Origin of the sequence: Acinetobacter sp. Z1, assembly GCF_024296945.1 — a bacterium.
Lineage (GTDB): Bacteria > Pseudomonadota > Gammaproteobacteria > Pseudomonadales > Moraxellaceae > Acinetobacter > Acinetobacter beijerinckii.
The window spans coordinates 2,998,443-3,113,785 of sequence record NZ_CP101115.1 but is presented as its reverse complement, the minus strand read 5'-3'; the positions used below and the strand labels follow the sequence as shown (position 1 = coordinate 3,113,785).

Annotated in this window: 121 protein-coding genes, 2 tRNA genes, 3 rRNA genes and 1 pseudogene (2 of these 127 cut by a window edge); 69 read left to right on the top strand and 58 right to left on the bottom strand. The window is 38.9% G+C overall.

Annotated features, from left to right (window positions below):
• Positions 1–489, bottom strand: partial view of an Rne/Rng family ribonuclease gene (locus NGC85_RS14740; RefSeq protein ID WP_254732148.1) — the 5' portion only. The gene continues 2,883 nt to the left of window position 1, outside the view; the window shows 489 of its 3,372 coding nt (coding positions 1–489); its start codon is at positions 487–489; its stop codon lies off the left edge, out of view.
• 217 nt (positions 490–706) lie between these two features.
• Here NGC85_RS14740 and NGC85_RS14735 point away from each other — a divergent pair, with 217 nt between their 5' ends.
• The 5 genes from NGC85_RS14735 (at position 707) to NGC85_RS14715 (ending at position 4,325) form a co-directional block, all read left to right on the top strand.
• Entirely contained in the window at positions 707–1,216 is a 510-nt protein-coding gene (locus NGC85_RS14735; protein WP_223880489.1) for a hypothetical protein, read from the top strand.
• Positions 1,217–1,278: 62 nt separating this feature from the next.
• Complete coding sequence (locus NGC85_RS14730) at positions 1,279–2,211, top strand: RluA family pseudouridine synthase (protein ID WP_254732146.1); 933 nt, start codon at positions 1,279–1,281, stop codon at positions 2,209–2,211.
• Entirely contained in the window at positions 2,208–2,882 is a 675-nt protein-coding gene (locus tag NGC85_RS14725) for an HAD-IA family hydrolase (protein WP_254732143.1), read from the top strand. Before NGC85_RS14730 ends, NGC85_RS14725 begins: the two co-directional genes overlap by 4 nt.
• A gap of 74 nt (positions 2,883–2,956) precedes the next feature.
• A complete protein-coding gene (locus NGC85_RS14720; RefSeq protein ID WP_254732141.1) occupies positions 2,957–3,655 on the top strand; it encodes a YafY family protein in 699 nt (232 codons plus the stop codon).
• Between the two features lie 55 nt (positions 3,656–3,710).
• Positions 3,711–4,325: a glutathione S-transferase family protein gene (locus NGC85_RS14715; protein ID WP_254732139.1), complete on the top strand. Its 615-nt coding sequence runs from the start codon at positions 3,711–3,713 to the stop codon at positions 4,323–4,325.
• Between the two features lie 41 nt (positions 4,326–4,366).
• Here the strand turns inward: NGC85_RS14715 and hcaR are convergent, their stop codons facing one another.
• Complete coding sequence (gene hcaR / locus NGC85_RS14710) at positions 4,367–5,275, bottom strand: DNA-binding transcriptional regulator HcaR (RefSeq protein ID WP_005051202.1); 909 nt, start codon at positions 5,273–5,275, stop codon at positions 4,367–4,369.
• Positions 5,276–5,656: 381 nt separating this feature from the next.
• On the opposite strand from hcaR, the gene NGC85_RS14705 reads away from it, so the two are divergent.
• Positions 5,657–6,709: an MBL fold metallo-hydrolase gene (locus tag NGC85_RS14705; protein ID WP_005061198.1), complete on the top strand. Its 1,053-nt coding sequence runs from the start codon at positions 5,657–5,659 to the stop codon at positions 6,707–6,709.
• A 47-nt stretch (positions 6,710–6,756) separates the two neighbouring features.
• Positions 6,757–7,185, top strand: coding sequence for a GNAT family N-acetyltransferase (locus NGC85_RS14700; RefSeq protein ID WP_254732137.1), 429 nt, complete (start codon positions 6,757–6,759; stop codon positions 7,183–7,185).
• A gap of 12 nt (positions 7,186–7,197) precedes the next feature.
• Here the strand turns inward: NGC85_RS14700 and NGC85_RS14695 are convergent, their stop codons facing one another.
• The 3 genes from NGC85_RS14695 to NGC85_RS14685 form a co-directional block, all read right to left on the bottom strand.
• A complete protein-coding gene (locus NGC85_RS14695; RefSeq protein WP_254732135.1) occupies positions 7,198–7,614 on the bottom strand; it encodes a DoxX-like family protein in 417 nt (138 codons plus the stop codon).
• On the bottom strand, positions 7,611–8,051 hold the full coding sequence (locus NGC85_RS14690; protein WP_254732133.1) for a thiol-disulfide oxidoreductase DCC family protein: 441 nt from the start codon (positions 8,049–8,051) through the stop codon (positions 7,611–7,613). Before NGC85_RS14690 ends, NGC85_RS14695 begins: the two co-directional genes overlap by 4 nt.
• A gap of 93 nt (positions 8,052–8,144) precedes the next feature.
• A complete protein-coding gene (locus NGC85_RS14685) occupies positions 8,145–9,665 on the bottom strand; it encodes a catalase (RefSeq protein ID WP_169109850.1) in 1,521 nt (506 codons plus the stop codon).
• Positions 9,666–10,223: 558 nt separating this feature from the next.
• Between NGC85_RS14685 and NGC85_RS14680 the strand changes: the two genes are divergently transcribed.
• Positions 10,224–10,679 carry a hypothetical protein gene (locus tag NGC85_RS14680; RefSeq protein WP_254732131.1) on the top strand — a complete coding sequence of 152 codons (456 nt, stop codon included), beginning with the start codon at positions 10,224–10,226 and terminating at the stop codon, positions 10,677–10,679.
• A gap of 139 nt (positions 10,680–10,818) precedes the next feature.
• Here the strand turns inward: NGC85_RS14680 and ptsP are convergent, their stop codons facing one another.
• Entirely contained in the window at positions 10,819–13,113 is a 2,295-nt protein-coding gene (ptsP, locus tag NGC85_RS14675) for a phosphoenolpyruvate--protein phosphotransferase (protein WP_005061209.1), read from the bottom strand.
• A gap of 92 nt (positions 13,114–13,205) precedes the next feature.
• A complete protein-coding gene (locus NGC85_RS14670; protein WP_004659132.1) occupies positions 13,206–13,682 on the bottom strand; it encodes an RNA pyrophosphohydrolase in 477 nt (158 codons plus the stop codon).
• Between the two features lie 183 nt (positions 13,683–13,865).
• Between NGC85_RS14670 and NGC85_RS14665 the strand changes: the two genes are divergently transcribed.
• The 4 genes from NGC85_RS14665 to NGC85_RS14650 all read left to right on the top strand — a co-directional run bounded on the left by NGC85_RS14665 (position 13,866) and on the right by NGC85_RS14650 (position 17,734).
• The gene (locus NGC85_RS14665) at positions 13,866–14,516 is read left to right on the top strand and encodes an HAD family phosphatase (RefSeq protein WP_254732129.1); all 651 of its coding nucleotides are present in this window, start codon (positions 13,866–13,868) and stop codon (positions 14,514–14,516) included.
• A 149-nt stretch (positions 14,517–14,665) separates the two neighbouring features.
• Positions 14,666–16,102, top strand: coding sequence for a DUF2252 domain-containing protein (locus NGC85_RS14660; protein WP_254732127.1), 1,437 nt, complete (start codon positions 14,666–14,668; stop codon positions 16,100–16,102).
• A 50-nt stretch (positions 16,103–16,152) separates the two neighbouring features.
• Positions 16,153–16,899: a sporulation protein gene (locus NGC85_RS14655; RefSeq protein WP_254732125.1), complete on the top strand. Its 747-nt coding sequence runs from the start codon at positions 16,153–16,155 to the stop codon at positions 16,897–16,899.
• Between the two features lie 76 nt (positions 16,900–16,975).
• Positions 16,976–17,734, top strand: coding sequence for a hypothetical protein (locus NGC85_RS14650; protein WP_254732123.1), 759 nt, complete (start codon positions 16,976–16,978; stop codon positions 17,732–17,734).
• Between the two features lie 8 nt (positions 17,735–17,742).
• Here NGC85_RS14650 and NGC85_RS14645 read toward each other — a convergent pair whose 3' ends face one another.
• Both NGC85_RS14645 and NGC85_RS14640 read right to left on the bottom strand, forming a co-directional pair.
• Positions 17,743–18,606 carry a LysR family transcriptional regulator gene (locus NGC85_RS14645; protein ID WP_005061221.1) on the bottom strand — a complete coding sequence of 288 codons (864 nt, stop codon included), beginning with the start codon at positions 18,604–18,606 and terminating at the stop codon, positions 17,743–17,745.
• A 48-nt stretch (positions 18,607–18,654) separates the two neighbouring features.
• Positions 18,655–18,861, bottom strand: coding sequence for a DUF2061 domain-containing protein (locus tag NGC85_RS14640; protein WP_169109844.1), 207 nt, complete (start codon positions 18,859–18,861; stop codon positions 18,655–18,657).
• 87 nt (positions 18,862–18,948) lie between these two features.
• Between NGC85_RS14640 and NGC85_RS14635 the strand changes: the two genes are divergently transcribed.
• The 5 genes from NGC85_RS14635 (at position 18,949) to leuB (ending at position 23,659) form a co-directional block, all read left to right on the top strand.
• Positions 18,949–19,620 carry a hypothetical protein gene (locus tag NGC85_RS14635; protein ID WP_254732121.1) on the top strand — a complete coding sequence of 224 codons (672 nt, stop codon included), beginning with the start codon at positions 18,949–18,951 and terminating at the stop codon, positions 19,618–19,620.
• 122 nt (positions 19,621–19,742) lie between these two features.
• Complete coding sequence (leuC, locus tag NGC85_RS14630; RefSeq protein ID WP_169109843.1) at positions 19,743–21,161, top strand: 3-isopropylmalate dehydratase large subunit; 1,419 nt, start codon at positions 19,743–19,745, stop codon at positions 21,159–21,161.
• Positions 21,162–21,173: 12 nt separating this feature from the next.
• Complete coding sequence (gene leuD, locus NGC85_RS14625; protein ID WP_254732119.1) at positions 21,174–21,824, top strand: 3-isopropylmalate dehydratase small subunit; 651 nt, start codon at positions 21,174–21,176, stop codon at positions 21,822–21,824.
• A gap of 135 nt (positions 21,825–21,959) precedes the next feature.
• Positions 21,960–22,535 carry a hypothetical protein gene (locus tag NGC85_RS14620; RefSeq protein ID WP_005051240.1) on the top strand — a complete coding sequence of 192 codons (576 nt, stop codon included), beginning with the start codon at positions 21,960–21,962 and terminating at the stop codon, positions 22,533–22,535.
• A 44-nt stretch (positions 22,536–22,579) separates the two neighbouring features.
• Positions 22,580–23,659: a 3-isopropylmalate dehydrogenase gene (gene leuB, locus NGC85_RS14615; protein WP_005061236.1), complete on the top strand. Its 1,080-nt coding sequence runs from the start codon at positions 22,580–22,582 to the stop codon at positions 23,657–23,659.
• A 60-nt stretch (positions 23,660–23,719) separates the two neighbouring features.
• Here leuB and NGC85_RS14610 read toward each other — a convergent pair whose 3' ends face one another.
• A complete protein-coding gene (locus NGC85_RS14610; protein ID WP_254732117.1) occupies positions 23,720–24,109 on the bottom strand; it encodes a hypothetical protein in 390 nt (129 codons plus the stop codon).
• A gap of 156 nt (positions 24,110–24,265) precedes the next feature.
• On the opposite strand from NGC85_RS14610, the gene NGC85_RS14605 reads away from it, so the two are divergent.
• Positions 24,266–24,637: a lysozyme inhibitor LprI family protein gene (locus tag NGC85_RS14605; RefSeq protein ID WP_005061240.1), complete on the top strand. Its 372-nt coding sequence runs from the start codon at positions 24,266–24,268 to the stop codon at positions 24,635–24,637.
• Positions 24,638–24,695: 58 nt separating this feature from the next.
• Here the strand turns inward: NGC85_RS14605 and infA are convergent, their stop codons facing one another.
• A complete protein-coding gene (gene infA / locus NGC85_RS14600) occupies positions 24,696–24,917 on the bottom strand; it encodes a translation initiation factor IF-1 (protein WP_001284370.1) in 222 nt (73 codons plus the stop codon).
• A 230-nt stretch (positions 24,918–25,147) separates the two neighbouring features.
• On the opposite strand from infA, the gene NGC85_RS14595 reads away from it, so the two are divergent.
• Positions 25,148–26,155, top strand: a complete 1,008-nt coding sequence (locus tag NGC85_RS14595) for an AraC family transcriptional regulator (protein WP_005051248.1) — start codon at positions 25,148–25,150, stop codon at positions 26,153–26,155.
• A 49-nt stretch (positions 26,156–26,204) separates the two neighbouring features.
• Here the strand turns inward: NGC85_RS14595 and truA are convergent, their stop codons facing one another.
• The 5 genes from truA to asd all read right to left on the bottom strand — a co-directional run bounded on the left by truA (position 26,205) and on the right by asd (position 32,075).
• On the bottom strand, positions 26,205–27,002 hold the full coding sequence (gene truA, locus NGC85_RS14590; protein WP_169109839.1) for a tRNA pseudouridine(38-40) synthase TruA: 798 nt from the start codon (positions 27,000–27,002) through the stop codon (positions 26,205–26,207).
• Positions 27,003–27,017: 15 nt separating this feature from the next.
• Complete coding sequence (locus NGC85_RS14585) at positions 27,018–27,983, bottom strand: asparaginase domain-containing protein (RefSeq protein WP_254732115.1); 966 nt, start codon at positions 27,981–27,983, stop codon at positions 27,018–27,020.
• Between the two features lie 65 nt (positions 27,984–28,048).
• Positions 28,049–29,299 (bottom strand): FimV domain-containing protein, encoded by a 1,251-nt coding sequence (locus NGC85_RS14580; RefSeq protein ID WP_254732113.1) that lies wholly within the window; start codon positions 29,297–29,299, stop codon positions 28,049–28,051.
• Between the two features lie 61 nt (positions 29,300–29,360).
• Positions 29,361–30,815 carry a FimV domain-containing protein gene (locus NGC85_RS14575; RefSeq protein ID WP_254732111.1) on the bottom strand — a complete coding sequence of 485 codons (1,455 nt, stop codon included), beginning with the start codon at positions 30,813–30,815 and terminating at the stop codon, positions 29,361–29,363.
• Positions 30,816–30,956: 141 nt separating this feature from the next.
• The gene (gene asd, locus NGC85_RS14570; RefSeq protein ID WP_005051259.1) at positions 30,957–32,075 is read right to left on the bottom strand and encodes an aspartate-semialdehyde dehydrogenase; all 1,119 of its coding nucleotides are present in this window, start codon (positions 32,073–32,075) and stop codon (positions 30,957–30,959) included.
• Positions 32,076–32,263: 188 nt separating this feature from the next.
• Here asd and NGC85_RS14565 point away from each other — a divergent pair, with 188 nt between their 5' ends.
• Positions 32,264–33,409 (top strand): endonuclease/exonuclease/phosphatase family protein, encoded by a 1,146-nt coding sequence (locus NGC85_RS14565; protein WP_254732109.1) that lies wholly within the window; start codon positions 32,264–32,266, stop codon positions 33,407–33,409.
• A gap of 288 nt (positions 33,410–33,697) precedes the next feature.
• Here the strand turns inward: NGC85_RS14565 and NGC85_RS14560 are convergent, their stop codons facing one another.
• From NGC85_RS14560 to NGC85_RS14550, 3 genes are read right to left on the bottom strand one after another with little or no spacing between them, the layout of a single operon-like run.
• Entirely contained in the window at positions 33,698–34,399 is a 702-nt protein-coding gene (locus NGC85_RS14560; RefSeq protein WP_254732107.1) for a hypothetical protein, read from the bottom strand.
• A 1-nt stretch (position 34,400) separates the two neighbouring features.
• The gene (locus tag NGC85_RS14555) at positions 34,401–35,285 is read right to left on the bottom strand and encodes a DUF6502 family protein (protein ID WP_254732105.1); all 885 of its coding nucleotides are present in this window, start codon (positions 35,283–35,285) and stop codon (positions 34,401–34,403) included.
• A gap of 54 nt (positions 35,286–35,339) precedes the next feature.
• The gene (locus NGC85_RS14550) at positions 35,340–36,584 is read right to left on the bottom strand and encodes a cupin-like domain-containing protein (RefSeq protein WP_254732103.1); all 1,245 of its coding nucleotides are present in this window, start codon (positions 36,582–36,584) and stop codon (positions 35,340–35,342) included.
• 133 nt (positions 36,585–36,717) lie between these two features.
• Between NGC85_RS14550 and NGC85_RS14545 the strand changes: the two genes are divergently transcribed.
• On the top strand, positions 36,718–38,412 hold the full coding sequence (locus NGC85_RS14545) for a PT dipeptide repeat lipoprotein (RefSeq protein WP_254732101.1): 1,695 nt from the start codon (positions 36,718–36,720) through the stop codon (positions 38,410–38,412).
• Positions 38,413–38,466: 54 nt separating this feature from the next.
• On the opposite strand, the gene NGC85_RS14540 is transcribed toward NGC85_RS14545, so the two are convergent.
• The gene (locus NGC85_RS14540; RefSeq protein WP_254732099.1) at positions 38,467–39,402 is read right to left on the bottom strand and encodes a lauroyl acyltransferase; all 936 of its coding nucleotides are present in this window, start codon (positions 39,400–39,402) and stop codon (positions 38,467–38,469) included.
• Between the two features lie 137 nt (positions 39,403–39,539).
• Between NGC85_RS14540 and NGC85_RS14535 the strand changes: the two genes are divergently transcribed.
• Entirely contained in the window at positions 39,540–40,079 is a 540-nt protein-coding gene (locus tag NGC85_RS14535) for an O-acetyl-ADP-ribose deacetylase (RefSeq protein WP_254732097.1), read from the top strand.
• A gap of 45 nt (positions 40,080–40,124) precedes the next feature.
• On the opposite strand, the gene NGC85_RS14530 is transcribed toward NGC85_RS14535, so the two are convergent.
• Entirely contained in the window at positions 40,125–42,035 is a 1,911-nt protein-coding gene (locus tag NGC85_RS14530; protein WP_254732095.1) for an ATP-binding cassette domain-containing protein, read from the bottom strand.
• Positions 42,036–42,067: 32 nt separating this feature from the next.
• Between NGC85_RS14530 and NGC85_RS14525 the strand changes: the two genes are divergently transcribed.
• The 12 genes and pseudogenes from NGC85_RS14525 to NGC85_RS14470 all read left to right on the top strand — a co-directional run bounded on the left by NGC85_RS14525 (position 42,068) and on the right by NGC85_RS14470 (position 52,708).
• Positions 42,068–42,313 carry a SlyX family protein gene (locus NGC85_RS14525; protein WP_254732093.1) on the top strand — a complete coding sequence of 82 codons (246 nt, stop codon included), beginning with the start codon at positions 42,068–42,070 and terminating at the stop codon, positions 42,311–42,313.
• A gap of 60 nt (positions 42,314–42,373) precedes the next feature.
• Positions 42,374–43,516 (top strand): PIN domain-containing protein, encoded by a 1,143-nt coding sequence (locus NGC85_RS14520; RefSeq protein ID WP_254732090.1) that lies wholly within the window; start codon positions 42,374–42,376, stop codon positions 43,514–43,516.
• Between the two features lie 65 nt (positions 43,517–43,581).
• Positions 43,582–44,031 (top strand): ammonium transporter, encoded by a 450-nt coding sequence (locus NGC85_RS14515; protein WP_254732088.1) that lies wholly within the window; start codon positions 43,582–43,584, stop codon positions 44,029–44,031.
• Between the two features lie 33 nt (positions 44,032–44,064).
• A complete protein-coding gene (topA, locus tag NGC85_RS14510) occupies positions 44,065–46,707 on the top strand; it encodes a type I DNA topoisomerase (RefSeq protein ID WP_254732086.1) in 2,643 nt (880 codons plus the stop codon).
• Between the two features lie 85 nt (positions 46,708–46,792).
• The gene (locus NGC85_RS14505; RefSeq protein WP_254732084.1) at positions 46,793–47,551 is read left to right on the top strand and encodes a hypothetical protein; all 759 of its coding nucleotides are present in this window, start codon (positions 46,793–46,795) and stop codon (positions 47,549–47,551) included.
• Between the two features lie 171 nt (positions 47,552–47,722).
• Complete coding sequence (locus tag NGC85_RS14500; protein ID WP_254732082.1) at positions 47,723–48,295, top strand: HdeD family acid-resistance protein; 573 nt, start codon at positions 47,723–47,725, stop codon at positions 48,293–48,295.
• Positions 48,296–48,420: 125 nt separating this feature from the next.
• On the top strand, positions 48,421–50,400 hold the full coding sequence (locus tag NGC85_RS14495; RefSeq protein ID WP_254732080.1) for an ATP-dependent helicase: 1,980 nt from the start codon (positions 48,421–48,423) through the stop codon (positions 50,398–50,400).
• 58 nt (positions 50,401–50,458) lie between these two features.
• Entirely contained in the window at positions 50,459–50,704 is a 246-nt protein-coding gene (locus NGC85_RS14490; protein WP_005051299.1) for an RNA-binding protein, read from the top strand.
• A 6-nt stretch (positions 50,705–50,710) separates the two neighbouring features.
• Positions 50,711–51,063 (top strand): annotated as a pseudogene (locus NGC85_RS14485) (ASCH domain-containing protein).
• Positions 51,064–51,076: 13 nt separating this feature from the next.
• Entirely contained in the window at positions 51,077–51,706 is a 630-nt protein-coding gene (locus NGC85_RS14480) for a hypothetical protein (RefSeq protein ID WP_254732078.1), read from the top strand.
• 107 nt (positions 51,707–51,813) lie between these two features.
• Positions 51,814–52,317: a DUF6586 family protein gene (locus NGC85_RS14475; RefSeq protein ID WP_005061295.1), complete on the top strand. Its 504-nt coding sequence runs from the start codon at positions 51,814–51,816 to the stop codon at positions 52,315–52,317.
• Positions 52,318–52,429: 112 nt separating this feature from the next.
• Positions 52,430–52,708 (top strand): hypothetical protein, encoded by a 279-nt coding sequence (locus tag NGC85_RS14470; RefSeq protein WP_005051310.1) that lies wholly within the window; start codon positions 52,430–52,432, stop codon positions 52,706–52,708.
• Between the two features lie 60 nt (positions 52,709–52,768).
• Here NGC85_RS14470 and NGC85_RS14465 read toward each other — a convergent pair whose 3' ends face one another.
• From NGC85_RS14465 to NGC85_RS14450, 4 genes are all read right to left on the bottom strand, one after another.
• Positions 52,769–54,484: a cation:proton antiporter gene (locus NGC85_RS14465; RefSeq protein ID WP_254732076.1), complete on the bottom strand. Its 1,716-nt coding sequence runs from the start codon at positions 54,482–54,484 to the stop codon at positions 52,769–52,771.
• A 222-nt stretch (positions 54,485–54,706) separates the two neighbouring features.
• The gene (gene rpmG, locus NGC85_RS14460; RefSeq protein ID WP_003654787.1) at positions 54,707–54,862 is read right to left on the bottom strand and encodes a 50S ribosomal protein L33; all 156 of its coding nucleotides are present in this window, start codon (positions 54,860–54,862) and stop codon (positions 54,707–54,709) included.
• 12 nt (positions 54,863–54,874) lie between these two features.
• On the bottom strand, positions 54,875–55,111 hold the full coding sequence (gene rpmB / locus NGC85_RS14455; RefSeq protein WP_004649871.1) for a 50S ribosomal protein L28: 237 nt from the start codon (positions 55,109–55,111) through the stop codon (positions 54,875–54,877).
• Between the two features lie 168 nt (positions 55,112–55,279).
• Positions 55,280–56,734 (bottom strand): coniferyl aldehyde dehydrogenase, encoded by a 1,455-nt coding sequence (locus NGC85_RS14450; protein ID WP_169109930.1) that lies wholly within the window; start codon positions 56,732–56,734, stop codon positions 55,280–55,282.
• 121 nt (positions 56,735–56,855) lie between these two features.
• On the opposite strand from NGC85_RS14450, the gene NGC85_RS14445 reads away from it, so the two are divergent.
• The 5 genes from NGC85_RS14445 (at position 56,856) to NGC85_RS14425 (ending at position 60,578) form a co-directional block, all read left to right on the top strand.
• The gene (locus tag NGC85_RS14445; RefSeq protein ID WP_005051317.1) at positions 56,856–57,557 is read left to right on the top strand and encodes a TetR/AcrR family transcriptional regulator; all 702 of its coding nucleotides are present in this window, start codon (positions 56,856–56,858) and stop codon (positions 57,555–57,557) included.
• 84 nt (positions 57,558–57,641) lie between these two features.
• The gene (gene purU, locus NGC85_RS14440) at positions 57,642–58,505 is read left to right on the top strand and encodes a formyltetrahydrofolate deformylase (RefSeq protein ID WP_005051319.1); all 864 of its coding nucleotides are present in this window, start codon (positions 57,642–57,644) and stop codon (positions 58,503–58,505) included.
• A 254-nt stretch (positions 58,506–58,759) separates the two neighbouring features.
• On the top strand, positions 58,760–59,509 hold the full coding sequence (locus NGC85_RS14435) for an energy transducer TonB (protein ID WP_254732074.1): 750 nt from the start codon (positions 58,760–58,762) through the stop codon (positions 59,507–59,509).
• Between the two features lie 42 nt (positions 59,510–59,551).
• Positions 59,552–60,172: a MotA/TolQ/ExbB proton channel family protein gene (locus NGC85_RS14430; RefSeq protein WP_254732072.1), complete on the top strand. Its 621-nt coding sequence runs from the start codon at positions 59,552–59,554 to the stop codon at positions 60,170–60,172.
• A 1-nt stretch (position 60,173) separates the two neighbouring features.
• Complete coding sequence (locus NGC85_RS14425; protein ID WP_005051327.1) at positions 60,174–60,578, top strand: biopolymer transporter ExbD; 405 nt, start codon at positions 60,174–60,176, stop codon at positions 60,576–60,578.
• A gap of 51 nt (positions 60,579–60,629) precedes the next feature.
• On the opposite strand, the gene msrA is transcribed toward NGC85_RS14425, so the two are convergent.
• From msrA to NGC85_RS14385, 8 genes are all read right to left on the bottom strand, one after another.
• Complete coding sequence (gene msrA / locus NGC85_RS14420) at positions 60,630–61,154, bottom strand: peptide-methionine (S)-S-oxide reductase MsrA (RefSeq protein WP_005061308.1); 525 nt, start codon at positions 61,152–61,154, stop codon at positions 60,630–60,632.
• 105 nt (positions 61,155–61,259) lie between these two features.
• A complete protein-coding gene (locus NGC85_RS14415) occupies positions 61,260–61,736 on the bottom strand; it encodes an META domain-containing protein (protein WP_254732070.1) in 477 nt (158 codons plus the stop codon).
• Between the two features lie 120 nt (positions 61,737–61,856).
• The gene (locus NGC85_RS14410; protein ID WP_254805615.1) at positions 61,857–62,912 is read right to left on the bottom strand and encodes a DUF4105 domain-containing protein; all 1,056 of its coding nucleotides are present in this window, start codon (positions 62,910–62,912) and stop codon (positions 61,857–61,859) included.
• Between the two features lie 19 nt (positions 62,913–62,931).
• Positions 62,932–63,441, bottom strand: a complete 510-nt coding sequence (locus tag NGC85_RS14405; RefSeq protein ID WP_254732068.1) for a dihydrofolate reductase — start codon at positions 63,439–63,441, stop codon at positions 62,932–62,934.
• A gap of 14 nt (positions 63,442–63,455) precedes the next feature.
• Positions 63,456–64,298, bottom strand: a complete 843-nt coding sequence (gene thyA / locus NGC85_RS14400; RefSeq protein WP_254732066.1) for a thymidylate synthase — start codon at positions 64,296–64,298, stop codon at positions 63,456–63,458.
• 157 nt (positions 64,299–64,455) lie between these two features.
• On the bottom strand, positions 64,456–65,031 hold the full coding sequence (locus tag NGC85_RS14395) for a xanthine phosphoribosyltransferase (RefSeq protein WP_005061319.1): 576 nt from the start codon (positions 65,029–65,031) through the stop codon (positions 64,456–64,458).
• Between the two features lie 88 nt (positions 65,032–65,119).
• Complete coding sequence (locus NGC85_RS14390; RefSeq protein ID WP_005061321.1) at positions 65,120–65,833, bottom strand: DUF3108 domain-containing protein; 714 nt, start codon at positions 65,831–65,833, stop codon at positions 65,120–65,122.
• Positions 65,834–66,036: 203 nt separating this feature from the next.
• Positions 66,037–66,720, bottom strand: a complete 684-nt coding sequence (locus tag NGC85_RS14385) for a hypothetical protein (protein WP_254732064.1) — start codon at positions 66,718–66,720, stop codon at positions 66,037–66,039.
• A gap of 270 nt (positions 66,721–66,990) precedes the next feature.
• Between NGC85_RS14385 and NGC85_RS14380 the strand changes: the two genes are divergently transcribed.
• Together NGC85_RS14380 and NGC85_RS14375 are read left to right on the top strand one after the other, a co-directional pair.
• Complete coding sequence (locus NGC85_RS14380) at positions 66,991–67,878, top strand: energy transducer TonB (RefSeq protein ID WP_034710806.1); 888 nt, start codon at positions 66,991–66,993, stop codon at positions 67,876–67,878.
• Positions 67,879–68,157: 279 nt separating this feature from the next.
• Positions 68,158–70,320: a TonB-dependent siderophore receptor gene (locus NGC85_RS14375; protein ID WP_254732062.1), complete on the top strand. Its 2,163-nt coding sequence runs from the start codon at positions 68,158–68,160 to the stop codon at positions 70,318–70,320.
• Positions 70,321–70,381: 61 nt separating this feature from the next.
• Here NGC85_RS14375 and NGC85_RS14370 read toward each other — a convergent pair whose 3' ends face one another.
• From NGC85_RS14370 to miaB, 4 genes are read right to left on the bottom strand one after another with little or no spacing between them, the layout of a single operon-like run.
• On the bottom strand, positions 70,382–70,681 hold the full coding sequence (locus NGC85_RS14370; RefSeq protein WP_254732060.1) for an antibiotic biosynthesis monooxygenase: 300 nt from the start codon (positions 70,679–70,681) through the stop codon (positions 70,382–70,384).
• 11 nt (positions 70,682–70,692) lie between these two features.
• Entirely contained in the window at positions 70,693–71,178 is a 486-nt protein-coding gene (gene ybeY, locus NGC85_RS14365) for an rRNA maturation RNase YbeY (RefSeq protein WP_254732058.1), read from the bottom strand.
• A 50-nt stretch (positions 71,179–71,228) separates the two neighbouring features.
• Positions 71,229–72,311, bottom strand: a complete 1,083-nt coding sequence (locus NGC85_RS14360) for a PhoH family protein (RefSeq protein WP_254732054.1) — start codon at positions 72,309–72,311, stop codon at positions 71,229–71,231.
• Between the two features lie 39 nt (positions 72,312–72,350).
• A complete protein-coding gene (gene miaB, locus NGC85_RS14355) occupies positions 72,351–73,802 on the bottom strand; it encodes a tRNA (N6-isopentenyl adenosine(37)-C2)-methylthiotransferase MiaB (protein WP_254732052.1) in 1,452 nt (483 codons plus the stop codon).
• A 295-nt stretch (positions 73,803–74,097) separates the two neighbouring features.
• Between miaB and NGC85_RS14350 the strand changes: the two genes are divergently transcribed.
• The 4 genes from NGC85_RS14350 to NGC85_RS14335 all read left to right on the top strand — a co-directional run bounded on the left by NGC85_RS14350 (position 74,098) and on the right by NGC85_RS14335 (position 78,277).
• Positions 74,098–76,011, top strand: a complete 1,914-nt coding sequence (locus tag NGC85_RS14350) for a lytic transglycosylase domain-containing protein (RefSeq protein WP_254805614.1) — start codon at positions 74,098–74,100, stop codon at positions 76,009–76,011.
• Between the two features lie 45 nt (positions 76,012–76,056).
• Positions 76,057–76,725 (top strand): ribonuclease I, encoded by a 669-nt coding sequence (locus NGC85_RS14345; protein WP_039909229.1) that lies wholly within the window; start codon positions 76,057–76,059, stop codon positions 76,723–76,725.
• Positions 76,726–76,892: 167 nt separating this feature from the next.
• Positions 76,893–77,879, top strand: coding sequence for a malate dehydrogenase (locus NGC85_RS14340; RefSeq protein WP_005061343.1), 987 nt, complete (start codon positions 76,893–76,895; stop codon positions 77,877–77,879).
• 155 nt (positions 77,880–78,034) lie between these two features.
• A complete protein-coding gene (locus tag NGC85_RS14335; protein ID WP_005051371.1) occupies positions 78,035–78,277 on the top strand; it encodes a DUF2789 family protein in 243 nt (80 codons plus the stop codon).
• Between the two features lie 26 nt (positions 78,278–78,303).
• Here the strand turns inward: NGC85_RS14335 and NGC85_RS14330 are convergent, their stop codons facing one another.
• Positions 78,304–78,831, bottom strand: a complete 528-nt coding sequence (locus NGC85_RS14330) for a hypothetical protein (protein ID WP_005061351.1) — start codon at positions 78,829–78,831, stop codon at positions 78,304–78,306.
• Positions 78,832–78,898: 67 nt separating this feature from the next.
• A complete protein-coding gene (locus tag NGC85_RS14325) occupies positions 78,899–79,504 on the bottom strand; it encodes a 2OG-Fe(II) oxygenase (RefSeq protein ID WP_254732050.1) in 606 nt (201 codons plus the stop codon).
• A 117-nt stretch (positions 79,505–79,621) separates the two neighbouring features.
• Between NGC85_RS14325 and NGC85_RS14320 the strand changes: the two genes are divergently transcribed.
• The 9 genes from NGC85_RS14320 (at position 79,622) to NGC85_RS14280 (ending at position 90,413) form a co-directional block, all read left to right on the top strand.
• Complete coding sequence (locus tag NGC85_RS14320; RefSeq protein ID WP_005061355.1) at positions 79,622–80,479, top strand: 23S rRNA (adenine(2030)-N(6))-methyltransferase RlmJ; 858 nt, start codon at positions 79,622–79,624, stop codon at positions 80,477–80,479.
• A gap of 38 nt (positions 80,480–80,517) precedes the next feature.
• Positions 80,518–81,351, top strand: a complete 834-nt coding sequence (gene pssA / locus NGC85_RS14315; protein WP_254732048.1) for a CDP-diacylglycerol--serine O-phosphatidyltransferase — start codon at positions 80,518–80,520, stop codon at positions 81,349–81,351.
• A gap of 16 nt (positions 81,352–81,367) precedes the next feature.
• Complete coding sequence (locus tag NGC85_RS14310; RefSeq protein ID WP_254732047.1) at positions 81,368–82,426, top strand: DUF6670 family protein; 1,059 nt, start codon at positions 81,368–81,370, stop codon at positions 82,424–82,426.
• Between the two features lie 411 nt (positions 82,427–82,837).
• A 16S ribosomal RNA gene (locus NGC85_RS14305) occupies positions 82,838–84,375 on the top strand.
• Positions 84,376–84,434: 59 nt separating this feature from the next.
• Positions 84,435–84,511 (top strand) — tRNA-Ile (locus NGC85_RS14300).
• Positions 84,512–84,581: 70 nt separating this feature from the next.
• Positions 84,582–84,657 (top strand) — tRNA-Ala (locus tag NGC85_RS14295).
• A 414-nt stretch (positions 84,658–85,071) separates the two neighbouring features.
• Positions 85,072–87,965: ribosomal RNA gene (locus NGC85_RS14290) — 23S ribosomal RNA — on the top strand.
• 173 nt (positions 87,966–88,138) lie between these two features.
• A 5S ribosomal RNA gene (gene rrf, locus NGC85_RS14285) occupies positions 88,139–88,253 on the top strand.
• Together the 16S, 23S and 5S rRNA genes with 2 tRNA genes alongside form the textbook arrangement of a ribosomal RNA operon.
• A gap of 300 nt (positions 88,254–88,553) precedes the next feature.
• Entirely contained in the window at positions 88,554–90,413 is a 1,860-nt protein-coding gene (locus NGC85_RS14280; RefSeq protein WP_254732045.1) for a YfaP family protein, read from the top strand.
• A gap of 466 nt (positions 90,414–90,879) precedes the next feature.
• Here NGC85_RS14280 and NGC85_RS14275 read toward each other — a convergent pair whose 3' ends face one another.
• Positions 90,880–91,215 (bottom strand): TIGR01244 family sulfur transferase, encoded by a 336-nt coding sequence (locus NGC85_RS14275; RefSeq protein ID WP_005051390.1) that lies wholly within the window; start codon positions 91,213–91,215, stop codon positions 90,880–90,882.
• A gap of 124 nt (positions 91,216–91,339) precedes the next feature.
• Here NGC85_RS14275 and NGC85_RS14270 point away from each other — a divergent pair, with 124 nt between their 5' ends.
• From NGC85_RS14270 to NGC85_RS14255, 4 genes are read left to right on the top strand one after another with little or no spacing between them, the layout of a single operon-like run.
• Positions 91,340–92,236, top strand: a complete 897-nt coding sequence (locus NGC85_RS14270; protein ID WP_005051392.1) for an alpha/beta hydrolase — start codon at positions 91,340–91,342, stop codon at positions 92,234–92,236.
• Positions 92,237–92,671: a thioredoxin TrxC gene (gene trxC / locus NGC85_RS14265; RefSeq protein ID WP_005059592.1), complete on the top strand. Its 435-nt coding sequence runs from the start codon at positions 92,237–92,239 to the stop codon at positions 92,669–92,671.
• Position 92,672: 1 nt separating this feature from the next.
• Positions 92,673–93,089, top strand: a complete 417-nt coding sequence (locus tag NGC85_RS14260; protein WP_254732043.1) for an acyl-CoA thioesterase — start codon at positions 92,673–92,675, stop codon at positions 93,087–93,089.
• 54 nt (positions 93,090–93,143) lie between these two features.
• Positions 93,144–93,623 carry a GAF domain-containing protein gene (locus NGC85_RS14255; RefSeq protein ID WP_254732041.1) on the top strand — a complete coding sequence of 160 codons (480 nt, stop codon included), beginning with the start codon at positions 93,144–93,146 and terminating at the stop codon, positions 93,621–93,623.
• Positions 93,624–93,676: 53 nt separating this feature from the next.
• Here NGC85_RS14255 and NGC85_RS14250 read toward each other — a convergent pair whose 3' ends face one another.
• The 3 genes from NGC85_RS14250 to NGC85_RS14240 all read right to left on the bottom strand — a co-directional run bounded on the left by NGC85_RS14250 (position 93,677) and on the right by NGC85_RS14240 (position 95,245).
• On the bottom strand, positions 93,677–94,171 hold the full coding sequence (locus tag NGC85_RS14250; protein WP_254732039.1) for an ester cyclase: 495 nt from the start codon (positions 94,169–94,171) through the stop codon (positions 93,677–93,679).
• A gap of 76 nt (positions 94,172–94,247) precedes the next feature.
• Positions 94,248–94,742: a DUF4442 domain-containing protein gene (locus tag NGC85_RS14245; RefSeq protein WP_254732037.1), complete on the bottom strand. Its 495-nt coding sequence runs from the start codon at positions 94,740–94,742 to the stop codon at positions 94,248–94,250.
• Between the two features lie 14 nt (positions 94,743–94,756).
• A complete protein-coding gene (locus NGC85_RS14240; protein ID WP_005051404.1) occupies positions 94,757–95,245 on the bottom strand; it encodes a YajQ family cyclic di-GMP-binding protein in 489 nt (162 codons plus the stop codon).
• Positions 95,246–95,335: 90 nt separating this feature from the next.
• Between NGC85_RS14240 and NGC85_RS14235 the strand changes: the two genes are divergently transcribed.
• Entirely contained in the window at positions 95,336–95,650 is a 315-nt protein-coding gene (locus NGC85_RS14235) for a rhodanese-like domain-containing protein (protein ID WP_005051405.1), read from the top strand.
• 79 nt (positions 95,651–95,729) lie between these two features.
• Here the strand turns inward: NGC85_RS14235 and mnmC are convergent, their stop codons facing one another.
• Genes mnmC through NGC85_RS14215 form a run of 4 tightly spaced genes read right to left on the bottom strand, consistent with a single transcriptional unit; the run spans position 95,730 to position 99,035 of the window.
• Positions 95,730–97,628: an FAD-dependent 5-carboxymethylaminomethyl-2-thiouridine(34) oxidoreductase MnmC gene (gene mnmC / locus NGC85_RS14230; RefSeq protein ID WP_254732035.1), complete on the bottom strand. Its 1,899-nt coding sequence runs from the start codon at positions 97,626–97,628 to the stop codon at positions 95,730–95,732.
• A gap of 17 nt (positions 97,629–97,645) precedes the next feature.
• Positions 97,646–98,092 carry a hypothetical protein gene (locus NGC85_RS14225; protein WP_254732033.1) on the bottom strand — a complete coding sequence of 149 codons (447 nt, stop codon included), beginning with the start codon at positions 98,090–98,092 and terminating at the stop codon, positions 97,646–97,648.
• A 3-nt stretch (positions 98,093–98,095) separates the two neighbouring features.
• Positions 98,096–98,398 (bottom strand): YciI family protein, encoded by a 303-nt coding sequence (locus tag NGC85_RS14220; protein WP_254732031.1) that lies wholly within the window; start codon positions 98,396–98,398, stop codon positions 98,096–98,098.
• A 25-nt stretch (positions 98,399–98,423) separates the two neighbouring features.
• A complete protein-coding gene (locus NGC85_RS14215; protein WP_005059577.1) occupies positions 98,424–99,035 on the bottom strand; it encodes a septation protein IspZ in 612 nt (203 codons plus the stop codon).
• 45 nt (positions 99,036–99,080) lie between these two features.
• On the opposite strand from NGC85_RS14215, the gene NGC85_RS14210 reads away from it, so the two are divergent.
• Positions 99,081–99,932, top strand: coding sequence for a PHP domain-containing protein (locus NGC85_RS14210; protein ID WP_254732029.1), 852 nt, complete (start codon positions 99,081–99,083; stop codon positions 99,930–99,932).
• A gap of 22 nt (positions 99,933–99,954) precedes the next feature.
• On the opposite strand, the gene NGC85_RS14205 is transcribed toward NGC85_RS14210, so the two are convergent.
• From NGC85_RS14205 to radC, 3 genes are read right to left on the bottom strand one after another with little or no spacing between them, the layout of a single operon-like run.
• On the bottom strand, positions 99,955–100,746 hold the full coding sequence (locus tag NGC85_RS14205; protein WP_254732027.1) for a hypothetical protein: 792 nt from the start codon (positions 100,744–100,746) through the stop codon (positions 99,955–99,957).
• A gap of 54 nt (positions 100,747–100,800) precedes the next feature.
• Positions 100,801–101,712 carry a bestrophin family protein gene (locus tag NGC85_RS14200; protein ID WP_005059571.1) on the bottom strand — a complete coding sequence of 304 codons (912 nt, stop codon included), beginning with the start codon at positions 101,710–101,712 and terminating at the stop codon, positions 100,801–100,803.
• Between the two features lie 38 nt (positions 101,713–101,750).
• Positions 101,751–102,491 (bottom strand): DNA repair protein RadC, encoded by a 741-nt coding sequence (gene radC / locus NGC85_RS14195; protein ID WP_005059570.1) that lies wholly within the window; start codon positions 102,489–102,491, stop codon positions 101,751–101,753.
• Between the two features lie 110 nt (positions 102,492–102,601).
• Between radC and coaBC the strand changes: the two genes are divergently transcribed.
• The gene (gene coaBC, locus NGC85_RS14190) at positions 102,602–103,858 is read left to right on the top strand and encodes a bifunctional phosphopantothenoylcysteine decarboxylase/phosphopantothenate--cysteine ligase CoaBC (RefSeq protein WP_169109099.1); all 1,257 of its coding nucleotides are present in this window, start codon (positions 102,602–102,604) and stop codon (positions 103,856–103,858) included.
• 16 nt (positions 103,859–103,874) lie between these two features.
• Here coaBC and NGC85_RS14185 read toward each other — a convergent pair whose 3' ends face one another.
• A complete protein-coding gene (locus tag NGC85_RS14185) occupies positions 103,875–104,366 on the bottom strand; it encodes a hydrolase (RefSeq protein WP_254732025.1) in 492 nt (163 codons plus the stop codon).
• A 297-nt stretch (positions 104,367–104,663) separates the two neighbouring features.
• Here NGC85_RS14185 and NGC85_RS14180 point away from each other — a divergent pair, with 297 nt between their 5' ends.
• The 5 genes from NGC85_RS14180 (at position 104,664) to NGC85_RS14160 (ending at position 107,665) form a co-directional block, all read left to right on the top strand.
• On the top strand, positions 104,664–105,041 hold the full coding sequence (locus NGC85_RS14180) for a cytochrome b562 (RefSeq protein WP_254732023.1): 378 nt from the start codon (positions 104,664–104,666) through the stop codon (positions 105,039–105,041).
• Positions 105,042–105,253: 212 nt separating this feature from the next.
• Positions 105,254–106,096, top strand: coding sequence for a methylated-DNA--[protein]-cysteine S-methyltransferase (locus NGC85_RS14175; RefSeq protein ID WP_254732021.1), 843 nt, complete (start codon positions 105,254–105,256; stop codon positions 106,094–106,096).
• Positions 106,083–106,820, top strand: coding sequence for a 2OG-Fe(II) oxygenase (locus NGC85_RS14170; RefSeq protein ID WP_254732019.1), 738 nt, complete (start codon positions 106,083–106,085; stop codon positions 106,818–106,820). Before NGC85_RS14175 ends, NGC85_RS14170 begins: the two co-directional genes overlap by 14 nt.
• A gap of 4 nt (positions 106,821–106,824) precedes the next feature.
• Positions 106,825–107,070, top strand: a complete 246-nt coding sequence (locus NGC85_RS14165; protein ID WP_169109103.1) for an Ada metal-binding domain-containing protein — start codon at positions 106,825–106,827, stop codon at positions 107,068–107,070.
• Positions 107,057–107,665 (top strand): alpha-ketoglutarate-dependent dioxygenase AlkB, encoded by a 609-nt coding sequence (locus tag NGC85_RS14160; RefSeq protein WP_254732017.1) that lies wholly within the window; start codon positions 107,057–107,059, stop codon positions 107,663–107,665. Before NGC85_RS14165 ends, NGC85_RS14160 begins: the two co-directional genes overlap by 14 nt.
• Positions 107,666–107,723: 58 nt before the next feature.
• Here the strand turns inward: NGC85_RS14160 and secB are convergent, their stop codons facing one another.
• The 4 genes from secB to rsgA all read right to left on the bottom strand — a co-directional run bounded on the left by secB (position 107,724) and on the right by rsgA (position 110,052).
• Positions 107,724–108,182 carry a protein-export chaperone SecB gene (gene secB, locus NGC85_RS14155; protein WP_005051442.1) on the bottom strand — a complete coding sequence of 153 codons (459 nt, stop codon included), beginning with the start codon at positions 108,180–108,182 and terminating at the stop codon, positions 107,724–107,726.
• A 27-nt stretch (positions 108,183–108,209) separates the two neighbouring features.
• A complete protein-coding gene (gene grxC / locus NGC85_RS14150) occupies positions 108,210–108,470 on the bottom strand; it encodes a glutaredoxin 3 (protein ID WP_005051444.1) in 261 nt (86 codons plus the stop codon).
• A 12-nt stretch (positions 108,471–108,482) separates the two neighbouring features.
• Positions 108,483–108,899, bottom strand: coding sequence for a rhodanese-like domain-containing protein (locus tag NGC85_RS14145; RefSeq protein WP_005051446.1), 417 nt, complete (start codon positions 108,897–108,899; stop codon positions 108,483–108,485).
• Between the two features lie 94 nt (positions 108,900–108,993).
• Positions 108,994–110,052 (bottom strand): ribosome small subunit-dependent GTPase A, encoded by a 1,059-nt coding sequence (rsgA, locus tag NGC85_RS14140; protein WP_254732015.1) that lies wholly within the window; start codon positions 110,050–110,052, stop codon positions 108,994–108,996.
• A gap of 124 nt (positions 110,053–110,176) precedes the next feature.
• Between rsgA and orn the strand changes: the two genes are divergently transcribed.
• The 3 genes from orn (at position 110,177) to NGC85_RS14125 (ending at position 112,538) form a co-directional block, all read left to right on the top strand.
• The gene (gene orn / locus NGC85_RS14135; protein ID WP_169109105.1) at positions 110,177–110,731 is read left to right on the top strand and encodes an oligoribonuclease; all 555 of its coding nucleotides are present in this window, start codon (positions 110,177–110,179) and stop codon (positions 110,729–110,731) included.
• A gap of 131 nt (positions 110,732–110,862) precedes the next feature.
• Positions 110,863–111,597: a Bax inhibitor-1/YccA family protein gene (locus NGC85_RS14130; RefSeq protein ID WP_254732013.1), complete on the top strand. Its 735-nt coding sequence runs from the start codon at positions 110,863–110,865 to the stop codon at positions 111,595–111,597.
• Between the two features lie 137 nt (positions 111,598–111,734).
• Entirely contained in the window at positions 111,735–112,538 is an 804-nt protein-coding gene (locus NGC85_RS14125) for an enoyl-ACP reductase (protein ID WP_254732011.1), read from the top strand.
• Between the two features lie 127 nt (positions 112,539–112,665).
• On the opposite strand, the gene NGC85_RS14120 is transcribed toward NGC85_RS14125, so the two are convergent.
• From NGC85_RS14120 to NGC85_RS14110, 3 genes are all read right to left on the bottom strand, one after another.
• On the bottom strand, positions 112,666–114,273 hold the full coding sequence (locus NGC85_RS14120) for a hypothetical protein (protein ID WP_254732009.1): 1,608 nt from the start codon (positions 114,271–114,273) through the stop codon (positions 112,666–112,668).
• 18 nt (positions 114,274–114,291) lie between these two features.
• Positions 114,292–114,933: a hypothetical protein gene (locus NGC85_RS14115; RefSeq protein WP_254732007.1), complete on the bottom strand. Its 642-nt coding sequence runs from the start codon at positions 114,931–114,933 to the stop codon at positions 114,292–114,294.
• Between the two features lie 308 nt (positions 114,934–115,241).
• Positions 115,242–115,343, bottom strand: the final stretch of a protein-coding gene (locus NGC85_RS14110; RefSeq protein WP_254732005.1) for an efflux transporter outer membrane subunit. Its footprint extends 1,299 nt past the window's final position; only the last 102 of its 1,401 coding nucleotides appear in the window; its start codon lies beyond the right edge, outside the window — the gene reads right to left on this strand; the stop codon is at positions 115,242–115,244.

Here is a 115,343-nt window from a genome sequence, read left to right as displayed (position 1 = left end):
GCTCATGCCACGCGGTAAATTCAAAGACGCTAAAATTTCTTTCAACTCTTCACGAACTGAACCTGAAATTTGACGGCTAATACCACCACCTTTCGGGTTATTTGGCATTAAAACTAAATAACGACCTGCAAGTGAGATAAATGTTGAAAGTGCAGCGCCTTTATTGCCACGTTCTTCTTTTTCAACCTGAACTAATAATTCAGTGCCTTCAGTAATGAGTTCACGAATATTTGAGGTTTGACGAGGGTCTGCTTTGAAATACGAGTTTGCAATTTCTCGCATAGATAAAAAGCCTTGACGCTGTGCGCCATACTCAACGAAAACCGCTTCTAAAGACGGTTCAACGCGAGTGACATGACCTTTATAAATATTTGATTTTTTTTGTTCACGAGTGCGGTTTTCTAAATCGAAATCGTAAAGACGACTACCAGTGATAAGTGCAACGCGAACTTCTTCGGCGTGGGTTGCATTAATCAACATACGTTTCATGGGTGTGACACCTAATAGTGATGCACACAAACAACAGGCTCACTCGATTTGAGCAAACATCAACTTGGCGCGATCAAGATTCAGGAGCGACTTGATATATGAAGCTCTGAAACCACTGACTGTAATATCCAGCTTTGGGTTTTGATTCGGTTACTTCGATGTCAGCAACGCTGCTTTAATCTTAGGGCTTAAGATATTTCATCCATGGCATACATCTGTGAAATACCACAAGACCCGACATAATCAAAGTTTCCTGTACGCTTCACTGGCGGGTGAGCGGTGCATTGGATGGCGACTTTCACTGTCATTAAGCATTGAAGTCGATCCATCTGGAAGTCTTGATACGGAATTATCATCGTATCTGTGCTTAGCAGTTCCAATGCATCAACGCTTTAGCCTGAATGCGACATCAGGGAGCAAATTGTCTGATGTGGATCAGTTTACGTTTAATAACCAACAAATTTGTTGGCGACATATTTTTTATGAACAAACTGTATGTGCTGATGCACAATTAAACGCAACAGTTTGTCATTTTGCCGATATAATAAGCCTTCGGCGTCGGCATAATTCTTTAGGACCTATTCGAGCTATTGGTGAATATCTCATCGATCTGAAATTTTATCTAAATAAAATTTTTGATTTGAAATTCACTTACGAGGGTATCCGTGTGCTGAATATACCAAACCTTGTCGCATCTGCCTATGGGCTAAGTTTAGGTTTCTTGTGAAATAACTTAGCTAAATGATCAATTTTTAATCATATTTAGCAAATCTTGGATTAATCGAGCGTATGAATTCTACACAACAATGGCAAAGTGTCACTTGGTTTGACGTTGACGAACATCAAGAAGGGCAGCGAATCGATAATTTTTTATTTACCCGATTAAAAGGTGTTCCAAAAAGTCGCATCTACCGTTTGATCCGTGAAGGTCAAGTACGAGTGAATAAAAAAAGAATAAAAGCAGAAACACGCTTGAGTATTGGTGATCAAATTCGAGTTGCACCTATTCGCTATGAGCAAAAGGATGAAAGCGATGTTCCTGTTAGTGATGGTGTCGCACAAAGTCTACTCAGCCGTGTAGTCTATGAAGATGAAGGTTTATTGGTGATTAATAAACCTTCAGGTATCGCCGTGCATGGTGGTAGTGGTGTTGCTTATGGCTTGATTGAGGCTTTACGCGCAGCCACAGGTAAAAAATATTTAGAATTGATTCATCGTATTGACCGAGATACCTCTGGTTTAGTCATGATCAGTAAAAAGCGTAGTACCTTAAAGTTGCTGCAAGACTTATTACGTGAGCACAAAATTCAAAAGACCTATGCTGCGATTGTCAAAGGGCAAGTCAGCCTAGATCAACAATTGATTGACGCACCGTTATTACGTTATGAACTTGCCAATGGCGAGCGTCGTGTACGTGTGACTAAAGATGGAAAGCCAAGTAAAACCGACTGGAAAGTGATAGAACGTTTTAAAACTGCAACTTTAGTGCATGCTTCTCCGCTCTCGGGACGTACACATCAAATTCGTGTGCATGGTCTGAGTATTGGTCATCCTTTAATTGGAGATGATAAATATGGTCATAACACCGCGTATGCGGGACCAGAAGCACGACGCTTATGTTTACATGCAATGCGCCTCGAAATTCCGAATTATCCAATCATTGAAGCACCTATGCCTGAAGACATGCAACAAGTGATCGACCAGTTGAGAAAGCAAAAATGAGTCAAAACATTGAGTTAGTCATCTTTGATTGGGATGGTACTTTATTCGATTCGGTTGGGCAAATCGTAGCAAGTCTGCAACATGCTGCACAGCAATTTGAGCAGCCGCTGACAGATGAAGCCGCCAAAAGTATTATCGGTTTAGGTTTGCCCGAAGTGATGCAAATCTTATTTCCACAGGTACCGCATTTACAGCAAGAAATTTTGCAATGTTATGCAGACCACTATGTGGCTAACTCTAAAGGTGACGCTTGGTTTCACGGTGTTGCAGAGCTATTGGCTGACTTAAAGCAACAAGGATTAAAACTGGCTGTTGCAACAGGTAAAAGCCGAAAAGGGCTCGATCGCGTGTTAGCACAAACCGAGAGTCATGATCTTTTTGATATTACTCGTGCTGCGAGCGAGACTAAGTCGAAGCCTGATCCACTGATGTTGCAAGAAATCCTTGCGGCGTTAGATGTTGCTGTCGAAAATGCAATTATGATTGGTGATACCAGTTATGATCTTGAGATGGCGCAGCATCTGAATATGCCTCGGATTGGTGTGAGTTATGGCGTGCATAGTATTGAGACGTTGCAGCAATACCAACCTTTAACTATCGTTGATAATGTGCAAGATTTACATGCGTATTTGCAAAATGTATTGAATGTCACAGCTTTAACTGAAAGCTAATTGATCTATACGATGTAAATGACAATGATGGAGTTGCCAGCAGCTCCATCAGCAATAATAACAATAGGGATCGCATGAGTCGCTCAATCCGTTTACTGCATTTACTACAGCTTTTAAGAGAATACCGCTATCCAGTGACTGCCCAAGTGTTGGCCGAGCGCTTGCAAATCAGTCAACGCAGCGTATACCGTGATATTGAAAGCTTACGTGATCAAGGGGTCAATATTGATGCCGCTGCGGGTTTAGGTTTTCAACTGAAAGAAAATTTTTTATTACCGCCAATGACGTTAAATGAAACCGAAATTGAAGCTATTTTTTTAGCTTTAAATTGGCTTAATGAGATTCCTGATCAAGCCCTAAAGTCGGCTTCAAGATCGGTACTTGCTAAATTAAATGCCGTATTACCTGAGCATTGTCAGCATTTATTACAACAAACTACTTTAAGGTCAATGCAGACGTGGCTACCAGTCGATGAAAGATGGGTTGAACAAGTTCGGGTGGCGATTCGTCAACAGGTCAAAATTGTGGTTGATTATGTTGATGAGCAGCAGCGAGTGAGTACAAGGGTTTTATGGCCTTTCGCTTTGGGTTACTTTAATGATCGTATCGTTTTAGCAGCATGGTGTGAATTACGCGATGGCTTTCGGCATTTTAGAGTTGATCGAATTCAGCAACTGAGTTTAAGCCAAGAATTATATCCACATTTTAAACAGCAACTTTTTCAACAATGGTGGATCGAAGAAGTTTGTCATTCGACTACTGACAAAAACTGACAATCAAAAGTATTAAATTTAAATAAGACCAATAAACAAACAAGGAAATATCAAAATGGCTCTTAAACTTTATACCAATAGTTTTTCACGTGGCGTTGTGGTCGATTGGCTGTTAATCGAACTTGGCATTGAATGTGAACGCATTGAAGTGGCTTTTCAGACTGAAATGAAGACGGCTGAATATTTAAAAATGAATCCTTTTGGAAAAGTGCCTGTTTTAGTAGATGGTGATGTTGTGATCTACGAGTTAGGTGCTGTTTGTGCCTATCTAGCGGATAAATTTAGTGAAAAAGGTTTATCTCCAGCCTTAGATGATCCGCAACGTGGGGTTTACTACAGATGGTTGTTTTTCATTTCTGGTCCATGGGAGGCGGCAGCAACAGACCGTATGTTAGGTTTGACTGAAGTGACAGCAGAACAAAAAACCTCGATTGGCTATGGAGATTATGATGACGCGTATAATGCCTTTGTTCTTGGATTAAGTGAGGCAGCGCCTTATTTATGTGGTGAACAATTTACTGCTGCGGATGTATTGGTCGCTGCCATGTTATTTTGGCAGTTAAAAATGGGTGAGGTACAGTCACACCCTACAATTGAACGTTATTTAGAAAACGTGAGTCAGCGCCCAAGCTATGCAAAGTTTGCTGAATTTTTTAGTCATGCGGGATAAAGAAGTATAGTAAAAAGCCGATTTGAATCGGCTTTTTTTATTTAACTGGCATAGAGTGCAAGTTGATCAAGTTCAAAGACTTGTCTAATTTCTTCTAAAAACTGTTCTGCGGCAGGGCTAGGCTCAGTTTTATGAAAACTCATGAACACGTCTAAACATGGCAGTGCATAGTCCAAAGGTCTAACCACAATTTGATCTGTGGCTAATGCCTGCATATAAGAGGGTAAAATTGCGCAACTTTGCCCTGTATGAACGGCATGAATACTTTCAGCAATACTATTGCTTTCAGTGATATTTTTAAATTGGAGCTTTTGCTGCCCGATATATTTAAAGATGGTTTGAGATAGCGGCTGAGAAAGCTTATGAGACAGAATATTAAGCTCTAATCCATCTAGCTGTGCCACCTTGATTTCAGTTAATTTCGCCAAAGGGTGCTGTTTTGGCAGCATAAAAACCAAAGGTTCTTTTAAAACCAACTGACTTGCAAAGTGATCATTTTGGAAGTCTTGATTAATAAAAATAATGTCTAAATCACCTTTCTTTAATTCAGCAATTTGATCACTTTCTTTTAGATTGAATGTATTAATTTGAAGTTTTGGCGTTTTCACGCGTAGCCGCGGTAAAATATATGGAAATATTCTAATTTCAGCTGAAGGCACAAAACCAATTCTCAAACATTGAACTTTCGCAGCAGCGACTTGTCGTGCCATCGTCACGGCTTTATCTGCTTGAGTTAAGGTTAAACGAGCTTGTTCTAAAAAAACTTGACCTTCTTCTGTTAGCTCAACTTTTCGCTTGGTTCGATAAAATAATTGAACCCCAATATCATCTTCTAAATCTTTGATTTGTTGGCTTAAAGAGGGTTGTGCGGTATGTAGTTTTAATGCAGCTTTGCTGAAACTCAGCTCTTCAGCAACCGTGATAAAGTAACGTAAATGTCGTAATTCCATAAGACTGATCCAAGTATGTCTTACTATTGTTTTAGGCGTTTTGTGTTTTAGAAAGTAGTTCTAGTGGCGCATTATATATTAGCTGCTTTTATAAACAATAAGGCTTATTCTAAAATATAAAAAATGTATTAAAAAATGAAGACAGTTCAAGATTTTTAATTTTTTATAAACGAATAGAGCTTACCAAAAAATTATATTGACTCAATCAAAGAAAATCAGCATAACTAACAATCGAATACTCGGATGAGATTTAATGATACTGATCTCATGAACGCTTTTAAAAAATCATACAAAAGATTGATTTGAAAAAAGTTACAGTAGAGGACTTATTGCGATCCTAAAGTCAACCTGATGTGATCAGACTCACCATAGAAGAAGTACATGAAAGATAAGCCGACATTAACCTATCAATTGCCGACCCAATCTTGCTTGAGCCATACTTTTGGAAAGCCGCCTTTTCCACATGAGGCTTCTGATCATTGTGGTGTAGACCGTTTTTATAATTCAGAAAGACGCTTAACTCCTTATGACCGTAAGGGCTTGTTAAAGTGGTTGGCTACACGTAAATCGTTTACATGGAAAGTTGATCAAACTCATGAATCCAATTTACGTAATCAAATGCTTGAGTTACCACAAAATCGACCTCATGCTGATTTAAATAATTGGCAGATTTGGTTTGTTAGTCATGCAACAGTACTCATTCAAATCGGTCCTTATAACTTTTTAACAGACCCTGTGTGGTGTGAATACGTTAGTCCGAAACATGGACAAGGTCCTCGACGTGTTTGTCCAGCAGGAATTGCATTAGAACACCTTCCAACCATTCATGCCGTGTTGCTCAGCCATAATCATTATGATCACATGGATTTAGCGACATTAGATTGGTTGCATGAAAAGTTTAAAATGCCAATCTATACGGGGTTAGGAAATGGCTACTATTTAGCTAAGCATTTGCATGTGATTGAAATGGATTGGTGGCAGGAAATTCCATTTCATGATGAAATAAAAATTGCTTATACACCTGCACAACATGCATCTGGTCGAGGAGTGCGAGATCAAAACCGAGCACTATGGGGCGGGTTTTCCTTATTAGCCAAAACAGGACATTGTTTTTTTGCTGGTGATACGGGCTATGCAGGGCATTTCAAAAAAATTCATGAACGCTATGGTGATGCACGGATTGCGCTGTTACCTATTGGTGCTTATGAGCCGCGAATGTTGATGCGTTATGTACATATGAATCCACAAGATGCATTCCATGCGCATTTAGATTTACATGCACATCGCTCACTTGCGATTCATTATCGAACTTTTCAACTGACCGATGAAGATCGTGATGCACCAGAACATGAATTACAGCAAGCAATGAAAACATCTTCTAAATTGGTGAACCCTTTTTATTGCATTCGTGAAGGGCACTTTATTCGGGCTTGATTGTTCACCAAATGTTGATTTTTGATTGGTACTGAGAGAAAAATATAATGTTAGATGATGTGCATCCTGAAAACTATGCAGAGCTGCTTGTAGTTTGGGAGGATTCAGTTAGAGCCACTCATGATTTTATTACTGCGGAAGATATTGAATTCTTTAAACCCATTATCATGGAACAGGCTTTTCCTGCTGTCACACTAAAATGTGTCAAAGATGATATAGGTGTAATTCTTGGCTTTGTCGGAGTTGCAGATCATAAAGTTGAGATGCTGTTTATCCAAAATGCTGCAAGAGGACAGGGAATTGGCAAACAGTTATTAGCTTATGCCGTGGAGCAACTCGGTGCGACAAAAGTGGATGTAAATGAGCAGAATCCACAGGCTGTTGGCTTTTATCAGCATTTGGGGTTTAAAGTAGAATCTCGTTCACCTTTGGATGATATGGGAAAACCTTTCCCAATTTTGCGTATGGGTTTGTAGATTGCATACTTTTTATTGCTGACAGGTATTTTTGGTATGGAGTAGCGAACTTATACACCATAAAGCAATTACAGATAGGCTACCAAGAGCAATATTCATCACGACTGGATTAAAGGCTTGATAGATTTGATTGGGATAAATAAATATGACCAAAATAAATAACCCAATCAGACTCAGAATGTTAAACCAATGCAAATATTTATGTGTCATAAATAAAAAGAGACTGCCAAAAATAATCTCCGCAATCCCTGAGAATGAAATGATCCAAGGGATATAACTCATTGGAATCTGAAAAAATTGCCAAACATATTGCTCACCTTCAACTTGAAAAATAAATTTGGGAATTAAGCCCTGATAAATCCATAGTGATGCAATGATCAGTTGGCTGAAATTTAAAATCTTTTGCAAAGTTTGATGGGGATTATTCATATGCAGGCATCATCCAAGAGAAAATGTTGCTGAATATTAGGTGTTACTAAATAACACTGTTCAGTTTTTCCAAATAGACGATAGCGATTTAAGGCAATGCGGCGATATGTAAAATCTCGAATTACTTGAGGAATGATTGTCGCGTATTTCAAACGAGAATAGGGAAAATCTAGGTGTTGAATAATTTCTAGAAAAGCTGTTGATTCCGTATAAATCTTCCCTTTTTTCAGCAATACCATCGTTTCAAAATGATCAGTTGGAAGTTGATATTGGGCGAGCAGTTGTTGTCCAGTCTTGGATTGAACTGACACCAGTCTGAATTGACAATGCTGATCATGTTTAATCATAAAGTCTGCCCATGCTGAACACAGCACACATACGGCATCAAATAAGATGATGTTATGGTTTTGAATCAGTTGTTCTAAGTGGTTTGCCATTGTTATTGTTCTGATCAGATATTGAGTAAATTGTCACCCAATAGCATGAAAAAAGCCATCCGAAGATGGCTCTTTATTTCAATCTTTTAAGACCTAAAGAAAGCTTGGTAAATGACGAGCTGGATCGGTTTCACGAGCAGCTTGAGCATCTGCAACCGTCATGCCTAATGCTTTTGCTACACCTTCACCATAAGCAGGGTGGCATGCATAGCAATTGCGGATATGGCGATATTTGATGAAATCTAAAGCATCGCCCATTGCACGTGCGGTATTGCCAAATAGCGCGTCTTGTTGCTCAGGAGTCATCAGTTCAAATAAAGCACGAGGTTGGCTGAAGTAGTCATTATCATCTTCACGATAATCCCAGAAATCAGCATCACCAGTAATTTTCAGTGGTGGCTCTTTGTATTGAGGCTGCTCTTGCCATTGACCGAAGCTGTTTGGTTCGTAGTGTGGCAAACCACCATAATTGGCATCGATACGACCTTGACCGTCACGGTGATTACTGTGAACAGGACAGCGTGCAGCATTGACTGGAATTTGTTGATAGTTCACACCCAAACGATAGCGTTGAGAGTCAGCATAGTTAAACAAACGTGCTTGTAACATTCGATCTGGTGAAACACTGATGCCTGGTACAAGATTACTTGGAGCAAATGCTGATTGTTCGACATCTAAGAAAAAGTTCTCAGGATTACGATTCAGTTCAAATTCACCGACTTCAATCAATGGATAGTCGCCATGAGGCCAGACTTTAGTTAGATCAAATGGATGATAAGGTACTTTTTCTGCTTCCTGTTCTGGCATCACCTGAACGAAAAGCGTCCATTTTGGATAGTCTTGACGTTCAATCGCATCAAATAAATCACGTTGATGACTTTCGCGATCTTCACCGACGATGTTTCCTGCTTCAGCATCAGTGAGATTTTTAATACCTTGCTGCGTTCTAAAGTGGAATTTCACCCAAAAACGCTCATTCGCTGCATTGATAAAACTATAAGTATGGCTACTGAAACCATGCATATGGCGATAGCTAGAAGGAATACCGCGATCAGACATCACAATGGTGACTTGGTGCAGTGCTTCTGGTAGTAAAGTCCAAAAATCCCAGTTATTGGTTGCGCTACGAAGATTGGTTTTTGGATCACGCTTCACTGCTTTATTTAAATCGGGAAATTTACGTGGATCACGTAAGAAGAATACAGGGGTATTATTTCCCACCATATCCCAGTTGCCTTCTTCGGTATAAAACTTTAAAGCAAAACCACGGATATCTCGCTCGGCATCGGCAGCACCACGTTCACCTGCTACCGTAGTAAAGCGAGCAAACATTTCTGTTTTCTTACCGATTTCACTGAAGATTTTAGCGCGGGTATATTGAGTAATATCATGGGTAACTGTGAAGGTACCAAAGGCACCTGAGCCTTTGGCGTGCATACGACGCTCAGGAATCACTTCACGAACAAAATTAGCAAGTTTTTCATTTAGCCACAAATCTTGGGCGAGGAGAGGTCCTCTAGCACCAGCTGTCATACTGTTTTGGTTATCGACTACAGGGGCGCCAAAATCAGTGGTTAAGTGGCTATAAGGACATTTTTTATCGTCTTGGCTCATTTTATATCTCCAGTAGGCTGACTTGTGAGCGAAGTCATCCTGACTATTTGACCGTTCAAAGTTATGAATGCTTGAGAGCTCATTTGCAAATTGGGGATCAAAATTTCAGATGCCTAATTAGGTTTTGCACATGATCTGTTCACATCCTTTGTATTTTTACTCTAGGTTGATGAAGGTTTTTTTTCCAATGGATTAAAGTTGATGTCTTAAATGCTTTATTCGATTGAACGTGCTTAAAGCTTAAACTTTATCTGATTTTTTGTTGTTATATGAATTGTTAAAAAATATAAAAATTATTTAAAAAATAAATATTTATTTACTATTTTTTTGCGGGGTTTGTACTCTTGTATCTAAAGCAGCCATAAAGCTATAAAAGTGATAATTTTTTATAAAAAGTGTCATGGAACATGTAGGTTTTCTGTAAAAACGGAATTTTAATGCTGATCAATGTAAATTTTATTGAATAATTTCTTGGTTGAAATGCTAGAAAAATGTAAGTAAAAAAGAATTTATTTTGTTTTATGGTATTTTTTAATTTGTTTTTAAGAGATTAAAAGAATGAAAAAAATTGTTTTTAGCTTGGGATTATCACTTACTGTTTTAGCTGGATGCAGCACAACTCCACAAAGTGAAGTGAATAGTCATAATTCCAAGTTGTTGACCGTTGAGTTTATTGGAAATGGTTCTTATCGCGTACCACAACAACAGGGTACGGTGAGTTTATATGCGCTTGAAACACGCATGGCTGATGCACCTGCAACCTTGATTCAACAAAAGAAAGTTGAAGTTTCTCAAGTGCCTTTTTCAGTTGATTTTAAAATACCTGCCGATCATAAAAAGTTGATTCAACCGCAATTAAAACAAGGGACGGAAATCACTTACTATGTAACATGGGAATCTGATGTGACGACTCAAACCGTTAAAGATAGTATTAAGATTGATTATGACCGAAAATTTCCACGCGTTGCTTTAGACAGTGGCAAGCAACAGGTTTATTTGATTGAAAGTAAATAAAATACAAACTGTAAAAAAGTAATGCTCACCTAAAAATCCGACTGATGATACGGTCGGATTTTTTATGCAAATCTGCAAGTTGTAATTCTAGTATCTAGTTAGAATAAATAATGATACTTCGCTCTAAATAGGATTAACTCTATACATTTAACATACGATTGGATTTAACCATATCCGCCAAGCCATGTGTTCTAAAATAATGCTCAAGCCAGCTTTTTACCAATAATGGGTTATTCATTTGCAATACATCATCGAGAAGTTTCTGTGCATCTGCCATTGGCACATGACAAATCGCTTTTCTGACACGGAGAATATTGCTTGAACTCATAGAAAGCGTGTTGAAGCCCATTGCCATTAATAAAATAGCTGATAATGGATCACCAGCCATCTCACCACACACGCTGACAGGCTTCTGATGTTCGTGACATTCAATGACTAAGCGTTTTAACGCACGTAGTACTGATGGGTGGAAATGTGAATATACATTGGCAACATGTGGATTATTACGATCGACAGCAAGTAAGTATTGAGTCAAATCGTTTGAACCCACAGAGAAAAAATCAACTAGCTCAGCAAATTCAGCGATTTGTAATAATACACTTGGTACTTCAACCATAATCCCGATTTTAGGTTTGGTGATTTTAACTTGTTCTTCTTCCTGAACCGCAATCCAGTCTCTTTCTAATAAATAAAGAACCTCTTCAACTTCACTGACACTGGTCACCATTGGCAACAAAATATGTAAATTATTTAAGCCAATACTTGCCTTTAACATTGCTCGAATTTGAGCAGAAAAAATTTCTGGGTGATCCAGTGTGAAACGTATGCCACGCCAACCCAATGCTGAGTTTTCTTCTTCAATACTAAAATAAGGTAAATCTTTATCCGCACCAATATCGAGGGTACGCATAATCACTGGTTTGTTAGCAAAATGACTGAGCTGTTGACGATAGATGGCGCGTTGTTCTTCTTCACCAGGAAAACGTTCACGTAGCATAAACGGAATTTCACTTCGGTATAAACCAACGCCTTTAGCGCCACGTTGCACGCCGCGAACAACATCAATCATCAAACCTGTATTCACAAATAAAGGAATAGACACGCCGTCGGGGGTAATGGCATCTTTGGTTTCATATTGCTTTAAGTCTTTCGCAATTTGCTCTTCTTCTTTCTGAACTTCTTTATAACGCTGACGTAAACGTCGTGGCGGATTGACAAAGATCCGCCCTTGATAAGCATCGACGATCATTTCAATGTCATCAAGCGTAGTGATAGGTAATTCTGTTACACCAACTACAGTTGGAATCCCCAATGCGCGTGCAACGATCACCATATGAGAGTTGGCTGCACCTTCAGATGTTACAATCGCTGCGATATTATCAACAGGGAGTTCAACCAGCGCAGCGGTGCTGATTTCTTCACCGATGAGAATACTATCAGGGCTAAGCTCACGATGACTGGTATCATTTTCTTGTAGGCAAGCGAGGATTCGGCGACCTAAATCTTTTAAATCAGAGACACGTTCACGTAAGTAGTCATCTTCCATTTGTGCAAAAAGCGCGACATGTTTATCGATGACTTTGCGAACAGCACCTTGAGCCCAACTACCTGAGCGAATATGGTCTTTAATTTCACTCGGTAATGCATTTTCATCTAACATTCTCAAGAACACGCTAAATAAAGCACGCTCTTCGGACATCAATGAATCTTGCATTTTTTCATCTAAAGATTGAATTTCTTGACGAACAGCAATGATCGCTTGATCGAGTAGTTCTAATTCTTCACTAATATCTTCCGCTTCGCGATCTGGAATCACACCTAAATCGGCAGGTGGATAAAGCACGATGGCACGACCTAAAGCGATACCACCAGCACCAGAAACGCCTTGGAAGGTTTTATAAGATGAACCACTGGTTGGCTTGCGAAAAACATCAATATTGCCCACGGCATGTGCATGCGCAATGACGCCTGAAAGTTGAGCACATAGCGTTACAAGAAAAGATTCAGCCGCCTCACTAAAGTCTTGAGGTTCTTTCTTTTGAACCACCAAAACACCCATTACTTTTCGGCGATACATGACAGGAACGCCAAGGAATGAGTTAAATAATTCTTCACCTGTTTCAGGTAAATAGGCGAAGCGATCATGTTTTGGTGCGTTATCTAAGTTGACAATTTCTTCGCGTTGACCGACTAAGCCAACGAGACCTTCACCGAAATTTAAAGAAACGTGCCCAACAGCTTCAGGTTTTAATCCTTTTGATGCCATTAACACATAACGTTTATTACGCTCATCCAATAAATAAATTGAGCATACATCCACATGCATCGCTTCAGCGACATGGTTGACCATGATGTCGAGTGATTCATGCAAACTGACGGACGCATTAATTTCTTGAACAATGCGTCTAAGTGTGTCGAGTTGCATGTTTGACATGGATGTTTACTCCAATTTATAAATCTTTATAGACCTAGTTATAACAGCTCTTATGTCAAAAATCATTGCTTAAAGTGATGATTTATTGACGTTTAACGTTGAGGTAATTGTAGACATAATTCCATCATCGCTCGGCGGTAAACATCACGTTTGAAGTTAACCACTTGACCTAACGGGTACCAGTAACTCACCCATTGCCATTCATCAAACTCGGGTGGGTCTGATAGATTTAACTGAATATGATGCGGCGATGCCGTTAACTTCAGTAAAAACCACTTTTGCTTTTGACCAATACATACAGGATCAGAATCTGACCGAATGTACCGATGTGGCAAACGATAACGCAGCCAGCTTTTAGTTTGCGCTATTATTTGGACGTGTTCGGGCAATAAACCGACTTCTTCTCTCAGTTCACGATAAAGTGCCTGTTCAGGGGTTTCTCCAAACTGGATACCTCCTTGTGGAAATTGCCAAGCATTGTGACCAATGCGTTTTGCCCATAAAACTTGTCCATCATCGTTTGCCAAAATGATCCCGACGTTGGGTCGGAAACCTTCTGAGTCGATCATTTGGCTACCTAAATTTTCTCTATATCGTTGACTTTGATCTCGGGGACAGTCACTCTTCACGTCCAACTCGAAAAAGGTCAAAGTAAAATGTTTAAAATTGCTATGATCTTAACGAATTTTTAGTCACTTACGGAAATAGATTTACGTTTTTTTTCTTTAATTTGCATTTAAATGAGCATTTATATGAAATTGGCTTTGTTTGATTTAGATCACACCCTGTTAAATACCGATTCTGACCACTCATGGGGTGAGTTTTTAGTGAATGAAGGTTTGGTTGATCCAGTTCATCACCGCCAAATGAATGATAAATTTTATGAAGACTATAAAGCAGGTCAGCTCGATCCAATTGCTTATAATGAATTTGTGTTTGAGTTTTTGACGCAACATGACAATGCTTATCTAACAGAATTGCATCTGTTATTTATGCAAAAAGTGATTCGCCCTCAAATGCGCCCGAAAGGATTTGATGCAATCAAGAAGCATCAAGATTTGGGTCATGCGATTGTGGGAATTACCGCTACAAGTGATTTTATTACTGCACCTATTTTTCGTGAATTTGGTATTACAGAAATTATTGCCACCAATGCTGAAGTCCTTGATGGCAAATATACGGGTAAGGTGAAAGGACTCCCTTGTTATCAAAAAGGAAAGCTTGCTCGTTTAGATCAATGGTTACAAGGACGAGAAGTCGATGAGTCTTGGGCATATTCAGACTCAATTAATGATCGTTTCTTGCTTGAGTATGCGACCCATGCGATTGCAGTGAATCCTGATGACCGTTTAGAAAAATTAGTTCAAGAACAGCATTGGGATATTCAAGATTGGTCGATTTAATGTCGTTGTTCAAGTTCCGAAAAATAGACGTTTTAATAACGTCTATTTTTTTATTTAGGATAAAGAGGATATTAAATAAAAACATTGAATCAAATTGTTAGCAAGATTATAAGAGTAGAAAAATTTATTTTAAAAATGATGAGGGGATCATGCCAAAAACACCACAACTTAAACTACCAAAAAAACTTTGGACAGAAGAGAGCATTGATCTTACTAGACACAGCTATCAAGGTAAGTTACTCACCAAAAATGAAGGTTTTAAACTCGGTAAAACGCAACGTAAAAAAATTCCCCGTGAGCAATTAGCACAATTGTCAGAACGACCGAAAGGTACAACGGCTTTAACGATTTATGATTGGAGCAATCAAGGACGCTTAGAGCAACTTAAGCCGATTCGTGCCAAGCGTATGAGCGTTTCACCCTTTACGTTCTATCGTGGTATGCCGTCATTGATGTTGTTTGACCAAGCATGGGAACAGCATCACTCAGGTTTATTTCAACAGATTTGTGGAGATTGTCATTTAAGTAACTTTGGTGGTTTTGCTAGCCCTGAACGTAATTTATTATTTGGGATTAATGATTTTGATGAAACTTTGGTTGCGCCATTTGAATGGGATCTCAAACGTTTAGCGACAAGTTTTTTGATTGCAGCACGTGATATTGATCTTGCTGATAAAGTCGGTTTAAAAGCCATTAAAACCATGCTGAATAGCTATCGCCAGCATTTATTAGAAAATACTGAATTGTCACCTTTACAAGTTTGGTATGACAAAGTCGATGCGAGTACGCTATTAGAAAATACCGAATGCCGAAAATTAAGAAAGAAGCGAGAGAAGCATCTTGATTCAGCACAGAAAAGAAATGCGTATTCTGTTTTGCCGAAGCTCACTCAACAAGATAAAGAAACAGGATTCCGCTATTTTGTTGATGATTTGCCATTATTGTGGCATCCAAATGTAGATGAACCTTTTAGCCAAAGTGTTGATACTTTCTTTAAACAATATCGAGATTCATTGAAATATGATCGCCAAGTCTTATTTGACCGTTATCAACGAAGTGATGTTGCTTTAAAAGTGGTTGGGGTGGGGAGTGTAGGTACACGATCAGCAATTGCGTTATTTCAGGATGCAGATCGTGAACCTTTGATTTTGCAAATGAAAGAAGCCAATCCTTCAATTTTGAGCCCTTTATTCCTTGAAAAAGTGCAGCACGAAGGTGAGCGCGTTGTACATGGACAGCAACTCATGCAAGCTGCAAGCGATATATTCCTTGGATTCTCAACTTTAGAGCAAAATTTCCATGTACGTCAGCTTCGCGACATGAAAATCTCAGTTGATTTGGCGGATATGGATGATGAATATTTTTATGAATATGCTGAAAGCTGTGGTCTGGCTTTAGCACATGCGCATGCAAAATCAGGTAATGCAGATGTTCTGATGGGCTACCTTGGTGAAGGAAATACCATTGTAAACGTATTACAAGAGTATGCCGTACAGTCCGCAGAACGTAATTTAAATGATTATCAGCAATTTATGAATGCAATCGCAGATGCTAAGATTCAAATCGCTGGGGATGAGGCTCTTTAAAAATAAGTCTGCTACAGATTTAACAAGATAATTCAAAAGGTTTTAGAAAAATGTTCAATAAAATCATGTCAGGTTTGGGTATGCAAGCTGTGACAGTAGAAACTCGCTTGCACAATCCAACTTTACAAGCCGGTGAAATATTGCATGGGGAAATTAGTTTTAAAGGTGGATCATCGGATAAGGAAATCAATGGTTTGTATTTACAACTAATGACTATGGCAGAAGTTGAGTCAGGAGATCATGAGTTTAATCAGCCTTTGATATTGGATCAGTGGTTAATCAGTTCAAATTTTTTATTGTCTGCGCATCAAGCTCATCATATTCCATTCACTATGCAACTCCCTGAAGAGACACCAATTACAGAAGTATCTTGTCGTCGTAATGGGACTCGTGTTTGGATTAATACTCATATGGATGTTGATTGGGGGCTAGACGCAACTGATCGTGATTATTTAAAAGTGTTACCGACCGCCACTATGCAAGTATTTTTACAAGCGATGCAACAATGCGGTTTTGTCTTAGCGAGTGTAGATGTAGAAAAAGGACAACTCACTGCACGTAACTTTAGATCAACTATTGGTTGTTACCAAGAGTTAGAGTTTGTGTCTTCACACATGTTTAGCGGTTTTAATGAGGTTGAAGTGTCATTTGTCGCTGAAGCACATCAGACGCATGTGATGTTGGAAGTGGATCGGACTTTGCGTTCAGATCAGTTATTAACGATGACACTTCCAAATCAACATTTAGATGTGCATCAAGTAACTCAACAGATACGACGTTTACTACAAATTGGATAATTGATTTCGTTTAGACCTCCCAAAATGGGAGGTTTTTTGTCATGTTACTGTCATCATTTATTTCTAAGATGACAGTATGAAAATAACAATAAATCAGGAAGAATATACTTCCAATGTTTTGAATGCATTACTCAAATTAAAACGCCAGCAACCGATGATAAAAACACGCTGGATCATGTTACCCATCTTAATCTTATTGGTCATGTATAGTTGGCAACAGCAGTTTTTTACGGCTTGGATGCTTATTCCTTTCATTTGGACAGTGATCGTTGTGAATCAGGCACTGATTGCTCGAACGAGACGAGACAAATTAGAGAAGATTGAGCAACTTAAAATTAATCCAATTTTTTGGAAGGAGTTACAACAAAAATATTCTGTGTTGGACTTAAAACAACGTCAATTGATTGAACAAGGTTTTAAAGATTATTTAGCATTACACGTTTTGCAGAAACAAGCTTATGCAATGCCATCACATGCTGTTGATGAGCTATGGCATGTGATGCTGAAATATCCGATCCAATATCAGCAATTATGCCAGCAAACAATTGGTCGAGTTTTAACGCATAATCCTTATGACACAACAACAAAGCCTGAAGCACAAGCAGTTCAATTATTTGAATCTTGGAAATATAGTTGTATGTTGCATGAATTTAATCCACGAAATAGCTCTCAATTATCACGATTATTTGCAATTGACCAGGTGTTGGGTTGGGAAAGTGGACAAACCTATGAACTTGAACAAATGACTAAAGACTTTGCCAAATATAAGCAAAATCAAACCTCATCCTCAAGCTGTGGTAGTAGTTGTAGCAGCTGTGGTGGCGGTAGTGATTAAATTGAGGATTAATCGACTCGCATCATACTAATTAGTTCTTCAGCAGCTTTGGACTGAATACGTGCAGGATGCCAAACTAAACCTAATTGCCGATTCATATTCAAATTTAAATCGAGTTGTTTTAAATCGTGGTTGAGTAAGGTTTTAGGCAGAACAGACCAACCCAAACCAATTGAAACTAACATTCTGATTGATTCTAATGGATTATTGCTCATCGTAATTTTTGGTTTTAAGCCTTTTTTCTCAAATTCTGCCAGTGTGATTTGACTCGTGTATGTGTGTGCAGCTGGCAATAGGCTCGGATAAGCAATTAAATCTTCTAATTTGAGTTGGGATTGTTGTGCTAAAGGATGAAAAGGTGAAGTCACAAAAACCAAAGGATCGTTCCAAATGGTTAAGTAGTTAAGACGATCATCGCCAATCGGCGGTAACGTTAAGAATGCTAACTCTAATTCACCTGCTAAAACTTGTTCATGTGCTTGCTCAGAATCAACAAAATGGACATCTAAGGTCACTTGTGGAAAACGTTGAACGAAATTTTTGAGCGGTTCGGCGAGATGATGCAAACCGATATGATGACTGGTGCCTATTTTTAAGCGACCTTGTACCTGAGCTTGCTCATGACTTAGCGTATGATGAATTTCACCTAATTCATTCAGCCATGTATGAACTTTAGGTAATAATGAATGGGCTGCGTGAGTGGGTTGTATACCCCGACCAGCGGACTCAAAAAGCTTAACGCCAAAATAATCCTCTAGGCTATGAATACGTTTCGTCACTGCGGGTTGAGTGATAAATAATTGTTCTGCTGCGATAGAAATTGAACCCGTTTCCATCACTTTTACGAATGCTTCAAATGCAGCAAGATTCATATACATTTACCTAAAGTAAGTTACTTTTTATTTCTCGAGGAAATGGGTTTAGAAATAATTCCAAACTTTTTCATGAAAGAAAAATGCAAAGGCTTGAACAGTCGGTTCAATTAAACTCAAAGTCGCTGCCATAATGAAATTTCCTGTAATTACATAGGCAACCATCATCGCAACACTAATATGCATGATGTAGTAACTCAAGGTTTTTTTTAAGGTACGCCGATTGTTGATTACAAATTGTTGAATGTTCGCCATAGTGCTCACCGTTACGAATATTGATTTATATTTAATTAAATAATAATCATTATCATTTAAAATGTAAAAAAGAAATTTCGATTGCTGATGATTGGATTTCTAGATAATTTAACTAAATTTAAAATAACAAACCGTGAGAAAGCATTGATTAGAAATTTAAAAGTGTTAAGTGAAGAATGTCTTACTTATGAAACAGCTAAAAAATACATGTATTCTAGTAAGAATAGAATTCTTATAAAAATAATATGTCTTGCTTCATTGATTGTTCTTTACTTGAATTTATATAAAATCATGTATTTTTTAATTTATTCAAAAATGAGTATAGAAATTGGTATTTTCTCTTATATGGGGGTAGGCGTTCTTATTGGTGTATTTATATGGATAATACTCCGAAGGAATGATGCGCATAATTTAAAAGTAAAGTTAATATTTAGTTCTAATTCAAAAAAATTAACGATATATCTGAATAATAAGAAAAAAGCTGACTTCTATCCTAATTTTATTGAAGCAAAATATGACTACATTCCAGCTATGCCTCGAAGCAATCAATTACCTACTCCTATATTTTGTTTGAATTTATATAGTCTTAACAGGGCTAAAAAGTATTCGCTGGTGACAATTGATTGTACTGATATGATTATAACTAAAAATTTATTTGATCAATTTATTCTCGAGTATCAGCCTTTGATTGAATGGTTTAATTTACCTGTACATAAGGATGGTAATCCTGAGCTGATGAAGTATTATTTTCGAGATTAATTATTCCAAAAAGTTTGTTAATTGATAAAAATGATAAATTAGATTTATGTGAAACGATTGTTATAATCAATCTAAGATTAAAAATACCCAGTCCTATGACAAGCACGATGGAGAGCGACGACATGGCAGGCAAGACATTGTATGACAAATTATGGGATGACCATTTAGTTAAGCAACGTGATGATGGCTCAAGCTTGATTTATATTGATCGCCATTTATTACATGAAGTAACCAGTCCTCAAGCATTTGAAGGTTTACAACTTGCTAATCGTCAACCTTGGCGTTTAAGTGCCAATGTCGCAACACCTGACCATAACGTTCCAACCTCTAAAAAAGAGCGTGAACAAGGCATCGCAGGGATTGAAGATGATACGTCTCGTATCCAAGTGCAAACTTTAGATGATAACTGTAAGACCTTTAATATTGTTGAATTTGGTATTAATGATATTCGCCAAGGGATTGCACACGTTGTTGGTCCAGAACAAGGTTTAACATTACCAGGTATGACAGTGGTTTGTGGTGATTCACACACTGCTACACATGGCGCATTTGGTTGCTTGGCACATGGTATTGGCACATCAGAAGTTGAACATGTGTTGGCAACACAATGCTTAGTACAGAAAAAATCAAAAAACATGTTAGTTCGTGTAGATGGTGTATTAGGTAAAGGTGTGACGTCTAAAGATGTCGTGTTAGCAATTATTGGCAAGATTGGTACTGCGGGCGGTACAGGTTATGCCATCGAGTTTGGCGGTCAAGTATTCCGTGATATGTCGATCGAAGGACGTATGACTGTTTGTAATATGGCGATCGAAGCAGGTGCTCGCGTAGGTATGGTTGCTGTTGATGACAAAACGATTGCTTATGTAAAAGATCGTAATTATGCACCTAAAGGTGAGCAGTGGGATCAAGCAGTAGAATACTGGAATACATTGCACTCGGATGAAGATGCGGTATTTGATGCGGTTGTAGTATTAAATGGTGCAGAGATTGAACCACAAGTGTCATGGGGAACGTCTCCAGAAATGGTGATTCCAGTTTCACAAGCGGTACCAACTTTAGAACAAGCTAAAGATGACGTGCAACGTAATGACTGGACGCGTGCATATCAATATATGGGCTTAGATGCAGGTCAGGCATTAGCAGATATTCAATTAGATCGTGTATTCATTGGTTCTTGTACAAATTCACGTATTGAAGATATTCGTGCAGCTGCTGAAGTGGTTAAAGGTCGTAAAGTCGCGTCAAGTATTAAACAAGCGATGATTGTTCCGGGTTCTGGTTTGGTTAAACAACAAGCTGAACAAGAAGGTTTAGATCAAATTTTCTTAGAAGCAGGTTTTGAATGGCGCGAACCGGGTTGTTCAATGTGTTTAGCGATGAATGCGGATAAGTTACAACCGGGTGAACATTGTGCTTCAACCTCGAATCGTAATTTTGAAGGTCGTCAGGGCAATGGTGGACGAACGCATTTAGTGAGTCCAGCAATGGCAGCAGCGGCAGCAATTGCAGGTCATTTTGTTGACGTTCGTTCATTCTAAAGGAGCAAGATCATGGAAAAATACACTGTAGAACAAGGTATTGTTGCACCTTTAGATCGTGCCAATGTCGATACTGACTTAATTATTCCAAAGCAGTTTTTGAAGTCTATTAAACGGACAGGTTTTGGTGATAATTTATTTGATGAATTGCGCTATTTAGATGAAGGTTATTTAGGGCAAGACATTAGCAAACGTCCAATCAACCCTGAATTTGTGTTGAATAAACCGCGTTACCAAGGTTCAACGATTTTGTTGGCGCGAACTAACTTTGGTTGTGGTTCAAGCCGTGAGCATGCACCTTGGGCGTTAAATGAATATGGTTTTCGTACCGTAATTGCGCCAAGTTTTGCTGATATTTTCTTTAATAACTGCTTTAAAAATGGCATGTTGCCTGTGATCTTATCCGAAGAGATCGTGGATCAGCTATTTAAAGAATGTGTTGAAACGGAAGGCTATCAACTTACGATTGATTTAGAAGCGCAAGAAGTTCGTACTCCAAAAGGCGATGCATTTAAATTTGAAATCGATCCATTCCGAAAGCATTGCTTGTTAAATGGTTTAGATGATATCGGTTTAACCTTACAGGTTGCGGACGATATTCGTGCTTTTGAAGAAAAAGCTAAACAAGTACGTCCTTGGGTATTTCAAGACATAAAAGCTTAAGGTTTATGTTTGGAGATTACGCAATGTCTTGGACAATTTAAACATAGCCATAGCGCAGACAATGAACTCTTGTTAACATGCTAGCGAATAATATTTTGCTTACATGTTACAAGACATGAGGACTGGGCTTGAATAATGAAAAGAAGACTCGCTCGCAGTATTTTACTGTGTCTATGTGTTGGTACGACATTAACGGCGTGTCAAAACGCACCTAATGTAGTCGATCAAGTTCGTATTGCACAGAACACATTAGAGTCGAAAGCGGAAAATACAACTTTATATTGTTCAGGCGTAGAAAATTGTGAGTTTGAGCGAATTGGTGATATTGCCGTGATTGATGCAAAAACGCACCGTATTAGCCAACAGGCAATGGAGCGAGGAATTGTACGATTACATGGTTCAGTTTTTACCCGAAAACAGCAGGTGTATTTGAGTGTGCCTGCTAAACAATATGAAGTTGTTATTCGCTTTTACCCCATTTCGCCTGATCGAGCAGAGACTTTTCATGTCATCCATGCGTTTAAACCGCATCTGCGCTATACCTTTAAAATGTTCCGAGACAGAACATATCGTTCAGGCAGTTTGCTGAATGTTTCAGTGCCTGAACCATTATGTGTTGATTTACAGCAAGAACAGCATACCATCCGCCGTTTCTGTCGTCCTTTTGATGTCAGTACGGGTTTGGGTGAGTTTGTTGAGAAAAAGATTTAATCGACTAGCAGTGTGAAAGCTGCTCATATTGAACTGGAAAACTCATGTCAAAACATATTTTAATTTTAGCGGGTGATGGAATTGGTCCTGAAATCGTAGCTGCTGCTGAAAAGGTTTTAACCAAGGTCAATGATAAATTTAATCTCGGTTTGACATGGGAACATGGTTTACTAGGTGGCTCAGCGATTGATGCACATGGTGAGCCGTATCCTGCAGTGACCAGTGAACAAGCGAAAAATGCTGATGCGATTTTACTTGGTGCTGTCGGTGGTCCTAAATGGGATACGATTGAGCGTTCAATTCGTCCTGAACGTGGCTTATTGAAAATTCGTAGTGAATTAAACTTATTCGCGAACTTACGTCCTGCAATTCTTTATCCACAATTGGCTGATGCTTCTAGCTTGAAACCTGAAATCGTTGCAGGTCTTGATATTCTGATTGTTCGTGAGCTAACAGGTGGGATTTACTTCGGTCAGCCGCGTGGTATTCGTGAATTGGAAAATGGTGAGAAACAGGGCTATAACACTGACGTTTATTCAGAAAGTGAAATCAAGCGTATTGCTAAAGTTGCATTTGAACTTGCAGGTTTACGCGGTGGTAAAGTTTGTTCAGTTGATAAAGCCAATGTTCTTGAAGTGACTGAATTATGGAAGCAAACAGTCACTGACTTACAACAAGCACAGTATTCAAATATTCAGTTATCGCATATGTATGTCGATAATGCAGCTATGCAATTGGTTCGCGCACCTAAGCAATTTGACGTGATTGTTACAGGTAATTTATTCGGTGATATTTTATCTGATGAAGCTGCAATGTTAACAGGTTCAATTGGTATGTTGCCTTCTGCTTCACTGGATGAAAATGGCAAGGGGATGTATGAACCATGTCATGGCTCTGCTCCAGATATTGCGGGTCAAAATGTCGCAAATCCACTCGCAACCGTACTTTCTGTGGCGATGATGTTGCGTTACACCTTCCGCGAGGAAGCTGCGGCAAAAGCAATTGAAGATGCTGTAGGTCAAGTTTTAGATCAAGGTTTGCGTACAGCAGATATTATGTCTGAGGGCATGAGCAGAGTTGGTACAGATGCGATGGGTGAAGCTGTAGTTTCAGCACTTAACTAATTAAGTATTCTGAATAAAAAAACGCAGCATCAGCTGCGTTTTTTTATTCTCTATGATTAGTTAGCAAGCTTTACCTTCATAACGAATTGAGCGTGCAATTTGTTGTTGATCAAGCTTGAAAATAATATGGCAATAGAAATTGACATCGTATGATTGGCTATAGGTGGTACTGGTAGAAAGTCGTGAACCATCTGAGGTTCCCATGTTTAAAGGTACGGGAATATTCATTGGGCGAAGAACTGTATAAATTAAATGTTCTTTAGATTTTTGAGGGTGTTTTAGAGTCTGAAATCCTAAGCTTCGAAGATTAAGATTTTGTTCAATATGATCTACTGATTGACCGATATAGGGTTGTAGATAATCTTGAAGATTGGTTGATTGCCATGCAGGTGTCGCGCACCCTTGTAAAATTAAACCCAAGCCTAAGATAAAATATTTAGAATGAATCACGCTTATTTCCCTGCATTGATTATATTTATATGTCTTTATTCTATTCCTAAAACAGAATAAAGACAAAAATATACGGACTTGTCTATTTGAGGGTAATGTTCAACAAATGCAAAATATGTTTAGATAGTTTTATTATTATGCAATGAGGACGACTTGATGCAAAAGTTCATATTTGGACTTATTGTCGGTGCTTTATCAACAACTATTTATGCGGATAATTGTGATAAAACACGCAATACTTATGATGATATTTACTGTACAAATAAAATATATGCGAGTGCGGATGCGGACTTAAATAAAAACTATCAGTTATTGAGGGCGCAATTAAATCAAACTCAACAGAAAATACTAAAAAAATCACAACTTGCTTGGATTCGTCATCGTGATGCAGAGTGTACGGATGATCAACAGAATAGCGTCAATGTAGAATGTCGCTTAAATACCACACAACAACGCAATCATTGGCTTTTAGAACGGTTACGTGAATGTCAAACGGTGGGTTGTAAGACGACTCGTTTAAGTGAATAGCAGGAAAATAAGGTCGTAAAAAAAGCCACTTTAAGTGGCTTTTTTGCAATCACTAATCTTAGCGTGCGCGATAAGTGATACGACCCTTTGTTAAGTCATAAGGTGTCATTTCAACTTTAACACTATCGCCAGTCAAAATACGGATATAGTGTTTACGCATTTTACCAGAAATGTGAGCAATAACTTCGTGACCGTTTTCTAAACGTACACGGAACATCGTATTAGGAAGCGTTTCGGTGACAACGCCTTCGAACTCAATGAGTTCCTCTTTATTGGCCATGGCCTACCTGATGATCAAATTGGAAAGGCGCAAATTATAGTCAATTTATTTAAATTTTACAAGGTTAAGTCTTCTTAATGCTTTTTAGTCAAAAATGAGGAAAAACTGTTAGACAATCGATAATTTTTTTTAACAAAACTATCAGAATATTGTTGTCAGTTTGGTCAATCAACGTTAATCTAAAATTATCGTTATTGTCACAATAAAGTATCAACAGGGAAGGGCACTGCGTGGGTCAGTTAACAGATGCATCAGTTGTATTGCGCTTTGGTTATCAGGCAATTCGTAAAGCAGGATTGCCAACTGAAGAAATTTTAACAAAGGCAGGTGTGGCACTCAACCAAATCGATACTAATGCCAGAACACCATTAAGCGCACAAAACGCATTTTGGATCGCTGCACAGGAAGTCAGCAAAGATCCAGATATAGGATTACATCTAGGCGAACATTTACCTCTTTATCGTGGTCAAGTTATTGAACACTTATTTATCAGTAGTGAAACGTTTGGGGAAGGGCTAAAGCGCGCTTTGGCGTATCAACGACTTATTAGTGATGCTTTTGATGCAAAGCTTGTCGTCGAAGATGGTCGTTGCTATCTAACCAATGCAGAGCAATTTTGGTCCGATAATCTCGTGAATCGTCACTTTTCTGAATGTGCGATGTCAGGCATTCTAAGGTTCTTTAAATTTATTACTGAAGGACAGTTTCAGCCAATTTATATTGACTTTAACTTTAGTGAAGGCGCAGATGATGATGAGTATTTTCGTGTCTACGGTTGTCCAGTAAGTTTAGGGCAAAAGGCGACTCGTCTTTATTTTGATGCTGCTGTGCTTGATTATCCATTATGGCAAGCTGAACCTGAGTTATTACAGCTACATGAGCAATTAGCCATTGAAAAACTTCAAGAGCTTGCTCGTTATGATCTTGTGGGCGAGGTTCGCCGTGCGATTGGTTCAACCTTAGAAAGTGGAGAAACAACCTTAGAAACGGTTGCTGCACAGTTAACGATTACACCTAGACGTTTAAGAACGCAACTGAGTGAGGCGAATACGAGTTTTCAGCAAATTCTTTCTGATTATCGCTGTCGTCTAGCGAAAAAATTACTCGCGAATACCAATGAAAGTGTTGAGAGAATTGTCTATTTAACGGGTTTTTCTGAACCGAGTACTTTTTATCGCGCATTCAAGCGTTGGACCAATGAAACGCCTGTTGAATATCGTAAAAGAAAACAACGTTAATCTATTTTAAAAATACAAAAGCCTGATCCCAAACTAGATCAGGCTTTTTTTATTCAGGTAAATTGAGCCAATGTGGCCCTAAAGCTAATTGTGGAAGATCGAATTGATCAGGATATTGCGCTTGGATAAAATATAAGCCATCGGCAGGAGCCGTAATACCTGCAGCCGTACGATCTTGTGCAGCAAACATAGTGTCAATATGGTCAATCTCATACATGCCTTGACCAATTTCAAGTAAACATCCCATGATATTACGCACCATATGATGCAAAAAACCATCTGCTTGAATATCTAAAACTAAGTATCGACCATGCTCAAATAAACGACAGTGCTTCACATGGCGAATAGGTTGATTGGACTGACATGCAGCAGCACGGAAAGTTTCAAAATTATGCGTGCCCTCAAATTTTGATGCAGCAGCAATCATTTTCTTTACATCAAGCGTTTGGTAAAGATGAGTGACTTGTTTATATAAAAGTGCTGGACGTGTTGGTGCGTTATAGACCACATAGCGATAACGACGAGCTGTTGCTTTAAAACGGGCATGGAAACTTTCATCCATACACTTGATCCATTGAATTGCTATATCTTTAGGAAGCTGGCTATTCGCGCCCATAAGCCAGCCTCGCTCAGGGCGAATCGCTGTAGTATCAAAATGAGCAACCATATTGGTTGCATGCACGCCTGCATCAGTACGGCCAGCGCCATGCAATATAATTGCTTGGTCAGCAATTTTACTCAGAACCTTTTCAATTGTTTCTTGAACACTTGCAATGCCAGCTTGTTGGGTTTGCCAACCACGGTATTGAGTACCGCAAAATTCAATACCGATTGCATAACGTTGCATGTCTTAACCTCAATATTAGTGTTGATGCCAATGTTCAAACCTTTGATCATGGGTCGGGTATTTTAAATACATTTGCAAAATTTTTGCATATAAATCAGCATGACTATGGCAATCATTCACTAAAACTTTAGTTGATTGAATCCATGAGCTCACTGCATAACGCTGATCAAGTTTTCCAAACGTGACTTGGGTGCTAATAATTGGTACACATTGCTTGTCATATAATGCGGTAAATAGCCCTAGAATCTCAGCATTCACTGCAATATTGCCAGTTCCAAATCCTTGTAGGACTAAAAAATTTGGTGGGGAAATCAAAAGATTTTTTAACTGCGCAATCAATTGTTGTTTCGCGATCGGCTGCAACATAAGGTTAAGTACACTGAGTTGAGCTGAATCTTCAATATTTTGATTTTCTACAATTAAATAATCTGAATTCGTTTCACAGTCTTGATCTGCTGCAATTCCAACAAAAGCATCCAGCTCTGTGGTATGTGCTTTTAAAGTCGTTTGTGCATGAAAAACATGTTCATGAAATGCAAGATAAACACCGGTTGGTAAGGTCAGCACCTGTTCTAGTGCTAAGTAAAGATTACCAAGTGCATCTGTAAATTCTCTCGTATCATTGCCTTCTACATTGAGCAGAGGGTATTGACTACCTGTAATAATTGCGTGACAAGATTGACCTAAAAAACGAGCGAGTGTGGCAGCCGCGTAGCTTAAAGTGTCCGTTCCGTGAATAATCACAAAGTGCTGAAAACCCTTCAACTGTAATTGTTGAACTTGTTGAACCAGCCGTAACCAGTCCTGCGCTGTGCAAGCACTACTGTCTATGATAGTAGGTGCGGCAAAACATTCGACGTTTAAATGATGAGGAATGATTTTAGCAAGTAGTGGTAGGAAATCTTGTTCAGGCATTGGCATGAGGGGTTCACCAATACAACCGAATGTTCCACCCATATAAATTAAAGCAATTGTTTTCATAATAAAAAGTTATTCATCATAAAAAAAGCAGTCTAAGGAGACTGCTTATATTAGACTGATCAAATTCAGGAAGCTATTTTATTGAGTAACTTTTGCGAAAGTTGTTGTTGTTCTGGATTAAAGAGTGGCTGGCTATTGTTCAATAGTAATTCTGCTGAAGCATACGCACCCAGTTCAATATACTGCTCTGCAAGATCTAAATTCAGCTGTGCTTCATTGAGTTGCTGTAGATCAGGGAATGATTGTACTAACGGATCATTTGTAACTACATTAGAGCTGTGAGTAATCGGTGCAGAAAATTCAGCTTCAGGTTCTACAGTTGTTGATTCAGCGAGCTCAAATGAAAGTTCTGATTTTTCAATAACAGGTTGCTGTTCAATTTTAGCTTGAGGTTGATCAAAATTAAAATCTAGACTTGGTGCTTCAATGGCAACATCTTGAACATCAGTTGTATTGGACGCTACTTCTAAATTAGAAAAATTAAAGTCTAACTCTGGTTTTACTTCTTCTGTTTTGCTTGGCTCAGCTGTTGGAGTAGCATCTAAGTTAAAAGAAAACTCTAATGGCTGATGATCTTTTGTTTCTACAGTTTCAGTTTCAAGACTGACTGGCTCAGAAACTTGTTTTTGCTCAAAAGTAAAGTTGAAATCTAATGGTTGAACTTCAGGAGCTGTTTCAACTGGTGTTTCTTGCGCTATTGGCGCAACCAATTCAGTTTGTAAATCATCAAATGATTCAGTATTTTGTGATTTCGCGAGTGCATCAAAATCGGCATTATTGTTTTGTGCAGGCGTTACTACTGGTGGCGTAGTTTGATGAAAATGGTTTGAGCTAGAGCTGAATTCAATTGAATCAGGTTGCTTATTTTTTTCATATTCACGTTGTTTTGCTTCAGCTGCTTCAGTTATAGCATCTAGTTTTAATGCTTTGATATGCTTGATCAGTTGATCAATAGCAAAGTCATCTTTTTGTGCTAAATGTATATCTAATAAAAATAAATATAATTCATGCTGTGAATTATTTTGTTTTAATAGTTGATTGATTTGAGCTTCAACAGCTTGATAGTTTTTATCGGTAATCTGTTGTTCAATTTTTTGACGTAAGCTCTCAGAAATTGCTGTAGTCGTTTGTGGGGCTGGTTCTTGTTCTTCACGAGCCAACGTCGTACGTGAAACTTTTTTTGCAGCTACTTTCTTCGTTGCTTTTGCAGCAGTACCTTTTTTAGGTGTTGCTGAACTTTGGTTGTCAGCGCGTTTTTTTAAAACGATTGCAACGACTAGTACAATGACTAGCAGTACAATGATTACAGTTGACATGATCTATACCCCTTAAAGATAGAGCCGCTTTTATGCAAATTTATGAGAATGTTCTCGTAACTTAGTGTGTTGGCTTTTTAGTTTCTTGCTGTGCTTTCAACTGTTCTTGCAACTCAGCAAGTCGAGCATTTAATAGCTGAATACGTTGTTCCTTAGTACGTAATGCTAACTCTAACTGTGTTACGTTTCTTTGTAATGTAACGGTTTTTTCTCGTGCTGTCATAACTTTTAATGATAAGTCTGCACTGGTTTTTTGCTGCAATGTGTCTTTTTTCGCACTTCCTGTACTTGAATCTTGATTGCTTTCTGCAACGAGAGACATCTCCGCTTGTTGTAAGCGATATTTAGCTTTAGTTGATGGTGAGCGAGGAGTCTGTGTTGCAATCTGATTCACTGTTTGATTTGATCGAACAGGAATACTATTGAGATTAAAGTTTAAGCGAGAACCTTGTCTTAGTCGATTCGCATTGCCATCAATAAATGCATGTTCATTTTGAACTTTGATCTGATTCATGACTTGTGCGACTGGTTGTTGAGTTTGTGCCGAGATACGTTGAGCAATACGCCATAATGACTCATTACGTTGTACGATATGTTGTTTTTGACCCTCTGCAGCTTCTACAGGTAGTGTTGGTGTCTTTTGCTTCTTCTTTTCAATAGCAGGTTGTTTTACTTGAAGAGGCGCTACTTTGTTTGGCTCAACCTCTTTTTTATCGGTGGTTTTTAATTCAGCTTCAACAGGTGACAGTGGCTCGGGTGATTTAGCAGTTTCAGCGATCGGCTTGTTGTCTTGCTGTGTTGCAGTTGGCGTTGTAGCTATTTGGTTTGCTGCTTTTATAATCTTTTCTTGAGCAGCTTTCACTTCAACAGCTGTTGGTTGCTGTAAATTAGCTGAAGACACCGTTGAAATTGCAGTTGGTGCAGAAGTGCTTGCTTGTGCATTATTTAATACTGGCGGTAGGGTAAATGGTGCATTTAACAGGTTTTCTTGTTTAATATTTTGCTGTTTTGGGCTAGGGGTCGCTGTATTAAAATGAGTGCTTTCAGGTAAATTCAGTGCAATATCTTTCTCACTCACAATAAATTTTGGCGTAAGCGATTTTTCATTATTTGTTTTTGCGATGTTGTTTTTAACGCCTTGGCGTATTGGCTGCTTGATATGTTTTAAATGACTGGCATTACCCTCTTGGATTTTGAGAATAATATTGAGTTCAGAATCAATCATTGGACGGGTAGACGTGATAACAATAACACCTTCACCTTTAGTGTTACGGCGAGTGTAAAAGTTTAAACCACTGGGTGGTTGATGAGCTGCACCAATCATCATCAGATCTTCTGGCGTCGCTAAGCTAACATCTAACTTATCATTGCTATTGGCTTGATGAAAACTCATTTCAGCATAGAGTAGCTCACCTGGCGCAGATTGAATTTGCAATGGGTCAAGTGTAATCGCATAAAGAGGTTGCGAAGAAAATATGGCTAAAATGGCAATTTTTAATTTGTTATAAACAGTCATCTCGATCCATGAAAAAGTGATGTTTTAGTCGGTAAAAAGTATACATTACCGTGATGTAAATGAATTGTAAATTCTTCAAATTTAATGACATAAAAAAAGCCGATCAAATGTGATCGGCTTTTTATTTTTGGTGATTTTTGCTTAGTCGTTCTTGTATTCTACAAGAATACGTAACATACGGCGTAATGGCTCAGCTGCACCCCAAAGAAGTTGGTCACCTACAGTGAATGCGCCTAGATATTCTTTACCCATGTTGAGCTTACGTAAACGACCAACAGGAACAGTTAATGTACCTGTTACGGCTACAGGTGTTAAATCTGTCATTGACGCTTCACGGGTATTTGGAACAACTTTTGCCCATTGGCTTGATTGGCGAATCATATCTTCGATTTCATCAAGCGCAACGTCTTTTTTCAACTTTAAAGTGATTGCTTGTGAGTGGCAACGCATTGCACCGATACGAACACAGTGGCCATCGATTGGAACGATTTGTTGATTACCCAAGATTTTATTGGTTTCAACTTGACCTTTCCATTCTTCTTTTGATTGACCACTTTCGAGTTGTTTGTCGATATATGGAATCAAAGAGCCAGCGAGTGGTACGCCAAAGTTAGACTTTGGAAAACCTTCACCCCGTTGCAAGTCTGCAATTTGACGATCAATATCAAGGATCGCAGATTTTGGATCATCCAATAACGCTTTAGTATTGTTATATAAATAGCCCATACCTGTGATTAGTTCACGCATATTTTGCGCACCAGCACCCGACGCTGCTTGATAAGTCATTGAGGTTGCCCATTCCACCAAATTATTTTGGAACAGCGAGCCTAAACCCATGAGCATCAATGAAACAGTACAGTTACCGCCAACAAATGTTTTAGTTCCATTAACTAAACCATCTTTGATCACATTTAAGTTCACTGGATCAAGTACAATAATGGCATCATCAGCCATACGTAATGTAGAGGCAGCATCAATCCAATAACCATCCCAACCTTCAGCTTTTAGTTTTGGGAATACATCTGAAGTATAATCGCCACCTTGACAGGTTAAAATGACATCCATTTGCTTCAGACTGGTAATATCTGATGCATCCATAAGTGCTGGGGCAGTCTTACCACCAAATGAAGGAGCTTCGCCACCTGCATTACTGGTAGAAAAATAGAATGGCTCAATATGAGCAAAATCATTCTCTTCAACCATACGTTGCATAAGGACAGAACCAACCATCCCACGCCAACCGACCAGACCTACTTTCATGTCATTGTGCCTCGGTATGTAAAAAACTTTAAAGGGGTTTGAGTGTATCAAAAGCGACCACAACTGCAAGCGTTACGTAAATAAAACGATAATTTTGTTGAGTGGAATAACTTGTTTATATTAGATACAAAATTGATAAAGCCATAACTTTATTGAAAAATCCACAGGATCTCTAAGAGTAAAATGAAATGATATGGATTGAGATTTGCGCAGTATTGGTTATTTGGCTAAGTGTTTGGTCTTTAATCCCTCGTGATGAATGGTGGTTTAGGGGAGCCGACTTTCCTCGTTTGCAAATTCTAGCGATCGGAATTTTTGCTTTACTCGGCTTGTTATTTATAGATGCTGAATGGAGTTTGGACAGGGAGATTTTATTATTCTGTACTATTGCAGCAGTGGCCTATCAATTAAAAATGGTATTACCCTATACACCTATATGGAAGAAACAAGTTCAGAAAGTTAAACCAGAACAGATCAATCAGGATCAACAAATTTCATTATTGGTCGCGAATGTATTAACACCAAATGATAAATATCATCTACTGCTTTCTCATATTGAAAATCTTAGACCTGATATTGTGCTTACGCTTGAGTCCGATCAAAAATGGCAAGATGCTTTACAGCCAATTGAAAAAGATTATCCGCATCGAGTTGCAGTACCTTTAGATAATTTATATGGCATGCATTTATATAGCCGTTTGCCCTTAATTGAGTCTGAAATCAAATTTATCTTGAGTGATGAGATTCCTTCGATACATGCAACATTAACATTGAATGCAGGAAATATCGTACAGCTGTATTGTTTACATCCGAAGCCACCAAGTCCCACGGAGGCGAAAGATTCAACTTTAAGAGATGCTGAACTTTTGATTATTGGTGATCGTATTAAAGATTTAGATCAAAGCTGTATTGTTATGGGAGATCTTAATGATGTGGCATGGTCAAGAACCACGCGGCTATTTCAGCGCATCAGCGGGTTACTTGATCCACGCGTTGGTCGTTATTTTATGAATACCTTCCATGCTGATTATCCATTATTGCGCTGGTCACTTGACCATGTCTTTCATAGTACAGACTTTGGATTGGTCGATATGAAACGTTTAGATCATATTGGTTCGGATCATTTTCCAGTGTATGTAGTTTTGCAAACATCGACTGTATTTGAGCAAGAACAGCAAGAACTTGAACAGACAGAAGATGATGAAGAGGAAGCACAGCAGGCGATTCAAGAAGGAATAGAAAAAGCTGAACGTGAAGAAAAAAAGGTGGTAGATAGTCTTGCGCAGCCGCATAAAAAGATGATGAATATTCAAGATAGGCAAACTGTGGTGTAAGCATTATCGTACAGGGATTTAGGCCTACAACGAATAGTCCGAATTGATTAAAAGGTTTATTCTAAATACATCAGCACAGGGACGCAGGAATGGATTTCCGATTAAGGATAGCGACGCTGAGAAGGAAAAAGCATTATGGATATGATGCATGCGATGGAAGCAGGATAAAAACAAAGAGTGAAAGCACAACCTCATTTGCCCGAGTTTAGCAGGATGCGAAACTCGGGTTTTAATTTTTTAATGTATGGATTTAAATCGTTACATCTTATTTGACTTTTCTTACCTTACTTAAGGCATCGGCTCAGCTTCAGTAATAGGAAGTTGAATGGTTGGCTCTTCAGCAATCACTTTTGGAATAAGACGCTTTTGCATGATAACTGTGATCTGAGCTGCTTCACATTTATCCCATACAGTTTCATTTTTAGGTAAATCTGTACTATAGAAAGAATAATAGTTTACGGTAATAGGTTCTTGAGTTTCAGCAAACTTCAGATCTACTTCATAACGTCGTATTTCAAAAGGCTTTAAAACTTGAAGGCTATCTTGATCAGCCGCACATTTGAGAGATTCCCCGGGCAGAATATTCATCGTCCCAATTTCAAAATCAATCTGACGACAGAGCGGAGTAAGCGCATAAACATAATTCGGTGTGGTGTTTTCAATCTCAATTTGTAAAGGTGAGATTGCGAGTGATCGAATGGTTTCAGGTGGTATAGGTTGCTTATTATCTGCATAAATGAACCTCATCCGACGTTGTACACCCGAGCAGGTACTTTCTGATTCGGCAGGAATTTTAGCCACATATTCATAGTGTTCATCTCCATCGCCAGTTGATGGATTGGATGAATTATCATTGCCTCCGGGAACTGGTTTTTGCGTACCTGAACCACTTCCACCTAGGCTTACATTGGCAGCCAAAAAGTTTTCGCCACAGCCGATTAGACTTATGGTGGCGCTGTAAAGTAAAAGTGACAAACAGAAACGCTTCATTTTATTTATCCTTATATTGATAAGGAATTTGCAGCTTTGTTTCCTTATCATATTGATAGATTCCTAAACGAAATTGGTAAGTCGCATCTTGTTGGTTTTGGTCTTTTTCACAGCATTGAATGGCCGCATTCAGTAATTGTTTTGCCATGTTCTGCCAAAGTTCAATACTGAGTTGACGCAAAGATTCTATGGACTCTAAAGTGAGTTTTTCGGCATGAACTGCTTGTTCAAGATGCGTAAATGTTTTCTCACTGATAAAGTTGTCGACACCTGCTGCGAGATGATCAGTTAAATTTGCTGAAAATAATGCCTTACTTTCTTGCATCTGATTATCTGGCGTAAAACTATGTTGTTGTAAAATGACATCCGATCCTTTTTGTTCTACGACACCTAGACGTTGTAGTTCAAATAGAATCGAGCGAGGGTGTTTCTCAGTTGAAATATATCGAACCAATGCTTCAAAACTATTTTCGTCGCCAGAGACAGGGATTTGATGCGGTAAATCAAGTGCAATCCAACGTGCAATGACACGAGCAGGGACACTAATGGCAAAATTTGGAGTCATCTCTGCATTTATTTGGTTGGCTTGCTGTCTAAACGCACTCACATCTTTACGATGTAATCCTGATAAAAGACTGACCGCTGAATCTGTTTTATTTTGCTGAATTCGTTCTAATTCCGCCAAAGCTTGATCATAGAAAATTGGTTTTAAGGCTGCAACGAAATCGGTATAACCAACGCCTGAATGAATAAGCCAACGCGCAATATGCTGCATCATCGGAAAAATACTTTCCAATGTGGTTTCTGCATCTTGGGGAATAATTCCTTGTGCATTTGCAGGATTTAATTCGGTGCTAATCATCATTTGGTCGATTGGTTTTTCCATATAAACACCATTATCAAATTTTTTTGAACAAGCCTATTTCAATTATCTATCCCTTTAAATTTGCGAAGGATAGGGGAATGATTCGGCACCGCCATTATCAATATTAAAATGAGTAAAAGATACACTTATAGACACGTGTAGGCTCTCAACACAGTGCCACCAACCGATCGGAATAAATAAAGCATCGCCTTCATTTAAAATACGTTCAATTTTAGAGCAATTTTTTAGCTCAGGAAATTGTTCAATCATCTGTGGATCATGCGGATCGGCAATTTGGCTAAACACGGCAACATCATTATATAAATGCGGGGTCTGCATCGCTGGTATCAGCGTCACTTTTTTCTTGCCATAAATTTGGACTAAAAAATTATTGGTAAGGTCGTGATGAAGAGGGGTAAAAGCTCCTTTAGGTCCAAACCAGATAAAACTACGCTCACGAACGTGTTGATGATCAGTGAAATCATGAAATTCACCAATGTCTTTAAACAATTCCGAAAAATTTGAATGACTTGCTTTGGCATTGTTTGCCGTCATATAAAAGTTATTTGAATGTGGGTTTTGTTCTATCAAATCTACAAAGTCATTCATCGTCATCTGTGTTTTATGCTGAATCGAATTCCTTTCAAATAAAGGGTCGCGTTCCCGATTAAATTGAACTTCAATTTTTTTATCAGCAATCGTTTTTCTAAAATATTCAGGAGACCATTTTTTCCGTGCATCCCAATGATCAATCGCATTATTTAAAATCACAGGTAAATTCCGACTGTAATAATGCTGAACAAAATGTTCAAAACTCGGTACTTGAATTCGCTCAATTTCATTGTAAGCAATGTTTAAACGAGCAAAACGATCTAAGGTATCCAATAACCAATTTCGTTTCTGTAATAAAAAATGCTGTTGTTGAGCAATTTTAAAATAGGGGTTTTGTTTTAAGTGAACTAGTTCATTGGCGATGTCAATTTCATTTAAGCCTTGCGCTTTAAGCGTTTGATAAATCTGTTCTTTAGTCTTTTGTTCAAATAAGGCTTGTGCCAGCCAAGTTTTTTGTTCTTGGGTCAAATCTTGTGCAGGATTAGATCGGTTTTTTTGTTCGACGATTTCTTCTAACCAGCTCAAATGTTCCTGAGCTTGTTGATTGGAATGCATACTCGTTTTAGTTGGATCAATTAATCCCTCTCTTAATAAAATTTGAGCTAATTCCTCTGGAGCGCAACCTCTTTGTATATTTTCGATTAACCATGCATTCCAATTTTCAGGTAATGCATTGAATTGCTTTATTAAATTAGCATGTGTATCCATACATCTTGACCCATCAATATAAAGATTTGACCTTCTGTTATTAATTTAAGCATAAAAACATTTGCACTCAAGAAGAAAAGTGTTAAATTTTCACACGTATAATATGTGAAAAAATCACACAGAGGGCTCAGCAATGAAAAATATATGGACTCAAATAGCAATAAGTATGACTTGTGCTGCATTAGTGGGTTGCGGAGGAAGTTCATCATCGGATAATAAACCGACTCCGACTCCGACTCCGACTCCGACTCCGACTCCGACTCCGACTCCGACTCCGACTCCGACTCCGACTCCGACTCCGACTCCGACTCCGACTCCGACTCCGACTCCGACTCCGACTCCGACTCCGACTCCGACTCCGACTCCGACTCCGACTCCGACTCCGACTCCGACTCCGACTCCGACTCCGACTCCAACACCTACGCCTGCCCAAGCTTTTGCTGGCACATGGGAATCAACTTACTGTAATAACTCATCATTAGGTGCGTTTCGATTGGTGGTTGAAAATTATCAGACTCAAAGTAATGCACTTGATTTTGTTATAGATAGTGAGCAATACACTGAACCGCAATGTGCAGGTTCTGTTAAAGGTGATCTTAAATTAGATGGTGGTCCAACCAGTGGCTTAGTACTTGAAAATATTGGCAATGCGATTACAGCGAATAAAACGAAATATCATACCGTTATGGTTAAAAGTCGTAGTGGTTCGCAAAGTGTTGCGGGTGTGCTTGCATTTAGAGATGCCAATACTTTTTGTTTATTAGAAAATAAACCAAACCCAGTGGGAAGTGAAATTGATCAATATGTTCAATCTATAAACTTAAATGCGACGCAGGGTGTGTGTTGGAAAAAATCGAGCATTCAGCGATTCCAAAGAAAAGCACCAACAACAGTAGTTTCTTCAGCTAAAGCTTTATTAGCTGATGTTCAACCAAGTTTACAGAAATTACAAACGCAATTAGATACACAATCAAATGCAGGTTATCGTTTAAATCACGCGAACTTTGATACGCTAACCACATCGGAGACGGCATCTTTTGAGCTATACATTGATGCGCGAGACGATCGTAATTTATATGTAAAAGACAACTCAGCGAGTGCAGTTAAATATCAATACAAAGTTTTGGATGGTGCAGGTGCGACAGCCGCAGCACGATATGCACTATGGAAAACGCAATTAACGCAGCAGGCAAGTTTAGGCTTTATATATAAGCAACAAGCGATTGTACGTCTTGCTGACAGTAAGCCATCCGTTTACAACAATATTTTCGAAAAACGTGTTGGCGATACTGCGATATATAGCATCTTAACCAAAGAGGTTGCTCAAACTACGGTGAAAGATAAGGCGACTTGGGAAGTAGCAGCTAATCAATTCGGTAGTCAAGGTTGCCGTATTTTCTTTGCAGAGTATATCTACGGTTCGCAGTTCGCATTTGCTTGTAGTAATAGCAACGCGCACAACGGCACATATGAATATCGTTGGATTGCTTCAGCATCAAATGCAAAAGCAAATGAAGTTCAGGCTATTTTAGATGCTCAAAAAGCACAGGGCTTCATTTATCGTTTCGAATTAGAGTTGCCAAATGGACAAGTTGGTTTTGTGTTTGAAAAAGATAGCACTCAACCTAACTTAGCTGCTTCTGTTCAGTATAAAGTTTTTGATGATAGCATTATTGATAGTGGCGATAGCACTGCTTTGATGGATGAACGTTTAACCCACCAAGGACTTTTAGGATGGCATTTACTCGATGGGCGTTCTGTATTGGCTGAAAGTATTACCTTTGGAAACAACATGAAAACAATTTTTGTGAATCGCGCTTTACCATAATGATTCACTTAAAAAAATCTGTGCCTCAGTGCACAGATTTTTTTATTTCAGGTTTTAATAAATACAGTCATAACCTTCGGCACGGGTTTTAAAACGCCGATGAAACCACATCCATTGCGTCGGTGCGATACGCAGTTGATTTTCAATAATTTGATTCACTCTTATTGCATCTGCAAGTTCATCTTCACTCGGCAAATTATCAACAACGGGTTCGAGCAAAACTTTGTATTGTGGATTACGAATATCACCATAGCGGTAAAAATACATAGGAATTGCAACTGCTTTCGTCATTTTAAGTAAACGACGATGCGCTGTTACCGTTGCAGCAGGAACACCAAAAAATGGCGCCATGACGCCTTGCTTTAAACCAAAATCTTGATCTGGGCTATACCAAATTGCTTCACCATCTTTGAGCTGTCGAATCAAACCACGCATATTATCGTGATCAATTTGCTGATTATAAATCGTTGCCCGACAACGATAAATCAACATATCCAACATCGGATTATTCTGTGGACGATAGACCACACCGAGTTGAAAATATTGCACGCAAAGATAACCACCTGCATCAAGTAAGGTGCTATGTGTACCTAAGAATAAAACGCCTTTGCCTTGTGCTTGTGCATTTCTAAGATGTTCTAAACCTTCGATATGATGACGATCCTTGAACCATTTTGGGCAGTACCACGCATTCAAGGTTTCAAACATGCCAATCATCATATCAACAAATACTTGTCTTGCTTGAGCTTCGACTTCAGCGGGCGACCATTCTGGAAAACAAACTTCTAAGTTTCTGAGCGTGGTTTTACGACGTGATTTCAGCAAATGCCAACATACAGCGGCTAAGCCATGAGCAATGCGCCATTGAATTGCCCAAGGCAGTATTGCCAATAACATTAAAAATGTAATGGCAATCCAGATTTTCCAGTATTTAGGTAATAAAAATTCCCATCGAAATTCGCCAGGAATATAAGACTGATGTTGGCTCATAGATCTTAGAAATGTGAATTAAGTTGAATTTTTGAGAAGTGTATCACGAAGTGTGTTTTTAATTCTCACTTGTAACATCAGATTCCATTTATTCTATTGTAAAGTACGTGTTTAAAAGAAAAAGTATAGACTAAAAATTGAAAAAAATAATTATTGAAAAAGGTGATATCACTCAAATAGAGGTTGATGCAATCGTGAATGCTGCGAATACTTCATTGTTAGGTGGTGGCGGTGTAGATGGAGCAATTCATCGTCGAGGTGGTGCGGAGATTTTGGCGGATTGTCAGAAAATTCGTGCCAAACAAGGTGGCTGTGCGATAGGTGAGGCGGTTATTACTACGGCTGGAAAGCTTCCTGCACAATACGTTATTCATACTGTTGGACCCACTTGGATAGGTGGTCAAAACAATGAAGAGAAATTGTTGGAAAATGCTTATCGGAATAGCTTTAGACTTGCCGAAAGTTTGGAACTGAAATCTATGGCTTTTCCGAATATTTCAACAGGAATTTATCGTTTTCCTAAACAGCTCGCTGCCCAAATTGCACTGAAAATAATTCATGAAGAACTCATTCAAAGTCAATTCGTACAGGAGGTGGTTTTTGTCTGTTTTGATGAAGAAAATTTTAATCTTTACCAATTACTTAAAGCTGATTTTTCTTTAAATAATCAGCTTTAAAAACTAAGTGACTATACCCCGAAGAGATAGTCACTTTGGTCTGTTTTAGTTGCCCTTAGACATATTTTCTAAGATGTCCCAACGTTCCAATTTTTCAAGTAGAGATTCTTCAATCTCTGCAAGGCGTTGACTCGCTAACGTCGCTGCATTCGCGTCAGAAACAAACCAAGAGCCATCAGCAAGCTTTGCTGAAAGTTCTGCTTGTTCTTTTTCAAGTTTTTCCATTTCAGCCGGAAGTTGTTCTAACTCACGTTGGTCTTTATAACTGAGTTTGACTTTTTTAGGCGTTGATGCCGCGGCGGCGGCGGCTTCTGCTTTGGCTTGCGCTTTCTTAACATCACTTTTTTGATCGACAACTTTGTCATCTGGGCGTTGTTCTAAATAATCTTGATAACCACCAACGTATTCATCAATATTGCCTTTGCCGTCAAAAACCCAAGTTGAAGTCACGACATTATCCATAAAAGCACGGTCATGCGAGATCAATAACAGAGTGCCTTTATACTCAGATAACATCTCTTCAAGTAACTCAAGTGTCACCATATCTAAGTCATTGGTAGGCTCGTCCATCACGATTAAGTTCGATGGCTTCAATAACAGTTTTGCCAATAAGATACGGTTTCTCTCACCACCCGAAAGCGCTTTCACTGGGGTGCGTGCACGCTCTGGTGAGAATAAAAAGTCTTGTAAATAACTATAGATATGACGACGGTTACCATTTACATCAACAAAGTCAGAACCTTCAGAAACGTTTGCCATTACAGTTTTTTCAAGGTCTAAGGCGTTACGTAGCTGATCAAAATAAGCTACTTCTAATTGAGTACCAGTTTTAACTGAACCTGCATGTTCGATTTCACCCAAAATCGCTTTAATCAGTGTGGTTTTACCGACACCATTATCGCCCACTAAACCGATACGATCTCCACGAAGAACCAGTGCTGAAAAATCTTTGATAATCGGCGCATTATCGCCAAAGGCGACACTTAAATGCTCAATTTCAAATACCAATTTACCTGAGCGATTGGCATCTTGGGTCGCCATGCTCACTTTACCTTGTTGTGAGCGACGAGCTTTCGACTGCTCACGTAAATCTTTTAGTGCACGAACACGACCTTCATTACGCGTACGACGAGCCTTGATGCCTTGGCGAATCCATGCTTCTTCTTCAGCTAATTTTTTATCAAATAAAGCATTTTGTTTTTCTTCTGCTTCCATTTGCTGTGCTTTAAGATCTAAGTAGCGTGAATAGTTACCTTCATAGCTACGTAAAATACCACGATCTAGTTCAACAATACGGGTTGCGATGCTATCTACAAATGAACGGTCATGTGAGATAAATAATAAGGTTAGATTATTTTGATCAAGCAGGAATTTCTCTAGCCATTCAATACTTTCAACATCTAAATGGTTCGTCGGCTCATCGAGTAATAGCACATCTGGTTGAGTCAGTAAGGCACGCGCCAATAATACGCGACGTTTACGACCACCCGATAAATCTGCAAGATCAGCATTAGGGTCAAGCCCCATTTTACTGAGAATCGAATTTACTTTATTTTCTAATGCCCAACCATCAAGCTGATCAAGCTTGTGTTGTAACATTCCCATATGATCACAGGCTTCCATATCACCTAACACACAAGCATCACTTGCCTCGTGGTACGCTTTAAGTACAGCTGCTGCTTCACCTGCGCCATCTGCCACGATATCAGCTACTTTGCCTGAGTCCATTGGTACATCTTGGGCTAACATTGAAACAGTTAAACCATTTTGAATTGAAACTTCACCTGTATCCGGCAATAAGCTTCCCTCAATCAGTTTAAGTAAAGTAGACTTACCTTCACCATTACGACCGATTAAACAGACTCGTTCGCCACGTTCTAGGTTAAAGTTCGCGCCGTCGAGTAGGGCTGGTCCGCCAAATGCGAGATGGACATCCCTTAAAGTAATATAGGCCATAATGTTTCCTAAAAGCTCAGATGAGGTCTGAAATGACTAAACAACAAAATTTTGGTGATCACGCGTCATTGTCCGCACCCATTGAAGATTTGCAAGTCCGAATTGCATTTTTAGACGATTTAGTTGAACAATTAAATGAACAGCTCGCAATTCAGACTCAAGAAATCGCTATTTTAAAGAAACAAATGCAGCTTTTATACCAACGTGTTGAGTCTTCAGATTTGTCAGAAGGCATTGCACCGTTTGATCCAATGAGTAATAAACCACCGCATTATTGATAAAATAAATCTTAAACGCTAAAGTGATGAAATTAGGGGATTTTACATTTAGAGATAAAAATGAAGAAAGTCTTGCTCTTGGATATCGAAAATATTCATAAAACTGAAAAAGAGCTATTAAAACTATTGAAAACTTATGCTTGCGTGTATTTAGTCTATGCAAAGTCTCCTGTAACTTTAAGTTTAGATGCATTAATTAAATTTTCTCCTTTTGTGATGGAGAAAAAGCTGGTTGTCATTAAAATGCCTAAAATTGGTAAAGATGCTGCTGATTTCGGTCTCGCATTTTTAGCAGGGCAACTTTCAATTCAAATGGATAAAAATCAGACTTGTTTTGATGTCATGTCTAATGATGGAGCTTTAGAATATATTGTTGATTTACTAAAAATAATGGGTTTTCAAGCATCGCAAATTAAAATGATTGCGGAGGTGAAAGAGATTGAAAAAATAAAAGAGCAACCACCGCTACTCTTAGCTCAAAATAGCTTAAGTGATTATGACTTTACATCAAAATTAAAGCATCTTGTTAGTATTCTTTCAAAACTAAAAAACATGCCAAGTAATGAAAAAGCATTATTAAATGGCGTAAAATCATGGGCAAATGTCACGACTAAAGAAGCTGAAAAGTTAATCAAGACGCTGATGAATTTCAAGATGATTAAGTTTAGCGCACAAGGAATTACGCTTAATCGAGAGAGTTTAAAAACTTTTTTAAATAAATCTGAATTAGTACAAAATGAAAGCTTGAATGAAATCGATATAATTGAAAAAATGCCTGAAATTTATCATATTTCAGAAAAGTTCCATTTACGGCAAATTAAAGAGTACTGTGATTACTTAATTAAGCAACAAGGAAAGCCATCGAGTTTGTCTAGCTTAAATAACTCAATTAAATCAGTTTTAAAGTTAGAAAGTGATAGTTTAGTTAAGAATAGAGCTAAGCTTCTTATACGTTATGGCATCGTGCAGAACTTAGACAATGGAAAAATCATTTATATAAATAAAAATATTAAAATATGGTCAAATTTGGAATTATCACCACAGCAGCAACAGCTAGATATACTGATACCTCATTTTGAGTCTAGTCAGAAAGAGTCTAAAGAAAAGCAGCTCCAAAAAATCATTTATTTTTTGAATGAAATAAAAATACAAAAATCAATTGTGATGAAAACATCAAATAATTTTTATTTGGAAGAGATGTAAAAACTCATCTTGCCTTTTAACTCAAACTTATGTAACGCTAATAAAAGGAAGTTTTGGGCTACTTTATGAGTAATGTTGGAATTTGGATAACTGTTGCCATAGTACTGTTTGTACTTGGTTCAATTTTTGGCTTACGTGTTAGCCCAAGAGAAAAAGCATTGGGGATGATGCGCGATCAAGCACGCAAAATGGGATTGCACCCACGTTTGATTGTCGCGCCTGAATGGACCAATATTCCGATGGCATCTGAAAAGCGCGCCAGTATGGTGGCTTATTATAGTGTGCTCATTCCTGATGCTCGTTTAGCATTAATGCGGGCAAGAGTCTTTGATGGCAAACTTCAAGTCGTGCAAGGTGATCAGAAATTTAATGACTTACCCATTGCATTAAAAGGAGTTTATGCTATTGATATGCAGGCAAACTGTGTGGGAGTGTATTGGGATGAAGAAAGCGATCTCCGTGCTACCCAACTTGACGCAATGAAAACGTATTTACACGAACTAGCACAACGCTAATTATTTGATTGATCATAGGAAAAACGATTTATTATGGCGAATACTCCACGCTCTGCTTCAAAAAGCACAGCAGCACCAGCCTCTGCTGCAACGAAACGTGCCTTAGTGATTGTGGAGTCGCCTGCAAAAGCGAAAACCATTAATAAATATCTAGGGTCACAATTTGTGGTGAAGTCGTCGGTGGGTCATGTACGTGATCTACCAACAGGCGGTGGGGCAAAGTCTACTGAAAAAAAGCCTGTAACACGCGCTAAACTTACAGAAGAACAGAAAGCTGAGAAAGCTCAAACTGCACTCATTAATCGTATGGGTGTTGATCCTGAACATGACTGGATTGCGCATTATGAAGTGCTTCCAGGTAAAGAACATGTCGTCGCTGAACTGAAAAAACTTGCCAAAGATGCTGATGCTATCTATCTCGCAACGGATTTGGATAGAGAAGGGGAAGCGATCGCGTGGCATTTAAGAGAAGTCATTGGTGGTGATGATAGCCGTTACCATCGTGTGGTATTCAACGAAATTACTAAAAATGCTATTCAAGAAGCATTTAAACAACCTACTCGTTTAGATATTAATCGTGTCAATGCTCAACAAGCACGTCGTTTTCTTGACCGTGTTGTGGGCTTTATGGTGTCACCCTTACTATGGGAAAAAATTGCACGTGGTTTATCTGCAGGGCGAGTTCAGTCTGTTGCTGTTAAATTAGTAGTTGAGCGTGAACGCGAGATCCGTGCTTTTATTCCAGAAGAATACTGGCAAGTTTTTGCAGATACTATTTCAAAGAAAGAAGACATTCGCTTAGAAGCGGTTAAGCAAGCAGGTAAAACACTTAAGCTTAAAAATAAAGCCGAAACCGATGCCTTACTCAGTGTATTAAAAGATGCTGAATATAAAGTGGCTTTGCGTGAAGATAAACCAACCAAAGTTAATCCGAGCGCCCCTTATATCACTTCAACCTTACAACAAGCGGCGAGTACGCGTTTAGGTTTCTCTGTGAAGAAAACCATGATGCTAGCGCAGCGTTTGTATGAAGGTGGTTTTATTACCTATATGCGTACAGACTCTACCTTTTTGAGTGATGATGCTGTGAATATGGTGCGTAACCATATTCAACAAAATTTTGGTGAAAAATACGTCCCTGCCAAGCCAAATCGCTATGGCAATAAAGCGGGGGCACAAGAAGCCCACGAAGCGATTCGTCCATCTGATGTTGGTTTGACTGGCGATAAACTTGCGGGCGTAGAGCGTGATGCACAGCGTTTATATGATTTGATTTGGCGTCAATTTGTTGCCTGTCAAATGACACCAGCAGAATATTTATCTTCGACGTTGACTGTTGAAGCGTCAAATGTTGAGTTAAAGGCCAAAGGCCGTACACTGGTATTTGATGGTTTTACCCGTGTTCGTGGTGCCAATAAATCTGATGATGATGTCTTGCTTCCTGCTGTAAAAGTTGGTGAAGTACTGAAATTAGAAAAGCTTGATCCGAGCCAACATTTTACCAAACCGCCTGCGCGTTTTACTGAAGCATCTTTAGTTAAAGAATTAGAGAAAAAAGGCATTGGTCGTCCATCGACATATGCTGCGATTATTTCAACGATTCAAGATCGTGGCTACGTTAAGCTTGAAAATCGCCGTTTATTCGCTGAGAAAATGGGTGAAATCGTTACAGATCGTCTAGATGAAAGTTTCAATAACTTGATGAATTATGCATTTACGGCTGATTTAGAAGGGCAACTTGATAAGGTTGCAACAGGTGAACGTAACTGGAAAGACCTATTAGACACATTCTATGGCGACTTTAAAAAGCGTTTGACTAATGCTCAAGGTGAAGACGGTATGCGCCGTAATCAACCTGTTGAAGTGGCTGATGTGGCTTGTCCTGAATGCTCGCGCCCTATGCAAGTTCGTACAGGAACCACAGGGGTGTTCTTAGGATGCTCTGGTTATAATTTGCCACCGAAAGAGCGTTGTAAAGGTACTTTAAATCTTACACCTGTCGAATCATTGGCTGCATTGTCGGATGATGATGGTGCGGAAACTGCCGATCTCATGTCAAAACATCGCTGTCCAAAATGTGGTACAGCAATGGATAGTTATGTGGTTGATGGCGGTCGTAAATTACATGTTTGCGGTAACAATCCAGATTGTGATGGCTACGAACTTGAAGAAGGCGAATTTAAAATCAAGGGCTATGATGGTCCGACCATTCCATGTGATAAATGTGATGGTGAAATGCAGCTAAAAACAGGTCGTTTTGGTCCTTATTTCGCTTGTTCAAGCTGTGATAATACGCGTAAGGTTCTCAAGAGTGGTCAACCTGCTCCACCGCGCGTAGATCCAATAAAAATGGAACATTTGCGTTCAACTAAGCATGATGATTTCTTTGTGTTGCGCGATGGCGCTGCTGGTTTGTTCTTGGCTGCAAGTAAATTCCCGAAAATTCGTGAGACACGAGCACCAAAAGTGGCGGAACTACGTAGCGTTGCAGATCAACTCGATGCTAAATATCAATTTTTACTACAGGCACCTGATGTCGATCCTGAAGGTAATCCAACTGTAGTGAAGTTTAGCCGTAAGAACCAAGAGCAATATGTAGGTTCTGAAACAGTCGAAGGTAAGCAAACCAAGTGGAGTCTTGTTTTCCAAAATGGAAAATGGGTTGAAGCCAAGTAGTGATAAAATTAAAATGCTAGCAACTCGCTAGCATTTTTTATTAAACGAATAAAATAAGAATAGAAGATTTATTGGGGTGAGATGCATGTGGAAAAATATTCGAGTTGCATGTTTATTGATTGTATTGTTGATAGTCGCTGTAAATGCTTATCGCGATCAAAATCAGGATTGGAACCAACCGATTAATATTCTACTACACCCAATTAATGCTGACGGACTTCCGACCACTGAAAAATATATTCAACAATTACAGTCGGATGGTTTTGCTGAAGTAAAATATTATTTAGAAAAAAATAGTCAGCAATATCGTGGGCAAAGTAGTTACTTCATGGTTCAGGTTGGGCGTGAGTTATCTGAAACACCGCCAAAAATGTCAGAACAACCTAGTCTTTTAAATAACATTTTGTGGAGCCTTAAATTTCGCTACTATGCATGGAAACAGCATGAGTCTATCGATGGTTCACCGAGTTTAACCCTATATTTAAACTTTTATGATCCAAAACAAACGCGAGAGTTAAAGCATTCAACGGCATTGGAGCGAGGGCGAATTGGCTCAGTTAATTTATTTGCTTCACTGAAACAAGCCGATCAAAACAATGTGGTCTTAGTGCATGAATTACTTCATGGATTTGGTGCAACCGATAAATATAATCTAAACACTGGTGAACCCATTTTTCCAATCGGTTATGCTCAATACGATAAACAGCCTTTATATCCGCAAACTGAGGCTGAAATTATGGGAGGTAGAATTCCTTTATCAGAACATAAAAGTAAAATGCCAAATGATTTAGAGCAAACCGTTGTTAGTGTGCTAACCGCGCAGGAAATTGGCTGGATTAAATAAATTGTGGATAAGTTTCGACTTATCCATAAATGAAAAACTAAACAAAAATGAGTGTAATCAAAACTGTGCTTTTCTGACATTTCGTCATTATTTATCAACATCCTTTATACAATATCGTCAGTAAAACAAGCTCAAAATAAAGCTATAACATTGATGATAAAAGAGTAAATAATGATGAAAACAGTGGGTAACGATCTGATTCGCAATCAGCTACACGCTGATCGTAAATGGTATCTGTTATTAGGTGTCTTATTGGTTATTTTTGGTTTGGTTCTTTTAGCTGCACTGCCTTTTGCAACACTATCAGCAGTTCTGCTATTTGGTGTGCTGATGATGCTAGGTGGGATTTTACATTTTATTGCAGCATTTGTGGTATTTAAAGGTGGTACGCGTTGGTTATGGGCAATATTCGGCATTTTATATATTGCAGCGGGATATTTTGCTTTCACCACGCCTGTTATTACAGCCGTTGTTTTGACTAATTTACTGGCAATTGCACTGATTATTGCGGGGATCATTCGTACCGTGAATGCCTTTATTTTACGTCCCATTTCAGGTTGGGGATGGATACTCTTTTCAGGCGTATTAACACTCTTAACTGGTATTTTGATTCTATCATCATCTGATTCACCATTTTGGGTACTCGGTATGTTCCTTGCAATTGATATTTTATTTCAAGGGATTAACTACTTAACTTTTGCTAATGCAATTAAACAGCTTCCACATAGTTCAACGACGCTTTAATTCAATCATAATCATTCAAAATTTAAGAGCGTGTTGAGACATGCTCTTTTTGTTTTTGTTGCTGAAAAATATCCCTACAGCTTTAGTCTGCTAAAATAGCGATTCATTTCTTATCGACCAATTTTATGACGCTTGCCAAGCTAATTGATGAACTCAACCCTCAACAAAAACAAGCCGCCACTACGGTTGCGCAGAACTGTTTAGTTTTAGCAGGGGCTGGGTGTGGAAAAACTAAGACCATCGTGGCAAGAGCAGCATATTTAATTGATCAAGGTTTGCCAGCACAACAAATCCAAATTTTAACCTTTACTCGTCGCGCAGCCAGTGAAATTATTACTCGTGTAGAACAACACATGGGGGCACAAGCAAAAGGTTTACGTGCTTCAACATTTCATACCTTTTGTATGTATTTATTGCGTCGTAATCCACGTGCTTTTGGCTTGACCCAATTCAGTATTATTGATCGAGATGATCAATTACTGATGTTTCGTTTATTACGAGGTAAAGATAAAGGCAATGTTTTACCCAAAGCGGCTGAGCTGTGTGATTTATATTCTTATGCACGTAATACTAAAACCAAATTATCTGATGCTTTGGTTCAGCAATTACCGCAAGCCATTGAACATAAGGCCCCAATTGTTGAACTCATGAAGGCTTATGAACAACGTAAGCAAGAACGTAATTTTCTTGATTATGATGACATTCTCTCCATCGTGGCAGTGCACTTACAGAATTCACCAGAGTTAGTGAAATGGGTGACAGGCTTTTGTTCAGCTTTATTGGTCGATGAGATGCAAGATACCAACCCACTGCAATGGGCATTATTACAGCCCTTGGTGGGTAAGGTGAAATTATTCTGTGTAGGGGATGATGCACAATCCATTTATGGTTTTCGTGGTGCTGATTTTGAAAACATTCACCATTTTAAAGAGCGTGTTCCAGATGTTGAAGTGCTGACACTGGAAATGAATTATCGTTCAACCCAAGGCATTTTAGATTTATCCAATTGGTTACTCGAACAAAGTCAGATTGAATATGATAAACATTTGCGAGCTTATCGAGGACATGGCTTAAAACCACAGTTGCACATCCTCAGCAATGAATTTGAAGAAGCCAATTGGATTGTGCAAGATCTGAATCAACGGCATACCCAAGGTGCTGCTTGGGCAGAGCATATGGTTCTGTTACGTTCGGGTTTTAGTGGTCGTTATTTAGAAGGGGCTTTAATTGCGGCGAATATTCCATATCGATTTATTGGTGGGGTGAAATTACTTGAATCGGCGCATGTGAAAGATGTTTTGAGTTTACTTCGAGTCAGTGTTAATCCACAGGATGATTTAGCTTGGATGCGTTTTCTGACGCTGTGGGATGGCGTGGGTGATGTAGGTGCAAGTAAATTAGCGCAAGAACTGATTCAACTCCCTGATATTGAAGCGCGCTGTCAGCGATTAGAGCGACATGGCAAAGTGCCACAGCAAGCCATTTTGATCTTAATGCAATTGGATGTATTACAGCAGCATGTTGAAGCTTGTATCGGTTTGGCTTTGGATGCATTGAATGAACAATTAGAAAATAATTACAAAAGCAAAGATTGGTCGCGCCGAGTGAAAGATTTTGACCTCGTGAAACAGCTAGCACGTAAGCATCATGCACTTGGAGAATTTTTAGAAGAATACGTACTTGATCCCATATCAATTTCAGAAATTGATAAAACACCTGATCAAGACTTAGTCACTTTAATTACAATTCATTCTGCAAAAGGGGCAGAACAAAAAGTCTGTTATGTTCCGCATGTGTCTCCAAACCAATATCCACATGCACGGGCTCAAGGTGATTTTGACGATGTCGAAGAAGAGCGCCGCGTGCTATATGTGGCATTAACACGTGCCGAAAATGAGTTGATTTTAACCAAACAAAATTTAAATTTATGGTCGCAAGATCAATATGATGAGTTGGGTAGAAAGATAGAAAGCTACTTTCTGAATGATTTACCTCAACATTTAGTGGATACACACATTCATCGTGAGATTCCTCGTGCATATGGTCAAGCGAATCGCGTTAGACCCAATACAATCAATTTAGGTTTTGGCATAGATTTCGATTAAACTAGAACGATTCATTTCTTTTGATTCATCTCGTGGTGAATCATCTTTAGGTTTTAGCATGAAAATTTTAGTTCGCAATTTAGATCGTTTGGTGACAGACGCAGAAATCCTCGACTTATTTAAAGCATATGGCAAAGTAGAGTCTTGCGTGGTGGTTAAAGACGCTGAGACGGGTAAATCGAAAGGTTTTGGTTTTGTTGAAATGCCAAATCCACGTGAAGCGATTAAAGCTGTGAAAGGTCTAAATACTTTAAAACTAAAAGGTTATGGTATTAAAGTAAAAATAGCGGAAGATAAAGCTTAACTTTAGATGCTCAGGCAATATACCGCTTTATCTATTGTTGCTCCAAATGCTGAGCGAATTGTGCAAGGTCTTAGAACCTTGGAAGTTCGCTCATGGCAGCCTGAAAAATTACCACTTAAAGATGTAGTGATTGTCGAAAATCAAAACTTCCTTTTGAATGTGGGAGATGAAGAAATGGGGCGTGCTATACATTGGTTGATATTGAATCTACACATTTATGGCAATCTGATGAAGTAGGTGCAGCATGTGCCTCTTACTGGGCAGCAGGATATTTTGCTTGGGTTATTTCAAATGTCCGTCCTTTTAAGAAGCCTATTGATGTTGTGGCAAAACGGAAACTCTATAAAATTAAATTATAAAAAAAGGCAAAATATGAACAGATTTTTGATTGGTTTATTATTTTTATTTATGTTTCAGAATAGCTTTGCAATGCCTGAATATCGGGCAGAAATGAGAAAAAGACTACAAGAGCAAAAGGTATCCAAATTTAATTTTGAAGATGCTTCTGTATCAACCATGACCCATTTGATTCAACACCAGTTTGGTATCAATTTTAGTTTTGATGCAAATGTTGACCAAAATAAAACAGCTCCGATTCGTCTAAAAGACTCTAATTTTCTACAATTTTTAGAAGTGGGACTAAATAAGTTAGATATGCGCTATCAGGTCGTAAGCCCAAATCATATTAAAATTATGGCAAAAGCTCAGCAGGCAAATCAGCTTAATCCATCTCTTGATTCTCCTCCACAGCTTTGGTCAGACCATAAGCGATTAAAACTCACCGTTGGAGAGTGTGCTCAAAAAGGATATACCGCATTACAGAAATTGGGTTTCTCAAAGATTGTGCAGAATCAATATTATGTTTATGGTAATTCTCAAAATAATCGTGCTGCGGTGAAATGTGTTGATCTAGGTCAGCAGTCTTTTGTCTATGCAATGGTGGCGGGAGAAGATGTAAAACAAGTTGAGAAATTACGTAATCAAATTATTAAAGAACTATAATGTCAATAAATTTGCATATTCAAACTCAACAATTACTTTTACAATGCATTAAGTTGTATTCAAGATTGAATAGACCGAAGCAAAGGCTTTACTGAAAGGAGTTTGTTATGTCCCGTGTTGCTCGTTACCATGCCGATCGTACTAATCAAAAACTATATTTCGCTCGACTCGCATGTCAACAAGCAGAGCAAACCGAACATATTCAACAAGCGCAGGCTCATCGTGAATCTGCAGTATTTCACCTACATGGTGCGATTTTAGCCTTCCTACAAGAATTGGTGCGTTACTATCGTTTAAATGATTTGCAGCCCACTTTTAAGTCAATTGAAGCGCATATGGCGGACAAAGGACAGGTTTCACCAGAGGTCACTGTATTGCAGCAACTTGCCAAAGATGGCTTTATTGCTGAGTTAAAACGTGCATACCGTATGTGCCAATATGCACCTGAACCGACATCACCTGAACCTGAAAGTGAAACTTCTTCTAATTTAATTATCAAAGTGACACAAAGTCCTCAAGCTTGGCTGCCAGATGCAAAGATTCTTCGTGAATGGCATCGTGAATTGAGTCATCTTATTGATGGTTTTCGTAACGAGATGGTTGAGTTTTAAGGCGAATAAAGCATAGGCTTGAAATATGGGCAAACAGCACTTATATAAATAAGACGTGAGATTGCAAAGTACAAGGGTGCTTTGCCACCATGTTGAAACATGGAGTAATTGTATGTCAATGCAACAGTTAAAAGAGTTATTCGGTAGTCAGGAAGCAATTCTTGAGTTAGTTCAGCTTGAAGGTGGTGAGCTTGCGTTACGTAACGCAGGTTCTGAAGAAGAGCCTTTGGTCAAAATTCAATTTAGTGAAGACGTTAAAAAGATCTTAGGTGATCAAACGCCAACAGTTGCTCAACATATGATTCAGGCAGCATTATTTGGTTTGTTAGAAAAACAGATGAATCAGCAACAAGCTGAAGTTGTCGATGAACAACCACAATATTTTAGTTAGATCCGAATAGTTCAATAAAAAAGCGTATATTAAATACGCTTTTTTTATTCTTAGGGCATCTTAATGCGCCGTAGACTGATGTGCTAATTCAATTTGATTGAGAATATGATGACTCATATTTTTAGCCATTTCCTCTTTCGCATAGAAAACTTCACCGATATTTTCATTACGAATAACAGCAGCTTCTTCTTTGCTTTCAGCGCAGACCAATACTTGTATTTCTGGGTTAAGTTGTTTGGAAATATCGACGATTCGATGAATATCTAAAATATCCATCGGTGAAATGACCAGTAAACGTGCATGCTGGATATGAGCTTGAATCAAAACATTGGGTTCGGTTGCTTCACCACTCACCGCCGCAATCCCTTGCTCACGTAATTTTTCAACGATCTCACGGTTTTCTTCAGCAATGACGACTTTGATATTTTGTTGAATTAAATTTTCAGTAATTCGACGTCCCACACCACCATAACCAATAATCACCACTTGATCTCTAAGGTAAGCCTGATCAAGCTCATCTGGAAGCATGGCCAAGGGATCAGCGCTACGTTCCAACATACGAGCTAAATGTGAACGTGCACGAATCCAACGTTGCACAGGTTCAATTGCAGAGAAAATAAACGAGTTGAGCGTGATAGAAAATAATGCCCCGGCAAGAATTAAGTTCTGTGCATCAGCTGTAAGCAATCCAAGAGATAAGCCCAGTGTGGCTAAAATAAAAGAGAATTCACCAATTTGCGCCAAACTTGCGCCTACAGTTAAAGCTGTATTGAGTGGATATCGGAAGAATAAAACCAATGCCATTGCGGCTAAGGTTTTACCGACCATAATAATGGTAACCACAGCTAAAATACGCAAAGGCTCTTCAACTAAAATTCGAGGGTCGAAAAGCATGCCCACAGAGACAAAGAAAAGGATGGCAAAGATTTCACGCAAAGGTAGGGTTTCTTCTTCAGCACGATGACTAAAGTCAGATTCTTTAACCACCATTCCCGCAAAGAAAGCACCAAGTGCCATTGATACGCCAAATACAGCGTATGAACCATAGGCAATCGAAACGGCTGCGGCAACCACTGTTAACGTAAATAGCTCACGAGAGCCTAAGCGAGCGACGAATTGCATGATAATAGGTACAAGTCGCTTGCCGATAATGAGCATAAATGCAATAAAGCCAGTGACTTTAAGGAGTGTGATTCCAATGGTAGCCCAAATGCTTTGAGACGGATCAGTACCTGGCAAAGCATGCCCACCAAGCAAAACAGCAATAGCAGGCAATAACACCAAAGCTAAGACCATGACGAGATCTTCAACCAATAGCCAGCCAACTGCAATTTTACCATTCACAGAGTCGAGTAAACCTCGATCACCTAATGCTTTGAGTAATACCACTGTACTTGCGCAGGAGAGGCTTAAACCAAAAATCAGTGCTGAGCCAAAGCTCCATCCCCAAAACATGGAAACGCCAATACCTAAGACGGTTGCAACCGCAATTTGTAAGATGGCACCGGGTAAGGCAATGCGTCGGACTTGGAGTAAATCATTTAAGGAGAAATGCATCCCTACGCCGAACATTAAAAACATTACTCCAAGTTCGGCAAGCTGATTTGCAAGCTGGATATCTCCCACGACTCCGGGCGTATTTGGGCTAATGATAATGCCAGCAACTAAATAACCAATTAAAGGAGGTAAGCGTAAGCGTGCTGCGATATAGCCAAAAATAAGTGCCATACCAAAACCAACAGCAAGCAAAATAATTAAATCAACATCATGTGGCATTGAAACTCCTTAATCATTGCGGTTAAGGTACAAATAAATGAGCATAAAACATGCCAAGAAAACTTCGAATAAATTGTAACAAGTAAAATCGAATTTGTTGATGACAATTTTTTTAATTATCAAAAAAAATCATGTAAATCTTTTAGGCTGTATTTGAGTATCCAAATTTTAGACATAAAAAAACGGTTTCAGAAGAAACCGTTTTTTTTAAGAGAACTAAAATTATTTAATTTTAGCTTCTTTGAAGATTACGTGTTGACGGATTTTTGGATCAAATTTTTTGATTTCCATTTTTTCCGGCATAGTACGTTTGTTCTTAGTAGTGGTATAGAAATAACCTGTACCAGCTGTAGAAACGAGGCGGATTTTATCACGCATTGTTCAGACTCCTTAGATCTTTTGACCTTGAGCACGGAGATCAGCAACAACTTTCTCGATACCCAATTTATCAATAATACGCATACCTTTAGTGGTTAAACGAAGACGTACAAAACGCTTTTCGCTTTCTAACCAAAAACGGTGGTGGTGCAGGTTCGGCTCGAACCGGCGTTTGGTTTTGTTGTTTGCGTGCGATACGTTGTTACCAACGATTGGACGCTTGCCGGTAACTTGGCAAACCTTAGACATGGTGAACTCCATTGCTAGTTTATATAGCACTGTTTCGTGCAACTAGCCATTCAAGTAAACGGATGAAATCATTCAAGGGGCGTTTTATACCAAAAATACGATTAAAAGACAAGCGAATTTGGTAAAAACAGGGCATGAGCGAGTGTGATAGCTCATGCCTTGATCATCTTAACGAAATAGTGTTTTCAAAAGCAGTTTATGTGCTGGTTTGTTATACGGTGGAAGAATGAATTTTAAACTATACAGTTTAGGGCTGACCGGGTTAGACATCATAGAACGTTCATGAGAGAAGCTAAAGAAACCTTCCTTACCGTGATATTTACCCATACCAGATGCGCCAATACCACCAAATGGAAGGTCGTCTTGAGCAACATGCGTCAATACTTGATTGATGCCGAAATGACCTGAGTGTGTGCGACTAGCGATGTAATCAGCACGGGCGCTATCCACATCAAAATAATAAAATGCCAGTGGGCGTGGACGATCATTAATGAATTTAAGTGCATCATCAATATGGTCGTATTCTAAAACAGGAAGAATTGGACCAAAAATTTCATTCTTCATGATGTCCATTTCAGTCGTTACACCTGTTAATAAGGTTGGTGCAATTTTACGAACTTCAGTTAAAGATTCATTTTTTGAGTTTAACTCAACAATATTTGCACCTTGGTTACGCGCATCTTCTAAATAACCCTGTAAACGATTGTATTGTTTGTCATTTACAATAGAGGTGAAGTCTTTGTTATCACGTAAAGTTGGATACATTGTGTTAACGAAATCATTGTAATGCTTAGTAAACTCAGCAGTTTTACCTTTAGGTAAGAACATATAATCTGGTGCAACACACGTTTGACCTGCATTCCATAGCTTTCCTACCGCAATACGTTGCGCAACATCGCGAATATTCATGCTTGAATGAACAAGGGCAGGAGATTTACCGCCTAATTCTAAAATTACGGGCACTAAATTTTCAGCTGCAGCAGCCATGACTGTCTTACCAACAGACGTTGAGCCAGTGAAAATCATTTTATCAAATGCAAGATGACTGAATGCATCTGAAATTCTTCCCCCACCGTTAACTACAGCAACCAATTCTTGTGGGAATGCTTCTGCAAGGGCATTTTCAAGTACATAACCAAAATGTGAAGAGGCACTTGAGATTTTAATCATGGCATGGTTGCCTGCCGCCAATGCACAAATTAATGGACCTAAAGATAATAAAAGTGGATAGTTCCATGGCGCAATAATTCCGATTACACCTAGAGGTTGATATTCTACCCAGCCTTTTGCTGGTTGGTGTAACATGCTGATATGGCGTTTAGATGGTTTCATCCATTCAGTTAAGTTCTTGCTATAGTATTTAATATGCTCTAAACAAGTAAGAACTTCACCTATTTTGGTTTCCATGATGGCGCGGTTGCCATAATCTTGACTAATTGCGTTAGCAAATTGATCTTGATATTTTACCAAGATATTTTTAAGTCGAGCTAAGCGTTCAATACGTTCCTTTGCGCTTGGTACAGGATGGCGTTGGTAAGCTGCTTTTTGCTGCTCAAGCAAATCATGTAGCCGTTGCACATCAACATGAGGTGTCATAGCGGTTGTTTTTGTTTGACTGTTCATAGGAGTTGACCAAAAGAAAACTTATTATTTTTTAATTTTTAGAGTAAATACTCTAAAGTGTCAAGTCGCTTTATAGGTTTGTTTTATAACCTATTGATAATGTTATAGATGGTTAATATCAATGTCGAACGCTAAACCGAACAAAACAAAAGATCGAATTTTGCAAATCAGTTTGCAATTGTTTAATGAGCGTGGTGAGCGTTCGGTCACAACAAATCACATTGCGGCTGAGTTAGGCATCAGTCCTGGCAATTTGTATTATCATTTTCGGAATAAACAAGAAATCATTAAAGAGTTGGCTCAACAATATCAGGCTGAAACCTTGGAAATGTTGTCATTACCAACAGATCGTCCTCTAAATGCCAATGATAAAATTAGCTATTTTCAAGTGCTGAGTAATCAATTGTGGGCATATCGATTTATTCATCGTGATGTATATCATCTTGTTGAAAATAATGAAGACTTTAGAAAGATTTATCCACGGTTTGCTGGGCAAGTCATGCAGCAGGGGCAGCGAATTTATCGTGCTTTCGTCGATGCTGGCTTGATGAAAATGACCGATTCTGAAATTGAAGCTTTGATTATTAACTTGTGGATCGTTCTAACGAACTGGACCAACTTCTTATATATGTCGGGTCATATTAGCGATAATAATCGCCTCGAAGAAAAGTGGGTTTGGCAAGCATTGCGACAAATGGTGTTTTTAGAAGGACCATATTTAATGGGTGAAAGTCGCCAAACTTATGAGCAATTGTTGAAGTCTTTGGGTCCATCAGACTTATTTGCGAGCTTATCCAATCTGAAAAATGATGACGACGAGTAGCGTGTAGGTATTTAGTCATTGGCAAAAAAGCGCTAGAATGCTCCGCTTGATTTTAATTTGATTCGAATAAGTGATATTAACCACATGAACACGACTACTGCCCATACAGCACGATTACTCATTACTTGTGAAGACAAGCCGGGGATTGTGCAAGCTGTATCGAGCTTTTTGTATCATCAGGGAGCAAACATTACCGCACTTGATCAATACGCAACAGAAGCTCAAGGCGGACGTTATTTTATGCGTGTTGAGTTCGAGTTGGATCATTTGCATTCTCGTAAAGATGCACTCATGCAGACATTTGCTGCAAATGTTGCTGAACGTTATGAAATGCAATGGAAACTTACTTTTGTTGGTGAATTAAAGAAAGTTGGTATTTTAGTTTCTAAAGTTGACCATGCATTGTTAGAACTGTTGTGGCGTCATGCCCGTGGTTCTCTACCGTGTGAAATTACACAGGTTGTTTCAAACCATCCTGACTTGCGTGAAGCAGTAGAAAATTTTGGTATTCCATTCCATGTGGTGCCAGTCAATAAAGACAATAAAGTCGAAGCCTATGCCCAAATTAATGACATGATGCAAGGTAATGATTTATTGATCTTAGCGCGATATATGCAGATTTTGAGTGAAGACTTTGTTTCTCAATGGGAAATGAAAATTATCAATATTCATCATTCATTCTTACCTGCTTTTGTGGGCGCAAACCCATATAAGCAAGCGTATGAGAAAGGGGTGAAATTGATCGGAGCAACCGCACATTATGTGACTGCTGATTTGGATCAAGGTCCAATTATTGAGCAGGATGTTGAGCGTGTGAGTCATGATTATAACGTAGAACAATTACGTGAGTTAGGCGAAGACGTTGAACGTAATGTATTGGCGCGCGCGGTCAAATGGCATTTAGAAGATCGTATTATTGTTGACGGTAACAAGACGGTGGTTTTTTAAGTCATTATTAAGATATAAAAAGCATGCTGATTCAGCATGTTTTTTTTATGTGATTATTGTTATGTTATAACATTTTGCTTGTGATTAATTGATTATACTAAACTAATCAGATGTTTAGCTTTGGTTTGTAAAAAAATAGTTGCAAATGAAAACACTTCTCATTTATTATTACGGCACTTTCATTGTTCTATCCGATGAGTGAGATCGTTTTTTATTTTAAGAAGCGCCACCATCTATTAGGTACTTAGATTCTTATGAGTCCATCTCCTGCAACATTAAATACATCAAACCCGATGAAAAAGAGAATCATTGCTGCCATCGTTGCAGTTGTGATTGGACATGTGGGAGTTTTGTGGGCGGTGAGCCACATGAAAACGATTGAATTAAGACCAATCGAAAAAGAACCGCTTAAGGTGAAGTTCGTTAAAATTAAAGAACCACCTAAACCTGAGCCACCGAAACCAAAAGAACAGCCGAAGCCTGAACCTAAAAAAGAAGTGAAGGAAGTTAAAGTTGTTGAAAAACCTTTACCTCCACCGAAGAAGATTGAAAAGGTTCAACAGGTAAAAGAAGCAGCAAAACCTGTACTTCAAAAAACTGAACCAAAGATTGAGCCTAAAGTTGAAACCAAAGTTGTTACGACTGTGACTGAGAAAGTGGTTGAAAAACCACAACCTGCTCAGGAAGTGGTTAAACCTCAACCAGTAGCAGATCCATCTCCAAAACGTGTATCGATTGGGGGTTCAGGGGTTCAGTGGAGTCGATCACCAAAATTATCTGTAACAGCTAAAGATTTAGATAACCAAACACGTTCAGTAATGGTCTTAATCGAGGCTGACGAAAAAGGTAAAATTACGAATGTCCGCATTACGCGCACAAGTGGTTTACCGAGTTTAGATGAAAAAGTATTACGTGCTGTAAAAAGTGCAAAGTTTAAACCTTATATGGAAAATGGTGTTGCTTATCCTATTCGAGCTGAGCAGCCGTTTGATCTTAGTCCTTAATAAATTTGCGTCCTAGTGACAGATTAAATCAGGAGTTCGTATATGAACTTTTCAGTTTATTGGCAACATGCAGATGCAGTAAGTAAAACACTGTATTTCATCCTTTTAGCGATGTCGATTGCGACGTGGACTATTTTCATTCTGCGCATTTTAGGTACACGCCAGTTAAAGCAACAGGCGTATGGTCAACTTGTTCAAGCTTTGGCGACGCTTAAAGCGAAGTTACAGCCTTTATCATTTGAACAGCGTAAAGCAGTTGCTGAACAAGCATTGCTTCGCCAAATCTCTGCTGAGAAATCTCAAGCAGAAAAAGGTATATCAGTACTGGGTACAATTGCTTCACTTGCACCGTTTGTGGGTTTGTTCGGTACAGTATGGGGAATTTTCCATGCGCTTGTTGCTGTCGGTAAAAGCGGACAGGCTGGTTTAGCTCAGGTTGCAACACCAGTAGGTGAAGCATTGATCATGACAGGTCTGGGGCTTGCAGTAGCGATTCCTGCGGTGATGGCTTATAACATTTGTGTACGTTTCAATCGTGGCTTGGCACATGATTTACAAGACCAAGCGCATAGTTTGTTAATCGATACCATGTTGCAGCAAGAAACGATTACAAAAGCAGAAACTAAATCAACTCAACAAAGTTTAGTTGGAGGTCAAGCTTAAAATGGGCTTTCAATTGGGTGAAGACCACGATAGTGGCATGAATGAGATGAACCTCATTCCTCTGATCGACATTATGTTGGTATTGATGATTATCTTTTTAGTCACAGCAACGGTTGCTAACCCATCAATTCCATTAGCTTTACCAAAAACAACAGCTGAAATTATAGATCCGCCACCGAAGGCAATTACCATTAGTATTAATGAAAATGGTGAAGTGGCTTGGGATGCGCAAATTATTAGCTTAGATGAGCTGCAAAAACGCTTTGAAGAAGCTGGGCAGGCAGAAACAAAACCGACAGTGCAGTTACGTGCAGACAAAGAGTCTAAATACGATACGGTTGCACAAGTGATGTCTCGTGCCAGTGAAGCAGGTTTAAGTGATATTGCGTTTGTGAGTGAAAACTAAGACAAGCCAATATAAAGAAAAAAGCAACTCATGGAGTTGCTTTTTTTATGCTTATTCGTCTTTGAGTAGGTCTAGATACTTGGCACGTAATTTAGAGAGTTTAGGAGGGATACTAAAATTGCAGTAACCTTGTGATGGATTACGTGCAAAGAAGTTTTGATGATATTCTTCAGCGGGATAAAAGGTCGGTACAGGACTGAGTTCCGTGACAATATTTAACCCTTCTTCTTCGAGTGTTTGAATAACATGTTCGGCTTGCTGCTTTTGCTCATCGTTAAAATAGTAAATGACAGAACGATATTGAGTACCAATGTCATTGCCTTGACGATTTAATGTGGTTGGATCATGTGTCGTAAAAAATACGTTTAACAGTTGGCTATAGTTGATTTGCTGTTCATCAAAATCGATGAGTACTACTTCTGCATGTTGGGTAGTACCTTGGCAAACTTGTTCGTAACTTGGATTTTGCACGATACCGCCCGCATAACCACTCACTACTTTTTCTACGCCTTTCAGTTGTAAAAAAACAGCTTCTACACACCAAAAACATCCACCACCCAATAGTGCTTGTTGCATTAATTTCCCCAATTTTTAATTTTAACAATGCATATAAAGTAAACGATGTCCTTCAAAAGTAAAAGCCTGCCTTGATAATGAGTTTTTACTTTTTGTAGATAACGATTACATTCTTGATTGATTAACTCGAATAAAATGAACCAAAATTTTTCCAGATGAATCTAGTAAACGTAGCTCTTGTCCATGAATTTGATAAGACGCGACATGGTTCAATGCTTGCTTATATTGATTCGCTATCAATTTTATTTCTTGATTAAAACAAGCTATTTCCGTTGATGTCATAGAGTCTAAACGTAAGTAATTTCCTTTGAGTGCATAGTTGCCTTGTATGCGATTACAACCGTCATTGGCAAAGAAGCGATTATTCTTTGCATCAAATTCGATGCTTGGACGTTTACCTGTCAGTGGATTTGTTTCAATACCGATATGATTAATTTTTGTTGCGATCCAAACCTGATTTTCTAATTCAAAATCTTTTTTATATGTTGATGGATTCGATGTGCTAAATGAATGTGTGGTTACGCAACCTGTTGCAGTAATTGATGCAATCATTATGCATGAGGCAAGTAGGGGCTTTAACATAGGCTTCTTTATCCATTCGTTATTTTTTCTATTTTTTAATCAAAACAAAAGTTAGTGAAGCGTTAAGGTTTATTCAGTATTATCTTGTAAAAAGAAGAATTTTTAAATATGCGTTCTAAACTATTGGCTCTGAGGTAATCCTGCTCGAATCGCTTCTGAAAAAGCTTCACTGCTTTGATTCGGTTGTTTTTGATATTGCTCAGCACGAGGATTGATGTGGGCTAAACCATACCACTCTTTCATGGTATAGTTTTGATTAAGAGCTTTTAAATCATATAGATAGTTGGGTAAATATCCCGAAGCCAATAGGCGATAGTCTTTAGGTAAGCGTTGTGGGTTAATCGCCTGTACCATATCAAACACCAGCGTAGTGCAGTTACTGGTCAATGTGTTGTACCATTTTGCCTCAGTGCGTAATTCGTCAGTTTTATGCAGGTATTCAATAAAAAGCGCTTTTCGTTCAGCTTCTGGCATTTTAATTGGGAACAAATAAACTTGTTCATGACGAATATTACTGCGTGTATACACAATATCTTTTTCATCTGAAGCAATAAGGCTGAGTTCATATTTACGAAAAAAACCGCCGATTGCTGAAAATTCTTCGCCATTTTCTTTACGAATTTCAATCGAGAAAACAAGTGGTTTTTGATCAGAGAAATCAAAGCTTAATAGGGTGTGAGCAATTTGTGGTCCCATCCAATAAGAGGCAATGACATTGATCCCCGTAATTTTATTGAGATCAAATGTACGATCCTCCCAATGAACATCGTAAGTTCCATCAGGGTGCCAGTTAAAATTGCGCACATTATGTATGCGAACGATATTATCTTTTTTCTCATAACTAAATTGTTTGGCAACTTCAGGATCCCAGTCCCGATCTTGTCGTGCATCTAGGGAAAAATACCAAATTAATGAGCAAGCAAATGCCGCACAATAGATAAGAATATCAGCACGTCGACTAAAAATATGTCCACTCACGTACACGCCGATTAAGCTTAAAGCAAATAAACACCACAGAATAATGACTATACGAGTAAAGAGCGTGCCTAGTGGTTGTTGAATCCACAAAGCTAAACATAGCCAAATACTTGAAATAACAATGAAGAACGTAAACAGGCTATGCAGAACACCAATCCCTAAAGCGATAAAAAACTCTCGTGATCCAATATTATGCATAGCCATCTATGATCCATTTTTATTTTTGGTAGGTCGCAAACTCAAAAGCTATATTTGATTTCTCATCATGCTGTTGCTCTGAGTTTACTTTTTTAAATTCCGCGGGAATTTTTGGATAATGTGCATCACCTTGTACATCGAGATCAACATTAGTCAGTTCAAGACGATCTGCGATATTCAGCGTTTGAGTAAAAATCTCTCCACCACCAATAATAAATAAAGATGCTTTTTCAGCGTGTTGTGCATCTGTAAGTGCATTATTCAATGCATCTTCAATCGTATGTGCAACTTTTACGCCGTCAAATTGCCAAGATGGGTCACGAGTAATGACCCAATTCACGCGATTAGGAAGTGTGCGACCCATTGATTCAAGGGTTTTGCGTCCCATAATAACCACCCCACCTTGGGTGATTGCTTTGAAATGCTTTAAATCAGCAGAGATATGCCACGGTAATGCATTACCCTTGCCGATACAGTTGTTTTTATCCATTGCTACGACGTGAACAACTTCTACACCTTGCCATGCCATTTTACTATCTCTCTTTAAACTGCTACAGGTGCTTTGATTGCTGGATGTGACTCATAACCTATGATTTCAATATCTTCAAATTTAAAATCAAAGATGTCTTTAATCTCTGGATTTAGTTTTAATTCACATAAAGATAATGGTTCACGGCTGAGTTGTAACTTTGCTTGTTCAAAATGGTTGGCATATAAATGGGTATCACCACCAGTCCAAACAAAATCACCTACACCTAAACCACATACTTGAGCAATCATATGTGTAAGTAGGGCATAGCTTGCAATATTAAAAGGTACGCCTAGAAATACATCGGCACTGCGCTGATAAAGCTGGCAGGACAATTTATTATCTTGAACAAAAAATTGGAATAAGGTGTGGCAAGGCGGTAATGCAACTTTACCTGCTTCGTTTGGATTCCAGCCAGAGACAATCAAACGACGTGAGTTTGGATTAGTTTTGATTTCGTTGATTAGCCAACTGATTTGATCAAAGCCGTTTTGCTGATAAATACCATCTTCATTTTGGGTTGCACCAAAGTTCCGCCATTGGTGTCCATAGACAGGACCAAGTTCACCTTCTGGACGACCAAAACGAGCGGTTTGTTCTGCTGTTGCCCATTCATCCCAAATAGAAACTTTATTGTCTTTTAGATATTGAACGTTGGTATCGCCTTTGAGGAACCAAAGTAGCTCAATCACAATCGAACGAAAGTGTACTTTCTTGGTAGTCAATAGGGGGAAACCTTGAGCCAGATCAAAGCGCATTTGATGACCAAATACTGAACGTGTACCTGTGCCAGTGCGGTCGCCTTTGTCGCCGCCATTGTCAAGGATATGTTGTAAAAGGTCTAAATAGGTACGCATAACTGTCTCTAAAATCGTTTATGAACTTGCAGGCTGAACGAGTTAATCAGTTCGATTTGCTCAATAGGGAATGATACTTGATTATTCCCGCTTATAATATTTCTATTCTTTAAAAATACAAAAAGCGCTTTAAAGCGCTTTTTGTATTTAGGAATTATTATTCAGTAATAAAAGTAACTTTACCATTTTCTAAAGATTTAACACGTGCTAATGACTCCACGCGATAACCTTTTTCGATCAATACATCACGACCTGGTTGGAATGATTTTTCAATCACAATACCTACGCCAACAACTTCAGCATTGGCTTGATGAATAAGATCGATTAGACCCAATGCAGCTTGACCATTTGCCAAGAAGTCATCAATCACCAATGCCTTATCCGATGAACTCAGATGTTTGTTTGAAATAGCAATGGTACTTTCAGTTTGCTTGGTGAAAGAGAACACTTTAGAACGGTAAAGATCATCTTTTAGGGTTAATGACTGGTATTTACGAGCAAAAATCACAGGAACACCAAGTTCTAAGCCTGCCATGATTGCAGGTGCGATACCAGAAGCTTCGATAGTAATGATTTTTGTAATACCTGCATCTTTAAAACGCGCAGCAAACTCTTTACCAATCAGTTGCATTAATACTGGATCGATTTGGTGATTCAAGAAAGCGTCTACTTTCAAGACTTGATCAGATAGAACGATACCTTCATTTAAGATTTTCTGTTCTAAAGCGTACACGGGAGAATCCTCTAAACGGATGCTTATTCAAGCAAAGGCATATTTTAAAAAGCATCTAAAAAAATGCAAGCTAAAATTGACCAGATGGTTAGTTGGTTTTACCGGTATAGCCTGTTAATAATAAGCCATAAGATGATTTTCCATCATTATGTGCCATTTTGACTGGCAAGTAATCAAGTTGAGGTGCTAACCAAAATACGGTGTTACGTTCAGCTTTATCATGTTGCATAACCACTTTGATTGTATTGAATGTTCCATAATTGGTTTTAATTGTTTCTGTGCCTTGTTTGACAAATCGACGATCATCTAATGCTTTTGCATCAGCAATCAAATATTTGGTTTTAAGCGAATTACTTTTTAAATCTTCACGAATTTGTAGTTCAGCATTTAACTCATCCAATGCACCTGCTTGCCATGCAAATGATCGAGCCTTATCATCTTTTTTAGTATTAATAACTTTCGCGCTTGGATTGAAATTAATATTCATGGTGTTGTTGTGGATTAAAATTTTGCTACTACGGCTAAATTTCTGTGAAGTGATTTTGTTATCTACAAAACTAAATTGGCTTGTTTCAGATGCAGAGGCAATACCACCCGCTTTTGCAACAAATTTATAAGTCCAATTGTTTCCCTGTTGAGATAGGGTACGTGTTGCTGAACCGAGGTTCTTATTATTGTAGCTGAATTGATAACTTGCTTGAAATGGAGCCATCGCTAATGCATGACTAGATAGGCTTGCCGCTAAAATGGCAGCAGAACTCACGGTAGCGATACTAAGCACTTTCGATAATTTCTTTGTCATAACACTATATCCTTTGAATGATTTATATCAATGAATCACTCATTTATCATTACGATTTACGGCTATTATGCCTGTAGATTATGAAGAAAAGATCAGGTTTTTTACGTGGCAGTTGTTAATTTTTCGTATAAATCATGCAGATGTGTAACCTTGAAAGTGATATGACTTGATAATTATGCATATCACTTTTGAGCTAGATAGGTTTACCTTTTACTTCTTTCTTTTTGCTCGATCGGAGTGACAATTGTGTCATCTAATAGGTCTTCATCATAATCATCATCGCTAGATGCTGATAACATTGCCGCTAAATTGACATTACCCCAAACGATTAATTCAGCAGGGCGAACTCTGGCACGATTGACATGTACTTTACTTAATGTGTCAATAATGCTCTGTTTTTTTCCAAGCCAACGATTTAAATCGAGATACAGTAATTCATCTTGAACTTTAACTACTTCAAAGTGTTCTAAGATTTTCCCAAGAGGGTCTTCTTCACGGAATTTTTGATAGTACCAAATAGCGAGATAAAAGCCCCATTTCTGAAAAATATTTTTAAATGTTGCCTCAATGACTTGGGTATTACTAATTTGTTCAAAAACCATGAGTTGCACATTTTGATTCATTTCCATCTGAATCAATTTTAGATCAACCGAAAGCGTTGTATACAAACCTTTAACATCTAAGGTTGTGTACAAACGTAGCCACCCATCATAAAGATCTGCATGTAAATCTTGCATGATTTCTACATTTTCAGTGACGTAACGCTCCATTGTCGCGTTCACAAATACTTGTGAAAGTGAAAACTCTCTTTCTTCTTCGATGAAATCTTCGGCTTTTTGGTAAACTTTACGTAGACGTTTAACCACAGATGAAATTAGCGTTTGCATAAAAGCTGTTCCAGAAAGTGAAATGATCTATAGCGGGCATTAAAGCTATAAAAACCCAAATGCAATGTCACAATCTTTGTATTAACTAAAAATAAAATAAATTTCTGACTTGCAGTGTAGCAAAATTAATTGCTACATTTTCATAAAATGATGGTATGGAAACACTGTAACTATAAGTGGATCACATTTTTGTAATTTTTTGAATATTGGTTCTATTTTTTATACGGTGTTACCGTCGGGGATGAGGCATTTTTTGTCGCTTTAATAGCTATGCTAAAGAAAATAAATTTTCGTTCTCACCTGTTACAGTATTGGTGGCAAGATCCAATTTTTGTCGGAGCAGTTGTCTTCGCAATATTCATGCATCTTGTAATACTTACCATCCAATTTGCAATGCCATCACCTTCAGATACCTCAACCAAAGAAATCGCAGTAACGGTTCGGACTAGTTCTGATAAAGTTAAAGATGCAGATTTCTTGGCGCAGGCTGATCAAAAAGGTTCTGGTGAGTTCCGTGAAGCACATCGCATGTCTAGTGATATGCCTTCACCTATGCAAGCAGATGCTACGACCGGCGAAGCTGAACTTGAAAGTTTAGAAAAGATTCAACAGAAAAGAGAATTAAAGTTTGAAGAAAAGGTCTTGATGACCGTTTTAAGTTGGCAAAAACAAGCTGAACAAAGTGAGCGTAAAAAGTCGTTAGATGAATTACAAAGTCAATTTCAAGCGAAAGCGGCAATGGTTGCGAGTTTAGAGGCGCAGTATTTACAACGACAACAAAATTTTAGTCGTAAACAGCGCATTAAAACAGTAGACGGCATTCAAGCTAAACAAGATGCATCTGCTGCATATTTGGATAAATTCCGTCAAAAAGTTGAGTTGTATGGAAATCGTTATTATCCGAATGAAGCCAAGCAACAACGCTTGAGCGGCGAGGTTCGTTTAATGGTGATTCTAAATGCTCAAGGTGGGATTCGTGCAATCCGTTTAATTGAAAGTTCTGGGCATAGCATTTTGGATGAGGCTGCGAAAGCATCGGTTCGTCGCGGTGCGCCATTTGGAACATTTGATGCCACTATGAAAAAAGATATTTCAGAATTACGCATTATTCGGACATGGCGCTTTGATCCAGTAGATGCAGAATTTGAAGTGCATTAATACAGTGTGCTTCATAATCCAAGAAAATTAAAAATAATTTAAAAAATATTAAAAAACAATTATTTGATTTTTGTTTTATGGAGATTATTAATTTTAAATAAAGAAAACAATAGATTAAATTAACTCAACAAAACTTGAATTGCTAATAAAAACGATTATCATTTGCTATATCTTTTTTATTAAATCTCCTTTTGGAAATCAATGCACCCTTCTTAAAATTTTTCGGGGGAATGAGGTGCATGTTTTCAAAGCCGCCCCCTTGCAATAAGGACATATTTCATGCATCAAAATCCATCTTTAAATGTATTTAAAGCACACCCGCTTGTATTGGCAATGGCTGCCATCTTATTACCTTCATTGGCTTTTGCAGAAGGTGATAACAGTAATGAAAATGCAAAATTACCGACGATTGTAGTAAAAGCTGAAAGTGTAAAATCCACTGATTCTTATACAGCAGAAACAGCTTCTACCGCTTTACCTTTAAATCTTGCATTAAAAGAAATTCCTCAATCTGTCTCTGTAGTTACACAGCAACGAATACAAGATCAAGGATTAACGACATTAGTTGAGGTTGCTGAAAACGTAACGGGATTGACTGTAAATCGTTATGAAACGAATCGTGGTGGATTGTATTCACGCGGCTTTGTTATTGATAATTATATTATTGATGGAATTCCAACATCTTATACTTTACCGTGGTCTTCTGGAGAAATTTTCGCAAGTACAGCAATTTATGATCATATTGATATTGTACGAGGTGCAACAGGTCTAACAACAGGAACAGGAAATCCTTCTGCAGCAATCAATATGGTTCGTAAGCGTGCGATAAGCAAAGTGCCTGCCGCTAATATTGAGGTTAGCGGAGGAAGTTGGAACAATTATCGTGTGATGGGCGATATTGCGAATAGTTTAAATGAGTCTGGTTCTTTACGTGGACGGGCTGTGGCGCAATATGAACAAGGCGATAGTTTTACGGATTTGTTGAGTAAAGAGCGTTTGACCGTAATGCTCACGGCTGAGGCTGATTTAACCGACTCAACATTAGTGTCAACAGGTGTGAGCTATCAAGAAGATGATCCGCGTGGTCCGATGTGGGGTGGTTTACCAGTTTTCTTTAGTGATGGTACACGGACAAATCTTAAAAAAGGTACAACAACAACTCAAGATTGGACACGCTGGAATGTTAAATATACCAATTGGTTTACTGATTTAACGCACAAGATTAACGAGGACTGGAATGTCAAATTGTCTTATGCACATGGCAAAAGAGAGGCAGATTCAAAACTATTTTATGTTTCTGGAAATCCTGATAAAACAACAGGCTTAGGGCTATCTGGTTTTGCTGGTTCATATAAAGTGAATGTTGATCAAGATAATGCTACGTTACAATTAGATGGTAAGTTCAATTTGTTTGGTCGAAATCATAAAGTTGTCGCAGGATATCAATACTCAAATCAAGATTTCGAGGCTTTGGGGCGATCTGGTACAACGCAAACACCTGGAAGCATTTATGATTGGAATACTTCTCTGCCAGAGCCTGTATGGAGTAACTGGAGTCCTTCGGAAAGTTATAAAGTTAAACAAAATGCAATTTTTGCAGCTACACAGTTTTCTTTACTTGATCCACTGAAGTTAATTGTTGGTGGTCGAGTAACTGATTATGAAAAGGATTTAGGTTCAACAGCCCCTAAGATTAAATATGAACATGAATTTATTCCTTATGCAGGATTGGTGTATGACATCAATTCCAATTATTCTACATATGTAAGCTATACCAGTATTTTTCAGCCACAGGATGCAAGAGATTTTAATAACAACTATTTAGATCCAATTGAAGGAAATAGTACAGAAATTGGTTTTAAATCATCTTGGTTTGATAATCGCTTAAATGGATCTTTAGCACTTTTTAATATTAAACAAGATAATCTTGCACAAGAAGCTGGTTTGATAGATCGAAATGGAACGAAAGAGGTTTATTATAGGGCTGCAAAAGGTGCTGAAAGCCAAGGTTTTGAACTTGAAGTCGCTGGTCAGATCACGCCAAGTTGGAATGTTACTGCTGGTTATAGCCAATATAAAGCAACAGATGCCAATGATGTTGATATCAATACTCAACTTCCTCGTAAATCGATTCAGACTTATACAACCTATCAGCTTCCAGGTCATTGGGATGCCGTGAGTATTGGTGGTGGAGTAAATTGGCAAAGCAATACTTATGTACTTGCAAGCAATGCACCAGTGGCGGCAAATCCTAAAATTGAGCAAGGTTCTTATGCTTTGGTTAATTTAATGGCAAAGTACAAAATTAATAAAGACTTCTCAGCTCAATTAAACATCAATAATGTATTTGATGAGGGATATTACGGTGTATTCCCTGCATATGGACAGATCACTCAAGGCACGCCACGTAATGCAACATTAACTCTACGTTATCAATTCTAAAAATGGGAAATAGCTGAATTCAGCCATTTTCTATTTAAGATGTGGATAAGTTTGCACTTATTCACATCTTATTTTGATTCGAATAAGCACGTTCAACCTTACAGATTTCAACACTAAAGTCCTGATACCATTTCTCTTTACCCAAGCGCTGGGCCACTTGATGCTCAGCGTCTTGCTGCCAAAGCCTAATATCTTCAAGGCTGTTCCAGTAAGACAGGGCTATTTCAAAACCATTTTCACTACATGCTTCAAATTTGACACAGTTAAATTGGCTTAACGCTTTATTTCTCAGCTTTAGTGCCATTTCTGAATAAGTTGCATCGAGTTGCTTGATTGTGGCTTTAAAAATAACAATATACATAAGGTTTAGGTTTAACTTTCATCAGCTTGATAAGGATTGGCGATACCCATTTTTTTCAGAATCTCAATTTCTAAAGCTTCCATTTCTTCAGCCTCCGCCTCACTGGTTTCATGGTCATAGCCGAGCAAATGTAAGATGCCATGTACCAGTAAATGAGTGAAATGATCAGTTGGTATTTTTTGTTGTTCGGCTGCTTCTTGTAAAACGACAGGAATACAAATCACCAAGTCTCCTAGAGGCTCAGTATCGAGTAAGCTGAGCATTTCTTCAGGAATATCACTTGGAAAAGACAATACATTGGTAGGTTTGTCTTTCTCACGGTATTGCAAATTTAGTTCTTGGCTTTCTGCAATATCAACACATGCAATACCAATTTCACAATCGACGTCAAAACCGACATGACGTAGTGCAGTTTCGATATTTTTTTTGATTTGACCACGTTTAAGTGGTAATTCAGCAGCTTGAAAGTCTTGTTGAAGACTTAAATTGATTTTCAAAATAGATCCTTAAAATCATCCCCCTTATAAAAGGGGGATCGGAGGTTACTTTAAGAGTGTTGCGCATCCGCAGCAGAGTCATTTTCTGCAATTAATGCTTCTTGTTTTGCTTTTCGTTCAGCACGAGCTTCAGCAGATAAACGTTGTTGCTCGTTGTCCCAACCTTCATAAGCTTCAACAATTTTTTGCACCAATTGGTGACGCACCACATCTCGAGAGTGGAAATGAGTAATATGAATTTCATGTACATTTTCAAGTACACGTAATGCCTGCGCTAAGCCAGATTGTTGCCCACGAGGTAAATCGACCTGAGTTACATCACCAGTAATAACAGCACGGGAACCAAAACCTAAACGCGTCAGAAACATTTTCATTTGTTCAGGTGTGGTATTTTGCGCTTCATCTAAAATCACGAAAGAATGGTTAAGGGTGCGTCCACGCATATAGGCAAGCGGAGCAACTTCAATCACTTGACGCTCAATCAGTTTTGCTACTTTTTCAAAGCCCAGCATTTCATAGAGTGCATCGTAAAGTGGGCGTAAATAAGGGTCGATTTTCTGAGTCAGATCACCGGGTAAAAAACCTAATTTTTCGCCTGCTTCAACGGCTGGACGTACCAGTAAAATTCTTTGAATTTCGTTACGTTCAAGCATATCAACCGCAGCGGCAACTGCTAAGTAGGTTTTACCTGTACCAGCAGGTCCCACACCGAAAGAAATATCACTTTGTAAAATACGTTGTACATAACGTTTTTGGTTGGCACCACGAGGATTGATACGACCTTTACGAGTCTGAAAATATACATCCATAGGTGCATCATATTCATCAAGTTTCTCACTGACCAATTCAAAGTTGCGATCAGTTTGTGAGGATTGAATCAGTAGATGTAATAAATCTGCACTGATTTGTGAGGTCATTTCTGATTCTTGAAAGAGCCGTTGCAATAGTGCTTCGGCTCTTTCGACCGCTTCTAGATCACCATCCAAATAAAAGGCATCGCCTCGGTGAGTAATTTTGACATCTAAACGTTGTTCGATTTGTTTTAAATGCCCGTTATACGCACCGAGCATGCTTTTTAAACGTTCCATTGAAATCTCAGGAAACGTTACTGTACGTCGAATCGCTGCAGTCAAGAGAAACCCTTTTTGTTGCTTTGTAGGAATACCCTTACATTACGCCACGTCAGGTTCAAGATTCAAGAGTTCACCATAAACTAAATTTAAAGTTTTGATTTCAGTGATCTCAATCTCCGCGAAACGCCCGATCCACGCTGCGTCACCGACAAAGGTAACTAAACGTGTATTGTCAGCAGTTCCGATTAAAACATTTGGATCTTTATCCGACACTTTTTCAATCAAAACACGCTCAATTTTACCGAGCATGGCATCCGTTTTATCAATACTTGATTGCTTGATCACTTGTTGGACTTGCGCTAGGCGATCTTTTTTCACTTGCTCAGGTGTGCTATCGGGTAAATCCGAAGCAGGTGTACCTGGGCGTTTTGAATAAACAAAACTATAAGAATGATCAAAATCTAAATCTTTAATGAATTGTAAAGTTTCAGCAAAATGCTCATCTGTTTCACCTGGGAAACCGATAATAAAATCGCTCGATAAGTGCATATCTGGACGGACTTTACGCAATTTAGCAATTTTATCGATATACACATCAATGGTATGATTACGTTTCATTGCCTGAAGCACATCGTTTGAACCACTTTGTACTGGCAAATGTAAATGTGAAACCATTTGTGGTAAATCACGATAGCATTGAATTAATTCATCAGAAAACTCAAGCGGGTGAGAGGTGGTATAACGTAAACGTCCAATTCCAGGGATTTCTGCGACTAAGCGAAGTAATTCAGGGAAGGTGCAAATTTCACCTTCGAAGGTTTCACCACGATAGCCGTTGACGTTTTGACCAAGCAAGCTGATTTCACGAACACCTTTTTCAGCTAAACCTGCAATTTCAGCGAGAACATCATCCAGTGGACGAGAAACCTCTTCACCGCGTGTATACGGCACGACGCAAAATGAACAGTATTTAGAACAGCCTTCCATAATCGAAACAAATGCTTTAAAGCCTTCTACACGTGGTTCAGGCAAAAAGTCGAACTTTTCGATATCTGGGAAAGAAATATCAACCAATTTGATTTTTTCTTTCTTTGGTTTCTCAATTTGAGCGTGGTGCTGATCTAACATCTGCGGCAAACGGTGCAAAGTTTGTGGACCAAAAACCATGTCTACATAAGGTGCACGTTTTTGGATATTGTCACCTTCTTGAGATGCAACACAGCCACCGACACCAATTACTAAATCAGGATTTTGTTCTTTCAGTTTGCGCCAACGACCTAAACCACTGAAAACTTTTTCTTGTGCTTTTTCACGAATCGAACAGGTATTCATCAGTAGAATATCTGCATCATTTGGATTGTCAGTGAGCACATAACCATGTGAATCACCTAATAAGTCTGCCATACGGTGACTGTCATACTCATTCATCTGACACCCTTGCGTTTCAATATATAATTTCTTAATTGAAACATCAGCGGTGTGCATTGGCTGGGTAACAGTGTTTTCTGCAGCAGCTTTTATAGCACTGGGAATGAATGTTTGAACCGTCATGCAGGCTCCTAAAACGAGGTGGGTATCAACAAACCGCGAATTATAACAGCATTTTTAATAGAACGCAGAGAATAAAAAAGTGACAAAAATGGACACTTTGTGGATAAAATTACGTGAATTTTAATGAATATGAATCAGCAAGTTACATAACACAACAATTGTAGGAAGCCAGACTTATTAAACTATGACGGCAGGGCAAAATTGGGCAAATGTATTGATGAAGATGAATAAGCAGCATGATTTTATAATGACAGTAAGCAATAAATTCAATAACAAGAAAAACTTCCGCCAAATTATGGCGGTAGGTGGAATGATTGTTTGTTCATCTGTATATGCTTTAGATGAGCAATTTAATGATGCTTTACGTGCTGCAAATTCTGGCAATACTGCTTTGCTCGATCAGTATCAGTTTGATATGCAAAACGATGCATTGGGTTACTATCCTGAATATTGGAAATTGAATACTAATCTTGGATTTCAGCCTGCTAGCTCAATTATTAGTTTTGCCCAACGCTATCCTCAATCTGCTATGGCTGAAAAATTAGCTGCCGATTACGTCGAAGAAAAAGTAAAACAAGCAAATTATAGTGAAGCAAAACCTGTTTTAAGTTATGTGACAAATCCTGACCAAGATGAAAGCTGTGCAGTTGCGCAAGTGAGAGCACAAACGGGTGATAGTTTAGTCTATGCGGAATATAAAGATATTTGGTTAGCCACCGGCTCTCAACCTGAAGCATGTAATGGCTTAGGACGGTTAATGCTTTCTAGTCCGTTAATGACTGCACAAGATCGTCAACAAAGGTTATGGGGACAATTACGCGCAGGTCAGTCAGGACAAGCTGTCGCTACAGCACAGACGATTGGATTAAATCTTTCTTTGGCTCAGTTTAATCAAATTCAAGCAAATCCTTTAGGGTATTTGTGGAGTGCGCCTAAATCAAATGATGCTGATTATGCCTATTTGATTTTTGCTTTAGGGCGAGTTGCTGACAGTGATTTAACCAATGCTTTAGGGAATATTCAGCGTGTGGCTCAAGATACACCTCCCGCAGTGCAAAAATATTTATATCGTACGATTGGTTATATTGGCGGTACGACTGTCATGAAAAATGGCTTTAATCGACAAGTATTAAATGCTTATGATCAAAGTTATGGTTATCCATTTAGCCCTGAAGAAGCGGAAATTTATGCACGCCAAGCAATTCGATTTGGTGCATGGGAAAGTTTGATTCGTGCAATTGATGCCATGTCAGTTTCGCAAAAGCAAGAGGATCGTTGGCAATATTGGCTTGCGCGTGCATCTGAGCAGCGTTCTGATAAAGAGTCAAAACAAGCTGCCCAACAAATTTATCGTAAATTAGCTCAATCCGGTGATGACTATCACAACCTACTTGCGAAAGATCGTATAGGCGAGCGGTACAATCATCAACCTTATAATGAGCAGCCAAGCGCGCAAGATGCTCAGCGTCTGAGTCAAAATATTCATTTTAGACGTGCATTTGCATTAAGAGATGTAAACGCACCTGCGAATTACACCAATCGTGAATGGAACTGGGCGGTTCGCCAAGCGTATTTGCAAAAAGATGATGGATTAATTTTGGCTGCGGCTAAACGTGCGCATGATATGGGTTGGTACGATCGCGCTATTTATGCGGCTGATCGCACGACATCTCGTCATAATGATACATATCGTTATGCAACACCACATCGCAGTAATGTAACTAGTCATAGCTATAATGCAGGGATTGATCCTGCTTGGGCATATGGTTTAATGCGCCAAGAGAGTCGTTTTGTCACTTCAGCACGTTCTCATATAGGTGCTGGTGGCTTAATGCAAATTATGCCAAACACAGCAAAATTGATTGCACGTCAAATGGGTGAAACTTATAACCCAGCAGCATTAAGCGAGATGAATACGAATATCCGTTATGGTACTTATTATTTATCAATGATTCAGAGCCAACTCAGCGGCAATGCTGTGCTAGCGACTGCTGGCTACAATGCGGGACCAAATCGGGCCCGTCGTTGGCAATCTGATTCGCAAGTGATCAGCGCTGATCAATATACTGAAACTATCCCATTATTAGAAACACGTGACTACGTTAAACATGTCATGACCAATGCCACACATTATGGCGTTGTATTAGGGCAGGGTGCTCAATCTTTAGAGAAGAGGATGAGTACGATTCCTGTGCTGAATCAACCTTAAAGTCATAACGATGTTTAATGTGAAGTAATGAATTTTTTATATTTGATGAAGTCAATCAATTTACGCAAGGGGCAAATGATGAGAATGATGAAGGCATTAATTTGCTATCTATTCATATCATTTAGTGCACCATTATACGCGGCTGATAATGCTGATATTTCAGGCTATGTGATGCATGTACAAATGACGCCTGCGGCCTGCGCTTTTGACTCATCAAGACAAAAGCAAAGAAAATGTTTAGAGGGTTATTCTTTAACAATTTCAAGTTTATTGCCTGAAGTTCCTGTTGGGCGTGATTGTGAAACTCGGACTTCTGCAAAACTTACGCCGTTACAGGCAAAAGTAGTGGCTCGTATCATGCCTGATGAAAATGCAAGGGTACAACTTTGGCAAAATGTTGGTGGTTGTGTACCAATGAATGCCAGTCAATATTTTAGAACGATTATCAATTTTGCAGAAAGACTAAAAGTTCCTGCTGATTTGACCAGTCCAAACACAATTGAAGTTCAAAAAGAAAACCTGAGACAGCAATTTACCAAGCTCAACCCAGCATTACCGCCAAATGGTATCCGTTTTACTTGCCAATCTTCACGATTTGATTCATTTCTGACTGAAATTCGAGTGTGTTATCAAAAGAATGGTCAGTACAAACAATGTGCAAGTCATATTGTTTCAGGATGCCCGAATGAATTTACAATTAAAGGTAGTTATTAAGCTTTTTTCTGGCTTAATTTGTATTTTCTATCAGACTTTTGTTGAAATCCATTCTCTTTTACATGCATCTGAGTTCGCATTAGAGTACAATCTTTGCCGTTTATGATAATTCAGTTGAACCATAATAGCGTTCAATTGTGCAAACGCATCTCATTGGAGAATATCACATGAAGCAACCCGTTCGTGTTGCCGTTACAGGCGCTGCTGGTCAAATTGGTTATAGCTTATTATTCCGTATCGCAAGCGGTGAAATGTTAGGTAAAGATCAACCAGTCATTTTACAATTGCTTGAAGTTCCTTTTGAGAAAGCTCAACAAGCGCTTAAAGGCGTGATGATGGAACTTGATGACTGTGCTTTCCCATTATTGGCAGGCATGATCGGGACTGATGATCCTAAAGTTGCATTTAAAGATGCTGACTATGCTTTATTAGTTGGTTCACGTCCACGTGGTCCTGGTATGGAACGTGCTGACTTGTTAAAAGTGAATGGCGAGATCTTCATTGGTCAAGGTCAAGCACTTAACGAAGTTGCAAGCCGTGATGTTAAAGTATTGGTTGTAGGTAACCCTGCAAATACAAATGCTTATATCGCAATGAAATCTGCTCCAGATCTTCCAGCGAAAAACTTTACAGCAATGTTACGTCTTGATCACAATCGTGCATTAACTCAACTTGCTCAAAAAGCAGGTGTTGCAGTTTCTGACATCGAAGATATGACAGTTTGGGGTAACCACTCTCCAACAATGTATGCTGACTACCGTTTTGCTAAAGCAAATGGCGTAAGCTTAAAAGACAAAATCAACGATGCAGAATGGAATAAAGATGTATTCCTTCCAACTGTTGGTAAACGTGGTGCTGCGATTATCGAAGCACGTGGTTTGTCTTCTGCTGCTTCTGCTGCAAATGCTGCAATCGACCATATGCGTGATTGGGCTCTTGGCACAAACGGCAAATGGGTAACAATGGGTATTCCTTCTGACGGTTCTTATGGTATTCCTGAAGGCGTAATGTTCGGTTTCCCTGTAACGACTGAAAACGGTGAATACAAAATCGTTCAAGGTCTTGAAATCGACGAATTCAGCCGTGAGCGTATCAACTTCACTCTTAATGAGTTAGAAGAAGAGCGTGCAGCGATTGCTGACATGGTTAAATAATTTATCTTTTTGATAGATTGAAAAAGCACCTTTTATAAGGTGCTTTTTTTATGCTGAGTACACACAAAAAACAACAAGAAAATATAGACATACATCTGCAACTAGATCATTTTAATTGTTAGATTATTTGGATATAGGAAGTATAGGAGAATAAGATGTTTGAACAACAACCGACACTAGAACTGTTATTCGAACAACTAGGACTTGGAGCGGATGAGGCAGCTATTGAAACATTTGTGAAAAACCATCAACTCAGTGCTGATCAAAAATTACATGAAGCTGAGTTTTGGAGTGCAGGTCAGCGTGATTTTCTAAAAAGCCATTGGGAAAAAGATGATGAATGGGCGATCGTGATTGATGAGTTGAATCAGCAATTACATGTAGATAGCACGAACTGATTTTAATATTAAAAATAAAGCTCGCATTAGTGAGCTTTATTTTTAATGAGTATTTTGAACCATTCTTGTTGACGTGCTTGCGTAAAAGCAGGATGCGCGTGTAACAACTCTAAATCATGATCTAAGCAAGATAGGTATTTCGTTAGCCAATGCCGTGTTAATGCTTGTTCTTGTTTAGCAGCTGAAGCGTAAGCCAAGAAAAAATAAATCTCTAAGTGTTCGGTATACGCCAAAGGTTTAAGGATTTGCTGGGTAATTAAGGCAAACCGTTGCTCCTTGGTCAATTCGAAATAAATCATATACGCCTTTGCAAGGCATAAAGACAGATTTAAATACAGACTCAGAGGCATTTCTTCATATTCAACTCGCGCCTGTTCCAATAAAACAATTGCTTCTTGTAAAAAATGTAATTGTTCTTGGCGTAAATGGCTCAATACGACCAACTGTAAACGCAAATCAGCGCGCTCTAAAGCAAGCTCAGGTGAGTTACTCTCTATAAAAAGTTGGTCAGTTTCACCAATTCGAGCAATCACTTGTTTGGTTTGATTCGACATGTATTGATCCAAAATCTTCAGTTGTTGGTGTTATATAGGGCTATTTTTAGTAATTTAAAGGGTAGAACTATTTCCAAATAGAACCGCTACTACGTAACCAAGCTGTAATCGATAGACGTTGATGATTTGAAAGTAGCACTTCATGCAATAAATCACTTTGGAAAATAGCCAGTCGGTTGGGTAGGGGTTCAATAATATGCCAATTGCCATTTTTATCTTGTAGGCGTAATTGCCCACCAAACTCTTCTTGCCAACTCTCATGCAAATAAAAAACAGTCGAAATCATACGATCATTTTTTTTCTGAGGGTTATCTCGATGCAAGGCATAAAACTCTCCTGCTTGATAGCAAGCGAAATGAGCCTCAACTTCTTTAATGCCGAGATAAAAAGCTTGATTTAAAATTTGAGACAAATCTTGTAAAACTTGAATATGTTGTTGAGCAATAGGCAGTTGACCATCAATCCATAAAATATGATCACTACGAATGTGGCTGACGACGCCATTCTGTACACCTGCGGCTCGAAACTGTTCTAAATGAGAACTACATTCTTGTACAAGCGCAGAGACATATTTAGATGAATATAGATGATCAATCAGCGCAAATCCTGATTCATTTAAATCATCTAAGATTTTATCTATATTCCAAGATGTAGTAATGGAAGAGGATTGCATAAAGTTCCTAAGATATTTGTTTAATTACATTGCAATTTTAGACGATCACATCAACGCTAAAGAATACTTTTTTCTTTCATGTTAAACTATCGGTTGAATTGAGGAATAATTGTCAACATGAATTACCGTCACCATTTCCATGCGGGTAACTTTGCCGATGTTATGAAGCATGTACTTTTGCTTCAACTGCTCGCTCGTTTAAATGCTAAAGATAAACCTTATCGATATATCGATACCCATGGTGGTGCAGGTAAATATGATTTATCTAGGTCTGAAGCACAAAAATCAGGTGAATTCTTAACGGGTATCCATCGTTTGGTCAAGCTTGACGATTCGATTAAGCGTAATGCGCCTGAAGGTGTAAAACAATATCTTAAAATTGTTGAAGATATGCGCGTCGGTTCTGGTAAAGGCGCTTATCCAGGTTCACCTTGGTTTGCACTTGAGGGTATGCGTGATATTGATAAAGCAACTATTTTTGAAATGCAGCGTGATGTGTTTCAGCAATTGTATTTAAATATTCGTGATAAACGTGCGGGCCTACATGAGCGTGATTTTTATGAAGGTTTAATGGGTGTCATTCCGCCGAAAGAAAAACGTGGATTGGTCATGATTGATCCACCTTACGAAATCGAGCGTAAAGATTTCCCGCAATTGGTTGAAATACTCCAAGATGCACATAAAAAATGGCCAACAGGCGTATTTGCAGTTTGGTACCCAATTAAAGACCGTGCCATGATTGAACGGTTTGAAAAGAAAATGTTTAAAACGGGTATTCGCCGTCAGCTGATTTGTGAAATTTGCGTATGGCCAGATGATACTCCAGTTGGATTAAATGGTTGTGGTTTACTTGTGATTAACCCACCTTGGAAATTTTCAGAAGATGCAGATCAAGCCTTACAATGGCTTTTCCCTCATTTACGCATGAGTGAAAATGGTGGTCATGCAGCGGTGCGTTGGTTGGTGGGTGAATAACCCATCAATGTCAAAATATTCTCGAGGAATTGAAAATAATGACAAATTCTCTTAAACCTGATGCTGATTTAAATAAAGATGATCATTCTTTTGATGGAATTACGTTTGAAGTAGAAGAAGAAGAGCATACGCACGAAGGTCAAAAAGTGAAACGCCGTGGTATTTACTTATGGCCTAATTTAATTACCACAGCAGCATTACTCTCTGGTTTTTATTCAATTATTGCCAGTATGAATGGTAACTTTAATCAAGCGATTTATGCCATTTTCTTGGCAGCATTACTTGATGGTTTAGATGGTCGAGTTGCGCGTGCGATTGGTGCACAAAGTGCCTTTGGTGAGCAATATGACTCACTTTCAGACTTATTAGCATTCGGTGTCGCTCCTGCCATTTTAATGTATAGCTGGAGTTTGCATGACCTCGGTCGTATTGGTTTAGCTTGTTGCTTCATTTATACAGCCTGTGCTGCGTTTCGTTTAGCTCGCTTTAATGTGCAGATCGGTGTTGTAGATAAACGCTACTTTATTGGGATTGCAAGCCCGCTTGCTGCGGTTACAGTAATTTCACTTGTTTGGGTTGGACGAGACTATCCCTTTATATTTGATTTAAAAGACATTGTGATTCAAGTTGTTAACTCTATTGTTATGGTAGGCGTTGGATTGTTGATGATTTCAAATATTAAATACTATTCATTCAAACAAATGGACCGTAAACGAGTCCCTTTTGTTGTGATGCTGCCAGTGGTCTTGATTTTTGCTGCAATCACGTACAACATTCCTGTAGGGATACTGATTGTATGTATTATTTACGTGCTCTCAGGATTTGTAACGACATTATTTGCGAAAAAGAATGATTCAAAAATAATAACTTAAAATATGGAGGTTCAGTATGCCATTGATCACTAATAATCAATTAAAGCAGCTGAACCTCAATAAGTCAGACGCTTTAACTTTTCATCCGCCTAAAGGTTTATTTAAAATTGTTTATCAAGCGCTGATTCTGCCGAATTTGCCAGAACCCTTTCATTTTTTAAATTTCATTAGCTTAATTGGTCAGCCTCGTATTCCGATTTGCTATAACCCGAGTGCAATTCAGACAACAGCGATTGATACTGCGACTGTTTTAGTTGGCAGCAGCGTTTCAACTGTCGGACATCTCAAAAGTTATAGTGCCAAAGAGCAGTGTCAGTTAGAACAAGATCATTATCAATTTTCAGAAATAGATCAGATAAAAGTTGATTTTCCTAACTATCATTTTTATCGGATGGATGATGAGTTGAGTTGTCAGCTCAAAGTGAATATTAGTACTGAAATCGAAAATCATTCAGCCTTGCAATGGGGGGTTGGGGATTATTGGTATGTTCGCTGTCAGTGCGAAGGCGAAATTATTTATAAAAAACAAAAGTATCAAATCGAAGCACAAGGTATTTTAAAACATGCCAGAGCCATCTATTTACCTTTTATCGCGTTTCATTTTTTTACCTATCAAATTATTCAGGTTAGTGCAGACATTCAGATCATCTTGTCTGAACTGAGAAATCAATGGAATAACATCATTTTTTCGAGGATTGAAATTCAGTCGAATGAAAAAGAATCGACGCTTTATAGTCAGAACGTCGTTTTAGACATAATTCGAGTTTATCCAAAGGTGCACACCCCGAATGCTCGTGAAATGTACTTGGCTAGAGAGTTTATTTGGCAGTATCAAGAAAATAACGAAATAATCTTTCATCTCAAAGCGCAGAGTCGTGGGGATTATAAGTTTGGTTTGGGAGCGGGGTATGTTGGTAGTTTTAATTATGAATTGATCTGGAATAATCAAGATTACCAAGGCACGGGATATTGTGAATACATTGATTGTCGCCCATTACACTGGCAAGAAAAAAATAAAACTGAACAAATAATAGATCGAATCGTACATTTTCAGCCTTATTTGTGTAAAAAATAAACACTTGAGATAATAAACAAAAAGAAATTAAGAAAAGGGGTTGTGTTGGTTTGGAAATGCTGTAGAATGCACATCCATCGGCGGTGATGCAGATAAAAACTTGTTGAGAAACAAGGATTTGGCTAGATTGGTTAGATTCTTGAGTTGGTTGATAAGTTTGCTAAATATCTAAATTACCTGTTGACTTTGAAGAAATTCAGAGTAATATAGCCGACCTAGCTTGATGATGACGAATCATCGAGAAGATCATTAAGAGAATAGAAGAACAACTTGTGTGGATTTTTACTGGTTAATCGATCGAAAATATTTCATTGATTGAATGGTAGAAATTACTCGAAGTTTATTTGAGAAATTAAAGTCAGAAAATTGATGAGCCAGATTTGGTGCTTAGAATAAAGCACAAATGATATTAAACTGAAGAGTTTGATCATGGCTCAGATTGAACGCTGGCGGCAGGCTTAACACATGCAAGTCGAGCGGGGAAATGTAGCTTGCTACATTACCTAGCGGCGGACGGGTGAGTAATGCTTAGGAATCTGCCTATTAGTGGGGGACAACATTCCGAAAGGAATGCTAATACCGCATACGTCCTACGGGAGAAAGCAGGGGACCTTCGGGCCTTGCGCTAATAGATGAGCCTAAGTCGGATTAGCTAGTTGGTGGGGTAAAGGCCTACCAAGGCGACGATCTGTAGCGGGTCTGAGAGGATGATCCGCCACACTGGGACTGAGACACGGCCCAGACTCCTACGGGAGGCAGCAGTGGGGAATATTGGACAATGGGGGGAACCCTGATCCAGCCATGCCGCGTGTGTGAAGAAGGCCTTTTGGTTGTAAAGCACTTTAAGCGAGGAGGAGGCTACTAGTATTAATACTACTGGATAGTGGACGTTACTCGCAGAATAAGCACCGGCTAACTCTGTGCCAGCAGCCGCGGTAATACAGAGGGTGCGAGCGTTAATCGGATTTACTGGGCGTAAAGCGTGCGTAGGCGGCTGATTAAGTCGGATGTGAAATCCCTGAGCTTAACTTAGGAATTGCATTCGATACTGGTCAGCTAGAGTATGGGAGAGGATGGTAGAATTCCAGGTGTAGCGGTGAAATGCGTAGAGATCTGGAGGAATACCGATGGCGAAGGCAGCCATCTGGCCTAATACTGACGCTGAGGTACGAAAGCATGGGGAGCAAACAGGATTAGATACCCTGGTAGTCCATGCCGTAAACGATGTCTACTAGCCGTTGGGGCCTTTGAGGCTTTAGTGGCGCAGCTAACGCGATAAGTAGACCGCCTGGGGAGTACGGTCGCAAGACTAAAACTCAAATGAATTGACGGGGGCCCGCACAAGCGGTGGAGCATGTGGTTTAATTCGATGCAACGCGAAGAACCTTACCTGGTCTTGACATAGTAAGAACTTTCCAGAGATGGATTGGTGCCTTCGGGAACTTACATACAGGTGCTGCATGGCTGTCGTCAGCTCGTGTCGTGAGATGTTGGGTTAAGTCCCGCAACGAGCGCAACCCTTTTCCTTATTTGCCAGCGGGTTAAGCCGGGAACTTTAAGGATACTGCCAGTGACAAACTGGAGGAAGGCGGGGACGACGTCAAGTCATCATGGCCCTTACGACCAGGGCTACACACGTGCTACAATGGTCGGTACAAAGGGTTGCTACCTAGCGATAGGATGCTAATCTCAAAAAGCCGATCGTAGTCCGGATTGGAGTCTGCAACTCGACTCCATGAAGTCGGAATCGCTAGTAATCGCGGATCAGAATGCCGCGGTGAATACGTTCCCGGGCCTTGTACACACCGCCCGTCACACCATGGGAGTTTGTTGCACCAGAAGTAGGTAGTCTAACCGCAAGGAGGACGCTTACCACGGTGTGGCCGATGACTGGGGTGAAGTCGTAACAAGGTAGCCGTAGGGGAACCTGCGGCTGGATCACCTCCTTAACGAAAGATTGATGGCCGGTAAGAATCCACAACAAGTTGTTCTTCGAAGATGTATCTGAGGGTCTGTAGCTCAGTTGGTTAGAGCACACGCTTGATAAGCGTGGGGTCACAAGTTCAAGTCTTGTCAGACCCACCACTACTGACGAAGTGATGAATAATCACAAGCTGCTAGATTGAAAGATATGTCGTTCATTATGATTTAAGCTGGGGACTTAGCTTAGTTGGTAGAGCGCCTGCTTTGCACGCAGGAGGTCAGGAGTTCGACTCTCCTAGTCTCCACCATGAATTAAAAAGAGTTTGTAAGAACGAAATTAATTCAAAGCTAAAGTAAATTATAGAAATTAATAAATACCTAAATAAGTCAAAAGAGATTTTGATTTGAGTTTATTAACTTCTGTGATTTATCACAGTTTACTACGCACCGACGAGGTGGTAGTTAATCATTAACAGATTAGAAAATTGAGTCTGAAATAAATTGTTCAAACTCGATTAATTCAACACTAACAGTAATACGTAAGTATTTCAGTTGGATGAAGAGTTAATCTGAGAACTAGCAAAAACACTGAATCAAGCGTTTTGGTAATGAATTTAGATTGAAGCTGTATGGTGATTAAGTTCACAGACAACGAATAGTAGCAATTAAGTTTGCAACGCTAACACTCACTTGTATGTGTTAACGACTGTTTGGGGTTGTATAGTCAAGTAATTAAGTGCATGTGGTGGATGCCTTGGCAGTCAGAGGCGATGAAAGACGTGATAGCCTGCGAAAAGCTCCGGGGAGGCGGCAAATATCCTTTGATCCGGAGATTTCTGAATGGGGGAACCCACCCGCTATAAGGCGGGTATCATAAACTGAATACATAGGTTTATGAAGCGAACGAGGGGAAGTGAAACATCTCAGTACCCTTAGGAAAAGAAATCAATTGAGATTCCCTTAGTAGCGGCGAGCGAACGGGGAGCAGCCCATTAAGTTGTGTGTGTTCTAGTGGAACGCTCTGGGAAGTGCGAACGTAGAGGGTGATATTCCCGTACACGAAAGGGCACACACAATGATGACGAGTAGGGCGAGGCACGTGAAACCTTGTCTGAATATGGGGGGACCATCCTCCAAGGCTAAATACTCCTGACTGACCGATAGTGAACCAGTACCGTGAGGGAAAGGCGAAAAGAACCCCTGTGAGGGGAGTGAAATAGATCCTGAAACCGCATGCATACAAGCAGTGGGAGCCGACTTGTTCGGTGACTGCGTACCTTTTGTATAATGGGTCAGCGACTTACATTCAGTAGCAAGGTTAACCGAATAGGGGAGCCGTAGAGAAATCGAGTCTTAATAGGGCGTTTAGTTGCTGGGTGTAGACCCGAAACCAGGCGATCTATCCATGAGCAGGTTGAAGGTTGGGTAACACTAACTGGAGGACCGAACCCACTGTCGTTGAAAAGCCAGGGGATGACTTGTGGATAGGGGTGAAAGGCTAATCAAGCCTGGTGATAGCTGGTTCTCCCCGAAAGCTATTTAGGTAGCGCCTCGGACGAATACCATTGGGGGTAGAGCACTGTTTCGGCTAGGGGGTCATCCCGACTTACCAAACCGATGCAAACTCCGAATACCAATGAGTACTATCCGGGAGACAGACTGCGGGTGCTAACGTCCGTAGTCAAGAGGAAAACAATCCAGACCGCCAGCTAAGGCCCCAAAATCATAGTTAAGTGGGAAACGATGTGGGAAGGCATAGACAGCTAGGAGGTTGGCTTAGAAGCAGCCACCCTTTAAAGAAAGCGTAATAGCTCACTAGTCGAGTCGGCCTGCGCGGAAGATGTAACGGGGCTAAAACTATGTGCCGAAGCTGCGGATTTACGCATTAGCGTAAGTGGTAGGGGAGCGTTCTGTAAGCCGATGAAGGTGTATTGAGAAGTATGCTGGAGGTATCAGAAGTGCGAATGCTGACGTGAGTAACGACAAAACGGGTGAAAAACCCGTTCGCTGAAAGACCAAGGGTTCCAGTCCAACGTTAATCGGGGCTGGGTGAGTCGACCCCTAAGGCGAGGCCGAGAGGCGTAGTCGATGGGAAATTGGTTAATATTCCAATACTTCTGTGTAATGCGATGAGAGGACGGAGAAGGTTAAGTCAGCCTGGCGTTGGTTGTCCAGGTGGAAGGCTGTAGGCATGCATCTTAGGCAAATCCGGGGTGCTCTATGCTGAGAGCTGATAGCAAGCTGTACTTGTACAGTGAAGTGGCTGATACCATGCTTCCAGGAAAAGTCTCTAAGCTTCAGTTACACAGGAATCGTACCCGAAACCGACACAGGTGGTCAGGTCGAGTAGACCAAAGCGCTTGAGAGAACTCTGCTGAAGGAACTAGGCAAAATGGTACCGTAACTTCGGGAGAAGGTACGCTGCTGACGGTGATGGGACTTGCTCCCTGAGCTATTGGCAGCCACAGAAACCAGGCCGCTGCAACTGTTTATTAAAAACATAGCACTCTGCAAACACGAAAGTGGACGTATAGGGTGTGATGCCTGCCCGGTGCTGGAAGGTTAATTGATGGGGTTAGCGTAAGCGAAGCTCTTGATCGAAGCCCCAGTAAACGGCGGCCGTAACTATAACGGTCCTAAGGTAGCGAAATTCCTTGTCGGGTAAGTTCCGACCTGCACGAATGGCATAATGATGGCGGCGCTGTCTCCAGCAGAGGCTCAGTGAAATCGAAATCGCTGTGAAGATGCAGTGTACCCGCGGCTAGACGGAAAGACCCCGTGAACCTTTACTGCAGCTTGACATTGAACTTTGACCTTACTTGTGTAGGATAGGTGGGAGGCTTTGAAGTTGGAACGCTAGTTCCAATGGAGCCGTCCTTGAAATACCACCCTGGTAATGTTGAGGTTCTAACTCTGCCCCGTAATCCGGGGCGAGGACCATGTCTGGTGGGTAGTTTGACTGGGGCGGTCTCCTCCTAAAGAGTAACGGAGGAGTACGAAGGTGCGCTCAGCGTGGTCGGAAATCACGCGTAGAGTATAAAGGCAAAAGCGCGCTTAACTGCGAGACCCACAAGTCGAGCAGGTACGAAAGTAGGTCTTAGTGATCCGGTGGTTCTGTATGGAAGGGCCATCGCTCAACGGATAAAAGGTACTCTGGGGATAACAGGCTGATACCGCCCAAGAGTTCATATCGACGGCGGTGTTTGGCACCTCGATGTCGGCTCATCTCATCCTGGGGCTGAAGCAGGTCCCAAGGGTATGGCTGTTCGCCATTTAAAGAGGTACGCGAGCTGGGTTTAGAACGTCGTGAGACAGTTCGGTCCCTATCTACCGTGGGCGCTGGAAATTTGAGAGGATCTGCTCCTAGTACGAGAGGACCAGAGTGGACGAACCTCTGGTGTACCGGTTGTCACGCCAGTGGCATCGCCGGGTAGCTATGTTCGGAAGGGATAACCGCTGAAAGCATCTAAGCGGGAAGCCTACCTCAAGATAAGATTTCCCTAGGACTTTATGTCCTCTAAAGAGCCGTTCGAGACTAGGACGTTGATAGGTTGGGTGTGGAAGCACGGTGACGTGTGAAGCTGACCAATACTAATTGCTCGTGAGGCTTGACTATACAACACCCAAACAGTTGTTGTATTCAAGATAAATTCAATACTTAACTTGATTTAGTGTACAAACTAGTTACAATACAGACCAATTATCTAATCCGTTAATAACTCTTTGGACCGTAAGTAAGGCATACGATGATTACATCGTGAATAAGACCCGAAAACACCACAACAGTTTGCTGGCGACAATAGCAAGAGTGAACCACCTGATCCCTTCCCGAACTCAGAAGTGAAACCTCTTCGCGCTGATGGTAGTGTGGCACTTGCCATGTGAGAGTAAGTCATCGCCAGCTTTTAAATTCAAAACACCCCCTGATCGAAAGATGAGGGGGTGTTTTTTATTAACTTGAGCTAAATCTTTTTTATTCATATAATAATTTTAATAAGTATTTCAAAAAATATTAGTATTCTATTTTCAATGATAGAAAATAAATAAAAATCTCCTTTTTAAATAATTACTTGACTGAGATCACCTTAATAATCATTTATTAAAGATTAAGCATATTTACATAAAACCAATATTATGATTACATTAAAAAAATTTTTTATAATGAAAAAATTAATTCCATAGTGGTATTAAACTGGGGGTAGAAATGAGCATGAATAAAAAGCAACTTATATTAAAGTTGTCCGCAATTGCTGTATCCGTTTTGTTGGCAAGTTGTGGTGGGGGTGATGGATATTATGGAAAAAATAATGGTGGAAATACTAACGGTTCAGTTGTAGTGCAGATAGCAACAGTAACTGTGATTATACGAGATGTAACAGGTTTTGCTATTCCCGCAGCAATTGTCAAGATTGGTGAATCAGAAGTAATAACGAACGAACAAGGTATTGCTACATTTAGATTAGAAAGTGGAAAAACTCATTCTGCCAAAGTTACAGTGAATGGTTATGAGGAGCTTAATGCTGATGTTGTTGTAGAAGCAGGGCAAACCACAGCTACGCAAACTATAAGGATAACCCCTTTATCAGAAACTACTAGCGCAGTAACTGCTCGAGTTTTTAACGGGGCGACAGGTGCTCTTTTAGCCAATACACAAATTCAAGTTGGTACTCAAACAATGACAACTAGTGCAAATGGAGATGTAACCCTAAGTAACATCACAACTAGTGGTCGAGTTCCTTTTCATGTGAGTAGTCAAGGCTTTGCACAACAATCACTTGTCCTTGATGTAATTTCTGGTCAACCAAGTAATGTTAATATTCAATTATTACCATTACAGTTAGCTGGCAGTTTGAATGCAACAATTGGTGGCAGCGTAAATTTGGGAAATTCATCTACTCAAGTTGATGTCGCTGCCAATAGTTTGGTACGTACAGACAGTCAACCTATTGTGGGTAATATTTCAATAAATATTACCCCAATTAATTCAATACTTAACATTCATCAATTACCAGATGAGTTAGTTGCAGTTGATAGTGCTGGGCAAAGACAACAGATTGAAAGTTTCGGTGCTATGATTATTAATGCTACTGATGCTAATAATGCGAATGTAGTTCTTAAATCGGGTAGTCTAGCAACTATTCGCATTCCTGTTATATCAAGAACTGCATCACTACCAGCAACAACACCATTGTATGTATATGATGCTGTAAAAGGTTATTGGGTAGTCGATGGTTCAAATATGCTAACTTTATCTGCTGATGGAAAATATTATATTGGGACTACGACCCAGTTTGGTACTGTGAGTGCGGCAGCCGTATATCAGACAGTTACTGTCACTGGATGTTTAGCCGATGGAAATGTAGCTGGGGATAAGTATAGATTACAAAATGTGCCTGTATCACTTGAAGGTGTAGATTATTCTGGATATTCAACAGCAATCACGAATAGTAATGGAGAGTTTACTATTACTGCTAAAGCTAACTCAACGGTTGTTGTGGCTGCACAATTGGGTAGATCTATAAGTAATTCTAACAAGATCACAGTAACCACTAATAGTTATAGTATGTCTCCATGTTTGCAAATGACTAATTTATTGAATAATGTTTCAGTGAAATTAACGTGGGGTGCTTTACCACAAGATGTTGATTCACATTTATTTACACCAAGTGGTACATTGGTATCTTATCTTAATAAGGGCAGCCTATCAGTAGCTCCATATGTTTATTTAGATGTGGATGATACAACTAGTTATGGTCCAGAAATTGTTACCTTACGACGTTTGATGGTAGGTGATTATCACTATGTTGTACATAACTACTCAAGCACTAATAATCCTGGAATAACTGATTCACCAACTCGTGTAGAGTTGAATACACCAAATGGATCACAATTATTTGTTCCAAATGCAGGTGAGACAGCTAGCACTGATTTTTGGCATGCATTTACATTAAGAGTTGATGCAAACTGTAATATTAGTGTTATTTCTGTTGGACAATGGCTGAATAATGAAGATTCTTTGAAAAGACCTGCACAAACACCTGTGTATTGCACACCAAGTTCATAATTAAACTGAGTTTATTTCTAAAAATAACTCACAATGAGCTAGTGCCAGTCAGTTAATCAAAAAACTAAAAAGAGTGTATGTAAATACACTCTTTTTTAATTTTTTAGATATAACCCATAAGCACATATTATTGTCACTTTTACCGTTAGGTGAGTGAATTAATGATTGCTCAAAATAATGGGGTAACGCTTTGATTAAAAGATGCAAGCGTGCATATTGAGCACAGTGTATCACTGGCTATAGGGTTTTGTGATCAGTTAGCCTTGATGCGTTGTATGATAATATTGTTAGTCTCTAAGACTCTAGTACAGAAATATTATTTTAAAATAGCTTTTGATGTACTACCAAAATAAGTAATTAGTAGCGCGATCATTGAGAATTGTTCAATGTATAGCGAGTAGTGAATTTAGCTTGGTGATGGTATTTACGTACTCGCTATTTTTTATACAGCAAATTTTAATATAATTCAATCATCCAACAAATCCATTTGTTTTGCTAACTGATATAAATTATTTGAGCGATTACCTGTACGGCAGAACATTAAAATAGGTTTTGGTAGTTCATTATAATGATTGGCAAAAGTACGGACATCTAATTCAGTAATTTGACCAGCAACAACAGGCTGGTAAACATAATCTAGTCCTGCATTACGTGCTGATTCTTCAATTTGAGCACTAGTTGGTTGCTCTGGACCGCCTTCCATATCGGGACGATTATTAATTATAGATTTGAAACCTTTTTCAACAACTTGTTCTACATGTTCTGGTCCAATTTGACCTGCAAAACCTATATTATCTGACATCTTGTCACTCCAAAAACAAACAAAACATTTTATGCTCTATCATAGCATTAAGCTTGAACTTGAGTTTAAATGTCTATAGTAAATAAGTGATGATAAGTAATAAGATAAACGCAATGGAGCGCGCATGCACACCTATACCGTAGAGCCGTTGTATGTTCCTAGTGGTGATGAAACGATCGCGGCCGACTTCTATCTTCCCAAATCAAACATTAAGCCTGCTGTGATTATTATGGCGCATGGTTTTGCTGGTTTACGTCAGTTTAAATTGATTCAATACGCTCAGCGGTTCGCGCAAGCTGGTTATGCTGTTATTTTATTTGATTATCGGTATTGGGGAGGGAGTACGGGGAAACCGAGAGAATTAGTTTCTTTAAGCTCACAGTTGGATGATTGGAAGACGATTGTTCAACATGCTTCCAATTGTAAACTGATTGATAGTCGTCGAATTATTCTATGGGGAACTTCATTAAGCGGTGGCTATGCATTAAGTTTGGCTACCGATCTTAAAAACATTCAGGCTGTTATGGTACAAGTACCTTATGTAGATGGTGCTGAGACAGCTAAGTTATATCCTTTACAGCGTTATCCAGAAGCACTGAAACGATCTAGCCAAGACTATATGGGTTCTAAAATGGGTTTGGTTCCGAAAACCTTACCTGTGGTTGATCAGTTTAAATTATGTTTTTTACAAACGGCAGATAGTTATTATGGATATCATTCAATAGTAAATCCTGATTATTATTGGAGTGGTGAAGTTCCAGCACGTGTATTTTTTAATCTAATGCGATACCGCCCGATCCAGTTTGTACGGAAAATTAATATCCCTGTTTTATTCATTGCAGCCAAACATGACTCTTTGATTCCGATTGCGTCGAGTCGTGAAGCTGCCACTAATATTGCGCCATTTGTGAGCTATCATGAATGGGAAATGAAACATTTTGATATTTATCATGGTTCTTGGTTTGAAAAAGCAGTCACAACCCAATTAGAATTTTTACATGAACATATTGGAGTGATGTAAATGATTATTGTCTGTTCGTCATGCGGTGCAAAAAATCGTGTACCTGAAGAAAAACTGTCAATTCATCCAAATTGTGGACAATGCCATCAACCATTATTGCCATTAGCTGCCATTGAATTAAACGAACAAAATTTTAGTAATTTTATGAGTCATTCTGACTTACCTGTCTTGATTGATTTATGGGCGGAATGGTGTGGTCCTTGTAAGATGATGGCACCACATTTTGCTCAGGTTGCAAAGCAAAATCCTTATGTGATTTTCGCTAAAATTGATACTGAAGCAAATCCTCGCCTAAGTGCAGCATTTAATGTCCGAAGCATTCCAACTTTGGTGTTAATGAATAAAACTACTGAGTTGGCACGTATCAGTGGGGCATTACGTGCACCAGAATTACAGCAGTGGTTAGATCAGCAATTACAGCAGCAAGGACATTAACATGACCGAACGTTCAAACCATCCTGAAGGGATTTTATCTTTACAAAATATCGCAATGCCAGCAGACACGAACTGGAGCGGTGATGTTTTTGGTGGATGGATTGTTTCACAGATGGATTTAGCTGGCGCGATTCATGTTGAACGTTTTAGTAAAGGTCGTTGTGCAACGATTGCAATTAATGAGATGACTTTTCTTGTGCCTGTAAAAGTCGGTAATGTCATTAGTTGTTATACCAAAATTTTAAAAGTTGGTAATTCGTCTGTTCAAGTGCAAATTGAAGTTTGGAATAGTCATGATGACTCTCGTGATCCTGTTCGCATCACAGCTGGAGTATTTACTTTTGTTGCGGTGGATGTGAATGGTAAGAAACGATTGATCTCAGAAGAGATTAGGCAAACATTTGCAGCAAGCCTATAAGCTTAGTTGTATTCTAAATCGCCTGTATCAACACAATTAATTCGGACTAAAAACATGGCTGAAGAGTTAGTTTTACAGCAAGGGCATAAAGCTGATCAATATCAAAGTATTCTTCCTCAGATACAGGCAATCATCGAAGATGAAACAGATATGATTGCAAATCTTGCAAATATCTGCGCTGCATTGAAACAGCAGTTTGACTGGTTTTGGATTGGCTTTTATCTAGTCAAAGACAATGAATTAGTTTTAGGACCATTTCAAGGTCCAATCGCATGTACACGTATTGCTAAGGGTCGTGGCGTGTGCGGTTCTGCTTGGCAACAACAGCAAATGATTATTGTGCCAGATGTGGATCAGTTCCCAGGACATATTGCCTGTAGTTCTGCCTCAAAATCGGAGATTGTGCTACCGATAATGAGCAATGGCGACTGTGTTGGCGTTTTAGATATTGATAGTGATGAGCTGAATCAATTTGATGAGATTGATGCGGAATATTTGCAGCAGTTGATGTTGATGATTGAAAAATTTATTTAAGTATTTTAAGTATAAAGCCCAAATCAGTTTGGGCTTTATTTTTTGTGTGTTGTTTAGAACATAGTATTTGAGTTCTGACTCTTTTCAGGAATATTTTGTATCACATCCCAGTGCTCTAAAATTTTGCCATTTTCCACACGAAATATATCAATAATCGCTCTGCCTCGATCACTGTCATTTTCTGTAGAATGCACGTGGAGAACGACTAAATCTCCTTCAGCAATTGCTTTCTTGATGACATTTTTTGCCTGAGGGGTATGGTTAAATTTTTGGGTAAAGAAGTTTACAAAGGGCATCTTACCATCAGGTACATTCGGATTATGTTGAATATATTGATCACCAATATAGCGATCTGCGTATGCTGCAACTTGATGTTTTAAAAAAACACCTTCATAGAAATCAACCACAATTTTCTTATTTTGTTCAGAGAGATTACTTGTATTTGTTAGTTCTGATGAATGGATGTGACGAGTGTTTGAGGGAAGTGAAGTACAGGCGCTAAGAGCTGTTGCAAAGAGTACAATTGGAATAAAATAAATTTTTTTCATAATAAAAAGCCCAAGAAACATAATTGTATTTGTATCTTGGGTTGAAAACTAATCTTAAAGAAGTTTAGATCAGTGACTATTTTTTACGTTTCGGTAACCATGCCCACAGCATGTCGCAATGGATGGGTTGATTACCAGAATCATCAACGACTGTGACTGGAACCAATAACTCGCCTTTATCATTATCTGCAATAAATTTTTGTTGATCTGCTGATAATGTTGCCGTTGCAGTTAAACCGCCTTGAGCAACTTTTAAATAATCAACATGTAATGATTTGATCAACAAAATGCGATCATCGGGTACATGTAAACCTGTTAAAAATCCTGTTGCAGTTTCAGACAATAACGCCATCGCTGCCGCATGAACGCCTTTAATATGGTTTTGCATATTACGTTGGTTTTCAATACGTACAGTGACGTGGTTTTTATCCACTTCTAAATAGCGGATATTCGCAGTTCCCACCATTGGAACTACACGTCCAAAAGCTTTGCTCCACAGCGTGCTACGAATAGCTTTGGGAAATTTAGAAGTGGTTTTAACTAGCGTATAAAGACGGTTATCTTTTGCCATAGTGAACCTATTGCTTAGTCTTTGAAGTTATTAAATTGGAGTGGTAGACCAAATTGCTGTTCACGTAAAAAGTTCATTACTTGTTGCAGTGTATCGCGCTTTTTATCCGTGACACGGATTTTGTCTCCCTGAATAGAAGATTGCGCTTTGATGCCACTTTCTTTAATGGCTTTATTAATTTTTTTTGCGGTATCAGAGTCAAGTCCATCTTTGAGTTTAATCACTTGTACTACATTTTTACCAGAAGCCGTTGCTTTTTGTGGATCTAAAGCTTGAATATCAATTTTGCGTTTAAAGAAATGATTTTCAAGCATGCTATAGACTTGTTCACATTGGAAGTCGCTTTCAGTCGAGATCTTGATTTCTTTATTTTTTTCATTTAGCTCAATCGAAACATCTTGTCCGCGGAAGTCAAAACGAGTTGCAATCTCTTTTTCTGTATTTTGTACAGCATGATTGACTTCAAATAACTCTAATTCAGAAACAATATCAAAAGAAGGCATGGTTAGACCTTTACAAAGGGAAAGAATATCTGAGATGCTAAGGGGGTTTTCTTCATTTGCCAAGTGTTGTTTACATCAAAGGAGTGCACAATGATCCGTAAACAAGAAATTACAACATTTGAGTTCCCAAAGGATGCTGTTATTTGGGATGTCCGAGATACCAAAGCGTATGCAGAGGCTCATGTCAAAGGGGCAATCAATCGCCCTATTGCTGATATCAATGCGGATAGTTTGACTCAAGTTGCAGCGGATCAGCCGATTTATATTTTATGTGGTGGTGGAAGTAAAGCACCTCGAGCAGCAGAACTTTTAGACGGTATCGATGGTTCTCGTGAATATGTCGTATTAATGGGTGGTACACGTGCAGCGCGTGATGCTGGCTTGCCTTTAGAACAAGGTGCTTAAATGACCCAAAAATTTGCCAAAATACTCAGTATTTTGGCAAATTAAAAAATGAAATAATCATAACGATCAAAATAATGAATCAACCTGAATAATACGGTTTTTTGATTTTTACTTTCTTTTGAAAACGTTGCGGATTCAGTTTATCTAATAAACGCTGTGGAATTGGACAAAGTTCCCCTAAAACCAAAGCGGCCAAAATCTCACTGCACAGTGGTGCAAATAAAAATCCTTTAGAGCCTAAGCCTGCAAAGGTATAAATTCGCTCATGATTTTGCATTTTTCCAACTAAAGGAAAGTAATCCAAGCTTTGAGCGCGTACCGATGCTCTTCCTTGCCATGAGTCTACTGAGGGAAGCTGCTCTGCATATTCAGGAAAAACGCTGTGGATAAGATCGTAGTTATGCACATGATCTTGCTTTAGTACATCGGTATCTTCTCGATTTGGATAAAAAGAAGCGCCTAGGATTAAATGTGATGCATCAAGCTGCATACAATAACCACCATAGCTAAATGCTCGGTCTAAAGCTAACGGTTGCCTGCTATTTTCGAGCCAGCTGACTTGTCCACGAATTGGTTTTAATACAGGGTAGTTTTCAAATAGTTCGGCACTTTGCTTAGCACAACAGACAATTACATCATCTGCGGTTGAAATGAGTTGTTGTTCTTGCCAAAGCTCAGTTTGATTTCCATCATTATTTAAACGTGAAATTTTTGCTCTTTCGATTGTGATATTTGGATGCTGCAAAATCTCATCACGTAGTTGCTGCGGAGAAACAGCACCTGCTTGATGTAGCGTTAAACTTGGATAGCTCGTTTTAGGTGTCGTATCTTGCTGATCTTGAGCAGATAAAACGGCTGTAGGATATTGTTCAACTAAGTCGAGCAATTCCTCTGCATTCTTTAATGCCAGTTGCTGAACTTGAATGGAGCGAAAAGCCTTAAAGCTTGAATAAAAATTCAAGGCATGTTGCCAGCTCAAAGTCATCAAATGTTCGTGTGCCTGTTCAATTGAACACAGCTTGGGGTTGAGTAAGGCTAGAGGATTACCTGATGCGCCTGAGAGAGGCTCATTTTGCTCATAAACCGTTACTTGATGACCACGTTGAGCAAATGCCCATGCTGAGCTTAAACCCGCGATTCCAGCGCCAATAATCGCAATTTGACGTTGTACTGGTTTCAAGACAGATTGTGACCTTACATGATTTTGTTCTGCATCAGCTAGGTCATATGTTGTGGGTGAGGTATCTAACCAAATGGCTTTCAGCATTTCACGTTTATGCCCGAAACCACGAGGTCGACTGATTTGAATACCGTGTTGTTTTAATCCACGTTTCAATACACCCGCAACACTAAATGAAGCGAAAGTGGTTCCAAAATCAGATAATTTCACAATGTGATTCAAGACATTTTGTTGCCACATGTCAGGATTACAGGATGGCGCAAAACCATCGAGAAACCATGCATTAACGGCTTGTGTTTTAGGGATACTTGGAAAAATATCTTGTGCATCACCTAACCATAAATCAATACTGAATCTTTCGTCAGGAAAGCTAAGACGATGACAGCCTGCGATCGCTAGAGGATATTGTTCAAGTAATTGATCAGATAGAGGTTTTAGTTCAGACCAAACATTGAGTGCACGAATGAGATCTGTTCTGCTTAATGGGAATTTTTCAACGCTAACAACATGTAAATGACTATGATTATTAGGCCGAACCTGTTGCCAAAGTTGCCACAGGGTTAAAATATTTAAACCTGTACCAAATCCTGTCTCACCAACACAAAAGTATTGATAGTCATTGAGTTGTGACAGCCGCTCAGATAAATCATTTCCATTTAAAAAAACGTGACGAGTTTCGAGTAGACCGTTATCTTTGGAAAAGTAGACATCACCAAACTGCTTAGAAATGGGAATCTCGATACCATCGATAAATTCCCAGTCTAATTCGGCTGTTTGGATTTTTGAGGAGTAAGGCATAAATTAAAGCTTGTGTTTTACCACTGGCGACGACGTTTAGTGTGAATATAACTGGCAATAAGAAAACCAAGAATCACACCAACAGCAATTGTCATTGCGCCATATAAAAACATTTGCGCACTACGTTCACTTTGCAACACTTGAATTTGAACAGTTAAATTATCATTTTTTAACTGTAATTCTTGATTTTGAGACAATGCTTCAAGGTTGGCGCGTTCGAGTTGTTTTAAACGGCTCGCTTGATCTTGCACTAGCGCTTTTACCTTCGCATCTTGCTGTTGTTTCGCTTTGGCGATTTGTTCAGCGGTTAACGGCTTAACTGTTGTAGTCGCAGCAGCTGTCAATTTTTGTTGTGGTGTTGCTGCTTGAGACGTCGTTGTGATTGGCGTGGTCGGTTCAACTGCCCATACTGTAGTAGAACTAATTAAAGATAAAGCAAAGAGGCTTTTAACTACAATGTGCATGACTTATCCTTTTGGAAAAGCTTTGTTGAACGGTTTTACGTCAATATTTGAGTAAATCCCTTCTTTTAAAAATGGCTCTTCCTGAATCCAAGCATCGAGTGCTTCACGACTATCAAATTCTACAATGATTGTACTGCCGATAAAGCCTACTTGAGGATTGTTTGGATCAACTGGATGGGCACCCGCAGCAATTAAACGTCCTTCATCATCTAATTTCTGTAATCGTTCAATATGTTGTGGGCGAATCGCTAAACGTTTTTCCAAAGTACCTTCACGATCAGTACAAGTCAGCACAAAATAGGGCATAGCAGCAGCTCAATAAATCAGAATTCTAGTCAGTGGTTTTAAAATGCTTTCTTAAGAAGAACAGTATAGCAGCTAGGTAACTGATAGAAACGATAATATCTCCAAAAGCCGTGAATTCACCCCAATATTTTCCTTGCATAAAGACAAAGCCAAAGAAGAAATGTAAGCCTGCAAGTAAAAAGAATTGACCACACCATGCCCAGTTTAAACGCATCCAACCCTGAGGACTCAGTTCAAGTAAAGAGCCTAAAAGTTTTTTAATAATCGGCATACGCTCTTTATTAAATAATGGTGTTACCAAGAAACCTATTCCAATTCCCACATTGATAATCACTGCTTTCATTTTGATGTAAGTCACGTCGCTGAAAACGAGGGTGATTCCACCAAAAATAATCGACATGACAACGATGAACCATTGCATTTTTTCCAATTTAAATTTTTGGAAAAAGAATAGGCAACCATAAACAACGAGCGTTGAAATAAGCAAGGCACAAGTAGCAACAAGAATATGATTTTGATCAGTATTTCCTGCACTTCCTACAAGCTCTAATAAGGGGTGATGACTATCTTTGGGATCAGTGGTTTTATAGAAATAAAAGAAGATAATAATTGGAAGATAGTCGAGCAACGCTTTCATGTTACAGTACGATGATGAAATAGGTCAGATAGCATAATACAAACCATGTTCGGTGTCGATTTACATACACATACACTCATCTCAGACGGTACGTTCTCTCCTGAGCAACTGGTACAGGCTGCTGTTGACTTAAAAATACACATGCTTGCTGTGACTGATCATGACACAATGGATGGGCTGATTTGTGCAAATAAATATGCACAAGACCATGATATTAAAATCATTTCTGGGGTGGAAATCTCTAGTCAATGGTCAAGACCAAATACTAAAAAAAGTTATGGTGTACATATTATCGCTCTAAATATGCAAGATGAATCTCCTATAAGAGCGATGCTTGAAAATCAGAAAAAAATACGAGCAGAACGTGCAAAGTTGATCTGTCACTTATTAGAGAAATGTATCGATTTTGATATTTATCCAGATGTAATCGCCCAAGTGGATGGTCACGCAGATCGAGTAACTCGGACTCATATTGCTAAAACATTGGTTGAAAAAAATATTGTCAGTCGTCCTCAGCAAGCTTTTGATCGATTTCTAAAAGAGGGGAAAAAAGCATTTGTTAAGTTTGATGGGGTTGGATTAAAAGAAACCATCGATGTGATTCATGCCAGTCAAGGTTTCGCCGTTTTAGCACATCCGACACGTTATGATTTATCTGCGACGAATATCCGTTATTTGATTGAACTTTTTGCTGAATGTGGTGGCGATGCAGTTGAGCTGCCACCTAGTATAGAACCAGCCTCAACGCGGCAAATGGTGGATCGAATGATTGAGCAATTTGATTTGGCTGTTTCGATTGGTAGTGATTTTCATGGTGACAACATGCCATGGATTAAATTGGGTAATACCCCGCGAGTGAAAGAAGGGCAAAAAGGGATTTGGGAACGCTTTCGATAACTATAGTTGACGTTTGTAAATTTCATGAGTGCCAAATCACCCCATGTTTTTGCTGATCTTTAACCATTAAATATTGTCTTTTTGAAAACATGAGAAGCTTTGGAAAGAAAGTAGTTTCCATTAGTTTGAGTTGTTCTTCATTAAGGTAGATCCGAAAGCTTTGTTGTTTAATCCAAATGGATAGAACTTTCTCAGCTTGAGTGTTATCTAACTCAACTTTTCTGATGCTGTTATATCGGCACTTTTTATATTGACCATTTTCTTTTGGAAATTCTAAATGAGATTGAGTAAAGAAAATTTCTTGCTGATTTTGATCAAGTAAATAGGGTTTAAGATTAAAAATGAGAGGTGAGTTTTTCAATGATTCAATATAAAGAAAATGACCAACTAATGCACGCAAGTCGATCGGATATAAGTTGGGTGTAATCAACCACTCTTGTTGTTGGTCTTGTGGAATAAGTTCATTAGTTTGGAGCTTAATTTTATAGTGATAGTCTGTTAGGGGATTTTGAATAGTAATTATATCTTTCAAGGTCGCATTAAATCCAATAAACCTGCGATAACTTAAATCTGTACGGACTTGCTTGGGATAGATAAGATAATTTTCAATATATAGCCAACAAGGATAAGCAAATAAAAAAAATAAGAGAAATACTTGTTTTGGCAGAAATTCAAAACGTGTAGAGAATAAATAACAAAACCAACTCATTATACCTAGACAATATAGTACAGCTGAATTCAATTTCAGGTATTTAGTGAGCTTACTAAGCCCTGGTATTATCGGTAACCATGTAAATTTTGATAATTTTTTCATTTAAGTAGACGAATTATTCTATTTTTGCGCCAATATAAATGAAAAAATTATAATTTACAATAAATTATGATCCTGTGCTTGAATTGGTGGTGGTGTTGGTTTTCCTAATGTACTGAGTAATTCAATCTCAATTGACCGCACCATTGCATCTAAAGGGAGGTCATTGCTTTGTGTACCGAAAGGTTCTTCGATTTCAGAACTTAATGCATCTAATCCTAAAAAAGTATAAGCCAAAATACCCACCAAAAGAGGTGTCACTAAACCCAATAAAGAGCCTAAGCTAAAAGGCAGCATGAAACAGAAAAAGTACACTGTACGATTCAATAAAACAGAATAAGCAAAAGGAATGGGTGTATTGGCAATACGATCACAACCTGTTTGCATCTCACTTAAAGCAGCAACATGACGATTCATTTGTGTATAAATAATGTCGGAGATTTCACCATCTTTCATTGCCTGTAATAATTCCCATTGAATCAGGCTCAAAGTGTATTGTGGTGCATTATGTTGCTGGTAAAGTTGAGTCAATGCTTGTTGACTTAAACCACTTGTTTCCGTCAATTCTGTTGGATTTGCAGTTTGATGACGTAAGCGATCTCGTAAAACATTGGCAAATACTATTACATTTTGAATGACTCGTTCACGACGAGATTGTGATAAAACCCGACAATCACGATCAAAGTGACGAGATGTAGCAATCAAAACGCCCCAAAGCTTTCGAGCTTCCCACCAACGATCGTAACAAGCCGTATTTTTAAATCCCAAGAAAATAGACAGTACGACACCAATTAAAGTGAAACCAACTAAAGGGATTTCTGGAAAACGATAGAGTCCGACATATTCGACTCCACCGATAATCGCAGAGATCAGCATGACAAAGCCAAGTGAAGGTAAAATTTTGGGTAAAATCGTCCCGCGCCACGAAAATAAAACTTTAAAAATACTGGGCTGGTCACGAACAATCATGTTATTTGAATCTTTAATTTTATCTGTCGATGTTCAGGTTAGATTTGTGCTTTGTCAAGACTAGATTGCTTGGTTTTAATGGGGTTGAGTAGTTGTTGTTCAGAAAAGGAAAAATAGCCTTCAGGTGAAATAATAAAATGATCAATTAAACTGATTTCAACTAATTTACACGCTTGTTTCAGCTGTTGAGTGAGATAAATATCTTCATTTGAAGGTTGTGCAACGCCATAGGGATGATTGTGCGCAACCACAATTTGGCAAGCTTGATGTTGAAGGGCATATCTCAGTGTTTGATTTAATGAAACAGCACAGGAATGATGTGAACCGAAAAAGAGTTTTTTGAAATGTAATTTTCTGAGTTCAGCATCTAAACAGAGGACTGCAAATACTTCCTGTTTTTCACCTTGTAGTTCATAACGTAAATAATCAAGCACCAGAGAAGAATGATCGAGGCATAGTCGTTGTTGATGAAAATAATTATTCAAATAACGTCGACCTAACTCTTTGACTGCCATCAGTTGGGCATATTTAGTAGAAGCGATGCCATTAAATTGAGATAAGTCTTCTAATGAGGCATCAAAAATTGGATTTAGCCCACCAAAATGTTGAATGAGAATGCGTGATAGCTCAACAGCAGAATGTTGTTTGGAGCCTGAACGGAGAAAAATCGCTAATAGTTCTGCATCAGATAAACTTTGTGCACCTTGAGTTAATAAGCGTTCTCTAGGTCGTTCTTGTTCAGGCCATGCTTTGATGGATTGTTTTATTGGTTGATTCATTTTTATTCACATAATTTTTTTATGATGATGATTTTTCCAAGCTCACTGCTTGGGTATGACGATATTTAATGCTATTGTGAGCGCCACTGCAACAGTAAGGTATCCTGTTTGTGAGCTTTGATCTAAGTGTTATTCCAAATAAAAACATTATATTAGCGGTTACAGGCGGTATTGCTGCCTATAAAAGTGCCATTTTGGTACGCCGTTTAAAAGATTTTGGTTTCGATGTCCGTGTGGTGATGACCCATGGTGCACAAGCATTTATTACCCCCTTAACCTTTCAAGCCTTGTCTGGAAATCCAGTACATACTGAATTACTTGATCCTGAAGCAGAAGCAGGCATGGGGCATATTGAGTTGGCACGTTGGGCTGATCTGGTCTTAGTTGCGCCAGCAAGCTGTGACACACTAGCAAAATTTGCAAATGGGTTGGCAGATGATTTACTGAGTACTTTATATTTAGCAACCAAAGCACCTGTTTGGGTTGCACCTGCGATGAACCAACAGATGTGGGCGGCAAAAGCCACGCAACGTAATTTGCAAACATTGGTTGAAGATGGCGTGCATGTGATTATGCCTGATGCTGGTGAGCAGGCATGCGGTGATGTTGGTTTAGGGCGTATGCCTGAACCAGAAGAAATTGCGCGCCAAGTGGCTGCTTATTTTCACAAAGCGCAACGTGCGATAGCTGAGAAATTTGGTTTGTTGGCGGGCAAACGTGTCACGATTACAGCGGGTCCAACGCGTGAAGCAATTGATCCTGTCCGTTATATTTCAAATCATAGTACAGGAAAAATGGGTTTTGCTTTAGCAGCAGCATGTTATGCAGCAGGAGCCAAAGTGACATTAGTCGCAGGACCTGTGAGTTTAGATACACCAAATGGTGTAGATCGAATTAACGTAAAATCAGCCATGCAAATGCTAGATGTCAGTATGAATCAGCTTGAACAGGGCTGCGATATTTTTATTGCGACAGCTGCTGTTGCAGATTATCGCGTTGCCCAAGTTGCTGAGCATAAGATTAAAAAAGCAGGCGATGAGTTAGCCGTTTCCTTGGTAAAAAATCCTGACATCGTTGCGACAATTGCACAACAACAGCAACGCCCATTTATGGTGGGGTTTGCGGCTGAAACGCAAAATGTTGAAGAATATGCAGCAGGAAAACTCGTTGCTAAGAAACTCGATATGATTGCGTGTAATGATGTATCTCGTCCTGATATCGGTTTTGCTTCAGATGAGAATGCAATGATTGTATTTTTTGCTCAGTCTTACCACATGGAAAAACGCGAGTTAGAAAAAGCATCTAAACAAGAGATTTCTCAGCAATTGGTTGAGTCGATTGCCGATGCCTTGCGTCGTCGCTTATAAAAAGTGAGGAGTGTTTTTACACTCCTTTATTTTTTCTTTGATTCAGATAAAACCAGTATAAGCCTGCTAAAACTGCACTAATAATACAACTATAAAAAATAATCGAATAGGGGATGAGACCCTGTAGTGGATTTTTCAAGATCAATGGATAGAAAAAGTAGACATCATGATGCATAAAAGCATCTAAGAAAATATGACTATAACTCCCGATATAAGCACTGATAGCCGCAGTTTTCCATGAAATCATCCAATCACTAAATTTGAAAACCGTATGTAATACCCACTGACTTATTGGTTTACCTATAACAAAGGCAAAGCTTCCTATAAGCGTTGCTCCAATAAGATTGTGTGTGAATATATGTAGATAAGGCCAACCATAGATCAAACCCAACAACGGTTCGATATCCATTAAAACTTGTGTACTTGCAAAAATCATAAAACTAAAACGTTTCTGTCCTACAGCTTTATAACAAGCACCTATTCCTAAATGTAAGGGAGTTACTGGCATAGCTTTTTTTTCTTGTTTTGATTAACGTTAACAACATCATAAAGCAATAGTAAAAGACATGGCTAATCTTCCTAGATTTTTTGATATTTAAAGATATAGATAAATGCGTAAAATAAGCAGCATTTTTTAATCCTAAAATAAGATTAATGGCGCTTAATTCTTTATCAAAATGCAACCAAAGCTTTGCATTTTTTATGTATGCTGAATCAACTTAGCATGTATATAAATTAGAGCCATGCGGCGATTTATCTGCTAATGACTTACGAATCATAGCCACAGTTTTTATAGGATATTCTGATGATTAAAAAAACTTTAGCCACCGTTATTATGTTGTCTTCTTTTGCATTTACCAGTCATGTGATGGCTGCGGGCTTATCCGATGATATGAAAGTGCTTGGTAAAAACTACAAAGCATTTAACCAAGCGGATAACCCACAAGCTGCGACGACTGCTTTAAATAATATGCGTGCTGCGGCAACACATTCAAGACAATATAAATTAGCGCCAAATACGACTGAAAAAGTATCAACTTCAACGGCTTTATTTGATCAAATTATTGTTGAAATTGATAAAGCTAAATTGCTAGTACAAGCAGGTAAGCTTGATGAGGCAAAAAAACAAGGGAAGAAAATTGCTGAGTTACGTGATCAAGGTCATAAATACTACACACATTAATCATCAGTATTTATAAATTGTAGCTATGAAGCATTTTATAACTAGCTAAAGTCATCTCAAGTAAATCTAAGCGTTATAAAAGCTGTATCGAATAGATGCAGCTTTTTTCTGTGAGTAGAGTATTCAATCTAAAATAAAACTCAGCATGATTCGGATTTTCACATCAATCTGAAGTTGTTACAGTGAGTTTATAAATGATTAGAGGTGATGATATGTCCTCTCAGCAAAACTATGAGCGCATTGCACAGGCAATTGACTATATTCAGCAAAATTTTAAACAACAGCCACAGTTAGAAGAAATAGCCGCTTCTGTCCATTTAAGCCCAGCGCATTTCCAACGTTTGTTTACTGAATGGGCTGGAACGAGTCCTAAAAAGTTTTTGCAGTTTATGAGTATTGAATATGCAAAAAAGATTTTGAAACAGGATTCGAGTAGTATTTTTGATGCAACATTTGCAACAGGGCTTTCAAGTACCAGTCGCTTGCATGATCTCTTTATTCAAATTGAAGGAATGACACCAGCAGAATATAAAAATGGTGGTGAAACACTGATCATTTCTTATCAGTTTTCTGAGACGCTATTTGGTGAAGTGTTGATTGCCTCTACTGGTAAGGGAATTTGTGCACTGACATTTATAGAAAATCGAATCGATGCTTTGGCACACTTAAAATCACAGTTTCCGAAAGCTACTTTTAATGAGCAGAGCGACTTATTTCAAGAAAGAGCTTTAAGTTTATTTCAACAAGGTGAAACTCCTTTAAATGAAATCAAATTGCATTTAAAAGGCACTGAGTTTCAATTAAAAGTTTGGCAAAGTCTGCTTAAAATTCCAATGGGGCATCTTTCAACCTATGGACAATTAGCAAAAGCGATTGATCATCCTAAAGCTGCCCGTGCTGTCGGAACAGCAATAGGCAGTAATCCAATTGCCTTTTTAATTCCATGTCATCGTGTGATTCAATCAACGGGAGCATTAGGGGGCTATGAGTGGGGTATCACTCGTAAAACCGCGCTCATTGGTTGGGAGGGGGTGCAAACTTATGTCTCAAGTTGAATGCCCACTAATGGAGTATATGACGGACCGTATTCAAAATGCGGATTGGAATCAAATCAGTGAGCAATTACATCAACATGGCTACGCCATGATTGAACAAGTTCTCTCAGAGCGACAATGTGGAGAGCTGAAAGCTGCTTATTGCCAAGCAGATTTATATCGCAAAACCGTAAATATGCAGCGTTATCGATTTGGTTTAGGCGAATATAAATATTTTAATTACCCCTTACCAAGCTTGATAGAACAGATACGTCATGAGGTTTATCCAAGACTAGTGCCAGTGGCAAACGCTTGGTTCAAGGTTTTAGGATTAGGCAATTCATTTCCAAATACACATATTGAATTTTTGAATCTGTGCCAGCAACATCAACAAACCAAAGCAACACCGTTAATTTTGAAATATCAGAAAAATGGTTTTAATACTTTGCACCAAGATATTTATGGTGAAATTTACTTTCCTCTGCAATTGGTGATTGTTTTGGATCAGCCAGATATTGATTTTAAAGGTGGTGAATTTGTGATGACGCAGCAAAATCCACGGGCACAGTCTAAGGTAATGGTGTTACAACCCAATCAAGGTGATCTATTGATTTTTACTACTCAATTTAAACCTGAAAGGGGAAGTAGAGGCTATCATCGAGTGAATATGAAACATGGTGTCAGCCCTATTTTGCAAGGTGAACGGCATAGCTTAGGGATTATTTTCCATGATGCGGTGAGTTAATTTGATGTGGCAACATATTGATCTCACACAATTCGATTTAAAGGCAAAGTTAAAAAATGGAGATATTATTTTTGCTGGAAATCGTAAGCTTAAAATTTACGGTTCGTTGACTTGCAACGCGGGTAAGCGCATGCTGAAAATAAATCGTGTATTTTTTACAAATGAGCACGAAGCCATAAGCCAAGGATATCGACCTTGTGGGCACTGTATGAAAACTGCTTATAAGAAATGGAAAGATGCAATTATTTGATATTGATGCTGACCCAAAGCAAAATCAGTTACCTTATGATGGTACGGTAAATTATTACGGAAAAATCATTTCACATTTGGAGGCTGATCATTATTTTGAGATGCTATTCCACAGTATCGAATGGGAAAACGATCAGGCGATTATTTTTGGTCGAAATATTATCACTAAGCGCAAAGTGGCTTGGTATGGAGATCAACGCTTTGAATATACTTATTCCAATATCAATAAATATGCGTTGCCGTGGACAGATGAATTGATTGAATTAAAAGCAATCGTTGAAAGATTATCAGGTGAAACATTTAATTCTTGTCTGCTCAATCTTTATCATACTGGTGAGGAGGGAATGGCTTGGCATAGTGATGGTGAAACAGATCTGAAAAAGCATGGAGCAATCGCTTCACTCAGCTTTGGCGCAGAGCGTAGATTTGCTTTTAAACATAAACAAACCAAAGAAAAAGTTGAGTTGTATCTAGAGCATGGCAGTTTATTAATGATGAAAGATACGACGCAAAGCTATTGGTTGCATCGCTTACCACCAACCAAGAAGATAAATACAGCACGAATTAATTTAACCTTTCGAACCATTGTCACTTAAATCAATAGGCAATAAAAAAGGACTGTAACCAGTCCTTTTCACAGCAATCTTAAATCGATTATGCTTGACCTTGCGCATCAGCATCTGATTGTAAGCGTTGCATATTTGCTTCAAATTCAGCATCAAAGTTGATCGGTGTAAGTAACAATTGTGGGAAACTACCTTTAGTTACTAAATCATTTACCGCTTCGCGTAAGAATGGGAACAAGATATTTGGGCAATAAGCGCCTAAGATGTAAGGAAGACGATCTTCTTCTACGCCGTCAACCAAGAAGATACCTGATTGAGTTACATCAACGATGAACGCAGTTTCATTTTCGTTGTTCGCTTGAACCACAACTTTTAAAGACACTTCATAATGAGTTGGATCAATTTTCTCAGCAGCAGAAGATAAATTGATGTTCAGCTCTGGCTGCCATTGTTTAGTAAATACTTGCGCACCCGGAACTTCAAAAGAAATATCTTTAGTATAAATACGTTCTAATGCGAGTTGTGGTTGAACTTGTTCTTCGCTCATTGTTTTTCCTTAAATCTTGGAGTGTTGTTAAGCTAATAATTGATCGAGTTTGCCTTCACGCTCTAAAGCATAAAGTTGGTCAAAACCACCAATAAATTGGTCTTTGATAAAAATTTGAGGCACTGTACGATGATTAGTACGTTGCATTAATGCAATACGAACTTCTGGCGCTTCATTGGAAAGATTAATTTCTTTGAAAGCAACGCCTTTACGTTCAAGTAATTGTTTTGCACGTACGCAATATGGGCAAGAAAGCGTTGAATAGATTGTGACGTTTTCAGTTGTCATTTTCATCTCTCCTTAAGCTTTGGTTTTACTTTTAACTAGAGGTAAGCCTTGAGCTTTCCAGTTACTGATACCGCCATCTAAACGATAACTATCAGCATGACCAATTTTTTGTAATGCTGAACCAGCAACTTGTCCTAAGTTACAAATAAATACCAATGGACGATCACTTGCTTTTAATTCATCTACATGACTTGTGATTTGGCTATATGGAATGTTGCGACTACCGCTGATGTGTCCATCACGGAAATCTTTTGCATCACGTAAATCGATCAAGATGGCATTTTTTGCCTTGACCAAAATACCTAGAGATTGTGGTGAAATTTTACGACCGTTGCGTTGTCCTTCTAAAACAAAGAACAACACGATTAACACGCCGAGCGCACCAAATAAGAAGGGGTGATTCCCCATAAACTCTAACCAGCGTTCCACAAGTCACCTAAAGTTAAAATCAAAATTGATCCTGAGTATAACTTATCTCAATGGTGATCAAAAATGTTAGTTCAAGGGCAATAGACCAAGAAAATTAACTTTTTTGCTGCGCTTCCTGAATTTCATCAAGTAAGCGCAGATAACTATCTAAACGTCGCGCTAAAATTTCACCAGCATCAACCGCTTGTTTCAACGCACAATTTTTCTCATGCGTGTGGGTGCAATTACGGAACTGACACAGCCCTAAATGTGCTTCGATGTCTGGAAAACCGGTACGTACCTTCTCTAAACTCAGATGCCACAGTCCAAATTCACGAATTCCAGGGGAGTCGATTAACGCACCGTTTGTTCCAAATTTAATCAAACGAGTAGACGTGGTGGTGTGCTGACCCAGTGCAGAATTCTCTGAAATGATATTGGTTTTCTGTGCTGCATCAGGAACAATGGTATTGATCAATGAGCTTTTACCAACACCTGATTGCCCAACGAAGGCAACAGTTTCATTGTCCAAACGATCTGAAAGCGCCGATAAGTCGCCTTGTGAATGACAAATGAGCGTTTCATAACCGAGCGACTCATATTCACTCAGTAAGGTTAAAATTGGATCATTTTCAGTGAGTAAGTCCGATTTGTTCAGAACCAACAAAGCGGGAATGTTGGCATCGGCACAGGCCACTAGATAACGGTCAATCAATGTTGGAGCGGGTTCAGGTAATGGCGCAAAAACAATCACGATCAAACTAATGTTTGCCGCCACAGGTTTTACCTTGTGATAGCGGTCTGGACGAGTCAATAGTGACTGTCTAGGATAGATCGCGGTAATAATACCTAAGCCTGTATTCGGATCTGCTTGCCATTTGACCCGATCACCCGTCACCAATAATTCTAAGTTAGTCCGCGTATGGCAACGCCAAATACTATCGATCTCAATTGGTTTCCAGAATGGTTCAGGTTCACCTTCGGCCACTTGGGGTTTTTCAGGATGTTGATCAGGTACAGACAAGGCTTGTACTTCGAGTTGACGACCATAATGCTGAACAACCAGTCCATCTAAATCTTGTGATGTGTCAATGTCGTCTTGACGAGATTTGTGCTGTTTCTCAATACGACGCTGCTGTTGCTCAGTTAAACGACGCTTACGAATTAAAGCCATTCATGTCCCAAAAAATCCACAGGTTGAAGATCGCAAAAATAGCATGAAGCCGCTATAGAATTACAGCCAAGATGTAATAAATTTGCTACTATTGATGTTTTTAAGCACTTTAGAATTGCCATCTATGAGCAGTACCCCAGATACACGATTAATTTGGATCGACCTTGAAATGACAGGTCTGGATACCGATAACGACAAGATTATTGAAATCGCAACAATTATTACAGACGATAATCTTAATATACTAGCTGAAGGTCCTGTGCTGGCAGTACATCAATCTGATGTTATTTTAAATGCAATGGATGAGTGGAATACTAAGCAACATGGTCAATCAGGTCTGATTGAACGTGTACGTCGTAGTAAATTAACGGCTCAAGATGCTGAACAGCAAACAATCGAATTCTTAAAAAAATGGGTGAATCCAAAATCTTCACCAATGTGCGGTAACTCGATTTGCCAAGATCGCCGTTTCTTGCATCGCTTAATGCCTGAGTTGGAGCAATTCTTCCATTACCGTAATTTGGATGTTTCTTCAGTCAAAGAGTTGGCTAAACGTTGGAGACCTGAAATTATGAGTGGTTTAAAGAAAAATGCTTCACATTTGGCAATGGATGACATTCGTGATTCGATTGCTGAATTGAAATATTATCGTCAATACTTTTTTATCATGAATGATTAAACGTCATATCTGATAGATATCAAAGGAGCTAAAACAAGCTCCTTTTTTAATGAATGTAAAAAAATATTGGGCTTGATTAAAAAATAACTTAAACTCAGCTTTTGATTGTTAACTATAAAAAGAGAGCATATATGCAAAGTAATAATCCAATTTTAACTCGAGTGGAAACCTATAGTGATTTAGCTGAACCCATGACGATTCAGGGTGCAATTCAAAAGTCAGTTTTATTGACTGTCATTGCTGCGGTATTGGGTATAGCACTTTTTCTTTATTGTGCGATCACTGCAAATATTTCAATTGCTTATGCTGCAACAATTGTGGGTGCAGTTGGCGGCTTGATCCTTGCATTAATCACCACGTTTAAATCAAATACTGCACCTGCTTTAGCGATTCCTTATGCTTTATTTGAGGGTGCATTTCTAGGTGGAGTTTCTTTTATCTTCCAACTGAAATTTCCTGGCGTACCGTTACAAGCGTTACTTGCTACCTTTGTTACGACGTTGGTTTTATTTGCACTGTACAAATTTCAGGTGATTCGTGCCACTGAGAAGTTTAAAGCTGTTGTTATTTCGGCATCGATTGCGATTGCTTTAGTTTTTGTCGTGCAAATTGTTTTAAGTTTGGCTTTCAGTTCAAGTATTCCTTATATTTTTGAAAGCAATTGGTTGGGGATTGCATTTGCTGCATTTGTGGCTGTGATTGCATCACTGAATCTGATTTTAGATTTTGATTTAATTGAGAATGCAACAGCACAAGGTGCGCCAAAAGCATTTGAATGGGTGTGTGCGATTGCGTTACTTGCAACACTGGTTTGGATGTACTATTCGTTCTTACGTTTATTGAGCTTAATTCAAGGCGATGATTAAATTCGAGTAAGTTGAACTTTAAATCGCCTGTCATCAGGCGATTTTTTATGCAAGATTGTAAAAAAGGTGGATTTTGCAATTCCGCAACAGACGGAATATTGGCATGATGTGGTGAAAATTTTTCGAGTGAGAATAAGATGTCACAAGGACTTTTAGCTGGTAAGCGTTTTTTAATTGCCGGTATAGCAAGTAAATTATCAATTGCTTTTGGTATCGCATCGGCTTTACACCGTGAAGGTGCAGAATTAGCGTTTACTTATCCAAATGAAAAGCTGAAAAAGCGTGTTGATGATTTTGCAGCACAGTTTGGTTCAACTTTGGTTTTTCCTTGTGATGTTGCGATTGACCAAGAAATTGATAATACCTTTATTGAGTTGGCAAAACATTGGGATGGCTTAGACGGTGTTGTGCATTCTATTGGTTTTGCACCAGCACATACGCTTGATGGTGATTTTACAGACGTGACGGATCGTGACGGTTTTAAAATTGCACATGACATTAGCGCTTATAGCTTTATTGCGATGGCGCGTGCTGCTAAACCATTGTTACAAGTACGCCAAGGTTGTTTATTGACTTTGACTTATCAAGGTTCTGAGCGTGTGATGCCAAACTATAACGTGATGGGCATGGCAAAAGCATCTTTGGAAGCGGGTGTGCGTTATTTAGCATTAAGTTTGGGTAAAGAGGGGATTCGTGTGAATGCGATCTCTGCGGGTCCAATCCGCACTTTGGCTGCTTCAGGGATTAAATCATTCCGTAAAATGTTAGATGCCAATGAAAAAATCGCTCCATTACAACGTAATGTGACGATTGAAGAAGTGGGGAATGCGGCATTGTTCCTTTGCTCACCATGGGCTTCAGGTATCACAGGTGAAATCATGTATGTCGATGGTGGTTTCAATACTGTAGGTATGAGCCAGTCAATGATGGATGATGAATAATTAGATTAATCTAAATTATTTAATAAAGCCGCTTTGATAGCGGCTTTATTTTGGGATGAGGGAGGTGAAATAACATCTCTATTACGTTTTAAAAGCGACTTTAGGAAAATTTCACCGTAAAATCTTGTCAAATGCTTTGCATCAATAAGAATGAGTTTGGACTAAGAAGTTTATCTATTTCTTGGGAAATACTTTCACATCGTTGTAATTTTTCATTGATATCTTTATTAAGATTATCCAATATGAATCTTGTTTCCTGAGCTTTTATAACTCCAAGAATATCCATTTTATCTATTAAATAAGCGATCAAAGATATTGTAATAGCGGTTAGCGATCCAACAATTACCGCTGTTACAACAGGAGCAAGTGGCACTAGGAATGGCACGCCTAGAATAAGTTTTTCAATGATTTCTTCAAGTGCTACACCAGCAACAACAATTCCCCCAGCTGCAATTAGCTTCATAGCCTCATGCATTGTCTCGGAAAAACTCATATCAGGTGAAGGGAAAAGAATGAGCTTCAACGCTTTTAAAAGGGAAAATACCCCTTCTCTGATCATCCTAACAAAGCGCTTAGCTGTAGTTACAAACATATTTAAGAGCGTTGTAATCAGGTTTGATATAAAGCCTGATATAAAACCAGCTGAGAAACTTTTTATCACTCCTTTCCATTTATCTGTAATGTTTCGGCCAATGCGAATCAAACGAATCTTGATGTCCTTATATAAACTATCGCCTTCAAGCCCTTTATTGTATGCATCTTTTATTTCAACAATTGCACCTGAAAAAAACTCTATCAAAAGATAACCAAATGCTTGTTGTGCACCCATTTTTGCGCCTTCGTTTACGCCTGTGGTAGCTGAGTTTTTAAGATAATATTTTACTTTATCTATATTATTTGGCAAATGTTTCGCCGAAGTTTCTTTGCCTTGCTGGATCTTCTCCTTTAGTTTCTGCTCATCTATATTAAATCGCTCTTTATTTTCAATTCCAGATTCACTCTTCTTTGACATCCACTCTTCTTTATTAAAATCCCTCATTGATTGATTTATTGAACGATCTGTTAGTGCAAGGTTATCTTCATCCGTCGCAAAGTCAGCTTTTTGTACTGACGTTTGCATAAAGCCGCCATTTTTATGGTGTTGAGATAACGACTCTATATGATCTGGACTTGTAGTATCTGCTTTTGCCATTTTCCCAGTATAAGCATCTTGCACCATATTATTCTCATCCATTTGAGAACGGGTATAGATAGCGCCTGAGCTGTTTTTTCCGGCATTAGCAAACTGCTTTCCTTCACTATTTTTGCTATGGGTATAGTCCTCTCTTCTATAAGAGTCCTCGTCTTTAGCATAAACACCATTATTTGCGTTGTTTATTGTTGTTACATTTCCGCCCGCTTTGTCATAAGCACTTATTATTTTTCCAAGTCCAAATGGACCTGCAATTGATGATATGACGCCGCGCTTCGTTTCATCTACGAGCTGTTCCAATCTGTCTTTGTGGAATGAGGCTCTAAGTTCAGAAAGCAAAGTCTCGACCTCCGCGGCATTTACCTCTACGGAAACGTTAAGATCAGTTGAATAATCAAGGCTTGTCACACGATCACTATCTATGTCTTGGCGAAGAAGATTGTCGACAAGTTCTTGATCAGTAACGCCACGAACGAACGGCAGAGACTGATTTTTCTTTATTATTTCTTTTCTTTTTTTGAAACGATCAATTCTGCTACTCATTATTTATTACTCCATGGCTTATGCCGCTTTAAGCTGATTCCAAGCCTTAACAAACGCCTCTTCTTCTGGCTTTATGCCATCTATTTCCATTACAAACCTAATTAAATCTTCATAGACATCTAAAGACATACCAGAGTCTTTTGCCAGCAAGAATGCTTCTTTAACAGTAGGTGGATTGTCATAAATATCTTGGATTTTTTCTTTTACATCTTTTGGAATGCTCTGAGCAATCATTCCTTTGACAAACTCACCAATTTCTTCTCGCTCTTTATCAGAGAAGTCACCATCGCACGCCGCGCAAGAGACCCCAACAGCTTCCATGGCAATAATAGCCTTGAAATGCTCATCATGAGACTTGAGTTTCTCAAGTGCTTGAGAAAGCTTGTTAGAAAGCTTTTCTATCTGCACATTATTTTCAGCCAGCCCCTCAGCTCTTCCTTCATCTTTTGCCTGTTTCATTTTCTTTTCATCACTGTCTGCCACAGCTGCACCAACAACTCCTCCTACGGTACCGGCCCCTACTGCGGCTGCGATAGTTCCTGCACCTGAGAGTGAGGCGATCAAGGATGCTCCTCCTAATAACGACCCACCACCAGTAAATGGTGCAGCAGCAACAGCACCAACACCAACAGCTACACCAGCTAATACTTTGCCCCACATATTTATCCCTCTTATTTTAATCAGTAATTTTAAATTTGAATGGCCAATGAGAGTTGTGCATTGAATCCATCATATAACTAAAAGATATTATAACTTATTGTATTTTAGCCAGCATATAAAACAGCAATATTTGCGTCAATAAAAAACTATGGGAAATCATTGGTTCTCCAACCGAGATGTATTTCAATGGTCAGCAACTTTCGTATGAAGTTGTTTTTGATGATCAGGACAAGATTAAACGTATTCAACAGATCCAGAATAATCCAGATCTAGTGAAAGAATAAGCGCGCAAAACAATAGCGCTAGAGCTATTGTTTTGGCAGTTCTTTCACAGGACTTCCGCCAAGTGCTTGCATTAATGTCACATACGCATTGTATTGATTCTGCTTGGTTTCAACTAAGCTGAGTCG

Bases quoted from the DNA above. Each gene is read 5' to 3' on its own strand.
- NGC85_RS14445 (WP_005051317.1), top strand. From the start codon at position 56,856: ATGTCGAACGCTAAACCGAACAAAACAAAAGATCGAATTTTGCAAATC.
- NGC85_RS14720 (WP_254732141.1), top strand. From the start codon at position 2,957: ATGAGTCGCTCAATCCGTTTACTGCATTTACTACAGCTTTTAAGAGAA.
- NGC85_RS14475 (WP_005061295.1), top strand. From the start codon at position 51,814: ATGTCCCGTGTTGCTCGTTACCATGCCGATCGTACTAATCAAAAACTA.
- NGC85_RS14435 (WP_254732074.1), top strand. From the start codon at position 58,760: ATGAGTCCATCTCCTGCAACATTAAATACATCAAACCCGATGAAAAAG.
- NGC85_RS14580 (WP_254732113.1), bottom strand. From the start codon at position 29,299: ATGTCAACTGTAATCATTGTACTGCTAGTCATTGTACTAGTCGTTGCA.
- NGC85_RS14130 (WP_254732013.1), top strand. From the start codon at position 110,863: ATGCAAAGTAATAATCCAATTTTAACTCGAGTGGAAACCTATAGTGAT.
- NGC85_RS14385 (WP_254732064.1), bottom strand. From the start codon at position 66,720: ATGCAAACGCTAATTTCATCTGTGGTTAAACGTCTACGTAAAGTTTAC.
- NGC85_RS14650 (WP_254732123.1), top strand. From the start codon at position 16,976: ATGAAAATAACAATAAATCAGGAAGAATATACTTCCAATGTTTTGAAT.
- NGC85_RS14495 (WP_254732080.1), top strand. From the start codon at position 48,421: ATGACGCTTGCCAAGCTAATTGATGAACTCAACCCTCAACAAAAACAA.
- NGC85_RS14115 (WP_254732007.1), bottom strand. From the start codon at position 114,933: ATGTGGGGCAAAGTATTAGCTGGTGTAGCTGTTGGTGTTGGTGCTGTT.
- NGC85_RS14730 (WP_254732146.1), top strand. From the start codon at position 1,279: ATGAATTCTACACAACAATGGCAAAGTGTCACTTGGTTTGACGTTGAC.
- NGC85_RS14715 (WP_254732139.1), top strand. From the start codon at position 3,711: ATGGCTCTTAAACTTTATACCAATAGTTTTTCACGTGGCGTTGTGGTC.
- NGC85_RS14450 (WP_169109930.1), bottom strand. From the start codon at position 56,734: ATGAACAGTCAAACAAAAACAACCGCTATGACACCTCATGTTGATGTG.
- rsgA (WP_254732015.1), bottom strand. From the start codon at position 110,052: ATGGCTTTAATTCGTAAGCGTCGTTTAACTGAGCAACAGCAGCGTCGT.
- NGC85_RS14665 (WP_254732129.1), top strand. From the start codon at position 13,866: ATGAAATTGGCTTTGTTTGATTTAGATCACACCCTGTTAAATACCGAT.
- NGC85_RS14380 (WP_034710806.1), top strand. From the start codon at position 66,991: ATGCTAAAGAAAATAAATTTTCGTTCTCACCTGTTACAGTATTGGTGG.
- NGC85_RS14490 (WP_005051299.1), top strand. From the start codon at position 50,459: ATGAAAATTTTAGTTCGCAATTTAGATCGTTTGGTGACAGACGCAGAA.
- NGC85_RS14700 (WP_254732137.1), top strand. From the start codon at position 6,757: ATGTTAGATGATGTGCATCCTGAAAACTATGCAGAGCTGCTTGTAGTT.
- trxC (WP_005059592.1), top strand. From the start codon at position 92,237: ATGATTATTGTCTGTTCGTCATGCGGTGCAAAAAATCGTGTACCTGAA.
- NGC85_RS14690 (WP_254732133.1), bottom strand. From the start codon at position 8,051: ATGGCAAACCACTTAGAACAACTGATTCAAAACCATAACATCATCTTA.
- NGC85_RS14430 (WP_254732072.1), top strand. From the start codon at position 59,552: ATGAACTTTTCAGTTTATTGGCAACATGCAGATGCAGTAAGTAAAACA.
- NGC85_RS14655 (WP_254732125.1), top strand. From the start codon at position 16,153: ATGTTCAATAAAATCATGTCAGGTTTGGGTATGCAAGCTGTGACAGTA.
- NGC85_RS14180 (WP_254732023.1), top strand. From the start codon at position 104,664: ATGATTAAAAAAACTTTAGCCACCGTTATTATGTTGTCTTCTTTTGCA.
- NGC85_RS14520 (WP_254732090.1), top strand. From the start codon at position 42,374: ATGAAGAAAGTCTTGCTCTTGGATATCGAAAATATTCATAAAACTGAA.
- mnmC (WP_254732035.1), bottom strand. From the start codon at position 97,628: ATGCCTTACTCCTCAAAAATCCAAACAGCCGAATTAGACTGGGAATTT.
- NGC85_RS14480 (WP_254732078.1), top strand. From the start codon at position 51,077: ATGAACAGATTTTTGATTGGTTTATTATTTTTATTTATGTTTCAGAAT.
- asd (WP_005051259.1), bottom strand. From the start codon at position 32,075: ATGAAAGTAGGTCTGGTCGGTTGGCGTGGGATGGTTGGTTCTGTCCTT.
- NGC85_RS14620 (WP_005051240.1), top strand. From the start codon at position 21,960: ATGAAAAGAAGACTCGCTCGCAGTATTTTACTGTGTCTATGTGTTGGT.
- NGC85_RS14160 (WP_254732017.1), top strand. From the start codon at position 107,057: ATGCAATTATTTGATATTGATGCTGACCCAAAGCAAAATCAGTTACCT.
- NGC85_RS14390 (WP_005061321.1), bottom strand. From the start codon at position 65,833: ATGACAAAGAAATTATCGAAAGTGCTTAGTATCGCTACCGTGAGTTCT.
- NGC85_RS14125 (WP_254732011.1), top strand. From the start codon at position 111,735: ATGTCACAAGGACTTTTAGCTGGTAAGCGTTTTTTAATTGCCGGTATA.
- NGC85_RS14205 (WP_254732027.1), bottom strand. From the start codon at position 100,746: ATGAAAAAATTATCAAAATTTACATGGTTACCGATAATACCAGGGCTT.
- NGC85_RS14515 (WP_254732088.1), top strand. From the start codon at position 43,582: ATGAGTAATGTTGGAATTTGGATAACTGTTGCCATAGTACTGTTTGTA.
- NGC85_RS14545 (WP_254732101.1), top strand. From the start codon at position 36,718: ATGAAAAATATATGGACTCAAATAGCAATAAGTATGACTTGTGCTGCA.
- NGC85_RS14310 (WP_254732047.1), top strand. From the start codon at position 81,368: ATGCCATTGATCACTAATAATCAATTAAAGCAGCTGAACCTCAATAAG.
- NGC85_RS14280 (WP_254732045.1), top strand. From the start codon at position 88,554: ATGAGCATGAATAAAAAGCAACTTATATTAAAGTTGTCCGCAATTGCT.
- rpmG (WP_003654787.1), bottom strand. From the start codon at position 54,862: ATGCGTGATAAAATCCGCCTCGTTTCTACAGCTGGTACAGGTTATTTC.
- miaB (WP_254732052.1), bottom strand. From the start codon at position 73,802: ATGACGGTTCAAACATTCATTCCCAGTGCTATAAAAGCTGCTGCAGAA.
- NGC85_RS14725 (WP_254732143.1), top strand. From the start codon at position 2,208: ATGAGTCAAAACATTGAGTTAGTCATCTTTGATTGGGATGGTACTTTA.
- NGC85_RS14660 (WP_254732127.1), top strand. From the start codon at position 14,666: ATGCCAAAAACACCACAACTTAAACTACCAAAAAAACTTTGGACAGAA.
- pssA (WP_254732048.1), top strand. From the start codon at position 80,518: ATGACAAATTCTCTTAAACCTGATGCTGATTTAAATAAAGATGATCAT.
- NGC85_RS14200 (WP_005059571.1), bottom strand. From the start codon at position 101,712: ATGATTGTTCGTGACCAGCCCAGTATTTTTAAAGTTTTATTTTCGTGG.
- NGC85_RS14565 (WP_254732109.1), top strand. From the start codon at position 32,264: ATGATATGGATTGAGATTTGCGCAGTATTGGTTATTTGGCTAAGTGTT.
- NGC85_RS14415 (WP_254732070.1), bottom strand. From the start codon at position 61,736: ATGTTAAAGCCCCTACTTGCCTCATGCATAATGATTGCATCAATTACT.
- purU (WP_005051319.1), top strand. From the start codon at position 57,642: ATGAACACGACTACTGCCCATACAGCACGATTACTCATTACTTGTGAA.
- NGC85_RS14555 (WP_254732105.1), bottom strand. From the start codon at position 35,285: ATGGAAAAACCAATCGACCAAATGATGATTAGCACCGAATTAAATCCT.
- hcaR (WP_005051202.1), bottom strand. From the start codon at position 5,275: ATGGAATTACGACATTTACGTTACTTTATCACGGTTGCTGAAGAGCTG.
- NGC85_RS14250 (WP_254732039.1), bottom strand. From the start codon at position 94,171: ATGAAAAAAATTTATTTTATTCCAATTGTACTCTTTGCAACAGCTCTT.
- NGC85_RS14470 (WP_005051310.1), top strand. From the start codon at position 52,430: ATGTCAATGCAACAGTTAAAAGAGTTATTCGGTAGTCAGGAAGCAATT.
- NGC85_RS14410 (WP_254805615.1), bottom strand. From the start codon at position 62,912: ATGCATAATATTGGATCACGAGAGTTTTTTATCGCTTTAGGGATTGGT.
- NGC85_RS14680 (WP_254732131.1), top strand. From the start codon at position 10,224: ATGAAAAAAATTGTTTTTAGCTTGGGATTATCACTTACTGTTTTAGCT.
- NGC85_RS14320 (WP_005061355.1), top strand. From the start codon at position 79,622: ATGAATTACCGTCACCATTTCCATGCGGGTAACTTTGCCGATGTTATG.
- NGC85_RS14255 (WP_254732041.1), top strand. From the start codon at position 93,144: ATGGCTGAAGAGTTAGTTTTACAGCAAGGGCATAAAGCTGATCAATAT.
- NGC85_RS14370 (WP_254732060.1), bottom strand. From the start codon at position 70,681: ATGTATATTGTTATTTTTAAAGCCACAATCAAGCAACTCGATGCAACT.
- NGC85_RS14220 (WP_254732031.1), bottom strand. From the start codon at position 98,398: ATGCCCTATTTTGTGCTGACTTGTACTGATCGTGAAGGTACTTTGGAA.
- NGC85_RS14635 (WP_254732121.1), top strand. From the start codon at position 18,949: ATGATTGGATTTCTAGATAATTTAACTAAATTTAAAATAACAAACCGT.
- NGC85_RS14425 (WP_005051327.1), top strand. From the start codon at position 60,174: ATGGGCTTTCAATTGGGTGAAGACCACGATAGTGGCATGAATGAGATG.
- NGC85_RS14120 (WP_254732009.1), bottom strand. From the start codon at position 114,273: ATGAGTAGCAGAATTGATCGTTTCAAAAAAAGAAAAGAAATAATAAAG.
- NGC85_RS14560 (WP_254732107.1), bottom strand. From the start codon at position 34,399: ATGAAGCGTTTCTGTTTGTCACTTTTACTTTACAGCGCCACCATAAGT.
- NGC85_RS14210 (WP_254732029.1), top strand. From the start codon at position 99,081: ATGTTCGGTGTCGATTTACATACACATACACTCATCTCAGACGGTACG.
- NGC85_RS14175 (WP_254732021.1), top strand. From the start codon at position 105,254: ATGTCCTCTCAGCAAAACTATGAGCGCATTGCACAGGCAATTGACTAT.
- NGC85_RS14335 (WP_005051371.1), top strand. From the start codon at position 78,035: ATGTTTGAACAACAACCGACACTAGAACTGTTATTCGAACAACTAGGA.
- NGC85_RS14170 (WP_254732019.1), top strand. From the start codon at position 106,083: ATGTCTCAAGTTGAATGCCCACTAATGGAGTATATGACGGACCGTATT.
- NGC85_RS14375 (WP_254732062.1), top strand. From the start codon at position 68,158: ATGCATCAAAATCCATCTTTAAATGTATTTAAAGCACACCCGCTTGTA.
- NGC85_RS14235 (WP_005051405.1), top strand. From the start codon at position 95,336: ATGATCCGTAAACAAGAAATTACAACATTTGAGTTCCCAAAGGATGCT.
- NGC85_RS14640 (WP_169109844.1), bottom strand. From the start codon at position 18,861: ATGGCGAACATTCAACAATTTGTAATCAACAATCGGCGTACCTTAAAA.
- radC (WP_005059570.1), bottom strand. From the start codon at position 102,491: ATGAATCAACCAATAAAACAATCCATCAAAGCATGGCCTGAACAAGAA.
- NGC85_RS14405 (WP_254732068.1), bottom strand. From the start codon at position 63,441: ATGGCATGGCAAGGTGTAGAAGTTGTTCACGTCGTAGCAATGGATAAA.
- grxC (WP_005051444.1), bottom strand. From the start codon at position 108,470: ATGACAACTGAAAACGTCACAATCTATTCAACGCTTTCTTGCCCATAT.
- NGC85_RS14240 (WP_005051404.1), bottom strand. From the start codon at position 95,245: ATGCCTTCTTTTGATATTGTTTCTGAATTAGAGTTATTTGAAGTCAAT.
- NGC85_RS14275 (WP_005051390.1), bottom strand. From the start codon at position 91,215: ATGTCAGATAATATAGGTTTTGCAGGTCAAATTGGACCAGAACATGTA.
- NGC85_RS14350 (WP_254805614.1), top strand. From the start codon at position 74,098: ATGGCGGTAGGTGGAATGATTGTTTGTTCATCTGTATATGCTTTAGAT.
- NGC85_RS14325 (WP_254732050.1), bottom strand. From the start codon at position 79,504: ATGCAATCCTCTTCCATTACTACATCTTGGAATATAGATAAAATCTTA.
- thyA (WP_254732066.1), bottom strand. From the start codon at position 64,298: ATGCGTACCTATTTAGACCTTTTACAACATATCCTTGACAATGGCGGC.
- NGC85_RS14575 (WP_254732111.1), bottom strand. From the start codon at position 30,815: ATGACTGTTTATAACAAATTAAAAATTGCCATTTTAGCCATATTTTCT.
- leuC (WP_169109843.1), top strand. From the start codon at position 19,743: ATGGCAGGCAAGACATTGTATGACAAATTATGGGATGACCATTTAGTT.
- NGC85_RS14500 (WP_254732082.1), top strand. From the start codon at position 47,723: ATGATGAAAACAGTGGGTAACGATCTGATTCGCAATCAGCTACACGCT.
- NGC85_RS14605 (WP_005061240.1), top strand. From the start codon at position 24,266: ATGCAAAAGTTCATATTTGGACTTATTGTCGGTGCTTTATCAACAACT.
- topA (WP_254732086.1), top strand. From the start codon at position 44,065: ATGGCGAATACTCCACGCTCTGCTTCAAAAAGCACAGCAGCACCAGCC.
- truA (WP_169109839.1), bottom strand. From the start codon at position 27,002: ATGCAACGTTATGCAATCGGTATTGAATTTTGCGGTACTCAATACCGT.
- NGC85_RS14530 (WP_254732095.1), bottom strand. From the start codon at position 42,035: ATGGCCTATATTACTTTAAGGGATGTCCATCTCGCATTTGGCGGACCA.
- NGC85_RS14550 (WP_254732103.1), bottom strand. From the start codon at position 36,584: ATGGATACACATGCTAATTTAATAAAGCAATTCAATGCATTACCTGAA.
- NGC85_RS14345 (WP_039909229.1), top strand. From the start codon at position 76,057: ATGAAGTCAATCAATTTACGCAAGGGGCAAATGATGAGAATGATGAAG.
- NGC85_RS14270 (WP_005051392.1), top strand. From the start codon at position 91,340: ATGCACACCTATACCGTAGAGCCGTTGTATGTTCCTAGTGGTGATGAA.
- NGC85_RS14225 (WP_254732033.1), bottom strand. From the start codon at position 98,092: ATGCACATTGTAGTTAAAAGCCTCTTTGCTTTATCTTTAATTAGTTCT.
- NGC85_RS14505 (WP_254732084.1), top strand. From the start codon at position 46,793: ATGTGGAAAAATATTCGAGTTGCATGTTTATTGATTGTATTGTTGATA.
- NGC85_RS14695 (WP_254732135.1), bottom strand. From the start codon at position 7,614: ATGAATAATCCCCATCAAACTTTGCAAAAGATTTTAAATTTCAGCCAA.
- leuD (WP_254732119.1), top strand. From the start codon at position 21,174: ATGGAAAAATACACTGTAGAACAAGGTATTGTTGCACCTTTAGATCGT.
- secB (WP_005051442.1), bottom strand. From the start codon at position 108,182: ATGAGCGAAGAACAAGTTCAACCACAACTCGCATTAGAACGTATTTAT.
- msrA (WP_005061308.1), bottom strand. From the start codon at position 61,154: ATGCAACAAGCACTATTGGGTGGTGGATGTTTTTGGTGTGTAGAAGCT.
- NGC85_RS14525 (WP_254732093.1), top strand. From the start codon at position 42,068: ATGACTAAACAACAAAATTTTGGTGATCACGCGTCATTGTCCGCACCC.
- NGC85_RS14245 (WP_254732037.1), bottom strand. From the start codon at position 94,742: ATGGCAAAAGATAACCGTCTTTATACGCTAGTTAAAACCACTTCTAAA.
- ptsP (WP_005061209.1), bottom strand. From the start codon at position 13,113: ATGTCAAACATGCAACTCGACACACTTAGACGCATTGTTCAAGAAATT.
- NGC85_RS14340 (WP_005061343.1), top strand. From the start codon at position 76,893: ATGAAGCAACCCGTTCGTGTTGCCGTTACAGGCGCTGCTGGTCAAATT.
- NGC85_RS14670 (WP_004659132.1), bottom strand. From the start codon at position 13,682: ATGATCGACTCAGAAGGTTTCCGACCCAACGTCGGGATCATTTTGGCA.
- NGC85_RS14540 (WP_254732099.1), bottom strand. From the start codon at position 39,402: ATGAGCCAACATCAGTCTTATATTCCTGGCGAATTTCGATGGGAATTT.
- NGC85_RS14705 (WP_005061198.1), top strand. From the start codon at position 5,657: ATGAAAGATAAGCCGACATTAACCTATCAATTGCCGACCCAATCTTGC.
- NGC85_RS14330 (WP_005061351.1), bottom strand. From the start codon at position 78,831: ATGTCGAATCAAACCAAACAAGTGATTGCTCGAATTGGTGAAACTGAC.
- NGC85_RS14260 (WP_254732043.1), top strand. From the start codon at position 92,673: ATGACCGAACGTTCAAACCATCCTGAAGGGATTTTATCTTTACAAAAT.
- orn (WP_169109105.1), top strand. From the start codon at position 110,177: ATGAGCAGTACCCCAGATACACGATTAATTTGGATCGACCTTGAAATG.
- rpmB (WP_004649871.1), bottom strand. From the start codon at position 55,111: ATGTCTAAGGTTTGCCAAGTTACCGGCAAGCGTCCAATCGTTGGTAAC.
- infA (WP_001284370.1), bottom strand. From the start codon at position 24,917: ATGGCCAATAAAGAGGAACTCATTGAGTTCGAAGGCGTTGTCACCGAA.
- NGC85_RS14585 (WP_254732115.1), bottom strand. From the start codon at position 27,983: ATGAAAACAATTGCTTTAATTTATATGGGTGGAACATTCGGTTGTATT.
- NGC85_RS14685 (WP_169109850.1), bottom strand. From the start codon at position 9,665: ATGAGCCAAGACGATAAAAAATGTCCTTATAGCCACTTAACCACTGAT.
- NGC85_RS14465 (WP_254732076.1), bottom strand. From the start codon at position 54,484: ATGCCACATGATGTTGATTTAATTATTTTGCTTGCTGTTGGTTTTGGT.
- NGC85_RS14645 (WP_005061221.1), bottom strand. From the start codon at position 18,606: ATGAATCTTGCTGCATTTGAAGCATTCGTAAAAGTGATGGAAACGGGT.
- leuB (WP_005061236.1), top strand. From the start codon at position 22,580: ATGTCAAAACATATTTTAATTTTAGCGGGTGATGGAATTGGTCCTGAA.
- NGC85_RS14165 (WP_169109103.1), top strand. From the start codon at position 106,825: ATGTGGCAACATATTGATCTCACACAATTCGATTTAAAGGCAAAGTTA.
- NGC85_RS14215 (WP_005059577.1), bottom strand. From the start codon at position 99,035: ATGAAAGCGTTGCTCGACTATCTTCCAATTATTATCTTCTTTTATTTC.
- NGC85_RS14185 (WP_254732025.1), bottom strand. From the start codon at position 104,366: ATGCCAGTAACTCCCTTACATTTAGGAATAGGTGCTTGTTATAAAGCT.